This is a genomic window from Mycobacterium sp. G7A2 (genome assembly GCF_041902445.1).
GTDB lineage: Bacteria > Actinomycetota > Actinomycetes > Mycobacteriales > Mycobacteriaceae > Mycobacterium.
In genome coordinates this window covers 3,647,897-3,758,475 of record NZ_CP169251.1, presented here as the reverse complement: position 1 = coordinate 3,758,475, position 110,579 = coordinate 3,647,897, and the positions used below count along the sequence as shown (strand labels likewise).

The window sequence follows — 110,579 nt, the reverse complement described above, 5'->3', positions numbered from 1 at the left end:
GCCCCGGCGGCGAAGTCGCACTCAGGCCCCGGCGGCGAAGCCGCACTCAGGCCCCGGCGGCGAAGTCGCACTCAGGCCCCGGCGGCGAAGCGCCGCAGCCAGGCGAACCAGTCGGCCATGCCCTCCCCGGTGCGGGCGCTGACCGCCAGCACGGTGGCGGTCGGATTCACCTGTCTGATCCGCTCGGTGTAAGTCGCGACGTCGGCGTCCAAGTACGGCGCCAGATCGATCTTGTTGAGCAGCACCACATCGACGGCGCGAAACATCACCGGGTACTTCAGCGGTTTGTCCTCGCCTTCGGTGATCGAGTACACCATTGCCTTGGCGTGTTCGCCGACGTCGAATTCGGCCGGGCACACCAGGTTCCCGACATTCTCGATGATGACGAGGTCCAGTGCATCCAGCTCGAGACCGGCAAGAGCGCGGTTGACCATCGGCGCATCGAGGTGGCATTCACCGCCGAAACCGTTGTCGGTGTTCAGCAGTGAGATCTGCGCGCCGCGTCCGGAGAGTCGCGCGGCGTCCAGGTCGGTGGCGATGTCTCCCTCGATGACCCCGACGGCCAGCTCGCCGGCGAGTTCGTCGAGGGTGGCAGCCAGCACCGTGGTCTTCCCGGAACCAGGCGAGCTCATCAGGTTCAGTGCGCGAATTCCGTACGATTCGAACGCTTCCCGATTGATCGATGCGCGGAGATCGTTCTCGGAGAAGATGGCTTGGAGAACATCCACCCGCTCGGTGGCGGTGGCGTAGCCGCTGTGGTCGCCGTGCTGATCGGTGTCGTCGTGCTTGTGCACGGTGTCGCCGGCGTGGCTGTGCACGAGGTCGCTGCCGTGGCTGTGCACGATGTCGTCATCGTGGGTGTGCACGGTGCCGTCATCGTGGCGATGAAACCTACCCACGACCAGCCCCGTGCTCGAGGACCTCGTCGTGGTTGCGCACATCGATCGACGTCACCAGGAACTCCTCACCACGTATCACCTCGACGGAGCCGCTGCCGCACACTGGGCAACACACCGAGAAGCGCGACGCGATGTCCGATGTCGCACCACAGGCGCCGCACTCCACAGCGGCGGTCACCGACTCGATCTGCAGCTCCGCGACCCCAAGCCCCTCATGGTCACGCACGATGCTCCAGCAGAAGAGCAGTGAGTCCGGGACCACCTGCCGCAGCGCACCCACCCGCACCCGGACGACCTCGACCGGTCGCCCCTCGGCATGCGACGTCACGACTCCGGCGATCGCATGACACAGCGACAACTCGTGCACATCCGCAGGGTAATCCTGCGACCACAGCCTGCGCAGGGTCCACGGCCAACGGAAAAGCGCAGACCTGTCTGCGAGATTGCGATTGTTGGGCCCCCGGGGGAGGGATAGCCTTGATCGGGCCGATCTGTGTCGACAGCCCACTGACGCAGAGCTGAGGAGACCCGCGCCCCATGAGCGCATGTGCGGAAACCGACGGTGTGGCCCGCGTCGCTGACACCGTGCGTCTCCGGCTGCGCATCACCGGCCTGGTCCAGGGCGTGGGGTTCCGCCCCGAGGTTGCCCGCATCGCCGCCGAACACGGGGTCACCGGCTTCGTGCTCAACGCCTCAGGGGCGGTGCACTGTGAATTCGAGGGCCCCGGCGAGCGGGTGGGTGCGGCGCTGTCCCGACTCCGCGACGCACCGCCGCCGCTCGCGCGCATCGACGCGATCGACGTCGAAACCACCGCGCCTCAGGGCGACACGACATTCGCGATCCGACACAGCGACGACGCCACCACCCCGTCGGCGCGCACCCTGGTTGCACCCGACATCGCCATCTGCGCCGACTGCCTGCGGGAACTGTTCGACCCCAGCGATCGCCGGTACCTGCATCCCTTCATCACGTGCACCAACTGCGGTCCGCGCTACACCGTCATCACCGATCTGCCCTACGACCGGCCCGCCACGACGATGGCGGATTTCGCGATGTGTCAGGCGTGTGCCGACGAATACGCCGACCCCACCGACCGCCGCTACCACGCCCAGACCATCGCCTGCCCGCAGTGTGGCCCGACGCTGAGTTGGCAGGGTCCGGGAGGCGGGCCGCCGGTGGCGGCGGCTGCCGAAGCGCTGCGTGGCGGGTCGATCGTCGCGATCAAGGGCATCGGCGGCTACCACCTCGCCTGCCGCGCCGACGACGACGAAGCGGTGGCGACGCTGCGTCAGCGGAAGAACCGGCCCGCCAAACCCTTCGCGGTGATGACCGCCGACATCGAGGGCGCCCGGCGCGTCGCCGAGGTGAACGCTGCCGCGGCCCGCTCGCTGAGCGGACCGGCCGCCCCGATCGTGCTGGTGCCGGTGCGGCCCGGAACGCTCAGCGCACTCGTGGCACCCGGCCTGCGCGACGTCGGGGTCATGGTGGCCTATTCGCCGGTGCACCATCTGCTGTTCGCAGCGCTCGGTGGCGGTGCGCTGGTCATGACGTCGGCCAACCAGGGCGGCTCACCCATCGTGTACCGCGACGGCGACCTCGACTGGATCGAGGGCCTCGCCGACGCGGTGCTGACCCACGACCGGCCGATACACGTGCCCTGTGAGGACTCCGTTGTCGCGATCGACGACGACGGCGCCGAGTTGCCGGTACGCCGATCACGCGGCTACGCGCCGCTGCCGGTCGGGTCGGGAGGCACGGCGGGGAACCGGCCGACCGTCCTGGCCACCGGTGGCGACCTGAAGACCACCTTCGCACTGACGGGCCCCGACGGGCGCGCGCACCTGTCCTCCCATCTGGGTGACATGGCCGATCCCCGGACCCAACAGTGCTTCACCACTGCTGTCGAGCACCTGGCGTTCATGACCGGACGCCACCCCGAGCTCGTCGCCTGCGATCTGCACCCCGGCTACGCGACCAGCCGGTGGGCGCAACGACGGGGCGGGCGCGTGCGCGCCGTTCAGCACCACCACGCCCACGCGGTGGCGCTTCTGGCTGAACACGGCCGCCTCGGCGACCCGGTCATCGCCGTGACCTACGACGGCACCGGATACGGCACAGACGGGACGATCTGGGGTGGCGAGCTGCTCGCCATCAGCGACCCGACCAGGTTCACCCGGGTCGCTCACCTCGTACCGTTCGCACTGCCCGGCGGCGACGGAGCGGTGCGCCAACCCGCCCGGATCGCGGTGGACCTCATGCTCCGTGCCGGGGTGACCGGCATCGACGACCTGCCGCCCGCCGCCGCGATCGGGGCTGACGGCATGAACATCCTGACCCAACAGCTCAGCCGGCAGCTCGGATGCGTTGCGACGACCAGCATGGGCCGGCTGTTCGACGCGGTGGCCAGCCTGCTGGGGGTATGTCAGAACGTCAGCTACGAAGGGCAGGCCGCGGTCGAACTGGAACACCTCGCCCGTACCGCGCGGCGGCGCCCGACATTGGATTTCGCGTGGGACGGCGCGGTCCTCGACCCGGCGCCGGTGATCGCCGCCCTGGCAGCCGGGATGCGCGCCGGCGCCGACCGTGCCGGTCTGGCGGCGGCGTTTCACGACTCAGTCGTACGAGCCACCGTGCGGGCGGCCGCCGACACAGCCGTCGCAGCGGGCATCACCACGGTGGGGCTGACCGGAGGTGTGTTCGTCAACCGTCTGCTGTTGACCGGCATCGCTGCCGGCCTGCGGGCGTGCGGGCTCGAGGTGCTCACCCATCGGGTGGTGCCCTGCAATGACGGAGGTTTGGCACTCGGGCAGGCGGCGGTCGCCGCGGCCTCGTTGTCGGAGTGGGTCGAAAAAGAAAGGAGCGGCCAGTGTGCCTCGGAATCCCCGGCAAGGTGATCGAGATCTGGGAGGAAGCGGGGACGCGGATGTCGACCGTCGAGTTCGGCGGCACGACCAAGACCGTCTGCCTGGCCTACCTTCCCGACATGCAGGTCGGTGAGTACACAATCGTGCACGCGGGTTTCGCGATCACCCGCCTCGACGAGGTGTCGGCCAACGAAACGTTGCAGATGTTCGCCGACCTCGGCGTGCTCGACGAGGAGCTGGCCGGTGAGCAGCCCGACCGTCACGACACCCCGGGGAACATGAAGAGGAATTCGGCATGAAGTATCTCGACGAGTTCCGCGATCCGGAGGCGGCCAAGACCCTCGTCGACGCCATCACGCGCCGAGCCACCCGGACCTGGACGGTCATGGAAGTATGTGGCGGGCAGACCCATTCGATCATCCGCAACGGCATCGACCAGCTGCTGGCCGGAGCCGTCGAGTTCATCCACGGCCCGGGCTGCCCGGTCTGCGTCACTCCGCTGGAGATGATCGACCGCGCCCTCGAGATCGCGGCGCGCGACGACGTCATCTTCTGCTCGTTCGGCGACATGCTGCGGGTTCCCGGCAGCCGTCGCGACCTGTTCGGGGTTCGTGCCCGCGGAGGCGACGTCCGCATCGTGTACTCGCCGCTCGACGCCACCCGGGTGGCCGCCGACAACCCGGACAAGCAGGTGGTGTTCTTCGGGGTCGGGTTCGAGACCACCGCGCCGGCCAATGCGATGGCCGTCGTGCACGCCGAGCGGCTCGGGCTGACGAACTTCTCGATGCTGGTGTCGCACGTCCTCGTGCCCCCGGCGATGAGAGCGATCCTGTCCTCGCCGACGAACCGGGTGCAGGGCTTTCTGGCCGCCGGTCACGTGTGCTCGGTGATGGGCACCGGCGAGTACGGTCCGTTGGTCGACGAGTTCGGCGTGCCCATCGTGGTGACCGGTTTCGAGCCGCTGGATCTGCTCGAAGGGGTCCGACAGGTGGTCGAGCTGTTGGAGTCGGGCACTCCCGAACTCCGTAACGCCTACCCGCGTGCGGTCAGCGCACAGGGCAACACGGTGGCACAGCAGACGCTGGCCGACGTCTTCGCCGTCACCGACCGGCAGTGGCGCGGCATCGGATTGATTCCGGCATCGGGATGGACCCTATCGCCGCGTTACGCCGCCTTCGACGCCGAACGCCGGTTCGGCGTCGGCGACATCCGGGTGGCCGAATCGGACCAGTGCCGTAGCGGAGAGGTGCTGCAGGGTCTGCTCAAACCCCACGAGTGCCCGGCGTTCGGCCGGGCGTGCACACCGCGTACACCGTTGGGCGCCACCATGGTCTCCAGCGAAGGCGCGTGCGCGGCCTACTACCAATTCCGCCGGCTGGCGGCGGCCGAGAGCGCGGCATCGCCGACAGCGAGCGCCGCGCATGCCTGAGCAGCCGGTCACCGTCGACCCCGCCGACTGGGTCTGTCCGCTGCCGCTGCGCGAGACCGGGCGGGTCGTGCTGGGCCACGGCGGCGGGGGAGTGCTGTCCGAGGAGCTCATCGAGAACCTGTTCATGCCGGCGTTCGGATCGGCGGCCGGCCCGGCCCGTGACTCGGCGCTGCTGGACGTCGGTTCCGGCCGCGTCGCGCTGACCACGGACTCGTATGTGGTGCAGCCATTGTTCTTCCCGGGGGGCAACATCGGCCATCTCGCGGTCCACGGCACCATCAACGATCTGGCGTGCAGTGGCGCGCAGCCGGTGGCCCTCACCGCGGGTTTCATCCTCGAGGAAGGACTCGAGCTCGACGTGCTCGGCGCGATCGCCTCCACCATGGGGCGGGCCGCTGAAGAGGCCGGCGTGTCGATCGTCACCGGCGACACCAAAGTCGTCGGAAAGGGCAGCGCCGACCAACTGTTCGTCAACACCGCCGGCGTCGGCGTCGTACCGCCCGGTGTGCACATCGGGCCCGAACGTGCCCGCCCCGGTGACGTGGTGATTCTGTCCGGCCCGGTCGGCGAGCACGGGGTGGCGATCCTCAGCGTGCGTGAGGGCATCGACTTCGGCACCGAGGTGCGCACCGACAGCGCGCCGCTGCACCGGCTGGTCGCGGCGATGCTCTCCGGTGCGACCGAGGCGGGCGACCCGGGGGCGGTACACACGTTGCGTGATCCCACCCGCGGTGGGCTCGTGGCGTCGCTCGTCGAGATCGCGCGTGCCGCTGCGGTCGGCGTCGAGATCGACGAGGCCGCTGTGCCGGTGCCCGATGCCGTTGCGTCGGCCTGCTCGTTTCTCGGGCTGGACCCCCTGCAGGTCGCCAACGAAGGCAAGATCGTGGCCTTCGTCGACCCGGCCCACGCAGACGCGGTGCTCGCCGCGATGCGCGGCCGACCCGAAGGCGCCCAGGCAACCGTCATCGGCCGCGTGGTCGGCGACCATCCGGGCATGGCCGTGGCGCGCACCGCCTTCGGCACCACCCGGGTCGTGGAACGCGAGCTCGGCGAGCAGCTGCCCCGCATCTGCTGAGACAGCGTGTCGTCGGCGACGCTCGTCAGCGCCGCAGTGTCGTCGGCGACGCTCGTCAGCGCCGCAGTGTCTCCGAGGGGGCCTCGCCCCAGCGCTTGCGATACTCCACGGCGAAACTGCCCAGGTGGTGAAAGCCCCAGCGTTCCGCGACCGCCGTCACCGTCACCCCGTCGGAGGGGATGGCATCGGTGAGTTCCTCGTGCACCCGCTCCAGCCGCCGCTCGCGCACGAACGCCATCGGGGACATGCCCAGTTCCGCACGGAACCCCTGCTGGATGGAGCGCACGCTCATGTGCACCTCACGAGCCAGCGATTCCATCGTGATCCGCTCGGCCAGATGACCGTCGATGAAATCCATCGCCTGCTGGATGACGGTGCGCCGGGGGTCCGCCGACACCGGTTGGGTGAGGTCGGCGTGGTAGTTCGATGGCTGGAGATGCAACAGGCTGCTCATCACCAGTTCCTCGACCGAGCTGATACCGCGTCCCTTCTGGATCAGTGAACCCGCGTGGTACACCTCGGTGTGCACCAGCTGCACGGCGGCATGCCAGCGCATCGCGGCCTCGGTGGCCAGGTCGAAGTCGGGATCGAACACCAGCGGCTTGACCAGGTTGCGGCCGATCAGCCGGGTGACGTGGGCGGTCATCGCCTGCTGCTCGATGCGGATCAACAGCTGCGGGGCGTCGAGCCCCAGCTCGATCCGTAACGGTGTGCCCGGGCTGGAGACCAGCGAGCGCATCGTGTTCGCCTGGAAGGTCGCCGCCGGATGGTGAACGGTGGCAACCCCGTTGAGGGGCATGTGCACCGCGAAGTACCGACCGGACTCGGGGATGTCGATGGTGGCCGGCACGTGCAGGTCCAGGTAGAGCATGCTGACATTGCGCAGCCGCACCCCGTGCATGGTGGCCGCGAAGCCGCCGGCGTCGGCGGGGTCGACCGTCAGTGTCAACGGCGTCAACGCCCGCCCGAGCAGCCGGGCGGCTTTGCCCACGTCTTCGGTGTAGAAGATCTCATGGGCGGTGAGCGCCGGCGGCACTCCGCGCGAGCGCACCTTGCGTCGCACCGGATCGCTGGTCCGACGGATGTCGATGTAGCCCAGCCGCGTCAACCGAGACATCAGTGCGACCGCGTTCCCGCCCGAAGGTAGGGAAGGCTAACTTTGGTGGCGGGGAACCGAATTCGAGGCGGCAACACAAGGCTCCTGACGGACGGGCTCGTTTCAGCGTAGCCATCTCTGCGCAATCCTGATAGCTGTTGCGCGAAAGCGATAGGCACGGCGCCGCCCGCGCAGTACGTTGGGCGCAACAGCCACATCCCCCGCGCAGCAGGGGATCCCGCCCCGGGAGGTATCGGATGGGCGCCAGCGGTCAGGCAGCAACACCCGTCCTGGATTCGGTGAACGGCGCCGGTCCCGCCGACTCCGTGCGCGACCGTCTCGATGATCCGCGCGTCGCCGAGGCGCTGACGACGTTGCTCGACCACGCCGACCTGCTGGCGGTGCTGGTCAGCGGTCTGGACGGATTCGTCCGCCGCGGTGACGACATCACCGCCAATCTCACCTCGGCGTGGGGGGAACTCAGCGGCTCCAGCGAGCAGATCCCCGGCCTGGCCGCGCTGCGCGAGGTCGACCTGACCGAATTGTCGGCCAGCCTGGCCGTGCTCACCGGTGGACTGGTGAAAGCGACCCCGGCGATCAACACGCTGCTGAGCTCGTCACTGACCGACCCCAGGGGCGCCGAGGTCGTTGCCGCCCTGGGAGATGCGCTGGTTTCGGCGCGCTCATCGGTACCCGCGCCGCCCCGTGGGCTGCGCGGGCTCTGGTCGACGCTGCGCGGTGCCGCGAAAGACCCGGACGTGACGCGCGGGCTGGCATACCTGATCGAGGTCGCCCGCGCCTTCGGCCGCAGGGTCTGAGCTTTCCGGTCACTGAAGTGACCCCCCGACAACCGAATTGACAGCCCACCGCACCGGAGGCCGACGCCGCCGGTGAGTCGAGAGGAGTCTCCATGGCATCGGTGCTCTGGTTCCAGGGCGGCGCGTGCAGCGGCAACACGATGTCGTTTCTCAACGCCGACGAGCCCAACGTCGTCGACCTGATCGTCGACTTCGGTCTCGACCTGGTGTGGCATCCGTCGCTGGGTCTGGAGTTGGGTAAGAACGCCCAGAAAGTCTTCTGGGACTGCGCCAACGGCGAGCGACCCCTGGACATCTTCGTCTTCGAGGGGTCTGTCATGGAGGCCTACGACGGGCGTACGGACATGTTCGCCGACCGGCCGATGAAGGACTGGGTCACCGATCTGGCCGCCGCCGCGCAGATCGTGGTCGCGATCGGAGACTGCGCATGCTGGGGCGGCATCCCGGCGATGGAACCCAATCCGTCGGGGTCCACCGGTCTGCAGTTCCACAAGCGGGAGAAAGGCGGCTTCCTGGGGCCGGATTTCCGATCCAAGATGGGCTTGCCGGTGATCAACATTCCCGGTTGCCCCGCCCACCCGGACTGGATCACCCAGATTCTCGTCGCGCTCGCCACCGGCCGCGCCGGTGACATCACCCTCGACGACCTGCACCGGCCGGAGACGTTCTTCAAGACGTTCACCCAGACCGGCTGCACCCGGGTGCAGTTCTTCGAATACAAACAGTCCACGATGTCGTTCGGCGAGGGCACCCGAACAGGTTGCCTGTTCTACGAATTCGGCTGCCGGGGACCGATGACGCATTCGCCGTGCAACCGCATCCTGTGGAATAGGCAGAGCAGCAAGACCCGCGCCGGCATGCCGTGCATCGGTTGCACCGAACCCGAGTTCCCGCACTTCGACCTCGCGCCGGGCACCCTGTTCAAGACCCAGAAGGTCAGCGGGATGATCCCCAAGGAAGTGCCGGAGGGGACCGACCATCTCACGTACATGGGCCTGGCGGCGGCGGCCCGGATCGCAGCGCCGCAGTGGTCCAAAGAAGACATGTTCGTCGTTTGAGACCGGATGGGCTCGAACAGAAAGGGACTCCTGGCATGACCGATCAGCTCGACCTCTTCGTCAGCCCACTGGGGCGCGTGGAGGGTGATCTCGACGTCCGCGTCACCATCGAAGACGGCGTGGTCACCTCGGCGTGGACCGAGGCGGCGATGTTCCGCGGCTTCGAGATCATCCTGCGCGGCAAAGACCCTCAGGCCGGGCTGGTGGTGTGCCCGCGCATCTGCGGCATCTGCGGCGGCAGCCACCTGTACAAGTCGGCGTACGCCCTGGACACGGCGTGGCGTACCCACATGCCGCCCAACGCCACGCTGGTCCGCAACATCGGCCAGGCATGCGAGACGCTGCAGTCCATCCCGCGGTACTTCTACGCGCTGTTCGCGATCGACCTGACCAACAAGAACTATGCGAAGTCGTCGCTGTACGACGAAGCAGTGCGCCGGTTCGCTCCCTACGTCGGCACGAGTTATCAACCGGGCGTGGTGTTGTCGGCCAAACCGGTCGAGGTGTATGCGATCTTCGGCGGCCAGTGGCCCCACTCGAGCTTCATGGTGCCCGGTGGAGTGATGTGCGCGCCCACGTTGTCGGACGTGACCCGATCGATCGCGATCCTCGAGCACTGGAACGACGCCTGGCTGGAAGGTCAGTGGCTGGGCTGCTCGGTGGACCGGTGGCTGGAGAACAAGACGTGGAACGACGTGCTGGCGTGGGTGGACGAGAACGAGGCGCAATACAACAGCGACTGCGGTTTCTTCATCCGCTACTGCCTCGACGTCGGGCTGGACAAGTACGGCCAGGGCGTCGGCAACTATCTGGCCACCGGCACCTATTTCGACCCGACGCTGTACGAAAACCCCACCATCGACGGACGTAACGCCGCACTGATCGGGCGTTCCGGGGTGTTCGCTGACGGCCGGTACTACGAGTTCGACCAGGCCAACGTCCGCGAGGACGTGACGCACTCCTTCTACCAGGGGGACCGGCCGCTGCACCCGTTCGACGGTGAGACCATCCCGATCGACCCCGAGCAGGGTCGCAAGCAGGGCAAGTACAGCTGGGCCAAGTCTCCGCGCTACGCCGTCGGCGACCTGGGCAACATCCCGCTGGAGGCCGGTCCGCTGGCCCGGCGGATGGCCGCCGCCGGCCCCAACCCCGCGCCGCACCAGGACAACGACCCACTGTTCGGCGACATCTACAACACGATCGGGCCGTCGGTCATGGTGCGGCAGCTGGCCCGCATGCACGAGGCGCCGAAGTACTACAAGTGGACCCGGCAGTGGCTGGACGCCCTCGAACTCAAGGACAGCTTCTACACCAAGCCCACCGAATACGCCGAGGGCCGCGGGTTCGGCTCCACCGAGGCGGCTCGCGGCTCGCTGTCGGACTGGATCGTCATCGAGGACTCCAAGATCAAGAACTATCAGGTCGTCACCCCGACCGCGTGGAACATCGGGCCGCGCGACGGCTCCGAGACGCTCGGCCCCATCGAACGGGCCCTGGTCGGTTCGCCGATCGTCGACGCCGAGGATCCGGTCGAGCTCGGTCACGTGGCCCGCAGCTTCGATTCGTGCCTGGTGTGCACGGTGCACGCCTACGACGGCAAGACGGGACGCGAGCTGAACAAGTTCGTCATCAACGGGATGGTGTGACCTGCCCTCACCACGGGTGAACCCCACGACCAGCAACCCGGCGGCTACCCTCCAGCCGCCGGGTTGCGACGTCGTGATCATCGGGTGCGGCAACCTGCTGCGCGGCGACGACGGGGTGGGACCGGTGCTGGTCCGTCACCTGTGGGAGCGCGGGGTACCCGATGGCGCGAAGTTGGTCGACGGCGGCACGGCAGGCATGGACGTGGCGTTCCAGATGCGCGGGGCCGGCAGGGTGGTCATCATCGATGCCGCGGCCACCGGATCGGCACCGGGCACGGTCTTTCGCGTACCCGGTGAGGAATTCGCCGAACTTCCGCCGCTGCAGGGTCTGCACACCCACTCGTTTCGCTGGGACCACGCGATCGCATTCGCGCGCTGGGCACTCGCCGACGACTGCCCGAGCGACATCACCGTCTTCCTCGTCGAGGTCGCCGGCGTCGAGATGGGTGCTGAACTCTCCGAACCGGTCGCCGCGGCCATGGAGCAGGTCATCGACATCGTCGAGCGGGATTTCCTGGCGCCGCTGCGTCCGGCCGGGCACGCCGCGGCGACCGTCGAGTTCACCGCGGACGGATATCTGCGTCTCGATGCCGCGCTGGCGGCGGCCCGGTTTCCCTCCGACGCCGTGACGGCCGTGGTGCGCGACGGCACGTTCTGGCTGATTCCGCTGCGCGGGCCCCGCAGCGGGGGATTGCTGCTCAAACAGCGCAATCCCGCCGGGGACCGGTCGGTACTCGTCAGTGAGCTGCTGAGGGAGACCTCACTTCAGGGCGTTTTCCAGGCATTCTGGGACGATGACCACGCCGCGCTGCGCATCCCGGTTTCCGGCGACGAGGAGCGGGAACGGTGATCGCCATGAGTGATCACCGAAACCCGTTTCCGAGCGACAGGCCGCCGACCACGGTCCGCGCCGAAAGTTCCGCCGATGAGGCCCGCGACGTGGACACCGTGGTGGTCCACGAGCGGGGGCACTGGGCCGTCGACATCGTCGTCGTCTTCGACGACGGGGTGGTGCGCAAACGGATCGCCACCCACCGCACCCGGGGGCGGGCCGAGCTGGCCGCAGATCTGATCAAACGCGCCGCCGAGCGCGACTTGAAGGGACCGTTATCGGGATGAATCTCGTGGGAGGGCCGTGACCGACACCGTCGCCGATGTGTCCGAGGACACCGGCACCATGCTTGCCGCGCGTCCGCAGCCGCTGGGCGCGTTCGGCCTTCCCGCCGGATACCTGCTCATCCCGGCGGGCCACGACACCGAAGCCGCCCGAACCGCGCTGGTCGATGGCCGGCTTCCCGAGCAGTGGCCGGACCGGCTCGAGGCGTACCGCCACGCCCTCGCCGGTGACCGGGACAGTGCCCTGCACGCCCTGACCGGCGACGACCCGGTGTCGCGCTACAACAGATTCGTTCTCGATCCCGACCAGGCCGACCCCGCCGCGATCCGCGCCGACCTCGGAGAGTTCGCCGTGCTGGTCGACGTGGTGCTTTTCGCCCTGGGGCGTACCGACTCCGCGCCCGAGCTCGACGGGCACGACGGAGAGATCGCCGCGATCGTGCTGGCCGCGCAGGCCTCGGCGGCGCTGGCTGACGGCAACCCCGCCGCGGCGGTGCCGCTGCTCGACCGCGCCGCCGAACTCGCGGCATCGGTGAGCAGACCCCTGGCCGGCGTGCTGGCCGGTGCCGCGGCCGGGGTGTGCCGCGACGTCGAGGACCCCTCGGCTCTGCAACGTCTCGAGCGGGCTCTGAGTCTGCTCGAGGACGCCGATGCGTTGCGTGTCGCGCGCGCTGAACTGCATCTGAGCGCGGCAGGGATCCTGCACGAGCGCGCCGCGCAGCGCCCCGAGCTGCTGCCCGCCACCGTTCCGCACTACCACTCCGCGCTGCACTTGATCCGGCGTGAGGACGCACCGCTGTTGTGGGCCTCCGCGCACGCCGATCTCGCCACCGCCTACCTGACCATGCCGATGGTGGAAGCGTCGAGCCAATTGAGGTTGGGCATCGCCGCGCAATCCCTGCGGCAGGCGCTGACCGTATTCACCCGCGACGAGCATCCGCAACGCTGGGCCAGCGTGCAGCTGAACCTGGCCAACTCGATGGTCTACACCCCCTCCAAACACCGTCAGGAGAACTTGGTCGAGGCGGTCGAGATCTACGAAGCGGTGCTGCAGTCGCGCGACCGCGACGGCGATCCGCTGGGCCGCGCCCGGGTGCTGGCGAATCAGGGCAACGTTCTCGCGCATCTGGGCCTGTTCGACCAGGCCAAAGCGAAGCTCTACGAGGCCCGGTTCCTGTTCGAGGACGGCGGCGACACCGACTCGGTACGCACGGTTCGCGACATCCTCGACGAGGTGGCCCGCCAGACGGCCCTCGATCGCGGCGAGGAGGCACGATGACCGACCTGCAGGAAGGGGCCGACCTCGAGACGCTGGCGCGCCGCGTCGACGACGCGCTGGCCGCCGTCGCCGGACTGGATCCCGCCGCCCGCACAGCCGCCGAAGAGCTCAAGGCTGCGCTGGAGGAGATCCACCGGGCCGGGCTGGTCACCATCGTGACGCGAATGCGCGCCGACGACGCGGCGCGGCCACTGTTGTTCGACCTCGTCGACGACCCGGTGGTGCGCATGCTGCTCACGCTCCACGGCATCATCCGCCCCGACCCGGTCACCCTGGCTGAACGGGCGCTGGCCGCGGTACGTCCCCAACTGCACAGTCACGGCGGCGACGTCACGCTCGACCGTGTCGCCGACGGCGTCGCGTTCGTTCGTCTGGAAGGCGCGTGCAACGGCTGCTCGATGTCCTCGGTCACGCTCCGCGAACTGGTGGAGAGTGCGCTGCTGCAGGCGGTTCCGGCGATCAGCGCGGTCGAGGTACTCCCCAACGAGCCCACGCCGACGATCATTCCGATCGAGTCGGTGTCGTTCCGCCGCGCCGCCGACCCGGAGGCCGAGGGCTGGGTGCGGGTGGCCCGCGCCGACGCGGTCCCGGTCGGCGAGGTCAGTGTGCACGGCCCCGATGTCCTCGTCGTCAATGTCGATCAGCGGCTGTCGGCCTACCGCAACGAATGTGCTCACGAGGCACTGCCCTTGGACAATGCCGTGTTGGATGTGTCGGCCGGGACACTGACCTGTCCGTGGCACGGGTTCTGCTACGACGCGTCGTCCGGGGAGTGTCTGTCCGCCCCCGGTGTGCAGCTCGAACAACTGCCGCTGCGGGTCGAGGATGGAGATGTCTGGGTGCGGGTCGGCCCATGAGCCGGTACACCGTGCGCCACAGCGTGAATGGCCGTGCAGGCGGACGGACGGGCCCAGCCGGCGCGCTCGCCGTGCTGACCGATGAGCACAGCGGTGGATGGGAGCCTCGTACCTGGCTGGGCGCCCCCGCGCCCGGCGGGTTGGCGCTGCCGCAGGCCTCCCCGAGCATGGCGTGGATGTATTCGCCGCGCGGGGTGTTCCTCGACGACTCTCATGTGGTGGTGGCGGACTCGGGCAACCATCGGGTGCTGATCTGGCACGGTGTTCCCGAGTCCGACGAGCAGCCGGCCGATGTGGTGCTCGGCCAGCCCGACGGGACGTCGGAAGGGCGGGCCGCGGGCGGGCGGGGCCCCGAGCGGGGGATGAACCTCCCCACCGGAGTCGCCGTCATCGGTGGACGTCTGATCGTGGCCGACGCGTGGCATCACCGCATCCTGGTCTGGGACGAGGTGCCGCAGCGCAACGACGTAGCACCCGATGTCGTTCTCGGACAGGCAGATTCGACTGCGGTCGAGCCGAACGCGGGCGAGGAGTGTTCGGCGTCGACGCTGTACTGGCCGTTCGGGTTCGCGCTGCTGGGGCAGCGGTTCTGGGTGGCCGACACCGGTAACCGCCGGCTGCTGGGCTGGTCCGGCGGAATTCCCGAGCCCGGCCAGCCCGCCGACATCGTGTTGGGTCAACCCAGCGAACATGCGCGGGAGGAAAACCGCGGAGAGGCGGTCGGACCGGCGAGTTTCCGGTGGCCGCACGCGGTCACCGGCACCGACGAACTGCTGTTGGTCGCCGACGCCGGTGATCACCGGGTGCTCGGTTGGTCACCGCATCCCGGCGGTGACGCACCGGCTGATTCAGTCCTGGGGCAGCAGGACTTCTCGTCGGCCGACGAGTGGCCGTACGGCCCCCACAGCGGGGACCGGTTCCGGTTTCCCTACGCCGTTGGACTCGACGACGGGCGGCTCGCCGTCGCCGACACCGCCAACAACCGGGTGCTGCTGTGGGATGAGCTGCCCTCGGAGCCACTCGGTGGGCGGCCCGCCGACCATGTGCTGGCGCAGCCGGATTTCAGCTCCAATGGAGAGAACCGCTGGGCGCTGGTCGGCCGTGACACGCTGTGCTGGCCCTACGGATTGAGTCTGCACGGTGACCGCTTGGCGATCGCGGACTCAGGCAACAACCGCGTGATGGTGTGGGAGCGGCGTCGATGAGGCCCCGAATAGTCCAGACCGACGACCAGATCGGGTTCGCTTGGGCGACGGTCGACGGGCGGCCGACGTCGCTGCTGGAGCTTGTCGAGGCCGACGAGGAACCGGACCGTCTGGCCGCCACTCACCTGTCCGCGCTGGACGACGCCCTCATCGATGCGGCGCGCCGGTTCGGCGACGTACTCGGGGGTGGACGGCGGCCGTCACCGGTCGAGCGTGACGTACTCGCCGAGCTGTACTGCAGCCTCGACCGGCTGTGCCTGGACTACGCGCGGGCCGCCGACAGTATGGGGTTGGTTCCGGATGTGCGCGCCGGACAGATCGTCGGCACCGCCGCGCTGATGTCGATCCTGGCCCGTCAACCGCTGGGCCTGCTGGGCCCCGCACCCCTCGACGGTGAGCTCGACGAGCCGACACTCGGGGTGGTGGGCGGCTTCGGAGACATGGTGCAGGTTGATCCCGCCCGCCCGTGGAAGGGCGGACGATGGGTGCTGCGCACCGAGGACGGCGCACGGCTACCGCTGACTCTGGCCATGCTGTTGTTCGACAGTTCGGGCGTGAACCGGGACGCCGCCCGCCGCGAGCACGCTGAAGCGCTGGCGCGGGTCACCGCAGCCGCGGGCGATGCGCAGGCCGACCGGTTCGACATGGCCTGCGCGTTGGACTGGCTGCTCTACGACTGGCTGATGGCGCACCGCGTGGACGCGGACAGCGCCGAGATCGTGGTCCCGAAGGACCGGGAAGACGATGCCGCCGTCGTCGTGGCAGCAGTGGCCGCCTCGGTCGCCGCCCGGGCGACTTTCGACCCCGCGTTGGGCGGTCGATGACGGTTCGCGGGAGATAGCGAACCGAGGGCTGAAAGTTACCGCGGGCGTGACGGACGGCGGCCGATAACGGACCGTTGGCGATAACCGACCGCGGGCGATAATCAGTTCAACTACCGGGGCGCGGTGTGTTGCCATGGCTGTCATGGTGTCGACGATTTGGCCTTTGGCGGGCCTGGAAGTGAGGACGCCCTCGGTGACGCTGCGCTACGTCACCGACGATCTGGGGTTCGCACTGGCGGAACTGGCTGCGCAGGGCGTTCATGACCGTGCGACCATGCCGTTCACCAGGCCCTGGACCGACGTCGCCGCGCCGGAGCTGCAGCGCAACACCCTGCGGTACTACTGGCGCTCGCGCGCTGAAACGACTGTCGATCATTGGGATCTACATTTCGCGGTGCTCGTGAGTGGTGTCGTCGTCGGTATGTGCTCCATCGCGTCTGACCGCTTCCCAGTCCTTCGCAGTGCCGAAACCGGATCGTGGATCGGGCGCGCGTATCAGGGGCGCGGCATCGGTCGCGAGGTGCGTCAGGCAGCGCTGCACATGATCTTCCGCGGGTTGGACGCAGACCACGCGACCACCGGCGCCTGGCACGACAACGTCGCGTCGCTCGCGGTCACCCGGTCGCTGCCCTATCTGCAGACCGGCACGTCAGTTCAGCCCCGGCGGGGGTCGCCGGACCGCATGCTGCATTTCGCGATCAGCCGTGCTGATTGGCAACGCGTCGCTCGGGACGACATCGAACTCGTCGGTATCGATGCCGTCCGCGCGCAACTGGAAACGAGGCGAAACGTCAGGGGAGCGTCGTCAACGTGACGTTGTGCAGCGCGATCGCCACATCGCTGGGCAGGATGTCCACGAAGGTGGGAGCGTCGCGCTGCGCGGCACCGGTACCGATGATGTTGCCCGGAGACGTTCCCGCACAGGGGAAATCACTGCAGCGTAGCCAGAATCCCGGGGGACTCTGGTAGGGCTGCATGCTCGGTGACTGGTCGACCCGGTATCGGCCGGGCGGGATGAAGGACGTCGCCCACCCCTCTCGCGGCTGAGTGGTCACGCCGAACACCCCGTTGCTGCCGTATACCGGTACGGCAGCGGCCGGCGCCGCGGCGAACAGCGCAGTGGTGAGCACGCCGGCTCCCAGCACGGAAAACGACGTCGGCCACCGGTCATCAATACGCATGTTCTCGAGGTTAGCCGCGGCTACGGGTCGTCGTCCGCGTCTTCACCGTTCGTGCTCTCGCTTCCCGCACCTTTGTCGTCGTTTCCCGCGCCTTCGTCGGGGATGAGGTAGCGCTCGGGGTGGTGGTAGTTGTTGATGCGGGTTTGGCCGGTGTCGAGGGCTGGGGGTGGGTGCCATTCGGTGCGGCCGTCGGGGCGTTTGCGGGTGGTCCAGCCGCCGTTGGTGGCGGCGCGGTTATCGGGGCCGCAGGCGAGGGTGAGGTCGTTGATGTTGGTGTGGCCGTTGTCGTTCCAGTCGGCGACGGCGTGGTGGGCTTGGGTGTGGTAGCCGGGGGTGGTGCAGCCGGGGCGGGTGCAGCCGCGGTCGCGGTTGAGCAGCACGATGCGTTGGGCGGGGGTGGCGAGGCGTTTGGTGCGGCCGAGGTAGAGCGCTTCGTTGGTGTGTTGGTCGTAGATGGCCAGGTAGTGGTGGGCGGGGGTGGCCATCCTGATGAGGTCGGCCATGGGTAGCAGGGTGCCGCCGGCGGTGACGGCGTGGGTGGTGCGGCCTCCCAGGCGTGGTCCGGTGCCGGTGATGTCGACGCCGGCGGCGCGGCTGAGTTCCTGCAGGGTGGTGGAGACGATGACGGTGACGGGCAGCCCGTTGTGGGTGCCGAGTTGGTTGGAGGACAACAGCATGCGGGTCATGGCCAGGAAGGCGTCGTGGTTGCGTTGGGCGGTGCTGCGGGTGTCGTTGCGGGTCTGAGGGCCCGTCGGTGTCTCGGCGGCGTGGTCGCTGGCGCCGGCCTGTCCATTTGTCGGTTCCTGCGGGCTGCCGCTGCCGGTGCTGCCGGTCTCGGTGTCGGTGTCGGCGGGGTGGCTGTTGCTGGGGTTGTGGTCGGGGTGGGGGGTGCCGGGGGCGGCGAGTTTGGCGGCGAGGGCGTCCCAGCAGGCGCGGGCTTCGGGGGTGAGGTAGCCCGAGATTCTGCTCATCCCGTCGGGTTGTTGGCGTCCGATGGTCAGGCCGCGTTTGCGGTGTTGTTCTTTCTCGTCGGGCACGGGGCCGTCGGGGTCGAGGGTCAGGGCGAGTCGTTGGGCGGCTTGGCGGAGTTGGTCGGGGTCGAGCCCGCAGGCCGAGCGGGCGAGTTGGGTTTCGGCGTCGGCGCGGGTGCCGACGTCGATCCAGTGGGGCAGGGTGCGGAAGAACTCGGCGATGGTGTCCAGGTGGGCGGGTCCGATGCGGCCCTGGGCTTGGGCGGCGGCGACGTGATTCCAGTGTGGGGGGAGGGGTTGGCCGTCGAGGGAGCGGCGGGGGCCGAGCATGTGGGTGTCGCGGATGGTGCGGGTGGCTTCGGTTTTGGACAGGCGCAGGGCGATGGTGAGGATGTCTTCCCAGGATTTGGCGCCCAGGGTTTGGGGTTCGGTTTCGGTCATCAGCCGGGCCAGGATGGGGTGTTGGACCGCGGGTAGGGACCAGCTCAGGGTTTTGATGTCGTTGAGCAGGGCGATCAGTTCGGGGTGAGTGAGAGTGTCGATGGGTGCGGCGGCCAGCTCGGCGATGCCGTCGCGGATCGCGGCGACTGCGCTGCCTACTTCACTCATGTATCGAACACTAGTTCGATACCCCGACAGGTCCGCCCGCGGATGTGGCCACAGAAACCACAGTGACAAAAGAGGTTTCAGAGGTCACCCCGAGCGGAGCCGACTGCGGACGTTAGGGTTGAACCATGCGAGTCGGAGTGCTGGGCGCCAAGGGCAAGGTCGGCGCCGCCATGGTGGCCGGAGTCGAGAGTGCGGAAGATCTGACGTTCACCACCGGCGTCGACGCCGGCGACCCGCTCGCGGCGCTCACGGAGACGAACACCGAGGTCGTCATCGATTTCACCCATCCCAGTGTGGTGATGGACAATCTGAAGTTCTGCATCGACAACGGCGTTCACGCCGTGGTCGGCACCACCGGGTTCACCGATGAACGGTTGGACCAGGTGCGCCGATGGGTGGCCGACAAGCCCGACGCCTGCGTGCTCATCGCCCCGAACTTCGCTATCGGTGCGGTGCTGTCGATGCACTTCGCCGCCCAGGCCGCGCGGTTCTTCGAGTCGGTCGAGGTCATCGAACTGCACCATCCGTACAAGGCCGATGCTCCGTCCGGGACCGCAGTGCGGACCGCCAAGCTGATCGCCGAAGCGCGAAAAGAGCTGCCGCCCAACCCCGACGCGACGAGTACCGGGCTCGACGGGGCCCGGGGCGCCGACGTCGATGGTGTCCCCGTCCATTCCGTCCGGCTGGCCGGTCTCGTCGCCCACCAAGAGGTGCTGTTCGGTACTCAGGGTGAGACGCTGACGATCCGGCACGACAGCATCGACCGCACCTCGTTCGTTCCCGGCGTCCTACTGGCGGTCCGCCGGATCCAAGAGTTCCCCGGACTCACGGTCGGTATCGAACCGCTGCTCGATCTGTCATGAGCGAGGGCGGACGCGCGGTGCGGATCCAGCTGCTGATCGGCTTCATGTGCGTCGCGCTCATCGCCTATTTCTTCCTGTTGTGGCGCATCGCGTGGGCGTTCATCTCCTCGGGGGAAGCCGCCGCCGTCGGGCTGGGACTGGCCCTGATGATCCTGCCGTTCATCGGCTTGTGGGTCCTGGTTGCGACACTGCGCGCCGGTCTCGCCCACCAGCGTCTGGGCCGGATCATCCGGGACGAAGGGCTCGAACTCGACGTCAGCGCCCTCCCGAGAATGCCGTCGGGCCGCATCCAGCGCGACGCCGCGGACGCACTGTTCGCGACGGTGCGCGCCGAACTCGAGGCCGACCCGGACAACTGGCGCCGCTGGTATCGATTGGCACGTGCGTACGACTATGCCGGCGACCGCCCGCGTGCTCGCGAAACCATGAAGAAGGCCGTGCACATGGAGGAGCGGAGTTCTACCTGATGGCCCGTCTGCTGATCATTCACCACACGCCGTCGCCACACTGTCAGGAGATGCTCGAGGCTGTCGTCGCCGGAGCGACCGATCCCGAGATCGAGGGGGTCGAGGTGCTCCGGCGCCCGGCACTGACGGTCGCGGCGGCCGAGATGCTCGACGCCGACGGCTACGTTCTCGGCACGCCGGCCAACCTCGGCTACATCAGCGGTGCGCTCAAGCACGCATTCGACACGTCGTACTACCAGATCCTCGATGCCACACAGGGGCGCCCGTTCGGGCTCTGGCTGCACGGCAATGAGGGAACCGAGGGTGCGCAACGGGCTGTCGACGGCATCACCGCAGGTCTGGGGTGGGTCAAGGCATCCGACACCGTCGTGGTTGCGGGCAAGCCGAGCAAGGACGACCTCGAAGCGTGCTGGAACCTCGGGGGGACCGTCGCGGCGCATCTGATGGGTTGACAGCGCTCAGTCCGCCGAAGCTGTGCGCAGGGCGATCTGGAAGTCTTCCGCACCTGGCTCGGTACATTGCTCCTTGGCGCGGTCGTGCTCGTCACCATCGCCGGGGTCGTCGGCGCCACGCAGTTTCGCTGACCGCTCGACCAAGGAGTCTCATGCCCGGTCTCGCCGAAATCGCACTCGCCGGAGCGCCTATCGCCGGAGGCGCGCTGCTGGGCGCAGCCGCGGGGAACATCAAGCCGCCCGACATCCGAGCGATCATCACCAAGGATCTCGACCTGCTCGACCGCATCCCCGCAGAGCAAGTCGAGCGGCGTGCCCGGCTGCAGCGCAGCATCGATCAGCGCATCGACAGCCTCATCGATGCGACGGACAAGAGCCGGGAGCTGCGAGAAGCCGCGTCGCGCTACACCGGCTTCGGCGGTTGGAAAGACGTGCTGATCCTCGTCACCACCGTGCTGTTCACCATCATCTGGTGGCACGTGGACCATGCCCGCACCAACTGGTTGCTGATGTTCATCGTGCTCATCGCGGTGAACATTGCGGTGCTCGGTTACATCGTGCGCGATGTACGCAATGCATTCGCGCGGACCGGCAAGACGGGCCGACACGGATAGCCGGTCAGCCCAGATGGGCGGCGAAGAACCTCTGGGTCGCCTCCCAGTGGCGCTGAGCCGCCGCCTCGTCGTACGGCGCGTTGTCGGGGACCGCGAAACCGTGCAATGCCGGGTACCACTCGATCGTGTGCCGCACCCCGGCCGCGGTCAGGGCCTTGTCCAGAGTTTCACCGTCCTCTGTGGTGAACGACCGGTCGTCCTGGGCGGCGCCGACGTAGACGGCGGCCTGGATACGGTCGGCGAGCAGATGGGGGCTGGCGGGATCGTCGGCGACCAGGCCGCCGCCGTGGAAGGACATCGCTGCGGCGTCCCGTTCGGGCAACCGGCCCGCCACCATCAGTGACGTTCGACCGCCCATGCAGTATCCGGTGGTGCCGAAGGCCTGGTCGCGCACCTCGGCGCGCGCGTCGAGGTAGTCGAAGAACGCGTCGGCGTCGGTGGTCATGCGCTCGGGCGTCACCGAAGAGATCATCGCGAACAGCCGCTTGCGTTCGGCGTCGTCGGAGAACACCGTCGCCATCGAGAACGGCGCCCAGTCTCCTTCCCGGTAGTACACGTCAGGGACGAGCACCGCGTAGCCGTACCCGGCGAGGTTGTCGGCCATCGCCCGGAACGTCGGGCGCGCCCCTCCGGCGTCCGGGTACATCACCACTGCGGGCCAGGGGCCCTCTCCGTCCGGGGTGTGCAGTGTGACGGGGCAGGCGCCGTCCGCCGTGGTGACGGTGTCGGAGATGCTCGGCATGGGTTCCGTTCTACTCCCGGGTGGTCCACGTAAGCTAGGGCACGTGCCGATCGCCACCCCCTACGAAGATCTGTTGCGTCTGGTGCTCGAGTCGGGGACGCCGAAGGCCGATCGCACCGGCACAGGTACCCGCAGCGTCTTCGGCCATCAGATGCGCTTCGACCTCACCGCGGGCTTCCCGCTGATCACCACGAAGAAGGTGCACACCAAGTCGATCGTCTACGAGTTGCTGTGGTTCCTGCGCGGCGACTCCAACGTGCGGTGGCTGCAGGAACACGGTGTCACGATTTGGGACGAATGGGCTTCTCCCACCGGTGATCTCGGTCCGATCTATGGTGTCCAGTGGCGGTCGTGGCCCACGCCGTCCGGGGAGCACATCGATCAGATCAGTGCCGCGCTGCAGTTGCTCAGATCCGATCCGGACTCACGGCGCAACATCGTCTCGGCGTGGAATGTCGGCGAGATCGCCCAGATGGCGCTGCCCCCGTGCCACGCCTTCTTCCAGTTCTACGTGGCCGACGGCCGCTTGAGCTGTCAGCTGTACCAGCGCAGCGCCGACCTGTTCCTGGGAGTGCCGTTCAACATTGCCAGCTACGCCCTGCTGACCCACATGATGGCGGCACAGGCCGGCCTCGGCGTCGGCGAGTTCATCTGGACCGGAGGAGACTGCCACATCTACGACAATCACCGCGAGCAGGTCGCCGAGCAGCTGACCCGCGAGCCGCGGCCCTATCCGGAACTCGTTCTCGCACCGCGAGATTCGATCTTCGACTACACCTACGAGGACGTTGACATCATCAACTACGACCCGCACCCGGCGATCAAGGCGCCCGTCGCCGTATGAGTGACGTCACGCTGATCTGGGCGCAGTCGTCATCCGGGGTGATCGGGCGCGGCAACTCCATCCCCTGGCACGTCCCGGAAGACATGGCTCGCTTCAAGGAGCTGACCATGGGCCACACCGTCATCATGGGCAGGACCACCTGGGAGTCGTTGCCTGCGCGCTTCCGGCCGCTGCCGGGGCGCCGGAATGTCGTACTCACCCGGCATGCTGACTACGTGGCAGACGGAGCAGAAGTGGTCAGCAGCCTCGAGGACGCCCCGCTCGACGACGCGTGGGTGATCGGGGGTTCCCAGGTCTACGGATTGGCGTTGCCGCTGGCCGGCCGGTGTGAGATCACCGAGGTCGACATCGACATCCACCGTGAGGACGACGACGTACTCGCCCCACTGCTGGACGAGGCATGGTTCGGTACCGCGGGCGACTGGCAGGACAGTTCGTCGGGTCTGCGGTACCGGTACTACACCTACATCCGCGCGTGACGACGCTGTCCGCCGCGCAGGCGCGGCGGGTGGCGTTGGCGGCGCAGGGCTTTCATGAACCCGCTCCCCGCGGACCGGTGACCCGGGCACACCTCAAGCGCCTGATCGCTCGCCTGCAGGTGCTGCAGCTGGACTCGGTGTCGGTGTCGGTGCGGGCTCACTACGCGCCGGTGTTCAGCCGACTCGGCCCCTACGATCGCGACGTGCTGGACCGGGCCGCCTGGAGTCACTCGGCGCGGTCGCCGCGGTTGCTGATCGAGTACTGGGCGCACGAGGCCGCGCTGATGGCGGTGGAGGACTGGCCCCTGCTGCGATGGCGGATGCGGCAGTACCGCCACGGTCGGTGGGGGACCGACATCGTCAAGAAGAACGCGCGGCTCGCCGAGGAAGTGCTGGCCGCCGTCGCCGAACTGGGTCCGTGTACCGCGGGCCAGATCGAGGCGTATCTGGAGTCCGAACCGCGTGGCCGCAAGGGGCCGTGGTGGGATCGCAGTGAGACGAAGTGGGTGGCCGAGGCGCTGTGGTCGTCGGGGGCGCTGACAACCGCGACGCGGATCGGGTTCGCCCGGCACTACGAACTCACCGAGCGGGTGCTGCCTGCCGCGGTGCTGAACCGGCAGGTGGACGAGGCCGACGCGGTGCGGGAACTGTGCCTGCGGGCGGCCTCGGCTCTGGGGGTGGGCACCGAAGCCGACATCCGCGACTACTTCCGGCTGGCTGCCGCGCAGGTCAAGCCGGCGCTGGCCGATCTGGTCGGCGCCGGGTACCTCGAGCGCGTCGATGTCGAGGGATGGAGCGCGCCTGCCTACCTGCGTGTCGGTCAGGTGATCCCCCGCCAGGACAGAGGCACGGCGCTGCTGTGCCCGTTCGACCCGCTCATCTTCTTCCGGCCCCGCGTCGAGCGCCTCTTCGATGGGTTCCACTACCGCATCGAGATCTACACGCCCGCTCCGAAGAGGCGCTACGGCTACTACGTGTGGCCGTTCCTGCTCGACGGCAAGCTGGTGGGCCGCGTCGACCTCAAGGCCGACAGGGCGGCAGGTGCGCTGATGGTGCTCGGTGCGTTCGTCGAGGACGGATGTGAGGCCGCGCGGGTGGCCGGCCCGATGGCACGCGAGCTGTCCGCGATGGCCGGTTGGCTCGGGCTGGACGCGGTGACCGTCGCAGCGCGCGGTGACCTGGCGCCGGCGCTGTTACGTGCGGTGGGACAGCCCGCTGGAACCTAGTAGCGTATTCGTTGCCTCAGCAAAGGAGCCGAACCGTGGACTTCCTCCGCACGCCCGATGAGCGATTCGCCGACCTGCCGGATTATCCGTTCGCGCCGCACTACGTCGACGTCGACGGGCTGCGGATGCACTACCTGGACGAAGGGCCGCCGGACGGAGAGGTCGTGCTGCTGCTCCACGGCGAGCCGTCGTGGAGCTATCTGTACCGGCGGATGATCCCGGTTCTGACCCGAGCCGGGTTGCGGGCGGTGGCCATCGACCTCGTCGGATTCGGCCGCAGCGACAAGCCGACCCGGCGTGAGGACTACACCTACCAGGCACACGTCGACTGGACCTGGTCAGCCATCGAAGCGATCGGACTGACCGACATCACGCTGGTGTGCCAGGACTGGGGTGGGCTCATCGGCTTGCGGCTGGTCGGCGAACACCCCGAGCGGTTCGCCCGCGTCGTGGCGGCCAACACCGTGCTGCCCACCGGTGACCTCGATCCGGGAGAGGCCTTCCTGGCCTGGCGGCAGTTCAGCCAGGAGTCACCGGACTTCCCGGTCGGCAAGATCATCGGGGGTGCCTGCGTCGGAAAGCTCACACCCGAGGTGGCCGCGGCCTACGACGCGCCGTTTCCCGACGAATCCTTCAAGGCCGGTGCGCGCCAATTCCCGATGCTGGTGCCGACTCGACCTGACGACCCGGCCTCCGCGGCGAACCGCGCCGCGTGGGAGGTCCTGCGAACATTCGACAGGCCGTTCCTGTGCGCGTTCTCCGACTCCGACCCGATCACCCGGGCCGCGGAGCCATTGTTACGCAAGCAGATTCCGGGTGCCGAGGGCCAGACGCACGTGACCATCACCGAGGCCGGGCACTTCCTTCAGGAGGACAAGGGCGTCGAACTCGGGGAGGCCGTCGTCCAGTTCGTCGCCGCGAACCCGCAGTAGCGTCCCCACCGGTCCGGCATGGCGACGCTGTGGCGGGAGGCCGACCAGTTCGACTGGTTCGGTGCATACCTGCTGGACCGCGGACTGCAGACGCAGTGGCGGATCGCAACCTTCGTCTTCACCATCTGCCTGGCGGCGGTGCCGTTGGTCATGCTGGCCAGTCCGGTGGGGCCGGACACCCCGCTGACCAGAGGGATCGCGGTGGCCGCGGCGGCCGGAGCGGGCAGCGCGTCACTGGTGTGGTTGTTCACCTGGCCGAGCCGACGAAGTTCGGTGGCCTACAACATCATCTGCAGCGCGTGTATCGCCGCGACGTGCCTGTCGCTGTCCAACGCCTACGGCGCGTTGATGGGCTGCACTGTGTTCGCGGTGATCGGCGGATTCCTGGCGTATTTCCACGCGGTCGGCCATGTGCTGGCCAATCTCGCCCTGGGCATGGCGTGTGCTGTCGTCGCCGCGGCCCGGTTGGTGGTCGAGACCGGCGATGTGGCGCTGACGGTGGCTGCGGCGCTGATCGTGACGGCGCTGAACGTCGGAATCCCTTTCGGGATCTTCTCGTTGGTGCATTCGCTGCGTATCGATCTGCGCAACTCCGACCGTGACCCGCTCACCGGGCTGCTGAACCGGCGTTCCTTCTCCAATGCCGTCGCAGAGCTCATCGCGGCACAGCCGCCGAGCCTGCGCAGGCGGTTGAACGTGACGATGGTGGACCTCGACAACTTCAAGCGGCTCAACGACTCCCAGGGGCATGCGGTCGGGGATCAGGCGTTGGTCAGTGTCGCGGCCGTGCTGAGGGAGAGCTGCGACGCCGGCGCCGCGATCGCACGTCTGGGCGGCGAAGAATTCGTCATCGCCGACACCCAGTTCGTCGCCCGTCACCGCGCGATCGTCGAACGCATCCGGCAGGGCATCGCCTCGACACCGTTCGGCGTCACCGCCAGTCTGGGCACCTGCTCTGCGGTCATGGACCCGCACGTAGCGGTGGTGGCGTCGGAGTTCGTCGACCGCCTGATCAGGATGGCCGATTCGGCGATGTACACCGCCAAGCGCGCCGGCGGCGATCGCGTCGAGCACTGCCCGCTGGAGGAGTCCGAAGGCGACGGCTAGCTGAGCGGAATCTCGTTGTCGCCCTTGTGCTGCTGATAGCGACGGGACAGTGCGTCATAGCGGCCGCGGATGCGGTCGCGCTGGGAGAGCAACCTCTGTCGCTGCGGCTCGGGTTGCGCGTCGATCAGGTCGCCGATCGCGTAGGCGGTCCAGAACTCGTTGCTGCGGCGGTAACCACCTGGGTCGAGGCCGAACAGCTCCTTGAGGATCTTCAGGTCGTGCGGGATGGCGAAGCTGTCCCGCGAGTCCTCGTGGCTGTAGAAGTAGTGGTAGTTGTCGAACCCGGCCCAGGTGATCGCCGACATGCACAACGTGCACGGTTCATGGGTGCTCAGGAACAGCAGATCTTCGGTGGCCGGGCGCTGCGGCAACTCGTAGAACTGCCTGAGGGTGTTCACCTCGCCATGCCACAGCGGGTTGGCGGTCTCGTCGTTGGTTCCGGCGATGACCACCGACAGGTCGGTCTTGGCGAGCAGAGCCGCGCCGAACACCTTGTTACCCGCGGCCACCCCGCGCTCCGTCAGCGGCAGGATGTCGTCTTCGATCACATCGAGCAGGCGGGCGGCGAGGTGGGGGGCGGCCATGGATCACCCTAACCTTCGTTGGCGCTGCGCTCATGGCGGCGAAGTACGAGTGCACCCCGCCGGTGATGCAGTCTCGACGAAGGCTGGTGGGGTGATGGCGTTAGGCTCACGCCGTGGCCGAGATCGCGCCGCTGCGGGTGCAGCTGATCGCCAGAACGGAATTCTGCCCGCCGCCCGACGTCCCCTGGGAGACCGATGCCGACGGGGGCCCGGCGCTGGTCGAGTTCGCTGGGCGAGCCTGCTATCAGAGCTGGTCGAAGCCCAATCCGCGGACGGCGACCAACGCCTCGTACCTGCGCCACATCATCGATGTCGGTCACTTCGCGGCACTCGAGCACGCCTCGGTGACGTTCTACATCACCGGCATCTCGCGGTCGTGCACCCACGAGCTGGTTCGGCACCGGCACTTCTCGTTCTCGCAGCTGTCCCAGCGTTATGTGCCTGACGACCAGGCCGAGGTGGTGGCGCCGCCCGGTGTCGACGACGACCCCGAACTGGTGGAGATCCTGTCCGCCGCCGCCGATGCCAGCCGAGCGGCCTACACCGAGCTGCTGGCCCGTCTGGAGACCAAGTTCATGGCCGACCAGCCCGGTGAGCGGGCCGCGGTGTTGCGCCGAAAACAGGCCCGCCAGGCCGCCCGGGCCGTGCTGCCGAACGCCACCGAGTCGCGCATCGTGGTCACCGGCAATTACCGGGCATGGCGGCACTTCATCGCGATGCGCGCCAGCGAGCACGCCGACGTGGAGATCCGGCGCTTGGCGATCACCTGTCTGCGTCAGCTCATCGATCTCGCGCCGCAGGTCTTCTCCGACTTCGAGATCGCTGAACTCGCTGATGGCACCGAGGTCGCGACGAGCCCCCTGGCGACGGAGGCGTAGCCGACCCGGCCGGCACCGGGGCGTAGCCGACCCGGCCGGCACCGGGGCGTAGCCGACCCGGCCGGCACCGGGGCGTAGCCGACCCGGCCGGCACCGGGGCGTAGCCGACCCGGCAGACACGGAGGCGCAGCCCGAAAGGCATTCGTGAGCGCGTGGGCTGAGCAGGTAACCTAGTTGCCCGTGAGTACCAGCGGATTCGACGCCCCCGCCCGTTTGGGCACGTTGCTGACCGCCATGGTTACTCCGTTCAAGCCCGACGGCACGCTCGATACCGCTGCGGCCGCCCGGCTGGCCACCCATCTGATCGACCAGGGGTGCGACGGGCTGGTGTTGTCCGGGACCACCGGCGAATCCCCGACGACCACCGATGACGAGAAGATCGCGCTGTTGCGCACGGTGCTGGAGGCCGTCGGTGACCGGGCCCGCATCATCGCCGGAGCCGGCAGCTACGACACCGCGCACAGCATGCACCTGGCCAAGGCGTGCGCCGCTGAGGGTGCCCACGGGCTGCTCGTGGTCACCCCGTACTACTCGCGGCCGCCGCAGTCCGGGCTGCTGGCCCATTTCACCGCTGTCGCCGACAGCACCGATCTGCCGATCGTTCTCTACGACATCCCGCCGCGCTCAGTGGTGCCGATCGCGTGGGACACGCTGCGGGCGCTGGCCCAGCACCCCAACATCGTCGCGGTCAAGGACGCCAAGGCGGACCTGCACGGCGGCGCGCAGATCATCGCCGAGACCGGGCTGGCGTATTACTCCGGCGACGACTCGCTGAATCTGCCGTGGCTGGCAATGGGCGCCGTCGGGTTCGTCAGCGTGTGGGGGCACGTGGCGACCAGTCAGCTGCGGGAGATGATGACGGCGTTCCACTCCGGCGACGTCGCCACCGCGCGCAAGATCAGCGTCACACTGGGTCCGCTGTGCGGGGCGCAGATGCGCCTCGGCGGTGTCACGCTCGCCAAGGAGGGTCTGCGACTACAGGGCTTCGAGGCCGGTGATCCGCGCCTGCCCCAGATGCCCGCCAACGCCGAACAGATCGAGGCGCTGGCCGCCGACATGCGCGCCGCCGCGGTGCTGAGGTAGTGGGCCGCTAGTGGATTCAGCGCTCACCCCACCGGAGCCCCTGGCCCCAGGCGGCCTGCGCGTCACCGCGTTGGGCGGCATCAACGAGATCGGTCGCAACATGACCGTTTTCGAGCATCTGGGACGACTGTTGATCGTCGACTGCGGCGTGTTGTTCCCGACGCACGACGAGCCGGGCGTCGACCTGATCCTGCCCGACCTGCGGCACATCGAGCGCCGGCTCGACGAGATCGAGGCGGTCGTCGTCACCCACGCGCACGAAGACCACATCGGTGCGATCCCGTTTCTGCTCAAGTTGCGCGCCGACATTCCGATCGTCGGATCGAAGTTCACGCTCGCACTGGTGTCGGCCAAGTGTCGCGAGCACCGGATCAAGCCCGTCCTGGTCGAAGTCTCCGAAGGGCAGCGCTCCGAGCACGGCGTGTTCGAATGCCAGTACTTCGCCGTCAACCACTCCATCCCCGGCTGCCTCGCCATCGCGATCCACACCGGTGCCGGAACGGTGCTGCACACCGGGGACATCAAGCTCGACCAGATGCCACTGGACGGCAGACCCACCGACCTGCCCGGGATGTCGCGGCTGGGTGACGCCGGCGTGGACCTGTTCCTGTGTGACTCCACGAACGCCGACATCCCCGGTGTCGGACCGTCGGAAAGTGAGATCGGCCCGGCGCTGCACCGGTTGATCCGCGGCGCCGAGGGCCGCGTCATCGTCGCGTGCTTCGCTTCCAACGTCTACCGGGTGCAGCAGATCATCGATGCTGCCGTGGCACTGGGACGGCGCGTGTCGTTCGTCGGGCGTTCGATGGTGCGCAACATGGGCATCGCCCGGGAGCTGGGTTATCTCGACGTCGCCGACGAGGATGTGCTCGACATCGCCGCCGCTGAGATGATGCCGGCCGACCGTGTCGTGCTGATCACCACCGGCACCCAGGGCGAGCCGATGGCCGCCCTGTCACGAATGTCGCGCGGTGAGCACCGCAGCATCACGCTGACGGACGGTGACCTGATCATCCTGTCCTCGTCGCTGATCCCGGGCAACGAGGAAGCCGTGTACGGCGTGATCGATTCACTGGCCAAGATCGGCGCCCGCGTAGTCACCAACCAGCAGGCGCGCGTCCACGTCTCCGGGCACGCCTACGCCGGCGAGTTGGCGTTCCTCTACAACGGCGTGCGGCCGCGCAACGTCATGCCCGTGCACGGGACCTGGCGGATGCTGCGGGCCAACGCCGCGCTGGCCGCGCGCACCGGCGTGCCGCACGACAACATCGTCGTCGCCGAGAACGGTGTCAGCGTGGACCTGGTGGCCGGACGCGCGACCATCGCCGGCGCGGTGTCGGTGGGCAAGATGTTCGTCGACGGCTTGATCACCGGCGATGTCGGGGACGCCACACTGGGGGAGCGGCTCATCCTGTCCTCGGGTTTCGTCGCGGTCACCGTGGTCGTCCGGCGCGGCACGGGGAAGGCCGCGGCGCCCGCGCACCTGCATTCTCGCGGCTTCTCGGAGGACCCCAAGGCACTCGAGGCGGTAGCTCGCAAGGTCGAGGCCGAGCTGGAGAACCTTGCCTCGCAGAACATCACCGACCCGACCAGGATCGCTCAGGCGGTTCGCCGGACGGTCGGCAAGTGGGTGGGGGAGACCTACCGCAGACAGCCGATGATCGTGCCGACCGTGATCGAGATCGGCTGACCGAGCTGGTTCAGCGGGCGGGTTGGTCGAGCCGGTAGCCCAGACCGCGCACCGAGACGAACCGGCGGGCACCTAGTTTGCTGCGCAGATATCGGACGTACACGTCGACGACGTTGGAACTCGCGGCATGCTCGTGTCCCCACACCGTGCTCAGCAGGTGTTGGCGGGACAGCACCTCGCCGGGGTGGCGGAGGAACTTCGCGGCCAGCGCGCATTCACGGGCCGACAGGTCGACGAAGTAGTCACCGACATGGGCGCGACGTGCGGTCAGATCGAGCCGCAGATCGCCGTGGGTCAGCTGGGTCGGCTCGGGGGTCCGTCCGGCCGGCGACAGCCACCTTCGCACTTTGGCGAGCAGTTCTTCGAAGCGGAACGGGGTGCACAGGTAGTCGTCGGCCTGTCCCTCCATTCCGACGACGGCCCCGGTGGCGCTGCCGCGCGGTCGCAGCATCAGGGCGGGCAATTCGACGCCCTGGGCGCGCAGACGCCGCACCACCTCGATGCCGTCGAGACGGGGCAGGTCGATGTCGATGACCAGTAGATCGGCCTGGCCGCTTCGCGCCGCAGACAGTGCCGCGGCGCCGTCGGCGACCACCCGCACCGCGAAGCCATGGGCAGTGAGTCCGCGCGCCACCAGCGAGGCGATACGCGGCTCGTCGTCGGCGACGAGCACGGTCGCGGTCTGCGCGACGCGGCGACGGATCTGACCGTCGGACCGCCGGTCGGCGACTCCGTGAATCGCCGCGGGTTGTCGCTTTCGCGCGATCAACACCGACGCGTTCTCTGCCCTCGTCGTGGTCATCGTCATGGCAAGCTGCCTTCTGCGGGTGGTCGTCTGCCACCGTTGCCGGTGGGGTACCCACTCGTCGCCGAAAGTGTGCACGCCCCTGATCGGCGCGCCACCTCATCGGCGCGCCACCTCATCGGCGCACCACCTCGTCAGCGCTCCGCCAGCGCCGTCCACTCGAGCTGTGACGCGGACAGCGTGCGGCCGGTGGGACGGATGTAGGTGTCGCGGAAGTAGCTCGGACCAGCCTGCTCGACGAGACGCCAGCCGTACTCGTCGAGCAGTTCTCCGACGGCTTCGCGGACCAGGCCCGACTGCCACACCTGCCGTCGTTGCCGGAATCGGCGATAGAGCGCCTCGGCTCCATGCAGGTCGGTGCCGTCGACGAAGTCTTGTCGGATGTAGGTGAAGACGAGCCGGCTTCCCGGTGCGGCGTCTCTGAGCTGGTCGAGAGTGCTGCGCACGGCCTCAGGGCGCAGGTACTGGGTGACGCCCTCCCAGATGAAGAACGTGCGATCGCCGTGCCGGAAGCCCGCTGCCTGCAGCGCCGGCATCAACGGTTCCTTCTCGAAATCCAGCGGGACGAGCCGCACCGATGGGGGTGTGGCGCCGAGCACTCGCTGTAATACCGCTGCTTTGCGCTCGGTGTTGACGTGCTGGTCGACCTCGAACACCGGCATGTCGCTGTGGCGGGCGATCCGGCAGGCCCGGGTGTCCAGTCCGGCGCCCAGCACGACGACGGTGTCGACGTCGTTGAGCGGATCTGACAACCGTTCGTCGATGTAGCGCTTGCGGCAGGCGATGCTGGCCCACAGTCCGGGACCCGATCGCTCCGACGCCGCGGCGAGAGATCGGCGCACCGCGCCTGTCCGTGCCGACCGGACCAGCCAACGCCACCGCGCGGGCAGGAACGACTCGGCCAGATCGTCGTCGACGAGGCGTCTGCCCGGTGACTCGTTGTGCTCGATCGCCGCCAGCACCATGGGGCCGAGTGCGGTCTGGGCCGCGGGGTTGCCGGACACTGTGGCAATCAGCGCTTGTTGACGTAGCCGGCGTCGACCGGCAGCGTCACGCCGGTGACGTAGCGGGCCGCGTCGGACACCAGCCAGAACGCCGCGTTGGCGATGTCTTCGGGTTCGAGCGCCTGCACCGGAAGTGCGTTGCCCATGTCCGGCCCGCCCTGGCTCTCCTGAGCGATGCCGTCCAGCCAGGACCGGGTGAACTCGTTGTCGATCATCGGCGTGTTCACGCCGGCCGGGTGTACCGAGTTGACCCGGATGCTGTACTGCGCAAGGAAGTTCGCATACACCCGCATGATGCCCACGATGCCGTGCTTGGCCGCGGCGTAGCCCACCGAGCCGCCGACCGGCGACCCCAGGCCGACGAGTCCTGCGACCGAACTGGTGAGCACGATGGATCCGCCGTTGCCGAACTTGATCATCGGCTTCATCGCCACGTCGATGGTGTGATAGACGCCGGTCAGATTGACGTCGATGACGTCCTGCCAGGCCTCCGCGGCCGCCATGGGTGCGATGCCGGCGTTGGCGATCACGATGTCGAGCCGATCGCCCAGGGCTTCGGTCCCGGAGCGAACCGCGGCCTTGACGGCGTCGCGGTCGCGCACGTCGGCCTGACAAGCCACGATCCGCGCACCCGTCTCCTCGACGAGCTTGACGGTGGCATCCATGTCCTCGGGCGTGGCCAGCGGGTAGGGCACGGACGCGATCTGCTCGCACAGGTCCAGGGCGATGATGTCGGCGCCTGCGGCCGCGAGCTTGACCGCGTGGGCCCGGCCCTGACCGCGAGCGGCGCCGGTGATGAATGCGACCTTGCCGGTGAGCTCACCCATGCTGGGAAAGACTACGGGCGCAGTTGGCCCTTGGCGGGATCACCCGCGACGACCGGCTGCAGCATCTTGATGTCGGGCGCGCCGTCGAGCAGTTCGCCGATGGTCCCGAACAGCGTGGCGACGGCCGGCGCCTTGCTGTGCTCGCCGAGAGCGTCGGCGTCCGCCCACTGTTCGACGAAGACGAAGGTTCCGTCGGCTTCATGGAGCGAATACAGCTGGCACCCGGGCTCGTCGTGCACCGCTTCGACCGCCTGCTGACATGCCTGCCGGACCTTGTCCACGGAATCGGACTTGGCGGTCATGGTGGCGACGACAACGACAGGCATGGGGACTCCTCGCTGAGCATGTGCTGGACAGTTGTCCACTTTATTACGCGATCGACGGACCGCGGCGAGGGATCGAAACCAATCTGTTACCAGTGTGGCAGATGGTGCATGTGAGGTCCTTGCGACTAGGCTTGCACCCATGGCTAGTAAGACCGCGGCTCGCTCTTCTGCCCGTCCGAGCAGGTCAAAGGCCGGTTCGCGGGGCGGGTCGCGGCCCGCGCGTCCGGCCGCGCAGCGCCGCAAGCCGGCGCCGCGCAACCCGTCGATCGTCTCGTCAGCGGGCACCGCGGTGGGCCGCGGCGTCCGCGCCGGCTGGCTCATGCTCGCCAAGGGCGCCGGCAGCACCGCCCGCTCGGTCGGCCGTGCCCGCGAACTCGAACCCGGCCACCGGCGCGACGGCATCGCGCTGGCGCTGCTCGGCCTGGCAGTGGTCGTGGCGGCCGGATCGTGGTTCGACGCCGCGCGCCCGGTCGGTGCGTGGCTCGACACTGTCGTGCGCGTGCTGGTCGGCGACGCGGTCGTCCTGGTCCCGATCGCGCTGGCCGTCCTCGGAGTCACGCTGATGCGCTCCGAACCCGATCCAGAAGCCCGCCCCCGGCTGATCCTGGGTACCGCGATGATCATCGTGCCCGCTCTGGGCCTGTGGCACCTGTGGTCGGGTTCGCCGTCGGATCCCGCGGCACGGCAACACGCCGGCGGATTCGTCGGATTCGCGATCGGCGGGCCGCTCGCCGACGGGCTCACGGCGTGGATCGCCGCCCCGCTGCTGTTCATCGGCGTGTTGTTCGGGGTGCTGCTGGTGACCGGTACGACCATCCGGGAGGTCCCGGCCACCGTGCGGGCGATGTTCTCCACCCGGCTCGGCGACGACTACGACTACGACGTCGATGACGACGAGTACGACGACCAGGATGCCGCCGACGGCAGCGCACCCCAGGATTTCTCCGACGGTTACTACGGCGACCCGGCCGCATACGGCATCGACGAAGACCAGGCCTGGCCTTCGCCCACCCAGACCACCGAGGTGCTGCCGAAGCCGGGTGGCTCGCCGTTGGACAACTACCCGGTCGACCCCGACATCGCGGATGCGCCGACCACTCCTGAGCCGGCCGCCCGTGCGCGCAAGAAGCCGCGCAAGGAGGCGAAGCTGTCCCTGGACCGTGTCGTCGAGGGTCCCTACACGCTGCCGTCGCTCGACCTGCTCGTGGCCGGAGACCCGCCCAAGCGGCGCAGCGCCGCCAACGAGCAGATGGAGAACTCGATCACCTCGGTGCTGCAGCAGTTCAAGGTCGACGCCGCGGTGACCGGCTGCACGCGCGGCCCCACGGTCACGCGCTACGAGGTGGAGTTGGGCCCGGGCGTCAAGGTCGAGAAGATCACCGCGCTGCACCGCAACATCGCCTATGCGGTGGCCACCGAGAGTGTCCGCATGCTGGCGCCGATCCCGGGCAAGTCGGCGGTCGGCATCGAGGTCCCCAACACCGACCGCGAAATGGTGCGGCTGGCCGATGTGCTGACCGATCCGGCCACCCGCTCCGATCACCATCCGCTCGTCATCGGGCTGGGCAAAGACATTGAGGGCGAGATGATCTCGGCCAACCTGGCCAAGATGCCGCACCTGCTGGTAGCCGGCTCCACCGGCTCGGGCAAGTCCAGCTTCGTCAACTCGATGCTGGTCTCGCTGCTCGCCCGCGCCACTCCGGAGGAGGTCAGGATGATCCTGATCGACCCGAAGATGGTGGAACTCACGCCCTACGAAGGCATTCCGCATCTGATCACGCCCATCATCACCGAACCGAAGAAGGCCGCCGCCGCGTTGGCATGGCTGGTCGAGGAGATGGAGCAGCGCTACCAGGACATGCAGGCCTCCCGGGTGCGCCACATCGACGTCTTCAACGACAAGGTGCGCTCCGGTGAGATCACCGCACCACTGGGGTCACAGCGCGAGTACAAGCCCTACCCGTACATCGTCGCCATCGTCGACGAGCTCGCCGACCTGATGATGACCGCGCCGCGCGACGTGGAGGACGCCATCGTGCGCATCACCCAGAAGGCGCGCGCCGCGGGGATTCACCTCGTATTGGCCACTCAGCGACCGTCCGTCGACGTGGTCACCGGCCTGATCAAGACCAACGTGCCGTCAAGGCTGGCGTTCGCCACCTCGTCGCTGACCGACAGCCGGGTCATCTTGGATCAGCAAGGCGCCGAGAAGTTGATCGGCATGGGCGACGGCCTGTTCCTGCCGATGGGCGCCAACAAGCCGATCCGCCTGCAGGGCGCGTTCATCACCGACGAGGAGATCCACGCGGTCGTCTCGGCGACCAAAGAGCAGGCCGAACCCGAGTACACCGAAGGTGTCACCGCGGTGAAGGCCGGCGAGCGCAAGGACGTCGATCCCGACATCGGCGACGACATGGATGTCTTCCTGCAGGCGGTCGAGCTGGTGGTGTCGTCGCAGTTCGGTTCGACCTCGATGCTGCAGCGCAAGCTGCGGGTGGGCTTCGCCAAGGCGGGCCGGTTGATGGACCTGATGGAGACCCGCGGCATCGTGGGTCCCTCGGAGGGGTCGAAGGCGCGCGAGGTACTCGTCAAACCCGACGAACTCGCCGGCACGCTCGCCCTGATCCGCGGCGGCAGCGATGCTTCCGGCGCGGACACCGCGGACGAGGCGGACGACTTCTAGGCGCCGGCCCGATACGACCTCATCGGGCCCGTCGTCATCGCAGGCGTCGACGCCGGCGGCGAAAAGGGACTTTATTCCCTTGTCGCTCAGATACTTCGCCGACGACGCTGGGTGAGGCAGGACTTCTGCCGAGACGGAACGCCGATCGGCGGACGGGGCATCCCCGTCGCTGACGGCGCCCGCGTCCCCGCGTCGCCCGAGAGGCGGAACAATGTCCGACACCGACCTCACCACACCTGCTGCCAGACCGGCGGGCTCCGCCAAGGCGGGACTCGGCCTGGCCGCGCTGACCGCGATCGTCGTGGGATCGATGATCGGCAGCGGCATCTTCGCGCTGCCCTCCCAGATGGCGGGCAGCGCAGCGCCCGGACCATTGCTGATCGGGTGGGTTGTGACCGGCCTCGGAATGCTGATGCTGGCGTTTGTCTTCCAGACCCTGGCCGAGCGCAAGCCCGACGTCGACGGCGGCGTCTACGGCTATGCCCGCGCCGGCTTCGGTGACTACATCGGCTTCACATCGGCATTCGGCTACTGGATGTCCGCGTGGATCGGCAACGTCGCCTATCTGGTCCTGCTGTTCTCGACGCTGGGCTACTTCTTTCCCCAATTCGAAGGCGGTGCGACACTTTCGGCGATCGTCGGTGCATCGATACTGCTGTGGGTCGTGCACGCGATGACGTTGCGCGGAATTCAGACCGCCGCCTTCGTCAACGTCATCGTGACCGTCGCCAAAATCGTGCCCATCCTGACGTTCATCGGCATCGCAGCCGTCGGATTCAAGGCCGGGCTGTTCACCGCGGATTTCTGGGGGAGCCGCACCGAGGTCGACGGTCAGCCGTTGGGCGACACGCTGACCCAGGTCAAGAACATGATGCTGGTGACCGTGTGGGTTTTCATCGGCATCGAGGGCGCTGCCGTGTACTCCAAGCGAGCTGCCCGGCGCCGTGACGTGGGACGCGCGACCGTACTGGGGTTCCTCGCCGTGCTCGCGCTGCTGCTCCTGGTCAATTTCCTGTCCTACGGGTTGATGGAACAGGCCCGGCTGGCCGGGCTGCCCGATCCGTCGATGGCGGGGTTGATGGAGGAGCAGGTAGGAACGTGGGGAGCCGGCTTCATCTCGATCGGGCTGGTGGTGTCGCTGCTCGGAGCTCTGATCGCGTGGGTGATGCTGTGCGCAGAGATTCTGCAGCTCCCGGCCACCGACGCGGTGATGCCCGCCTTCCTCGGCCGGGAGAACGCCCACCATGCGCCCGCCGGCGCGCTGTGGCTCACCAACGGGTGCGTCCAGGTCATGTTGCTGTGGACTCTGGCCAACGAGAGCACCTACCTGAACCTGATCCTGTTGGCCACGTCGCTGATCCTGTTGCCCTACCTCTGGTCGGCCGCTTACCAGGTACTTCTCGCGGTCCGCGGCGAGACCTACCAGGCAGGCGGCGCGCGGGGCCGCGACCTGGCCATCGGGGCGATCGCGCTGATCTATGCGGTGTGGCTGGTGTTCGCCGGAGGGTGGGAGTACCTGCTGGTCGCCGCGCTGTTCTATCTCATCGGTACGGCTTTGTTCGTCTGGGCTCGCAAAGAACGTCGGCTGCCGGTGTTCACCAAGCCCGAATGGTTGATCTTTGTCGGCATCGCGGCGATCTCGGCGCTGGCCGTCGTGCTGCTCGCCACCGGCGAACTCAGCGTCATCTGATACCACCCCGCAGAGATCCGCACGAAAAGCAAAGGTGAATCAGACTATGGCCGAACAACATCCACGGGTCGGAGTGTGGTCGGAAATCGGGAAACTGCACCGCGTGATGGTGTGTGCACCGGGACTCGCCCACCAGCGTCTGACCCCCGAAACCTGCGAGGAGCTTCTTTTCGACGACGTCATCTGGGTGCAGCAGGCCCGTCGAGATCATTTCGACTTCGTCGCCAAGATGCACGACCGTGGCGTCGAGGTCCTGGAACTGCAGGACCTGCTCGCCGATGTCGTGGCCGATGCCGCCGCAAGAGCCTGGCTGCTGGACCGTGAGATCACCGATGACCTGGTGGGCGCTGGTGTGGCGGCAGAGATACGGTCGTGGCTCGACGAAATGAAAGCCGAGGACCTGGCTGAACATCTCATCGGTGGAATCGCTCACTTCGAAGTCCCCGACGAGTTCCACGGCCCGTTCATGACAGCGTTCGGTGCGGCCGATCCGGCCGGTTTCATCATCAAGCCGCTGCCCAACACCCAGTTCATGCGCGACAATTCGTCGTGGATATTCGACGGCGTCACGCTCAACCCGATGTATTGGCCGGCGCGACGGCAGGAGACGCTGCTGACCACGGCGGTGTACCGGTTTCATCCTGCCTTCGCTGATTCGGATTACCAGGTCTGGCTGGGTGACCTGGACGGCCGGCCACACGACTACGGCGCGGTGACCCTCGAGGGCGGTGACGTCATGGCCCTGGGGAAGGGGATCGTGCTCATCGGAATGGGGGAGAGGACGTCGCGACAGGCAATCGGCCGGGTGGCGCGGCGCCTGTTCGAATCGCACGCCGCCGAGCAGGTGATCATCGCCGGTCTGCCCAGGGCGCGGTCGGCGATGCACCTCGACACCGTCTTCACGTTCTGCGACCACGACGTCGTGACGGCCTACGCACCTGTCGTCGACAACATCGTGCCGCTGACCCTTCGCCCGGACGAGCATTCACCCTCCGGGTTGGATGTCCGTCGAGAACCCCGAGGGTTGGTGGAAACCGTCGGTCAGGCTCTCGGGGTGGACTTCCGCGTCGTCCAGACCGCCGGGGACGCCTACGGAATTCAACGCGAACAGTGGGACGACGCGAACAACGTCATCGCACTGGAGCCCGGAGTGGTGATCGGCTACGACCGGAACACGTTGACCAACACAGCGTTACGCAAAGCCGGAATCGAAGTGGTCACCATCGATGCCAGTGAACTCGGCCGGGGTCGCGGTGGCGGCCGGTGCATGACCTGCCCGATCCTGCGCGATCCGGCCTACCAGTAACCCACCACCGGAGAAAAGAGAGAAGCCGCCGTGGCGTTCAATCTGCGCAACCGTGATCTGCTCAGCCTGGTGCACCACAGCGAGCGGGATCTGCTCCACCTGATCGAACTCGCCCGAGACCTGAAGCGGGCCAAGTATTCCGGAACCATGCGGCGGACCCTGGAAGGCAAGAACATCGCGCTGATCTTCGAGAAGACCTCGACGCGCACCCGGTGTGCATTCGAAGTCGCCGCGTACGACGAAGGGGCGCACGTCACCTACATCGATCCGACCTCGTCCCAGATCGGTCACAAGGAGTCGATGAAGGACACCGCGCGCGTCCTCGGCAGGATGTACGACGCGATCGAATACCGCGGGGCGGGTCAGGAGATCGTGGAGGAACTTGCGCGCTACGCCGGGGTCCCGGTGTTCAACGGACTCACCGACGAATACCACCCCACCCAGATGCTGGCTGACGTGCTCACCATGACCGAACACTGCTTCAAGCCCTTGCACGACATCGCCTACGCCTACGTCGGCGACGGTCGCAACAACATGGCCAATTCACTGCTGCTGGTGGGGGCGAAGCTCGGGATGGACGTGAGGATCGGCGCCCCTGAGGGCCTGTGGCCCGCCGAGGACCACGTCAAGATGTGCCGTGCGTTCGCCGAGCAGTCCGGGGCCAGGATCACCGTCACCGCCGATCCACGCGAAGCGGTCGACGGCGTGGATTTCATCCACACCGACGTGTGGGTGTCGATGGGTGAGCCGATCGAAAGCTGGGGTGAGCGGATCGATGAGCTGATGCCCTACCAGGTCAACACCGAACTCATGGCTGCCGCCGGGAACCCGCGCGTCCGATTCATGCACTGCCTGCCGGCGTTCCACAACTCCGAGACCAAGGTCGGCGCTCAGATCGCCGCGCAGTACCCGGCGCTCGAGAATGGCATCGAAGTCACCGAGGAGGTGTTCGAGAGCCCGGCCAACATCGCGTTCGAACAAGCCGAGAACCGCATGCACACGATCAAGGCGGTTCTCGTGGCCGCACTCGGTTGAGCGGTGGACGTCCGATGAGAATCGTCATCGCGCTCGGGGGTAACGCGCTGCTCCAGCGCGGTCAGCCGATGACGGCCGACAATCAGCGCGCCAACATCCGGTTGGCCGCCCAGCGGATCGCCGCCGTCGCCGACGGCAACCAACTCGTGATCGCGCACGGCAACGGCCCCCAGGTCGGACTGCTGGCCCTGCAGGGCGCCGCCTACGAGGCTGTCCAGCCGTACCCGCTCGACGTGCTCGGCGCGGAGACGGAGGCGATGATCGGCTACGTCATCGAACAGGAGCTCGGCAACCTGCTTCCGTTCGAGCAGCCGTTCGCCACGCTGTTGACGATGGTCGAGGTCGACCCCGACGATCCGGCGTTCCAGAACCCCACCAAGCCGATCGGTCCCGTCTACGACGAGCAGACCGCGAGACTGCTCAGCACCCAGAACGGGTGGACGGTGGCACCCGACGGAGACCGGTTCCGCCGGGTGGTGCCCAGCCCCGCACCCCAGCGCATCTTCGAGATCCGGCCCATCCGCATGCTGGTCGAGGCGGGGGTGATCGTCATCTGCGCCGGCGGCGGCGGAATCCCGACCATTTACGGGGCGGACGGCACGCTGCAGGGTGTCGAGGCCGTCATCGACAAGGACCTGGCCGCGTCGCTACTGGCGCGGCAGCTGGAGGCCGACCTGCTCGTCATCGCCACCGACGTCGACGGCGTCTACACCGGCTGGGGTACCCCGGACCAGGTCAGGCTTGGCACGGTCACGGTCGACGCCATCGCCGGGTTGAGCCTGCCCGCCGGCTCTATGGGGCCGAAAGTCGCCGCAGCGTGCGCGTTCGCGACACAAACCGGCAACGAGGCGGTCATCGGTTCCCTGGCCGACATCGACAAGATCGTCTGCGGGATGGCAGGAACCCGGGTGCGCAGCGTCTGACGATCAGAGGGTCAGCAGCATCCGCGTGTTGCCCAGGATGTTGGGCTTGACGAACGACAGATCCAGGAATTCGGCCACGCCGGTGTCATAGGACCGGCACATCTCCTCGTACACCTCGGCGGTGACCGGCGTGCCGTCGATCTCGGCGAACCCGTGACGGCTGAAGAACTCGGTCTCGAAGGTGAGCACGAAGATCCGCTGCAGGTGCAACTCCTTGGCGACCGCGAGCAGTTGCGCTACCAGCGCGTGCCCGACTCCCTGGCCCCGCACCTTGGGATGCACGGCCACGGTGCGTACCTCGCCCAGATCCGACCACAGCACGTGCAGCGCGCCGCAGCCGATCAGTTCGCCGTGCAGCTCGGCGACCCAGAACTCCTGGACCGACTCGTACAGCGTCACCAGGTTCTTCTCCAGCAGGATCTTCCCGGCGTAGATGTCGACGAGTGCCTTGATGGCGGGGACGTCGGTCGTGCGTGCCCGCCGCACGACGAGCTGACCGTCGGACTCGGCGGGTGCTGCGCTCACACACCGAAGAGTATCGGTTGGGGCAACCAGTATTCTGTGGCAGTGCCGGGCCAACCACACACCGATCCGGTGGTTCCACGTGTGCGCGTGGCCAATCTGGCCAACGTGCTCACCGGCATCAGGATGGTGCTGGTTCCGGTTTTCCTGGTGGCGTTGTTCGTCGCGGACGGTCATGAAACGTTCTGGCGGATAGTGGCATTCGTCGTTTTCGCGGTGGCGGTCATCACCGACCGGTTCGACGGCGCGCTGGCCCGCAGCTACGGCATGGTGACGGAATTCGGCACCTTGGCCGATCCGATCGCCGACAAGGCGCTGATCGGTGCGGCGCTGATCGGACTCTCGGTGCTCGGCGACCTGCCGTGGTGGGTGACCGCAGTGATCCTGGCCAGGGAGCTGGCGGTGACGGTGCTGCGGTTCGTGGTGCTGCGCCGGGGCGTCATCCCCGCGAGTCGGGGAGGCAAGTTGAAGACGCTGGTCCAGGCCGTGGCGATCGGCCTGTTCGTGCTGCCGCTGTCCGGGGGGTGGCTGGTGGTGGGATGGGTGGTCATGTCCGCGGCGGTGGTGCTGACGGTGCTCACCGGCCTGGACTATTTCGTGTCGGCGGTCAGGGACTGGCGTGGACGACCCGCTGGTCACTGACGACGCCCGGGCGCTCGTCGCCGACCTGACTGTCCGCCGGCAGAGCGTGGCGACCGCCGAGTCACTGACCGCGGGGTTGGTGGCCGCGACCCTGGCAGGGGTGCCCGGAGCCAGCGTTGTGCTGCGCGGGGGACTGATCACCTACACCGTCGAATCGAAGATCGACCTGGCCGGGGTGGCCCCCGAACTGCTGGCCGATGTCGGTCCGGTCGCCGAGCCCACCGCGCGGGCGTTGGCCGTCGGCGCGCAACAACGCTGTGGCGCGACGTGGGGAGTGGGCGTGACCGGCGTGGCCGGTCCCGAGCCGCACGGTGGCCACCCGGTGGGCACCGTGTTCGTCGGCATCGCCGGCCCGGTGGACACCGAGGTGGAGGCGCTGATGCTCCACGGCACCCGCTGGGACATCCGGTTCGCGGCGGTGCGCGCCACACTGAGCCGCCTACGTGAGCTGGTGGAGGGCCAGGATCGGGGCTAGCGCGCCTGTCATTGCACATCGAGTGTTCAGGTCGGGAACCATCCGGGCGATACCGAGCGTTGGGCTAGGTAGGCAAGGAGGCAACCGAGCCCACCCCCCAAGGCGAGGAGACCGCGATGACGACATTGCTGCGCGAGGTGATCGGCGACGTGCTGCGCCGCGCCCGAGTCGAGCAGGGCCGCACGCTGCGTGAGGTCTCCGACTCTGCTCGGGTCAGCCTGGGCTACCTGTCCGAGGTGGAGCGGGGTCGCAAGGAGCCGTCGAGCGAGTTGCTCGGCTCCATCTGCGGAGCCCTGGACGTGCCGCTGTCGAAGGTGCTCACCGAGGCCGCCGACGAGATGGCCCACGAAGAGTCGATCGCCGCTGCCGTCGAGAAGGCCAGCACCGCAGGCATCGATGTCAGCACCAAGGTCGTCATTCCCCATGTGTCGTCGATGGCGCTGGCCTGACCCCTCCGGCGTGCAGGGGTGTGGTGATCTGGGCCGAACCGATAAGTTGGGTCCCAGCACGTCAGCAAGTTCGACACACACGAAGGCGGAATGAACCCATGGCCAATCCGTTCGTCAAGGCGTGGCGCTATCTCATGGCGCTGTTCAGCTCGAAGGTCGACGAGTATGCCGATCCGAAGGTGCAGATCCAGCAGGCCATCGAGGAAGCCCAGCGTCAGCATCAGGCGCTGACCCAGCAGGCCGCCCAGGTGATCGGTAATCAGCGCCAGCTGGAGATGCGACTGAACCGGCAGCTGGCCGACATCGAGAAACTGCAGGTCAACGTCCGCCAAGCGCTGACGTTGGCGGACCAGGCCGTCGCTGCCGGAGACTCGGCCAAGGCCACTGAGTACAACAACGCCGCGGAGGCGTTCGCCGCTCAGCTGGTCACCGCCGAGCAGAGCGTCGAGGACCTCAAGGGTCTGCATGATCAGGCCCTCCAGGCCGCCGGGCAGGCCAAGAAGGCGGTCGAGCAGAACGCGATGATGCTCCAGCAGAAGATCGCCGAGCGCACCAAGCTGCTCAGCCAGCTCGAGCAGGCGAAGATGCAGGAGCAGGTGTCTGCGTCGCTGCGGGGGATGAGCGAGCTGTCGGCGCCCGGTGCCACGCCGAGCCTGGACGAGGTTCGCGACAAGATCGAGCGCCGATACGCCGACGCGATGGGCTCCGCTGAGCTCGCCCAGAACTCGGTGCAGGGCCGCATGATGGAGGTCCAGCAGGCCAGCGTGCAGATGGCGGGACACTCGCGGCTCGAACAGATCCGCGCGTCGATGCGGGGCGAGCAGCTGCCCGCGGGCAGCCAGAGCGCTACCCCCGCCACGCCCGGCCAGACCCCGGCCACGCCGTCAGCCACCCCCAACCCCACTCCGGAAAACCCACTGTCGCAGTAACTTCGAGGACGTCGTTGTCATGAGCACCCGGACCAGCAGACCAGACACCTGGCGGTCGCTGACACAGCGCGGCGTGGACACCGCTGCCGAGTGGTCGGAACTGCTGGCCGACAAGTTGCACGCCGCGGCCGACCCCCGCGCCAAGATGCTGCGCAAGCGGCGGTGGGCCCTGCGCCTGGGTGTGTTCTTCTCGGTGTGCACGGTGTTCTGGATCGGGGTGACTGCGCTGCTGGCGTCCTGGAGCACCCCGGTGTGGGCGCTGTTCATTCCGTCGCCGATCGCGGTGGGCGCCGCGTTCCTGGCGACGCTGGCGTTCCTGCGCTACCGCTGGCTGCGTGGAGAGCCTCTCCCTCCCGCGCGAAGCCGCACGGGGCGACGGTTGCCCCCGTGGGGCTCGTCAGCCCGTCAGTCGATGGCGTCGCTGGCCGCCTCCGAGCGCGGGTTGTTCTCTCTGCTCGGGATCATGGAACGCGGTCAGCTGTTGCCCGCCGGTGATCTGCTCGAACTGCGGGTCGCCGCCGAGCAGACCGCCGCGACGATGGCCGCGACGGCCGCCGAGGTGGTGTCGATGGAGAAGACGGTCAAGGCCGCGCCGCAGTCGCGGGCGCATCTGGCGCCGACGATCGCCGCGTTCGCCACCCAGCTCGACCGGGGTGCCCGCCAGTACACCGAGATGGTCTCGGCGGCTGCGCAATTGGTGTCGGCGGCGAACTCGGGTTCGTTGTCGAGTTCGCCGATGTCGCAGCGCCGCTACCGTGAGCAGCTCAACGCGGCGACAGACAGGTTGACCGGCTGGGCGCAGGCGTTCGACGAACTGGGCCGCCTGCGCGGCGCCTGAACACTTCTATCGGGCGCCCTCGACGTACCGGATGGCACGCTTGGGGGCTCGACGATCACGTGAGCGGCGAACGCCCTCAGAACGACACCCGCTTCGACGGGATGAGCGCAGCCAGCGCCGCCCGCAGCGGGGCCTTGACCATGATGTCGAAGAAGTCGAAGTAGTCCCGCCACAACTCGATCTGTCCGTTGTGGACCTCGAAGGTTCCGCACACCCAGAACTGCAGGCGCACCGGACCGAAGATCAGTGCGTCGGTGCGCTCGGTCAGCACGGTGCTGCCCTCCTGGGCGATCCGGTGGAACTTGACGGCGAAACCCATCCGGCCCTGGCCTCGGCGCAGCAGATTCATGATCCGGGCCCGGCCACGCAGGGAAGGCAGGCCGACGTTCTGCCAGAGCAGGTCGGGAGCGGCCAACGATTCGACGGTGTCGAAGTCCTCCTGGGCCATGGCGAACAGGAACTTCTGCACGATCTCGGCGTTGTCGGCCGCCGCGGTGACGGTGGTGGTCGTCGGTTCCGGGACGTTGTCAGTCATATCGCCCGAGCCTAATGCCGGACGGTGTGGCAGGGTAGCCGCATGCGCGTCGCCGTGGTCGCCGGACCGGACCCCGGACACGCCTTCCCGGCCCTCGCACTGTGTCTGAAGTTCCGGGCGGCCGGCGACGAACCCACTCTGCTCACCGGCACCCGGTGGCTCGACGTGGCCCGCGCCGAGGGTATCGAGGCCGTCGAATTGGACGGGCTGGACCCGACCGCTGCCGACGACGACCGCGATGCCGGGGCGAAGATCCACCAACGAGCCGCTCGCATGGCCGTGCTCAACCGGCAGCGCATTGCGGACCTTTCACCTGCTGTGGTGGTGTCGGATTCGATCACCACATGCGGCGGCCTGGCCGCGGATCTGCTAGGTCTGCCGTGGATCGAGCTGAACACCCATCCGCTGTACCGCCCGTCGAAGGGGTTGCCCCCGGTGGGTAGCGGCCTGGCGCCGGGGGTGGGGCTGCGGGGCAGGCTCCGGGACTCGCTCCTGCGCGCGCTCAGCGCCCGGTCCTGGCGCGCCGGACAACGCCAGCGGGCGGCGGCGCGGGTTGGTATCGGTTTGCCGGAGGCCGAGCGCGGGCCGGTGCGCCGACTCATCGCCACGCTGCCGGCGCTGGAGGTGCCCCGACCGGATTGGCCGGCGGAGGCTGTCGTCGTGGGGCCACTGCATTACGAACCGACGAATGCGGTCCTGCGGGTGCCCGCCGGAGAAGGCCCGGTCGTGGTGGTCGCCCCGTCGACGGCCACCACCGGGGCACGCGGTCTGGCCGAACTGGCGTTGGAGGTGCTGGTGCCCGGCGAGGTTCTGCCGCCCGGTTCGCGTGTCGCCGTGTCCCAGCTCGACGATCCCGTGGGACCGGTGCCGCCGTGGGCCGTGGTCGGCCTGGGGCGCCAGGACGAACTCCTGGCCGGGGCGGATCTGCTGATCTGCGGCGGTGGCCACGGCACCGTGGCCAAGTCACTGCTGGCCGGGGTGCCCATGGTGGTGGTGCCCGGCGGCGGGGATCAATGGGAGATCGCCAATCGTGTTGTCCGCCAGGGCAGCGCGCAGCTCGTCCGGCCGTTGACGGTGGACGCGTTGACGGCGGCGGTCCGCGAGGTGCTGGCTGCGCCGAGCTACCGCGAGGCGGCCCGTCGGGCGGGCGCGACCGTCGCGCACGTCGCCGACCCGGTTCGGGTGTGCCACGACGCGTTGGGTGCTGCAGCGTAGATTGGCCCCGTGCGGTTGACGGAGTTCCACGAGCTGGTGACAGACCAGTTCGGTGCGATGCGGGCATCGTCGATGCTGGTGGACCACGTGCTGACCAGCATGGGCGGTCGCACCGCCGCCGAGGCGATCGAAGACGGTAGCGACCCGCGCGACGTGTGGCGGGCGCTGTGCGCGGACTTCGATGTCCCGCGGGATCAGTGGTGAAGTTCTGACAGCAACCTCGTGACTCGGCCTAGGCGGTCACATCGCTGAACACGCGGTGTAGAAAGGCGAGCTGATCGGCTTTGGCCTGAGGGTCGAGGTAGATGTCGAAATGGCCGTAGGGATAGTGCCGCAGTTCGCCGAACGGAGCGCGGTGGGCCGCCTTGATCGTCGATGCGGGTGGGGTCACGGCGTCCCGGTCGCACACACAGATCAGCACCGGCATGCGCAGCCCCGCGGTCTTGGTGCCCGGCCGGTAGAAGGGGAAGCGCAGCATGAGCCGCGCGGCGAACTCGTTACGCCACAACGAGTTCGGCCCGACGATCGCTTCGAACCCCGCCTTGGCGTCGGGTGAGGTCATCGCGGCCACGGCGCCGGGATCGCCGACGGCGGGCCGCAGCACGGCCGGGCGGCGGCGCCATGCGTGGATCTGATCGCGGATTCCCGCCACAGTCAGCGCCGCCGCGGTCCGCGGCGGCACCTCCCGGAGGGTGGGCAGCGCGTCGGTGAACGGTGCTTGGGAGATCACCGCCGCGATCCGGGGGTCGCCGGCAGCGACGGCGAGCACGTGACCACCGGAGAACGAGGACCCCCACACGACGATCCGGTCGGGGTCGACCCCCTCGAGGCGGCGGGCCCAGTCGACGACGGTGTGGTAGTCGGCGTGCTGCCGCCCGATGTCGAGCAGCTGGCGCGGTTGGCCGGTAGAGGCGCCGAAGTGGCGATAGTCGAACAACACGACGAAGTAACCCGCGGCCTGGAACGCCTCGGCGTAGGCGGGCAGCCCGTCGTCGCGGGTCGCGCTGAAGCCGTGTGCCATCACCACGCACGGACGGCCCGAACCGGGCGTGGCACCGGTCTCCGGCCGATAGAGATAGGCGGCGATCTGTTCACCTTCGGCCCAAATGCGGACATCTTCGCGGGTCGGCATGTTCTGACCGTAGTCCGTCGGCGTGTCCACTTGAATCGAACACCTGTTCGTCTACTCTGGGGGAACGTTCGACTCAGGAGGGTCGAGGACTTACCAGCAGGACTTGTCGGTGCCCTGATCTACCGTCGCGGCTAACCGACCGAGAACCGGTCACACAACGACTACCGGAGAGGTACCCACCATGGCGCAGCAGGCCCCCGATCGCGAGAAAGCCCTGGAACTGGCGCTCGCGCAGATCGACAAGAACTTCGGCAAGGGCTCGGTGATGCGGCTCGGCGAGGAGGTGCGACAGCCGATCTCGGTCATCCCCACCGGTTCGATCGCACTCGATGTCGCGCTCGGCATCGGCGGGCTGCCCCGTGGTCGCGTCATCGAGATCTACGGTCCCGAGTCCTCGGGTAAGACCACCGTTGCGCTGCATGCGGTGGCCAACGCCCAGGCTGCCGGCGGAATCGCCGCGTTCATCGACGCCGAGCACGCCCTGGACCCCGAATATGCCAAGAAGCTCGGGGTGGACACCGATGCGCTGCTGGTCTCCCAGCCCGACACCGGTGAACAGGCGCTGGAGATCGCCGACATGCTGATCCGTTCCGGTGCGCTGGACATCCTGGTCATCGACTCGGTGGCCGCGCTGGTGCCCCGTGCCGAGATCGAAGGCGAGATGGGGGACAGCCACGTCGGTCTGCAGGCTCGCCTGATGAGCCAGGCGCTGCGGAAGATGACCGGCGCGCTGAACAACTCCGGCACCACGGCCATCTTCATCAACCAGCTTCGCGAGAAGATCGGAGTGATGTTCGGGTGCTTTTCCTACGGCACCCGGGTGCAATTGGCCGACGGCAGCACCGAGAAGATCGGCAAGATCGTCACCAACAAGATGGACGTCGAGGTCATGTCCTATGACCCCGTCAGTGACGAGATCGTGCCGCGCAAGGTGGTGAACTGGTTCAACAACGGACCAGCTGAACAGTTCCTGCAGTTCACCGTCGCCAAGTCGGGCGGTAACGGTAAGTCCCAGTTCGCGGCCACCCCGAACCACCTGATCCGGACTCCGGCCGGGTGGACGGAGGCGGGAGACATCATCGCCGGGGACAGGGTCATGGTCTCCGAACCTCATCTGCTCAGCGATCAGCAGTTCCAGGTGATCCTGGGCTCGCTGATGGGTGATGGAAACCTGTCACCCAATCTGCGTGATCGCAACGGGGTGCGCTTCCGGATGGGCCACGGCGGCAAGCAGGTCGACTACCTGCAGTGGAAGGTGGATCTGCTGGGCAACATCAAGCACTCGATCCGCGAGAACGACAAGGGGTCGCGCTTCGCCGACTTCACCCCGCTGGCCGAGCTGGGCGAATTGCGTCGCGCCGTCTATCTCGGGGACGGCAAGAAATTCCTGTCCGAGGACTATCTCAAGGCGTTGACGCCGCTGGCGCTGGCTGTCTGGTACATGGATGACGGCGGATTCACAGTGCGGTCCAAGGGGCTTCAGCAGCGCACCGAGGGCGGCAGCGGCCGGATCGAGATCTGTGTGGAAGCAATGAGCGAAGGCTCCCGCGAGCGCCTGTGTGACTATCTGCGAGATGTCCACGGTCTGGACGTCCGACTGCGTTACGCGGGAACACGGGGCAAGGCCGTTCTGGTGTTCTCCACGGCAGCCACGGCGAAGTTCCAGGAGATCGTCGCCCCGTACATGGCTCCGTCGATGGAACACAAGCTTCTTCCGCGGTTCCGTGGACTCGGCACTGTGGCACCGCAATTCGTGGAGCCGGGCCAGCGGCTGGTGCCTGCTCGAGTCCTCGATGTCCACGTCAAGCCGCACACCCGGTCGATGAATCGCTTCGACATCGAAGTCGAAGGTAATCACAACTACTTCGTCGATGGCGTCATGGTGCACAATTCCCCCGAAACCACCACGGGCGGTAAGGCTTTGAAGTTCTACGCGTCCGTTCGCATCGATGTGCGCCGGATCGAGACCCTCAAGGACGGCACCGATGCGGTCGGCAACCGAACCAGGGCGAAGATCGTCAAGAACAAGGTGTCCCCGCCGTTCAAGCAGGCGGAATTCGACATCCTCTACGGGCGGGGGATCAGCAAGGAGGGTTCGCTGATCGACATGGGCGTCGAGCACGGCTTCATCCGCAAGTCCGGATCCTGGTTCACCTACGAGGGTGAGCAACTGGGGCAGGGCAAGGAAAACGCTCGCAACTTCCTGCTGGAGAACGTCGACGTCGCCAACGAGATCGAGAAGAAGATCAAAGAGAAGCTCGGTATCGGTGCGGTGATGACCGATGAGACAGGCGATGACGTCCTTCCCGCCCCGGTCGACTTCTAGCCGGCTGCCCGCGGAACCCGCGGAACCCGCGGGACCCGCGAACCCAGCCAAGCGCGCCGAGCAGGCGCGGGCCGTGTGCCTGCGCCTGCTCACCGCCCGCGCTCGAACGCGTGCGGAATTGGCCGGTCAGCTCGCCAAACGCGGTTATCCCGACGATGTCAGCACCGAGGTCATCGAGCGACTGTCCGAGGTGGGGCTCGTTGACGACGAGGACTTCGCTGAACAGTGGGTCCGGTCACGGCGGGCGAATTCGGGCAAGAGTAAACGGGCGCTGGCAGCTGAGCTCCGCGACAAGGGCGTGGACAACGACGTGATCACCACCGCGTTGGCCGACATCGACGCCGGCGCCGAGCGGAATCGCGCTGAGAAGTTGGTTCGTGACCGACTGCGTCGTGAGCGGCTGGGAGAGCCCGGGGACCGCGACGCGCAGAACAAGGCCACCCGCCGGCTCGTGGGCATGCTCGCCCGACGCGGTTACAGCCAGGGTCTCGCGCTCGATGTCGTCACCACCGAGTTGGCCAACGAATACGAACGGCGCCGCGTCTGACCTCTCGCGGATCCGACGTTCGCGGCGCGGGCATCACCGCGACGTCGGTGCGGACCGCCGAGTGAAGTCCGCGGTCAGGCTTCGGGTGAGCACGCGGCGGATCGCGATCACGACAGCGGCCCCGGCGATCGCCGACCACGAGTTGTCGACACTCAGCCGCAGGAGGCCGGCGGCGATGAACAGCTCGAGGGTCACCCGAAGTGCCGGCAACGGCTGCCGGAACACCGCGAGCGCGGCAGCACCCACCACGATGCCGGCGATGCCGAAGCACCAGGATGCGCCGACCAGGACATTCATCAGCCCGCGGATCCCGGCGGCGGCCGCGACTTGGCCAACTCGATCTCGTGTTGCTCCTGGGCGATCTCCCGGTTGAGGAAATAGTTCAGAATCGTCCTGATCGCGGCGATGGCCGCCAGCTTTCCGATCTCCTCGAACGACGGCGAGATCGCGGTACGCAACACGTCGGCGGCCAACTGGAACTCCAGACCGAGCACCAGGAACCGGGCCAGCGTGAGCCGAACCGCCGAGAACTGGTTGATGTCGCGCCGGGCCAGCGCCACCACGAATTTCACCGTCGCCACCACGGCGCCGATCATGATGACGACGGCGCCGCCGGCCTCGATGAGCCGCACCATCGCATCGACCATGCCGCGCAACGCCGATTCGGGCAGAACCTCGAGGGCCAGCATGTGATGCATCTGCGTCGTCGCCGAGGAGCCGATCACGTGCCGCGGCTCTGGTCTCCGGCCGCTTCCATCGCCTCTTCGGCCTTCGGGTCCTCACGACCTCTGCGCGACTGCCGCAACCGGCGTTCCAGCCACGTCGCGAACCAGGACAGCGTGAAATTCAACGAGATCATCAGCAACGCGATGACGATGAGGGCGGGGATGTAGTTGCCGTAGGCCGAACCCACCGCGGTGCCCTGGCGCACCATTTCCACGAACGTGATCTGGTAACCGATCGCGGTGTCCTTCAACACCACCACCAGCTGCGAGATCAACACCGGCAGCATCGATGTGACGGCCTGTGGCAGCAGAATCGCCCGCATGGTCTGGCCCCAGGTCAGCCCCAGCGCTGAGGCCGCCTCGGTCTGCCCCCGGGCAAGGGACTTGACCCCGGCGCGCACGATCTCCGCGATGACCGCGCCGTTGTACAACGTCAGACCGGTGATGACGCCCGCGAGCGCCAACTGACCGGAGGGGAACACCGCGTACACCGCGTAGAGGAAATACGCGAAGATCATCATGATCAGCACCGGGACGGCCCGGAAGAACTCGACGATCACCCCGCACACCCCGCGGATGCCCGCGTGCGCGGACAGCCGGCCCACGCCGAGGACGAACCCCAGCACCAACGCCAGAACGATCGACACCGCTGCCGCGGTGAGCGTGCCCTTCACACCGGGAAGCACGTAGGTGGTCCACAGATTCGAGGTCAGGAACGGTTCCCACTTGGCCGCGGTGAGCTGCCCACGTTCCTGCAACTTGCCGAACACCAGCCAGGCGATCAGCAGCACGACCACCACTGTCACCGCGGAGATCAACCGGTTGCGTACCCGCGCGCGAGGGCCGGGTGCGTCGAAGAGAACCGAGGAGCCTGCGCTCACTACCTGATCACCGCCAATCGTTTGCCCAGCCAGCCGAAGAACAGGCCGGTGGGCAGCGTGAGGATCACGAACCCGAGCGCGAAGATCCCGCCGACCACCATGACCGCTGCGGTGTCCTCGATCATCTCCTTCATCAGCAACGCTGCCTCGAACACCCCGATGGCCGAGGCGATCGTGGTGTTCTTGGTCAGCGCGATCAGCACGGAGCCCAGCGGGATGATCACGGCGCGAAATGCCTGCGGCAGCAGCACGATGGACAGGTTCTGCGAGAACGTCAGGCCCAGCGACCTGGCGGCCTCGGCCTGACCGAGCGGCACCGTGTTGACCCCGGAACGCACGGTTTCACACACGAACGCCGCGGTGTAGACCGTCAACCCGAGCGCCGCCAGCCGGAAGTTGCTGTCTTCGATGAACGTCGGCGAATCCCGCCCGGCCAGGGTGATGCCCAGCGTCTGCGACAGACCCAGTGAGCAGAAGATGATGATCAGCGTCAACGGAGTGTTGCGCACGACGTTGACGTAGCTGGTGCCCAGCCAGTTCATCATCGGCACGGGTGAGAGCCGCATCGCGGCCAACAGCGTGCCGAGAATCAGCGCGCCGATGCCCGCGAACACCGTCAGCTGAATCGTCGTCCAGAACGCCTCGAAGATCTGGTCCCGATACTCGCTGAAAATCTCCACGGGCGGCCCTGTCTACCGTCGGCTATCGGGCTCAGTTGTCCAGCGGCGGCGGGTTCGGCGCGGAGATGCCGGCCGGGCCCAGGTTCTTGTCGAAGGCCTCTTTCCAGGCGCCGCTCTCCTCCATCTTGAGCAACGCGTCATTGATCTGCGTGCGCAGCTCGGTGTCGCCCTTCTTCAGGCCGATGCCGTAACGCTCCTCGGAGAACTGCTCACCGACGATCTTGAAGGCGCCCGGATCCTGCGCGGCGTAGCCGGCCAGGATGACCTCGTCGGTGGTCACCGCGTCGACGGCGCCGTTCTTCAGCGCCTCGATGCATGCCGAGTAGGTGTCGTACTGCTGCAGCTGGACGCGGGGGAACTCGTCCTTGATCTTCTGCGCCGGGGTGGAGCCGGATACCGAGCACAGGATCTTGTTGTTCTCCAGATCGGCCGGGCCGTTGATGTCGTTGCTGTCCGAGCGCACGAGCAGGCTCTGGCCGGTGATCAGGTACGGTCCGGCGAAATCCACCTTCTCCTTGCGGGAGTCGGTGATCGAGTAGGTTGCCGCGATGAAGTCGACCTGCCCGTTCTGGATCAGCGTTTCGCGCTGTGCCGACGGGGCCTCCTTCCACTGGATCTGCTCCGGGGTGTAGCCCAGCTCGCCGGCCACGTAGGTGGCCACGTCGACGTCGAACCCGCTCATCGTGCCGTCGGGATTGCGCATCCCGAGGCCGGGCTGGTCGAACTTGGTGCCGATGACGATCGAGTCGCTGTCACCGCCGCTGTCACCGCCGCACGCCACGGCGGCGAACGGAAGTGCGGCGGCCAGGGCGACAGCACCGATGACGCGCTTGGACAGCGATGTCGGGAACATGAGGATGTTTTCCTTTCGCGAGGCTGGTGGTCGGGTCAGTGATGCAGGATCTTGCCCAGGAAGTCCTTGGCTCGATCGGATTGCGGGTTTTCGAAGAATTGCACAGGCTCGGCGTCCTCGACGATGGCGCCGTCGGACATGAACACCACGCGATTGGCGGCCCGGCGGGCGAACCCCATCTCGTGGGTGACCACGACCATCGTCATGCCCTCGGTGGCCAGCGACGCCATGACCGCGAGCACCTCGTTGATCATCTCCGGATCCAGGGCGCTGGTCGGTTCGTCGAACAGCATCACCTTCGGGTTCATCGCCAGTGAGCGGGCGATCGCGACCCGCTGCTGCTGTCCGCCGGACAATTGCGCCGGGTACTTGTTGGCCTGGTTGGCCACGCCCACCCGTTCGAGCAGGCTCATCGCCTTCTCGCGCGCCGCCGCCTTGGACATCTTGCGCACCTTCATCGGCGCCAGGGTGACGTTGTCCAGGATGGTCTTGTGAGCGAAGAGGTTGAAGGACTGGAACACCATTCCGACGTCGGAGCGGAGCTGAGCCAGCCGGCGCCCTTCCTCGGGCAGCACCTCGCCGTCGATTTCGATGGTGCCCGAATCGATGGTCTCCAGCCGGTTGATGGTGCGGCACAGTGTCGACTTGCCCGACCCTGACGGGCCCAGCACGACGACCACCTGTCCCTTGCCGACCTCGAGGTTGATGTTCTGGAGAACATGAAGGTCACCGAAGTGCTTGTTGACCTCTTTCATCGAGATCATCGGCACGTCAGGGGACTCCCTGGGGCTCTCCATGCGCAGAGACCTTACCCAGGTGACGCTCACCGTGCCGGGAACTCGCCGATCCATGCCCATCTACTGTCCGTCAACGCGGTCAAACCGCGCGGCGGGCGGGGCCGGTGGCCTCCGTAGGATGGGTCCGTGACTTCCATGGTGACGCAGCAGGCGTTCGGGGTGGACCCGGCGCAGGACACGCGCACCTTCCAGGTCAGAACCTACGGGTGTCAGATGAACGTGCACGACTCCGAACGGCTCGCGGGGCTGCTCGAAGCGGCGGGTTACCGTCGCGCCGAGGACGGCACGGACGCCGACGTCGTGGTGTTCAACACCTGTGCGGTGCGGGAGAACGCCGACAACAAGCTGTACGGAAACCTCAGCCACCTGGCCCCGCGCAAACAATCCGATCCGCGCATGCAGATCGCGGTCGGGGGCTGTCTTGCCCAGAAGGACCGGGAGACGGTGCTGCGCAAAGCGCCGTGGGTCGACGTGGTGTTCGGCACCCACAACATCGGTTCGCTGCCGGCTCTGCTCGAACGCGCGCGCCACAACCGCGTCGCCCAGGTCGAAATCGCCGAAGCCTTGCAGGAATTCCCGTCTGCGCTTCCGGCCAGTCGCGAATCCGCTTATGCAGCTTGGGTTTCCATCTCGGTAGGGTGCAACAACACGTGCACGTTCTGCATCGTTCCGGCGCTGCGCGGCAAAGAGGTGGACCGCCGTCCCGGCGACGTGCTCGCCGAGGTCGAGACCCTGGTAGAGCAGGGCGTGGTGGAGATCACCCTGCTGGGCCAGAACGTCAATGCCTACGGTGTCTCGTTCGCCGACCCCGACACCGACCGGGACCGCGGGGCGTTCGCCAAGCTGCTGCGAGCCTGTGGGCGCATCGACGGGCTCGAGCGGGTGCGTTTCACCTCACCGCACCCGGCAGAGTTCACCGACGACGTCATCGACGCGATGGCCGAAACACCCAACGTGTGCCCGACCCTGCACATGCCGCTGCAGTCCGGCTCCGACCGTGTTCTGCGGGCGATGCGACGGTCCTACCGGGCCGAGCGCTACCTGGGCATCATCGAGCGGGTACGTGCCGCCATCCCGCACGCCGCGATCACCACCGACCTCATCGTCGGCTTCCCGGGGGAGACCGAGGAGGATTTCCAGGCCACCCTCGACGTGGTCGCCGCGTCCCGGTTCGCCAGTGCGTTCACCTTCCAATACTCCAAGCGTCCCGGCACCCCCGCCGCGGACCTGCCCGGCCAGGTACCCAAAGCTGTTGTCTCCGAGCGTTACCAGCGACTGATCGAGCTGCAGGAGCGGATCTCGCTGGAGGAGAACACCGCAGTGATCGGGCGGTCGGTGGAACTGCTCGTCGCGACCGGCGAGGGACGCAAGGACGCCGCCACCGCTCGGATGTCGGGGCGCGCCCGCGACGGGCGATTGGTCCACTTCCACCCCGGCGAGTTCGGCGAGCAGATCCGGCCCGGGGACATCGTCGTGACCACCGTCACCGGTGCGGCCCCGCACCATCTGATCGCCGACGCTGCGCTGCTCGAGCACCGGCGCACCCGGGCGGGGGATGCGCACGCCGCCGGCCGCAAGCCGCGCACCGGTGTCGGCCTGGGCATGCCCGCGGTGGGTGCGCCGCCCGCGCCGCCCACCTCGGTGGGGTGCCAGCGATGAACGACAAGTCGCCCGACGATCACCCCCGCGAGCTCGACGCCCTCGACGGCGAGTTCGACGACGTGGAACGGCGCATCGCCCGCGAAATCGACCCCGGGGCCCGCGCCATGGTCGTCGCGATCCTGGTGTTCGCCCTGCTGGCGAGCTTCGTGCTGCCGCACACCGGATCGACTCGGGGATTCGATGTGCTGGTCGGTACCGACGCCGCGGCAGACAGCGCCATCGCGCTGCCCTCGCGCGTCTTCACCTGGATCGTGCTCGTCTTCAGCGTCGGCTTCTCGATCCTGGCGCTGGTGACCCGCAGGTGGGCGCTGGCCTGGATCGCACTCGCCGGTTCCACGGTGGCCTCGTTCCTGGGCCTGCTCGCGGTGTGGTCGCGCCAGACCGCGGCCGAGGGCTACCCGGGGCCGGGAATCGGGCTGATCGTGGCGTGGGTTGCGGTCATCCTGCTGACCTACCACTGGGCCCGGGTCGTCGCGACCCGATCAGCGCTGCTGCTGGCCAGCGAGGAGCACCGCCGCCGGCTTGCCGCCGAACGCCAGAAAGAGGGCCTGCTCGACCGGTTCGGCGACGCCGACGACGACAATCCCGAGCGCGGCTGACGCTCCGCCGTCCGGGCCCGCACGGGCCGTGTTTTCTGGGCCCGCACGGGCCGTGCCCGGCTAGCTCTTCTTCCTGCCCAGCGCCTCAGCGGCCGCATCGGCCCACTGCCGCCACTGCTCGGCGCTCGCGCGGGCCTGCTCGGCGTCCTTGGTTCTTCCAGCGGCCGCCGCCTTCTCGGCCTGACGTTCGAACTGCTCCGCGCGCTCGCGGAACTGGTCTGCCCGCGCCTGGGCCTCGGGATCGACGCCGCCGGTGGGGGCGTCCCGAACCTTCTTCTCCACCGCGCGCAGCCGCCGTTCGAGGTCGGCGCCGCGCTCGCGGGGAACCTTGCCGATGGCCTCCCACTTGTCGGCGATCGCGCGCAGCGCGGCACGGGCTGCGTCGACATCCGAGGTGTCCAGACGTTCGGCCTCCGCCAGCAGCGCCTCTTTGGCCTGGGCGTTGGCGCGGAACTCGGCGTCCCGCTCGGCGGTCGCCGCATTGCGCGCCGAGAAGAACTTGTCCTGGGCGCCCTTGAAGCGCCGCCAGAGGGCGTCGTCGACGTCCTTGGCGGCGCGGCCGGCGGCCTTCCACTCGGTGAGCAGGTCGCGGAACGTCGCCGCAGTCGGACCCCAATCGGTGGAGTCGCACAACTCCTCGGCCCGCACGCACAATGCCTCCTTGGCCTTCCTGGCCCCCGCGCGTTCCCGGTCCAACTCGGCGAAGTGCGAACCGCGACGCCGGTTGAACATCTCGCGCGCGGCCGAATAGCGCTTCCACAGCGCGTCATCGGTCTTGCGGTCCAACCCCGTGACCGTCTTCCACTCCTCGAGGATCGCGCGCATCCGATCCCCGGCGGCTTTCCACTGCTCGGAGTGTGCGGCCAACTCCTCGGCCTCGGCGGCCAGCGCCTCTTTGCGGGCGGTCAGTTCGGCGCGCAACTCCTCGCGCCGGGCTTTCTCCTGCTGGCTGGCGAGGTCGGCCTGCTCGATCACGGCCGCCAACCGCGCCGCCAGCGAGTCGACGTCACCGAGCACATGAGCGGTCGGCAGGGTTTCGGCCAGTGCCGACGCCGCCGAGCGCACCTTGCGGGCATCCCCGGTGCCGGCGACCAGACGCTGCTCGAGCAGGACGACCTCGGTGTGCAGGTCATCGAAGCGACGGCCGAAGTGGGTGAAGGCGGCTTCGGCGTCGCCGGCCTGCCAGGAGCCGATGTTGCGTTCACCGGAAGACGTGATCAGCCAGACCGTGCCGTCGGCGTCCACCCGTCCGAATCGGTGCGGGTCGCTCGTGGGAACCACGGTGACCGGGACCGGTGCGGCCGGCGCGGCGGGCTGGGGACCCGGACGCGCCGCCCCGGGCTTGGGTTTGGCCAGGGCTGCCGGCGACGGTCGGCGGCCCGGCGTCGCCGAGGGGATCGGCGGGGCGTCCGTGTCGGGTGCCTCGGTGTCCTTTGCCGAGCCCGGTTCGGTGATCGTCATGGTCGGTTACCTCGTGCCCTCCGCGCGTCATCCGCGCACCTGCCGCGCAGCGCGGCGCCCGTCAGCTGGTCGGGAACACCTCACCACGAGTCGCCGTGGCGAGAACGCTCCTGGTAGCTATTGAAACAGGTCGCGCCGCTCTGCGCCCATGCCTTGGCGATGGCGCCTGGCAGGGTCCGGTGCACAACGGGGGGAGGTCGTCGGTGGCGAAAGCGGATATCGCCGTCCTGCTCGCCCTCGGCGCCGCCTTCTTCATCGCGATCGGCGACGTCCTCCACCAGCGTTCGGCCCTCGACGTGACCGACGAGCCGGTCGGGCACCTGCAGCTGTTCACCCGGCTGCTGCGCGACGGCCGCTGGTGGCTGGGCACCGCGGTGGCTGCGGCCGGCTTCGGGCTCCAGGCTGCCGCGCTCGCTTTGGGGTCGGTGCTGCTGGTGCAAGCGCTGCTAGTCACGTCGCTGCTGTTCGCGCTGCCGATCAGCGCCCGGCTCGCACACCGCCGGGTGACACGCTGGCAAGGCCTGTGGGCCGTCCTGCTCGCCGGATCGGTCGTCGTCATCGTCACCGTCGGCAACCCCACGGCGGGGCAGACGCGGGCCTCGGTCGAGACCTGGCTGGGCGTGCTCGCCGTGCTGGGCCCGGTGCTGGCGCTGTTCCTCGTCGGTGCGCGCATGTGGTCCGGGCCCACCAGCGCGGTGCTGCTGGGTGCGGTCTCGGGCACCTTGTGGGGCGTTTTCGCGGTGCTCACCAAGTCCGTGGTGCATCGGCTCGACGTCACCAGCTGGGCCGGTGCGCTGGAGCTGATGCGCACTCCCGAGCTCTATGCGTGGGCCGCCGTCGCGGTGGCGGGCACCGCGTTCCAACAGGCCTCGTTCCGCGCCGGGCCGATGACGGCGTCCCTGCCCACCATGACGGTCGCTGAACCGATGGTCGCCGCCGTGCTGGGTGTCGTGGTCCTCGGCGAGTCGTTGCGTCCCGACGAATCCGGTTGGTTCGTGCTGATCACAGCGGTGGCCGTGATGGTGGTTTCCACGGCGGCGCTGGCACGCGGCGAAGCGGCTATCCGACCACCGCCGTGACATGGGCGGCTAGGTTGGTGCGCGTGCTCAGCGCCGTCGTCCTCGTCCCGTCGGCACCCGTGATGATCGCTGAACTGGCCGGTGCCGCCGCCACCGAGACCGCCGATCTGCGTGCCGCGGCGGTGTCCGCGGCGCGGGGTCTGCCGCCGCGCTGGGTCGGTGTCGGGGTCGCGTCCGAGGACGCCGTGATAGCTCCCGACGCAGTCGGTACCTTCGCCGGATACGGCGTGGATCTGCCGGTTGCGCTGTCCGCCGCAGCCCTCGGCGGTCAACCCGCGAGGCTGCCGCTGTGCGTGCTGGTCACGGCCTGGCTTCGCGGCACGGCCAACCCGGCGGCCCGCGCCGAGGTGCACACCTACCGCGGGGACCACCCGGCGGAGGCGGCCGTGGCGCTGGGACGGCGGCTGCGCGCCGCCCTCGACGCGTTCGACGAACCCACCGGCGTGCTGGTGGTCGCCGACGGTGCGAACACGCTGACCCCCGCCGCGCCGGGGGGATACGACCCCGACGCGCTCGCCGGCCAGCACGCCCTCGACGATGCGTTGGCCGGCGGCGCCGCGTCCGCGTTGGTCGGGCTCAGCGAGAACGCTGTGGGCCGGGTGGCCTATCAGGTGCTCGCCGGTCTCGTCGCCCCGGCGCCGCGATCGGCCGACGAGCTCTACCGCGGCGCTCCGTACGGCGTCGGCTACTTCGTCGGCCGCTGGACGCCGTGACCGCCGTGCGGCCGCTGGCACTGGTGGGCCCCACCGGTACCGGCAAATCGGAGCTCGCGTTGGCGGTGGCCGATCGACTGGCCGGGGAACTGCCGGTGGAGGTGGTCAATGCCGACGCGATGCAGCTCTACCGCGGCATGGACATCGGCACCGCCAAACTGCCTGTCAGCGAACGGCACGGCGTGCCCCACCACCAGCTTGATGTCCTCGACGTGACCGAGACGGCGACCGTCGCGCGCTATCAGCAGGCCGCGGCCGCCGATGTCGATGCGATCGCCGCCCGGGGGGCGCTGCCGGTGATCGTCGGCGGGTCGATGCTCTACATCCAGTCGCTGCTCGATCAGTGGTCGTTCCCTGCCACGGATCCCGTCGTGCGGTCCCGCTGGGAACAGCGGCTCGCCGAGATCGGGGTCGCCGCCCTGCACGCCGAACTGGGTCGCGTGGACCCCGCCGCGGCAGCGTCGATCCTGCCCACGGACGGCCGGCGGATCGTGCGGGCGCTGGAAGTGGTGGAGCTGACCGGCCGGCCGTTCGCCGCGTCCGCGCCGCGCATCGGCATCCCACGCTGGAACACCGCCATTATCGGGCTGGACTGGGACACCGCCGCGCTCGACGATCGGCTGGCCCGGCGCACCGAGCGGATGTTCGAGGCCGGTCTGGTCGACGAGGTGCATGTGTTGCTCGACCGCGGGCTGCGCGAGGGGGTCACCGCGGCTCGGGCGTTGGGTTACGCGCAGGTCCTCGCCGACCTCGACACCGGGGGAGACGGGTCCGGTGCTCGTGAGCCGACGTTCGTCGGCACCCGCCGTTACGTCCGCCGCCAACGCTCCTGGTTCCGTCGCGACCACCGCATCACCTGGCTCGACGGCGCTTCGGCCGACAACGTCGAGGTGACGCTGCGGGTGTGGCGGGACGTATCCTGAACAGGTGAAGTTCGCCAAAGGGCACGGCACGGAGAACGACTTCGTCATCCTGCTCGATGAGCCCGCCGCCGTCGCGCTGGCGCCGTCCGCGGTGGCCGCGCTGTGCGATCGCCGACGGGGGCTGGGCGCCGACGGAGTGCTTCGCGTCACCACGGCCGGTGCCTTGCTGTCGGCCGGTGTGCTCGATCGCCTGCCGGACGGCGTCTCCGCCGGGGACTGGTTCATGGACTACCGCAACGCCGACGGGTCGTCGGCGCAGATGTGCGGCAACGGGGTGCGGGTCTTCGCCCACTACCTGTGGGTGGCCGGGCTGGAGCGCCGGCGCGAGTTCGTGGTCGGCTCGCTGGCCGGGCCCCGGCCGGTCGAAATCCGTGCCGTCGACGCCACGTTCGCCGACATCAGCGTCGAGATGGGCAAGGCCAACCAGTTCGGCACCGGTACCGCCGTGGTGGGCGGCCGGACGTTCACCGGATTGGCGGTCGATGTCGGCAACCCGCACCTGGCCTGCGTGGACGCCGCCCTGACCGCTGACGAGCTGGCCTCACTCGACGTCGCGGCACCCGTGCGCTTCGACGCCGGGCAGTTTCCCGACGGGGTCAACATCGAAGTCCTCACCGCCGCCGTGGACGGCGTGGCCACCATGCGGGTGCACGAGCGGGGCGTCGGCGAGACCCGGTCCTGCGGAACCGGAACGGTCGCGGCGGCCGTCGCGGCGCTGGCTCATCGCGGGGATGCCACCGGGGCGCTGCAGGTGCGCATTCCCGGTGGACAGGTCACCGTGACCGTCACCGACGCCAGCAGTTTTCTGCGGGGTCCGTCAGTGCTGGTCGCGCAGGGCGAACTCGCCCAGGAATGGTGGCAGGCCCAGCAGACGTTAAACGAGGTGCATGAACAGTGATCTCCGTGCGAACCTTGATTCGCCTATGACCCACCCCGACTTCGTCCACCACACCCCCAGCGCCGGTGAGCTGGCGCTCGACGACCGCACCGCACTGCGCCGGGTGGCCGGCCTGTCCACCGAACTGGCCGACATCTCCGAGGTCGAGTACCGCCAGCTACGTCTGGAACGCGTCGTGCTCGTCGGCGTGTGGACCGAGGGCAGCGCAGCCGACGCCGACGCCAGCCTCGCCGAATTGGCGGCGTTGGCCGAGACTGCAGGCTCCGAGGTCCTCGAAGGCGTGATCCAGCGTCGCGACCGGCCCGACCCCGCCACCTATATCGGCTCGGGCAAAGCCGCCGAATTGCGCGACATCGTCGCCGCCACGGGCGCCGACACCATCATCTGCGACGGTGAACTCAGCCCGGCCCAGCTCACCGCGCTGGAGAAGATCGTCAAGGTCAAGGTCATCGACCGGACCGCGCTGATCCTCGACATCTTCGCCCAGCACGCGACCAGCCGCGAAGGCAAGGCGCAGGTGGCGCTGGCCCAGATGGAGTACATGCTGCCCAGGCTGCGCGGCTGGGGCGAGTCGATGTCGCGGCAGGCCGGCGGCCGTGCAGGCGGTGCCGGCGGTGGGGTGGGCACCCGCGGCCCGGGTGAGACCAAGATCGAGACCGACCGCCGCCGCATCCGCGAACGAATGGCCAAGCTGCGCCGCGACATTCGTGCGATGAAGCAGGTCCGCGACACCCAGCGCAGTCGTCGCGTCGCGAGCGACGTCCCGGCGGTGGCGATCGTCGGTTACACCAACGCCGGCAAATCCAGCCTGCTCAACGCTCTGACCGGTGCGGGTGTACTGGTCGAGAACGCGTTGTTCGCCACGCTCGAACCGACCACGCGCCGTGGGCAATTCGCCGACGGCAGGCCGTTCGTGCTGACCGACACGGTCGGCTTCGTGCGCCACCTGCCCACCCAGCTGGTCGAGGCGTTCCGCTCGACGCTCGAAGAGGTCGTCGGCGCCGAATTGCTCGTGCACGTGGTGGATGGCTCGGATGTGAACCCGTTGGCCCAGATCAATGCGGTACGCCAGGTGGTCAACGAGGTGGTGGCCGAATACGGCATCGCACCACCGCCAGAATTGTTGGTGGTCAACAAGATCGACGCAGCCGACGGTCTCACGCTGGCGCATCTGCGGCGTGCGCTGCCTGACGCGGTGTTCGTGTCGGCACACACCGGCGACGGACTGGGGCGGTTGCAGTCCCGGATGGCGGAGTTGGTCGAGCCGCGCGACACAGTGGTGGATGTCACCATCCCGTACAGCCGCGGGGAACTCGTCAACCGGATCCACGCCGAAGGACGCGTCGACGCCGTCGAACACACTGAGGCCGGCACCCGGATCAAAGGACGGGTGCCGATGTCGCTGGCGGCGGGCCTGGCGGCCTTCGCGACATTCTGACCAGTGCGAATAGGGTGCCGGCCCGGCTGTGCGGTAGGGTTGTCGACGTCGGCTGCGGCAGAACAGTGTTGACACCACCGCAGGTAGGCACCCGCCTCTGAACGCCGACATCAGATCATTTCCCACATCACGTGGCGTGGCGACATTCGCCACCGTGTGCGCACTACCGCTGGACGAACTTCGTCGCGGTCAGCCGGGCACACACCGCCCGAACGCCGGAAAGGCACACATGACCACCCACACCTTCGCAGATCTCGGCGTGCCCGCACCTCTGGTGCGCGCGCTGGCCGCCAACGACATCACCACACCGTTTCCCATCCAGGCCGCAACGCTGCCCGATTCACTGTCGGGCCGTGACGTCCTCGGCCGCGGTAAGACCGGCAGCGGCAAAACGCTGGCGTTCTCGATACCGCTGGTGGCCGCGCTGAGCGAACACCGCAGCCGGCCGAACCGGCCCACCGGCCTGGTGCTGGCCCCCACCCGGGAACTGGCCACCCAGATCACCGCTGTGCTGCAGCCCTTGGCTTCGGCCAACGGATTGAGCGTCACCACCATCTTCGGCGGGGTGTCCCAGAACAAGCAGGTCGCTGCGTTGCGCGCGGGCGCCGACATCGTCGTGGCATGCCCGGGGCGCCTCGAGGACCTGATGCGGCAGAAGCTGATCAGCCTCGACGACGTCGTGACGACCGTGCTCGACGAGGCCGACCACATGGCCGATCTCGGCTTCCTGCCCGGCGTCACCCGCATCCTGGCGGCCACCCCGGCCGGCGGACAGCGGCTGCTGTTCTCGGCCACGCTGGACAACGGCGTCGACAAGCTGGTGCGACGCTTCCTCTCCGACCCCGTGGTGCACTCGGTCGACGAGGTCAGCGCTCCGCCGGCGGCCATGACCCACCACGTCTTCCACGTCGGGGGAGTCCAGGCCAAGAAGGAGCTGGTGCACCTGCTGGCCTCGGGGACCGGGCGCCGAATTCTGTTCATGCGCACCAAACATCAGGCGCGCAAGCTCGCCAAGCAGCTCACCGAATCGGGAGTGCCGTCGGTGGATCTGCACGGCAACCTCTCCCAGCCCGCCCGCGACCGCAACCTGGCAGCGTTCAGCAGCGGGTCGGCACGGGTTCTGGTGGCCACCGACATCGCGGCCCGCGGCGTGCACGTCGACGGCGTGGAATTGGTCGTACATGTCGACCCTCCGATGGAGCACAAGGCCTATCTGCACCGGTCGGGGCGCACCGCGCGTGCCGGCAGCGACGGTGACGTCGTCACCGTGGTGCTGCCCGAGCAGCGCAGAGACACTCAGCACCTACTGCGCAAGGCCGGGATCTCGGTGCGTCCACAGGAGGTCACGGCCGAGTCCGCACAGGTGCAGGCGCTCGTCGGCGACATCGCGCCGCTACGCGCCCCGGCGCCGAATCCCGCTCCTGCGGCGAAGAACTCCGGCGGTGCGCCGCGCACGTCCGGTCCGCGCCGAAACGGAGGTGGCCGTCGGCGTCGGCCGCGTAACACCGGGGCGCGGGCGGCGACCGCCACCTCGTAGACGTCCTGGCTCGACGCATCACACCGCGGGTCGGCGCTTCTGCGCCGGCCCGCGGTGGCGTCGCCTCAGCGAAATTCGATCGTCGGACCGAACTTACGGTCCTGTGAACGCACGCCGGGGCTCGACCAACCATCCGGTTGGATGGGGTACGTTGACAGACACGTCTGTCAAACGTCCGTACCGACGATGGAGGACATCACCATGGGCCTGGGAACCGACAAGGCGGCCCCCGTCATCGCTTATCAGCGCACCCTGTTCGAACCCGAGCACGATTTGTTCCGAGAATCGTTCCGCGCGTTCCTCGAGCGGCATGTCGCCCCGTACCACGAGCAGTGGGAGGCCGAAAAGCTCGTCGACCGGGGGGTGTGGTTGGAAGCCGGCAAACAAGGTTTCCTCGGTATGGCCGTTCCCGAGGAGTACGGCGGCGGCGGCAACCCCGACTTCCGCTACAACACCATCATCACCGAAGAGGTCACGGCCGGCCGCTACAGCGGCCTGGGCTTCAGCCTGCACAACGACGTCACCGCGCCCTACCTGATCCGTCTGGCCAACGAGGAGCAGAAACAGCGCTGGCTGCCGAAGTTCTGCACCGGCGAACTCATCAGCGCCATCGCGATGACCGAGCCGGGCACCGGTAGCGATCTGCAGGGCATCAAGACCCGCGCCGTCAAGGACGGCGATCACTACATCCTCAACGGTTCGAAAACGTTCATCACGAACGGGATTCACTCCGACCTCGTCATCGTCGTCGCCCAGACCGACCCGGAGAAGGGCGCGCTGGGCTTCTCCCTGTTGGTTGTGGAGCGCGGCATGGAGGGGTTCGAGCGAGGCCGAAAACTCGACAAGATCGGTCTGGACGCCCAGGACACCGCGGAACTGTCCTTCACCGATGTGCGGGTCCCCGCGGCGAACCTCCTCGGCGAAGAAGGGCAGGGGTTCATCTACCTGATGCAGAACCTGCCCCAGGAACGCATCAGCATCGCGATCATGGCGGCGGCGGCAATGGAGGCCGTGCTGGACCAGACGCTCCAGTACACCAAGGAGCGCAAGGCCTTCGGCAAACCCATCGGCAGCCAGCAGAACAGCCGCTTCCTGCTGGCCGAACTGTCCACCGAGGCCACGCTCGTGCGCATCATGGTCGACGAATTCATCCGGCTCCACCTCGATGAGAAGCTCACCGTCGAGCAAGCCGCGATGGCCAAGTGGTACTCCACCGAAAAGCAGGTTCACCTGATCGACCGGTGTCTGCAACTGCACGGTGGATACGGGTACATGCGCGAGTACGACGTCGCCCGCGCGTTCCTGGACGCGCGGGTGCAGACGATCTACGGCGGCACCACCGAGATCATGAAGGAGATCATCGGCCGCAGTCTCGGCGTCTGAGCAGGTCGGAAACACGGCAGATTCTTGTGCTGGACCGGCGAGGTGGCTTGGTTATCGGGGTCTGCTGACGCACAGTGAACGGACGCGGTAACTTTCTCAGAATTTCTCGAGGGACGCACCGAGGACTTCGAGACACCGTCGCCGACCGCGGGGAGGATCAATGAGCCGGCAGCCGCTGGTGCGCCTACGAATGCTCGGTCGTGCGACGATCGCGGTGGTGGGGGTCGCTACGGCCTTCCTGCTGGCACCCGTCGCCGCCGCCCAGCCCGAAGCCGAGGCCGATGGCGCCATCACTGCGGCGTGGCAGGCCAGCGGTGGTGATACCGGTCCGCTGGGAGCGAGAACCGGCGGCGTCTACCCGGCCGGCGACGGGTTCGCGCAGAACTTCGTCTCCGGTGTCATGTTCTTCACCCCCCAGACGGGGGCGCACTACATGCAGGGCGCCATTCTGGAGAAGTACGAGTCGCTGGGCGGCGCCGCCGACAGCGACCTTGGCTTCCCCACGATCGACGAGGGGCCCGGGCTGGCTCCGGGCAGCCGTAACAGCACGTTCAGCGCGCCGGACAACCCGGTGATCTTCTGGACCCCCGAGCACGGAGCCCGCGTGGTGCGGGGGCCCATCAACGCCGCATGGGACCAACTGGGTGGATCGACCGGTGCGCTGGGCGTGCCCGTCGACGATGCCACCTACGACGGATCAGTGGTCAGTCAGGATTTCGCCAGCGGAGCGCTGTCGTACGACTCCAGCACCAAGACCTTCACCACCGAGCCGCCGGAGCTGGCCGACCAACTGACCGATGTGGCCGTCCCCGACGACCCGGTTTCGGCGATCAACGCAGCGCGCCGCGCCGCCGGCGGTCCGCTGGGCCCGCTGGGAGAGGCCCAGGGCGAGCCCTACGAGATCGGCGACGACGGCTGGGGCCAGGACTTCGTCAACGGCAAGATCTTCTACACCCCGGAGACCGGTGCGAACGTGGTGACCGGACAGGTCCTGGCGAAATACGAGAGTGTGGGCGGTCCGCAGGGTGATCTCGGGTTCCCGGTGACCAGCGAGAGGGACGGTGGGCTGGAGCCGGCAAGCCGGATGAGCCAATTCGCCGCCGACGACGACCCGGTCATCTTCTGGACTCCCGACTACGGCGCTGTGATCGTGCGCGGCCCGTTGAACGCGGCGTGGCAGGAACTCGGCGGAGCGACCGGGGAGCTGGGCGCCCCGGTGGCCGATCAGACCCAGGACGGCGACGTCATCACCCAGCGGTTCGCCAACGGATCCATCTCGTGGAACACCGCCTCAGGTCAGTTCAGCACCGACCCGGCGAGCTTGGCCTCGCAGTTGGCCGGCTTGGAGGTGCCGGGCCAGGAAGCCCCCGCTGCCACTGCGACACCGCAGGCCTCCGACGCCGACGAGGGCACCGGATTCCGGTGGAGCTGGTGGTGGTTGCTGGCCATCGTCCCGATCCTGCTACTGGTCGCGGTGGTGGCCTTCGCGGTGATGCGGAACCGCCGCCGTGACGACTCGCCCGGATTCGCCGACGAAGAGGACGACGACGCCAGGTATGTGGCCGCGCCCGCCGGTGAGCGGCGAGACGACGGGTACGGCGGCGAGGACGAGTTGTTCGGCGACCTGTACGCCCGCGAAGGGTTGGGATCGCTGACCGCGGCACCCGTGTCGTCGGAGAGCGCCCACGATGTCTCGACCCCGCTGAGCTTCTGGAGTACCGCCGGGGCGGCGCGCCCCGACGATGCCGAGCAGGAGGATCCCGACGCCGTCGACACTGCGCCGACGATGATCCACACCCCCGACGAGATTGCACCGCCTGGCGAGGTGGCGACCCCTGACGAGCCGGACGCGTACGAACACGTTCCCGCACCTGCCGTCGCGGCGGAGTCCGATTTCGATGACGAGTACGACGAGGACTTCGATGACGAGTACGACGACTTCGCCGGGGGGGACGCGATCGGCGAGCCCGAGGCGAGCGACGAAGCAGACGCGGTCAACCACGCCGACGCGGTCAACCACGCCGACGCGCGCTACGAGGCGGACGCCGTGGGCGGCCCCGAACCGGCGGCGGATCGCGAGTTCTACGCCGACGAGGTGCCCCCGCCGGGGCCCGTCTTCGAGCGTGATCCGTTGACCGATACCGGTCGGCACGCGCGGATCGACATCGACGAGCCGTCTCCCCTGGGAACAGCGCTGCACATGGGGCTCGATGATCCACGCGAAGTGCCGGGCGGCTACCCGGTGAAGGCAGACACCCGATCGGGTCTGTACTGGGTGCCTGACAGCCCCGAGTACGGCGACGTGGTCGCCGAAATCTATTTCGCCAGTGAGGAGATGGCGCGCACGATGGGTTTCGTGCGCGCCGGATAGGTCCGCCTCGTCACACCTTGCGGATGACGGTCACGACTTTGCCGAGGACCGCGGCGTCATTGCCCGGGATGGGCTCGAACGCCGGGTTGTGCGGAAGCAGCCACACCTGGCCGCGGGTTCGTTTGAAGGTCTTCACCGTGGCCTCACCGTCGATCATCGCCGCGACGATGTCGCCGTTGTCGGCGACGTTCTGCTGACGGACGACCACCCAGTCGCCGTCGCAGATGGCCGCGTCGATCATCGACTCGCCGACCACCTTGAGCAGGAACAGCGAACCTTCCCCGACCAGTTCCCGGGGCAGGGGGAACACGTCCTCGACGGCTTCCTCGGCCAGGATCGGGCCACCGGCAGCGATGCGACCCAGCACCGGGACGAACGTCGGTTCCGGGAGCGAATCGGAACCGGCCACGTCGGTGGTGACGACCGGTGTCGCCGCGTCGTCGGCACCCCGTACGTCCACTGCGCGGGGGCGATTGGGATCGCGGCGCAGATACCCCTTGCGCTCCAGGGTGCGCAGCTGGTGGGCCACCGATGAGGTGGAGGTCAACCCGACCGCGTCGCCGATCTCTCGGATGCTGGGTGGATAGCCGCGGGTGGTCACCGATGTCCGGATCACGTCCAGGATGGTGCGCTGACGGTCGGTCAGGCTGGTGTCGCGGTCACGGGGTGCCTCGGTGCCGGCCGTGCTGTCGCTGTCGTCGCTCATGTGCCCGAATCTAGACCGTCACGGCGACAGAATCAAACATGTGTTCGACGCGTGTCGGGCCCGCGGAACTTGTCGGTGGGGTGGCCTAGCGTTCGCAACGGTTCGATCACATGTTCTATCCATCGAACACATGATCGACTATCGTTCGAACACAAGAGCGAATCCGAACCGCGAGGGAAGGGCAGTGAAGATGACGATCACCCCGGAGTACGACACCTGGAGCCGTCTGGAGGCCGGGCCCGCGTACGAGGCGACGTGGCGACCGGCCGGCCATGCCACGCCCCGTGAAGTGCCGGGTGCGTTCCGTCCGCGCCGACGCGCGGTCTCCGCGCACCGTACGCGCCGCCCCGCCGGGTCGGCGATGCGGTACCGGGGCACCGGAGTGCTGCTGTCGCGGGCCTCGCATCGGCCGCGGCCCATCACGCCCTTCACCACGGTGCTGTTGGCGGTCGTCGCCGGCGCGATCACACTGTGGCTCGGCCTGGTCGCCCAGGCCGGGGGCGTCGTGGGCGAGACCGCCGAGGCTCCGCCGAGCCGGCTGGCAGTGGTGCAGGTGCAGGCGGGGGAGTCGTTGCAGCAGATCGCCCAGCGAGTGTCGCCGGACGCCCCGGTGTCGGAGGTCGTCGACCGTATCCGGCAATTGAACGAGCTGGAGTCGGTTGCCGTCGACGCCGGTCAGACCCTCATCGCCCCGGTCGGTTGAGGGGGAACTCGCCATGACTGGCACCTGGCGCCGCCGTGACGCGCCGCTGCCGGCTCGTACTCGCTGCATGACCGCCGGTCCGGTGGCGGGCCGACCAACTCGGGCGCAGGTAGTCTCGATGGGGTCCGAAGTGGTTGTCCGTCGGTGTGGCGAAGGAGCGGTGATGCACTGTCCGTTCTGTCGTCATCCTGATTCGCGGGTGGTCGACTCGCGTGAGGCTGACGAGGGCCAGGCGATCCGGCGACGCCGTGCGTGCCCGGAGTGCGGGCGGCGATTCACGACGGTCGAAACAGCGGTTCTCGCCGTCGTCAAGCGCAGTGGTGTCACCGAGCCGTTCAGCCGCGAGAAGGTCATCAGAGGTGTGCGGCGCGCCTGTCAGGGCCGCCAGGTCGACGACGACGCCCTGAACCTGTTGGCCCAGCAGGTCGAGGACGCGGTGCGCGCGACGGGTTCGCCGGAGGTCCCCAGCAACGAGGTCGGCCTGGCGATCCTCGGCCCGCTGCGCGATCTGGACGAAGTGGCCTACCTGAGGTTCGCATCGGTGTATCGCTCGTTCTCCTCGGCTGAGGACTTCGAGCGGGAGATCCAGGCGCTGCGGGCGCATCGGAAGGTCCCGGCGCCGGGCTGACCCAACTGTGGTGGGCCCGTCAGTCGATCTGACGGACGTGGTCCTCGACGACGCGGCCGGCCACCTTGACCCACCCCTCTGGGGTCCATGTGGTTTTGATGACCGATCCTCGACCCTGGACGATGGTGAGATCTCGGCTCAGATATTCAGTCATGCGGACTGCGGCAGCGCCGGTGGCCTCGTCCTCGGTGATGCCGAGGCGGGGCGCGAACATCCTCGATCTGATCGACCCGGCTTCCCGGTCGATCCAGGTCCACAGATAATGCTCGGCGTCGTCGCTGTAGTCCTCGGGATCGGCGGCCGACAGTTCGTCGGCGGTGGCGAAGTCGTAGATGGAGAACGCGGGAGCCCACTCCGCGCGGGCGCTGACCGACGCGAGTTCGCCTTCGTAACCGATCTGCACGATCCCGGCGGGCACCTGCAATGTCTTGACCGGCGTACCGCGTTGGTGCAGCCACCACGCCGCGCCGACGGTCGGGTGTCCGGCGAACGGCAGCTCGGTCGTCGGAGTGTGGATGTGCGCCTGGGTGGTGTGCGTTCCTGCCGCCGGCATGGTCACGAAAATGGTTTCGCTGTAACCCAACTCGGTGGCCAGCCGCTGCCGGTCGGCGGGCTCGACGCTGGCGGCGTCGATCACGCCGAGGAGATTCCCGTATCTGCCGTCTTCGTCGGTGAACACGCGCAGCACTGTCACGTCGATCGCCATGGTGCCGACTCTACGTGGCCGCACCACGGCGTAACGTCAGGTTGCGCTGCGTTCGTCGGCACCCATGGCGTCGAGCACGGCGACACGGGTTCCCACCGAACCCGAGATCGATGTCTCGCTGATGCCGGCGCGCAACAACTCGCGCAGGTAGTCCTGGTCGTAGACGGCGGGATCGGTGCTGTCGATGAACTGTTCGACCACCTCGACGAATCGGTCTGGATCATCGTGGAACGGGAAATGGCCGGAGCCCTGGAAGATCTCCAGCTGCGACCCCGGCATCGCCGCGTGCGCCATCTCGGCGTGACTGACCGGGATCACCGAGTCGTGACTACCCCAGATCAGTTGCACGGGAACCGATTGCGTCAGATAGCAGCGGTCGAGCATGGTGACGACCTGACCGCGCCAGTCGACCACGGCGCGCAGGGTGCGCGCGAACGCCGACGAGGCGGTGGGCTCGGGCAGATCGGAGAGAATGCGCAGGGCCTCGTGGATGTCCCTGCCCGCGCGGGTGGAGCCCAACAGAGCGCCACTGCAGCGTCCGACGGCCTGCAGCGCGGGAAGCACCAGCGGCAACCGCAGCAGCGCCAGGGCCTCGCTACCCATCGGCATCGCTGCGACGCGCAGCGCGAGGTTGACATCTTTGGTGACTCCGCCGGCACCCACCAGGATCAGCCGGTTCACCAGCTGCGGAAACTGGTAAGCGAACTGCATGGCGACGCCGCCACCGAGCGAGTGCCCCACCACGGTCACGCTGTCGACGTCCAGCACACTGAGCAGATCGCGCATGCCGTTGGCGTAGGCAGCCACGGAGTAGTCGGCGCGTGGTTTGTCGGACCTGCCGTGGCCGAGGAGGTCGGGGGCGATCACGGTGAACCGTTGAGCAAGCTTGGTCTGCACCGTGCTCCACGTCGTCGAGTTGTCGCCGATGCCGTGGATGAGCAGGATCGCCGGACCCGAGCCGGCCACCCGAAAAGCCCGGCGATAACCGTGAATGGTGCGGAACTGCAGCGTCGGCGTGAGCTCGCGCACCGAGCGCAGGTTCGGCTTGCGCTCGGTCATCGGTGGCACCCGATCGTCACGGTCATGTCGCCCACTTCATCGTCGGGACCGGCGTGCGGCACGAAGTCCGAGGAGTGATCCGCTAACTGTTGTCGCGGGGGTCGTCCTTGTCCTTCCGGTACCTCTCGTCGGCCTGCTGGGCGAGGAAACGCTCGAACTCGGCGCCGATCTCCTCACCGCTTGGCAATTCCTCGTCGCGCGCCAGCAGAGACCGGTTCTCCTGAGCGGCAACGAACGCATCGTACTGGCGCTCCAGGGCCTCCACCACTTGGGCGACCTCGGAACTGGCTGCCACCTGCTCGTTGATCTTGTCGAACACCTCGGCGGCGGCACGGGTGAGCGCATCGGTCGGGATCTGCAGAGAGGCACTTCGAGCAACCTCTGACAGCAACGTCTCGGCGGCGGCAGGAAAATCGGTCTGGGCCAGATAGTGCGGAACGTGGACGGTGAATCCCACCACTTCGTGGCCGTGCTGGGCCATCCGGAACTCGAGCAGGTTCGACGCGCTGCCGGGCACCTGCACCTCGCCCACCCACGGCTGATGGTCGGCGATGAGTTCTTTGTCGTTGGAGTGTGCGGTCAAGGTCATCGGACGCGTGTGCGGCACCGCCATGGGGATCGAACCCAGCCCGATCACCCGGCGCACCCCGAGCCGCTCCGACAGCAGCCGCACGGCGGTGATGAAGCGCTCCCACTTCAGGTCGGGCTCCATGCCGGTCAGCAGCAGAAACGGTGTACCGACCCGGTCGTGCAACGCATACAGGTTGAGCTCGGGCTCTTCGTAGGCGGTGAAGTGGTCGGTCTTGAACGTCATCAGCGGGCGCCGGGACCGGTAGTCGAGCAACTCGTCGATCGCGAACGAGGCCACCAGCTCGGTGTCCAGGGTGTCCTTGAGGTGCTGTGCGGACAACCGGATCGCATGGCCGGCGTCGGAGAACCCCTCGAGCGCATGGATCAGCACCGGTCCGCGACCGTCCGGTGAGGACAGCTGCGGGGCCGGGAACTCGAGCTCGTACATGCCGGTCTGCTCGGGTTGATACTGCTGACCCGGTTCCTGGCCATGGTCTTGTGCGTTGTCAGCCATCTTTCTCGCCTCCTCGTCGCGACGTCATCGCGACAGTGGTCTGTCGTGGTCGACCGTGCCCCTCCAGTGTCTCGCACGTCGTGGGTCACGCCACGGGGGTACCCGCCATGTCACCTGTTTGTTCGAACGTGCACACGCCGATGTGACATTCCTGCCGCAGGCGCTACCTAGGTGCGAGGGTTCGGGTCAGCTGCGGAATTGGTGCAGCGCGCGCAGCTTGTTCATCACGTCCAGCGCGGCGACCTTGTAGGCCTCGGAGAACGTCGGATAGTTGAACACCGCGTCGACGAGATACTCGACGGTTCCGCCGCAGCCCATGACCGCCTGGCCGATGTGCACCATCTCGGTGGCGCTGGTACCGAAGATGTGGACACCGAGCAGGCGGAGGTCTTCGGTCGAGACCAGCAGCTTGAGCATCCCGTAGGAGTCTCCGGCGATCTGGCCGCGAGCCAGCTCACGGTATCGCGACACCCCGACCTCGTAGGGGATGGCGCTGTTGGTCAATTCGACCTCGGTGGCGCCGACGTAGGAGACTTCGGGGATCGAGTAGATGCCGATGGGCTGTAGCTCGGTCATGCCTTTGCAGGGTTCGCCGAATGCGTGGTAGGCCGCGAGCCTGCCCTGGTCCATCGACGTGGCAGCCAGGGCTGGGAACCCGATGACGTCGCCGACGGCATAGATGTGGTCGACCTTGGTCTGGAAGTTGTCGTCGACGAACACCCGGCCCCGGTTGTCGGCCTCGAGGCCCGCGTTGGGCAGATCGAGGTGGTCGGTCTGGCCCTGGCGCCCCGCGGAGTACATCACGGTCTCGGCGGGGATCTGCTTGCCGCTGGCCAGCGTCGTGACGGTGCCCGCGGCCCCGACGTCGACCGCGGTGACCTCTTCGCCGAACCGGAACGTGACCGCGAGGTCGCGCAGGTGGAATTTCAGCGACTCGATGATCTCGGGATCGCAGAACTCGAGCATGTTGGTGCGTTTCTCGACCACCGTGACCTTGGTGCCCAGGGCCGCGAACATCGAGGCGTACTCGATACCGATCACTCCGGCCCCGACCACCACCATCGAGGTCGGCAGGATCTTCAGATCGAGGATTCCGTCGGAGTCCAGGACTCGTTCCTCGTCGAACTCGACCCCGGCCGGGCGGGCGGGTTTGGTGCCGGTGGCGATGACGACGTACTGCGCTGTGACGGTCGTGCGTTCCCCGCGGTGAGGTTCTTCGACCAGCACCGTGTGCGGGTCGAGAAACCGGCCGTGCCCCTCGATCAGGTCGATGCGGTTGCGGATGAGCTGGGAGCGCACGACGTCGACTTCCTTGCCGATGACGTGCGTGGTGCGGGCCAGCAGGTCCGCCGGGGTGATCTTGTCCTTGACGCGGTAGCTCGCCCCGTACAGTTCACGCTGGTTCATCCCGGTCAGGTAGACGACGGCCTCGCGCAGAGTCTTCGACGGGATGGTGCCGGTGTTGACGCAGACGCCGCCCAGCATCCGCCCGCGTTCGACCACGGCCACCGACTTGCCGAGCTTGGCCGCGGCGATGGCGGCCTTCTGTCCGCCCGGTCCCGAACCGATCACGACGAGGTCGTACTCCAGCATCGAAGCCATGGGTAAGGTCTACGCCGGTTACTGACACCTCGCATGTCGGCGCACGTCAACAACTGGTGAACACCCGCAGGCAGCGCCGGCGGTTCATCCCCAATCGCGTGTTCATCCCCAGTTCGGCCGCGGCAAGTCGCTGTCGCGGCCGGTTCGTCGGAAGCAGTTGCCAGGTTGGCCATATGGCCACCACATCACGCTTCGGATGCCCCCTCGACAATCCCGATCTCATGATCGCGTCGCTGCCCGCGGTGTTGGGCTTCGTGCCCGAGAAGTCACTGGTACTCGTCACCGCCGCCGACGGCGAAATGGGCGCGGTGCTACGCATCGACCTACCCGACGGTGACACCGGACCACTGTTCGAGCTCGCCGAGGTGGCAGCTGTTGCCGAGCCCGACGTTGCGGTCGCGATCATCGTCGACGGCGAGGGTGCCGGCTGCCGGATGTGCGCCGAGGACTATCGGGAGTGGACCCAACTGCTCACCGAGGAACTCGCCGAAAGGCACGTCGAACTGATCGCCGCGCACGTCGTGGACGTGGTCGATGCCGGCGGCCGGTGGTACTGCGCAGACGGCTGCGGCCGTTCCGGGCGGGTGGCGGATCCGACCGCATCGCCGCTGGCGCTGGCCGCAGTGCTGGACGGGCGACGGCTCTACGCACGGCGCGCCGACCTGGTGGCTGTCGTCGCGCCCACCGAGCCCGACCGCGCAGCCGGACTGGCGCGACTGCTCGACAAGGCTGACGGCGTCGAGCGTTGCGACATCGGAAGCCGCATCGAGTTCGCCTTGGCGAGCGCGGCGCAGGTCGCCGCCGGGTCGGCGTTGAGTGACGAGGACCTGGTCCGGTTGGGGACGTCGCTGACTCATCCGCAGGTCCGTGACACGCTCTACGCCCTGGCGGTGGGCGACGGTGCCGGACCGGCTGAATCCCTGTGGGCGGAACTCGCGCGACGGCTACCCGGCCCGTGGCGGGCCGAAGCGCTTGTGCTGCTGGCTTTCTCCGCCTATGCGCGCGGCGACGGTCCCCTGGCGGGCATCGCCCTGGACGCCGCATTGAGCTGCGAGCCGGGGCACAACATGGCAGGCATGCTCGACCAGGCGCTGCGGTCGGGGATGCGGCCGGAAGAGATTCGCGATCTCGCGCGCACCGGTTACCGCATTGCCGCCGAACTCGGTATCCCGCTTCCGCCGCGCCGGCTGTTCGGCCGCCGCGCGGGGTAGACCCGGGACGGTGTCAGACCTTCTCGACCTTGACCGCGTGGGCCATCTCGTGGGGGAGTTCGACCTGCTCGTGGCCCGGGATGACGATCATGACGCCGCCGTGGTCGTTCAGCTCGACCGTGACGCGGGCGTTGGGCACCACGCCGGCGTCCTTGAGCCGGGCGATGAGATCGGTGTCGCCCTGCACGTGCTCGGTCAGCTGGCGCACGACGACGGCCACCGGCATGCCGGCGGGCAGTTCGGTCAAACGCACCAGCGTCGAGGTCTCGTTGAGCAGATCGCCACCGAAGCCGAGCTCGGACAGGCCCGGGATGGGATTGCCGAACGGTGAGGTGGTCGGGTTGTTGAGCACCTGGACGAGGCGCCGTTCGACGTCCTCGCTCATCACGTGTTCCCACCGGCATGCCTCGGCGTGCACTTCCTCCCACGGCAGACCGATGACGTCGACGAGGAGACGTTCGGCAAGGCGGTGTTTGCGCATCACCGCGATGGCCAGCGACCGGCCTTTCTCGGTGAGCTCGAGGTGACGGTCACCGGCTACGTGGAGCAAGCCGTCCCGCTCCATCCGTGACACTGTCTGGCTCACGGTGGGGCCGCTCTGTTCCAGACGCTCGGCGATACGCGCCCGCAGTGGGATGACGCCCTCTTCTTCGAGGTCGTAAATGGTCCGAAGGTACATCTCGGTGGTATCGATCAGGTCGTTCATGCGCACACCCTCCGTCTGTGCGTGAGTCTACCGGTCTGCCGCCCCGACAAACGCTGCTCCCTGCGGCGACACCGCCCTGCGTCGTCGACGCGCAGAAGGCCCGCCGCGGTGCGGCGGGCCTTCTGTCGGTTCCGGCCTGGCCGGCCCATCGGCGCAGCCCGATCAACTCGCCCGAGGGCTGAGTCGATCAGCTCGCGTAGGAACGCAGCCGGTCGGCACGGTCGCCGTGCCGCAGCTTGGCCATCACCTCGCGCTCGATCTGACGGACCCGTTCCCGAGACAGGCCGAACAGCTTGCCGATTTGATCCAGGGTGCGGGGCTGGCCGTCGTCGAGGCCGAAGCGCAGCCGGATCACCTGCTGCTCGCGTTCGTCGAGTGTGGCCAGCACGTAGCGGATATCGGTGTGCAGGAGCTCGGAGATCACCGCGTTCTCGGCCGACATCGCCTCGGAGTCTTCGATGAAGTCGCCCAGCGGCGCTTCCTCGTCGCTGCCGACAGGCATGTCCAGGCTGACCGGGTCACGGCTGTGCTCGAGCAGGTCGGTGATCTTCTCCACCGGGATGCCGGACTCGGCCGCGAGCTCCTCGTCGCTGGCTTCGCGACCAAGCTGCTGATGCATCTCGCGCTTGATCCGGGCCAGCTTGTTCACCTGCTCGACGAGATGAACCGGTAGCCGGATGGTGCGGCTCTGATCGGCCATTCCGCGGGTGATCGCCTGGCGGATCCACCACGTGGCATAGGTCGAGAACTTGAATCCCTTGGTGTAGTCGAACTTCTCCATGGCGCGGATCAGTCCGAGATTGCCCTCCTGGATCAGGTCGAGCAGCGGCATCCCGCGACCCGTGTAGCGCTTGGCCAGCGACACCACCAGACGCAGGTTGGCCTCGAGCAGGTGACGCCGGGCCGCCTGACCGTCACGCACCACTGCAGCGAGATCGCGTTTGCGGTTCTCACCCAACCGTTTCCGGGTGTCGAGCAGATGCTGTGCGTAGAGACCGGCTTCGATGCGCTTGGCCAGTTCGACCTCATCGGCCGCATTGAGCAGTGCCGTCTTGCCGATGCCGTTCAAGTACACCCGAACGAGGTCGGCGGCAGGGCTCTGGGCGTCGAGATCCTGGTCAACGCGGCTGGTGGTGGCATTTGCCATAACGGCCTCCTGATCGGGTGGAACTTTCATGAGCTACAACGCCCTATGCCGGCAAAGAGTTCCCGCCCCTCGCCCGGTTCACACCTTCTGATCTGCGGTTATTGGAGGCCGACCTGAAAATTCGCTGAGAAACGCGCCAGAACCGACTCAGCGGGGAACGTCGCCGTCGGACCCGTCGGAGCCATGTTGCGGCGCCACCGGGGTCACACCGCCGATCGCCGGGCGCTCCGCAGTGGGAAACAGCGGGATGCGCCGGCGCGAGTCGTAGCGGCGCGGCTCCTCGGCGCGGCGGGGCGGCCGGTCGTTGGCGATCAACACTGCCATCCACGGCAGGGGAATCGAGGCGACGATGATGGCCAGCGAGATGAGCCCGTTGTGCCAGACGCTGTAGGCCACAGCGGCAAGGATGAGCGCAGGAATTCGGAAGGACATCAGCGTGAGGTACTTGCGTACCCGCTGGCGGTGCTGGTCCTCGTAGGCGGGGGCGGCCTGAGTGATCAGAACAGGACGACCATCGTCATCGAAACCCAGCTCTTGGCCGTGTTTCATGCCTCCACTGTTCCACATATCGGTCCCGGTGTGCCGGTCGCATTTCTTACCGTTCCATGGCCAGGCAGAATGGGCGCATGCAGACCCAGACGATCGAGCGCACCGACACCGACGAACGCGTCGACGACGGGACAGACGACGACGCTCCGAAGTTCTTCCACTACGTCAAGAAGGACAAGATCGCCGAAAGTGCCGTCATGGGCACACATGTCGTCGCCCTGTGCGGCGAGGTGTTCCCGGTGACCAAGTCGGCCAAGCCGGGCTCGCCGGTATGTCCTGACTGCAAGAAGATCTACGAGCAGCTCAAGAAGTAGCGTCCCGCTTGGTGACGGCGCCGGATCCCTGACCGAGTTCGTCGGTGAGCGCGCCGGCGGTGTCGTCGGGCAGGAACGCGTCCGCGGGCACCGGCGCGGGGCGCCGCGCCGCGGTCAGGGTGTCGGCCTTGGTGGCCATCCAGCGGCGCACACGTTTGGCGTGCGTGTGCGGAGCGGGGAATTCCTCCTCGATGGCCGCGTTCAGTTCGGCGCCGATCATGATCGCGAAGCCGAGGAAGAACGCGAACAACAGGAACGCGATGGGGGTGGCCAGCGCTCCGTACGTGTAACCGGTGCTGGTGATCCAGGTCAGGTAGATGCGCAGACCCACCGTGGCCAGCAGGAACACCACGGTGGCCAGGACCGATCCGTACAGCAGGCGGTGCGAGGGCAGCGGTCGCGGCAGCGACACGCGGTAGAGCACGTTCACCGCCACGATGAACGTCAGGATCAGCACCGGGTAGTAGCCGAACCGCAGGAAGTGGTCCCAGCTGTCGGGGATGTACTCGGCGATCTTGCGGGGGCCCAGCGCAATGAACGGCGCTGTGACGATCACCCCGACCAGCATGATCACGTACAGGCCGAGGGCGTAGAAGCGCTGCCGGACAGGGTGGCGCAGCGGCGTCTGGTCATGGGCCTCGGTGATCGAGTCGACGAAGGCCGAGATCGCGGACGAGCCGGCCCACAGCGAGATGACGAACCCCAACGAGACCACCTCACCACGGGCCCCGGCGACGATGTCTCGCACCGTCGGCTCGATGATCTCGCTGGTGACGTTGGGAGAGAAGAACCGGCTGGCCGTGTTGATCAGCTGATCCTGGATCACCGGCAAGGTGTCGGGTCCGAACAGCGGGGCGATGTAGGCGAGGCTGCCCAGCATGCCCAACAGCAGCGGCGGCAGCGACAACGCGCACCAGAACGCTGCCTGAGCCGACTCCGAGAAGATCGAGTCATCCCAGCTTTTGACGAGCGTTCGGCGGGTGATGTGCCGGATGTGGTGGCGCGAAGGTCGCTGCCGCGTCGACTGGTCACTCATGACCAGTCCAGCATTACTGATGGGCCCGTTAGGGCTCCAGCGGGCTCACCTCGAGCACGGCTGCCAGTTCGACCAGCTTCGCCTCGTGTTCGTTGGCGTGGTGCTGGCAGAACAGCAGTTCGGCCCCCGAAGGGAGCTTCGCCCGCACTCGGGCTGCGGCGCCACACCGATCGCAGCGGTCAGCCTTGGTGAGTTCGGGACTGGTGATCGTTGCGGTCATGGCACCTCCATTGGGGGTAGCTACGTGCTTCCACTCTGTCAGACGCTTGCGGTTCCGGCCTTGTTCCCCGGGGGTTTACGGGTGTGTCGTGTCTCACCGGTCTCTGTGTTGCGACAGTGTGTCGCGGGCGGTATTGCCTTGGATGTGGTTCCTGACGTCGGCGTCCTCGTCCATTTGTGCACCCGTGACGACTGGCGGAGTGCCGAGCACTCGGGAGAACTCCGGCCCGACTCGCTGGACGCCGTCGGGTTTGTTCATCTGTCCACGCCCGAGCAGGTTCACCTTCCGGCCAACCGGCTGTACTCCGGTCGCACGGATCTGATGCTGCTTCGCATCGATGCCGCACGCCTCTCCTCTCCGGTCCGGTGGGAACCCGGTGTGCCGGGCGACCCTGGAAAGATGGTGTTCCCGCATTTGTACGGCGCACTGCCCGTCGCGGCTGTGATAAGCGTCACTCCTTACCTGCCGGACGCCGACGGGAGCTTCCCCGCGACGCGCGCGACCCACGGCTAGCTGTACTGACCACGGACGTTGGTGACGGCGTGGTGAGGTGACAAGACGAAGACCTCCGAGTGAAGTGCGAACTGCCTAGGAACGCACCAACTCACTTCGGAGGTCTTCGTGTCTCACCGTAATGCCCCTTTGTCCGAAACCGGTCGCCTGCGGCTGGCTCGTTGCGTCGTCGATGATGGCTGGTCTTTGCGTCGGGCTGCCGAACGTTTCCAGGTGTCGGTGTCCACGGCCTCGCGGTGGGCGGGCCGCTATCGCGAGCAGGGTGAGTCGGGGATGGCCGACCGCAGCTCACGCCCACACCACAGCCCCAATCGCACACCTACACGCACTGAGCGGCGCATCATTGGCGTGCGCGTCACCCGGCGGTGGGGGCCAGCCCGTATCGGCTATCTGCTCGGGATTCATCCCTCAACGGTGCATCGGGTGCTGAGCCGCTACCGGATCGCCAAGCTGCGCTGGCTCGACCGCGCGACCGGACGCGTCGTTCGCCGAATGGAGTCCGCAGGCTGCGGCGACCTGGTGCACGTCGATGTCAAGAAACTCGGCAAGATCCCCGCCGGCGGCGGCTGGCGCATGGTGGGCCGTACGAAGGGCAACCGCAACGCCAGGGCCGACAAGAGCAGCGGGGTGACCAACAAGTACGGCAACCCGGTCCGCGGTTACCACTTCATCCACACCGCCATCGACGCGCATTCGCGGCTGGCCTACTCCGAATTACTCGCCGACGAGGGCAAGGACACCGCCGCCGGCTTCTGGCGGCGTGCCAACGCGTGGTTCACCGATTGCGGCATCACCGTTCGAAAGGTGTTGACCGACAACGGGAACTGTTATCGATCGCACGTCTTCCGCGATGCCCTCGGCGATATCGAGCATCGTCGCACTCGGCCCTACCGGCCGCAGACCAACGGCAAGGTGGAGCGCTTCCATCGCACTCTGGCCGACGAGTGGGCCTATGCGCGGCTCTACACCAGCGACGCGCAACGCTGCGACGAATACCCGCGCTGGTTGCACACCTATAATCACCACCGCGGCCACACAGCACTCGGCGGTCAAGCACCAGCCAGCCGCGTACCTAACCTCTCAGGTCAGTACAGCTAGCTCGCCGTCGGGAACCGCGCGAGGCATCGACGATCGTGTCCTCGGCGGCACTGCGCGAGTGCCGAGGGGATCGCCGCGTGCGCCGACGACTCAATACACTGACCGCCCGTGGGGATCTTGTTCGGATTTGCGCCGTGGATCGTGTACTGGGTGCTCGTCGGCAACGTGCCGTTCGCCACGGCCGTGCTCGTGGCGCTCGGGGTGGCGATCGCGGCGTTCGTCGTGGCCCGCGTCAGCAATTCCCCGGGGCGCACGCTCGAGGTCGGCGCCGTGGTGACGTTCGTGATCTTGGCGGGGCTGACGTTCACGCTCGACCAGGCGTTCCTGGAGCGCTGGATGCAACCCCTGAGCAACGCCGGAATCTTCCTGGTCGCGTTGGTCAGCGCACTCATCGGTCGTCCGTTCGTGCGGGAATTCGCCGAAGTGGGACAGCCGAAGGAGGTCATCGAGAGCGAGCCCTTCGAACGGATCACTGCGGTGCTGACCTGGATCTGGATCGCCGCTTTCGGTGGCATGACGGCCTCCTCGGCGGTTCCGCCGCTGATCCAGGGCGACGCCACCATCCTCGATACCCGCACTCCTCTGTCGTTCGTCTGCTACTGGGTGGTGCCGTTCACCCTGCTGGGGCTCGCAGCACTGCTGACCCGGCTACTGCCGGACCGGATGGTGCCGCCGGACGAGGAGATCGTCCGCAAGACCACCTTCGTGGCCTTCGCCGAAGCCGAGATCGACCAGTTGATGTATCTGGCGACCGAACACGCCAACCGCGAGGTGGGCGCCGGTAAGGAGGCCTACGACATCCGGATCGGCGGCAAGGGCGTTCCGCTGGTCGGTGACGAGACCCGCGAATCCTGGCCGTCGACGTACAAGGTGCGCGAGCGCAAACGCTGACGGCGCCGGCCCAGGCCGCCCGCCACCACAACTCACCGTCTACCTATTGACTGTTGTGCTGATTTGCCATGTTAGATTCCAGCTAATTCATGTACCCAAGCAGACGGGGGCCTGCGCATGGTTCATCGACAGGGCAACATCGGTCAGGCGGGCGGTAACGGCCGTCCGGGACGCCGCCGGGCAACGCCGGCCGCCGTCGGTGGCGGGGGTGCGACGATGCTCGCTTTCGGTTTGCTGTTCGGCGTGCACACCAATGCGGCGACCCCGGTGGAACGGGCGGTCGCGCTCGCCTCCTTCGATTCCGTGGTGATCCCGAATTCTCCTGTCGATGAAGAACTTTGGTGGTTCGGCCGCGCAGGTTCGCACCGCTCGGAGCGTCTCGAGGCCCCTCGCCTCACCCCCGCCGACTCGGCGGCCGCCCGGCCCATGATCGGTCCGGGCGGTTGGCTGATCGGCAACGGCGAAGACGCCGCTGAGGACTGCGCGGGGGTGGCGTGCAACGGCCGAGCGGGCGGTCTGCTGTGGGGCGACGGCGGAAATGGCGCACGCGGTGGCAAAGGTGGCAACGGCGGACTCTTTGGCGGTAATGGCGGGCGCGGGGGAGACGGCGTGTTTCCCGGCCAGAACGGCGGAGACGGCGGAAGCGCCGGACTCCTGGCTCTGGTCGGCGACGGTGGTGACGGCGGCCACGGCGCCGACGGCGCGCTGGGAATCCGGGGCGGCGACGGTGGAGCCGGTGGCGCGGCCGGCCTGCTGTACGGCGACGGCGGTGACGGAGGCAATGGAGGCGCGGGTGGTTCCGGGCTCGACGGGATGAATCCGGCAGCCGCCGGACAGGCCCGCAGCGGCAATCCGAACTACCTTGGCTCCACTGGCCTGCCGTATTCGAACACCGTGCAGGACGGCACCTTGCTCGGCCGTGACGGCGGACAGGGCGCCGACGGCGCCGTCGGCTCGAACCAGTCCGGTGGCGCCGGCGGCCAGGGCCAGGGCACCACGCCATGGTTCAGCGCACCCCACACGTTCAACCTGAGCGGATCCGGCGGCGCGGGTGGAACCGGCGCCGGCGGAGGAGTCGGCGGCGATGGCGGCAATGCCGGCCTTGCGCAAGGTGTTTCGCCGGCGACCGCGGTGTTCGGAGGGGCCGGCGGTGATGGCGGCGACGGTGGCACCGGGGCTCGCGGCGGAGACGGCGGGGCCGGCGGCGCGGTGAACGTCGGGTCCAGCACGGTGGCATTCGGTGGACCGGGTGGTACCGGTGGGTCCGGTGGCACCGGAGCGGCCGGTGCGATCGGTATGGGCGGCGGCAACGGCGGTGACGGCGGTCGAGGTGGCGCGCGCAGCGGTGATGGCGGCTCGGGTGGAGTCGGTGGCGCAGGCGGTACCGGCGGTGCGGGCGCCGTGGGCGGTGACGGTGGCTCCGGTGGATCCGGTGGTGCTGACGTCTCGGATGCCGGCACCCGTTCGGTCACCGGCGGCGACGGTGGTGACGGCGGATCGGGCGGCGCGGGTGGCGTCGGCGGGGACGGTGGCCCCGGCGGTGTCGGCGGAAAAGGCGGCCTCGGTGGTTCGGAGACCGGAGCGGCAGGCCGCGACGGTGCCTCCGGTGAGACCGGACGCGGTGGGGCCGGCGGCGCAGGCGGCCACGGCGGGGTCGGCGGGGCGTCGGGCGACGGCGTGACCGGCTCGGCCGGGTCCGCAGGATCGTCGGGCAGCGCCGGCGCGGGCAGCAAGGGCGGCTCCGGTGGTGTGGGTGGCGCCGGCGGAGCGGGCGCGCCCGGCGGTGACTCCCAGGACTGAGCGGATCGGCGCGGCAAGCGCACCCGGCACTGAGCGGATCGGCGCGGCAAGCGCACCCGGCACTGAGCGGATCGCCGCGGCAAGCGACCCGACCGATCGGCGTGCGAGCCGGCAGGCAGCACCGACATGCCGCGGCGCGTAGGGAGGTGCCTGTCGGCCCAGCGGTCGGCGCACTTCGAGCCCGAAGGGCGCCGACCTTCCAGCTCCGCTGGCGCGCCCTTCTAGTCCAGGTAGTCGCGCAGGACCTGGGAACGGCTCGGGTGCCGCAACTTCGACATGGTCTTCGATTCGATCTGGCGGATCCGTTCCCGCGTCACGCCGTAGACCTGACCGATCTCGTCGAGGGTGCGGGGCTGGCCGTCGGTCAGGCCGAACCGCAGGCGCACCACGCCGGCTTCGCGCTCCGACAGCGTCTCCAGCACTGACTGCAGCTGATCCTGCAGCAGCGTGAAGGACACCGCGTCGACGGCCACGACGGCTTCGCTGTCCTCGATGAAGTCACCGAGTTGCGAATCGCCTTCGTCGCCGATGGTCTGGTCCAGCGAGATCGGCTCACGCGCGTACTGCTGGATCTCCAGCACCTTCTCCGGCGTGATGTCCATCTCCTTGGCCAGTTCCTCCGGAGTGGGCTCGCGGCCCAGGTCCTGGAGCAACTCGCGCTGGATTCGGCCCAGCTTGTTGATGACCTCCACCATGTGCACGGGGATGCGGATGGTGCGGGCCTGGTCGGCCATCGCGCGGGTGATCGCCTGACGGATCCACCAGGTCGCATACGTCGAGAACTTGTAGCCCTTGGTGTAGTCGAACTTCTCGACAGCGCGGATCAGACCCAGGTTGCCCTCCTGGATCAGATCCAGGAACGCCATGCCGCGACCGGTGTAGCGCTTGGCCAGCGACACCACGAGCCGCAGGTTGGCCTCGAGCAGGTGGTTCTTCGCCCGGTCGCCGTCACGGCAGATCCACATCATGTCGCGGCGCTGGGCAGCCGGCAGCTTCTCACCCTTGTCGGTGAGCTCGGCCATCAACTGGGTGGCGTACAGGCCGGCCTCGATGCGCTTGGCGAGCTCCACCTCTTCCTCGGCGTTGAGCAGCGCCACCTTGCCGATCTGCTTGAGGTAGGCACGCACGGAATCTGCCGAGGCAGTCAGCTCGGCGTCCTTGCGCGCCTGGCGCAGCGCCTCGGATTCCTCTTCGTCCCAGACGAAGTCACCGGAAGCCTTGTCCTTCTCGGAGGGCTCGGCGATCTCGTCGTCCTCGGCGGCTTCATCGGGCTTCGCTACCTTGGCCGCGGCTTTCTTCGCGGGCTCGGTGACACCCTCGGCGGTGTCGTCGTCGCCGTCGTCGGAGTCCTCACCGTCGTCGGAGTCGTCCGAATCGTCGGAGTCCTCGTCGACCTCGATGTCGTCGAGGTCGAGGTCCTCGTCGACTTCCAGTTCCTCGCCGGGCTCAGCGTCGAGATCGTCGTCGCTGTCGACCTCCGAGCCGGTCAGCTCGTCGTCGACGACACCGCCCTCGGCGGCCGTGGCCTTCTTGCCCCGGCCTGCCGGGGTGTCACCCTTCGCTGCGGCTTTCTTTGCGGGGGCGCGCTTGGCCGCCTTCTTCGCCGGTGCCGACCCGTTCGCCGACTTGGTGGGGGATGCCTTCTTGGCGGTGGTCTTGGTGGCGGTGCGCTTCACCGGCTCGTCGGTGGCCGTGCTCGCCTTTGTCGCTGCCACGTACAGCCTTTCGGTCGTGAGGTTCTCGGCGCACGCAGGGGCGCGACCGAAGAGTGTCGGCTATGTCGATGTCGGCGTCGATCTCAACTCGGGATGCTTTGCCGCTCTCGGGGTGGGCGGCCGCCGACGACCATTGTAACGACTGTGTGTGCCCTCGCCGCGCCCAGCGGCAAATTTGACGCGTCTGCTTGCCCGGAAACCAGGGGTTACCGTCCGGTAGCGGTGACGTCGACGTCGGCGGCCATCGCAGCTCCGACGATGCCGGCGGTGTTCTGCAGCGCCGCGGCCACCACGGGGGTGCGGTTCTTCAGCAACGGCACCCATTTGTCGGCCTTGCGGCTGATGCCGCCGCCGGCGATGAACAGATCCGGCCAGATCGCATTCTCGATGGCCACCAGCACTTTCGTGACCTCCTCGGTCCAGCGCTCGTAGCTCCAGTCCTTGCGTTCCTTGACCGAGCTGGCGGCGCGGTGCTCGGCTTCCTTGCCGCCGACCTCGAGGTGGCCGAACTCGGTGTTCGGCAGCAGCACACCGTTGTGGATCACCGCCGATCCGATTCCCGTGCCGAACGTCAGCAACACGATCACGCCGGTGTTGTCGCGGCCGGCACCGAACTTCTCCTCGGCGAGTCCCGCGGCGTCAGCGTCGTTGAGAACGGTGACCTGCTGCCCGTCCAACGCGGCGCCGATGACCTCTTTGGCGTTGAGGCCGATCCAGCCCTTGTCGACGTTGGCGGCCGTCCACACGATGCCGTCGGCGACGACGCCGGGATACGTCACCCCGAGCGGTCCGTCCCAGCCGAAGTGGGCGACCACCTCGGCGATCGTTTTCGCGACGGCGTCGGGCGTGGCGGGCTGGGGTGTCGCCAGCTTGAACCGGTCGCCGATCAACTGTCCGGAGTCCAGGTCGACGATGCCGCCCTTGACGCCGCTGCCGCCGACGTCGATCCCGAATCCGCGGCGGGGGGATCCGGTGGCCGGGGACTCGGTGCCGGTCATGCGAGCTCCTCTGCGCAGATGGGCTGCTGGGCAGCCGGGGCGCTTGACACATTAACGGCTCGCACGTGGCCATGTGGCGCGGTGGTGCCTGTCTCCCGTCCTGTCGGCCGATGTGTTGCGATGGCTTCGTGACGACGCACCTCGGGCCCGACGATCCCGCCACGCTGAGATCAGTGGCCGAGCAGCTCGCCGGCGAGGCGGCGGCCTACGTCCGCCGGCGCCGCAGCGAGGTCTTCGGGTCCGGGGCTTCCTCGGCCCGGCAGCAGGATGCGGTGCGCGCCAAGAGCACCCCCACCGACCCCGTCACCGTCGTCGACACCGAAACCGAGCGATTGCTGCGGGACCGGCTCGCCGAGCTGCGTCCGGGAGAGGCGATCCTGGGTGAGGAAGAAGGCGGGCCCGGCCCCGGGAGCGACCCGGCAGGCGCTGGTCGGCTCACCTGGGTGCTGGACCCCATCGACGGCACCGTGAACTTCATGTACGGCATCGAGGCCTACGCGGTGTCGGTCGGGGTGCAGCGCGACGGAGTCTCGGTGGCCGGTGCGGTGGCCGACGTGGCCGCCGGGGCGGTCTACTCCGCGGCCACGGGCGGCGGCGCGCGGGTGGTGCGCGACGGTGCCGTGACGGCGCTGCAGTGCAGCGCGGCCGCCGAGCTGTCGATGGCGCTGGTGGGTACCGGCTTCGCCTACGACCGTGACCGCAGGATGCGGCAGGGCCGGGTCGTGGCCGAGCTTCTTCCCGACGTCCGGGACCTTCGGCGCATCGGGTCCTGCGCGCTGGACCTGTGCATGGTGGCCGCGGGACGCCTCGATGCCTACTTCGAGGAGGGGGTGCACGTGTGGGACTGGGCGGCCGCGGCGCTGATCGCTGCGGAGGCCGGCGCACACGTGCGGACGGCCACCACGCCGGACGGTGCCGGTTTCGTCGTCGCCGCCGCCCCGGGACTCGGTGCGGCGTTCGAGGGCGCGCTGGAACGCTGCGGAGTAGTCGCCGGCTGAGCTCAGCAGGTGCCGGTGTGGGCCTGGCGCAGCAGCGAGGGGTCGGTGGGCTGGGTGGCTTCGGGCATGAGGCTGGCCAGCACCGCGTCGATGTCGTCGCTGCGTGTGAGCTCTGTGAACTCGGTACCCAGCGCCAGATCGACGGTGTCGTCGGTGCGCTGGTCCTGATACAGCTCGGTGCACGGCGCCACCAGCCATACCGCGGCCGCCGCGGCCCGGCCGGACGGGCCGAATCGGATCTGGCCCTGGCACTGCAGCCGGGCGGTGGCGTAGATCGTGTCGTTGGCGGCTTCAGGCTCGGTGAAACCCAGGTCGCGCAGCGCGCCGGCGACCTCGGCGGCCTGCCCGCCCTGACCGCTCGCGTTGAGCACGCGGATCGTGGTGTCGGCGAGCTTGGCCGGCATGACGTCGACCATCGTGTCGCGGGACACCTGCTCGCCGAGGTCAGGCGCCGGCGCCCCGGGCTCGGCCGGCGGGGGCGGATTGCAGACGGCGGCCTCGCGGACGTCGGGTGGCCGGGACAGGGCGATGACCCACACGAGGAGGGCCGCTACCGCCATGGCGGCGAACATCACCAGTCCGGGCAGGAGACGGCGGCGGCGGAAGGGGCGTCCATGCTTGTCGAACGCGGTGCCGTCGGTGATTTGCGCGACCACGGTGAGCACTCTAAGGCCACGGGGTCCTGCTCACTATCGGCGCGGTCTGCAGTGCCTGGACCGGCGGGAACAACCCCTGCCGCAGAAATGTGAGGTAAATCACACCACTACCACCGTCAAACTGGGCACGAATCATTTGGTGCAGGCGTTCGACGCTGGTACAAAGCACTGCTGCAACGAGCTTCACGGAGGGGACAGATGGCCACCGACTACGACGCCCCACGGCGCACCGAAACCGACGACGTTTCCGAGGACTCCCTGGAGGAGTTGAAGGCACGGCGCAACGAAGCTCAATCCGCTGTCGTTGATGTCGACGAATCCGAGACCGCCGAGTCATTCGAACTCCCGGGGGCCGACCTCTCGGGCGAAGAGCTGTCCGTGCGGGTCATCCCCAAACAGGCCGACGAGTTCACCTGCTCGAGCTGCTTCCTGGTTCATCACCGCAGCCGGCTGGCCACTGAGAAGAACGGCCTGATGATCTGCTCCGACTGCGCCGCCTGAATTCAGGCGCGCAGCGCGGCCAGCACCTTCTCCGGTCGGCGCGAGCTGACCAGCCAGTACGGCGTGGGGTCCTCCGGATCGTCGAGCACCACCAGGACCATCGGTCCCACCCACGCCTTGTGCACGACATAGGCGGCCGGGTCGAGCTGGCGGCCCAGCGCCGCCGATTTCGCTGTGCGTGGCACCTCCGCCGAGCGCGCGATGACGCTGACGGGCAGGTGCGCATCGCCGACCCACAGTTCGGTGTCGCCGCCGCCGGAGACCACCCGCAGCTCGGTCCGTCCGAGCGCCATCAGGGCGACGGCGGCCACCGGGAGCAGCACCGCGTAAGCCACCCAGTCGGGCAGCACCCGCACCCCCTGGTTGACCTCCAGGGCGATCAGCGCGGCCAGTCCCAGGCCGGGCAACCACCACCACAGCGGCACGGACAACCGCTCGCGGTAGCGCACGGTTTGCGAGGCGGCACGCGTGTCGGACACGTGCCCAAGAGTAATCTGTGACGCCGTGTCCCCCTCTCTGGCGGTAGTACGACTGGACCGCGACCTACCGCTGCCCAGCCGGGCCCACGACGGCGACGCGGGTGTGGATCTGTACAGCGCCCACGACGTCGAACTGGCGCCGGGGGAGCGGGCGCTGGTGGGCACCGGGGTGGCGGTTGCCATCCCGCACGGCATGGTCGGGCTCGTGCACCCGCGCTCGGGTCTTGCTGCTCGCGTGGGGCTTTCGATCGTCAACAGCCCCGGCACGATCGATGCCGGCTATCGCGGCGAGATCAAGGTGGCGCTGATCAACCTCGACCCGCAGACCCCCATCATCGTGCGCCGCGGCGACCGGATCGCTCAATTGCTGGTGCAGCGGGTGGAGTTGCCCGAGCTGGTCGAGGTGGGGTCGTTCGACGAAGCCGGACTGGCCGACACGACGCGCGGCGACGGTGGGCATGGTTCCTCCGGTGGACATGCGAGTCTGTGAGACTGGGAACGCGCGCGAAGACCGGGCAGAACTGCACACATCTACGAGCATGGTGACGAGGAAATGGCACTGAGACGGCATCGCAAAGACGAGAGCACCGACGCAACCGAGGGGCGCGGCCCGGCCTCCGCTGAGGCCGACGAGGAACTCGACGGCCCCTTCGACATCGACGACTTCGACGACCCGTCGGTGGCCGCCCTGGCCCGGCTGGACCTGGGCTCGGTGCTGATCCCCATGCCCGAGGCGGGGCAGGTGCAGGTGGAGGTCGGCGAGAACGGCGTCCCTACCGCGGTGTGGGTGGTGACACCGAATGGCCGTTTCACCATTGCGGCATACGCCGCGCCCAAATCGGCGGGGTTGTGGCGTGAGGTGGCCTCGGAGTTGGCCGACTCGCTGCGCAAGGATGTGCCCACGGTCAGCATCGTGGACGGCCCGTGGGGGCGAGAGGTCATCGGGGCCGGCGGCCAGGGAAACGTCGTGGTGCGTTTCATCGGCGTAGACGGGTACCGGTGGATGATCCGGTGCGTGGTCAACGGTCCGCAGGACCGCATCGACGCGCTGGTGGATCAGGCGCGAAATGCACTGGCCGACACGGTGGTTCGGCGAGGGGACACTCCGATGCCGGTCCGCACACCGCTGCAGGTGCAGCTGCCCGAGCCGATGGCGGCCCAGCTGCGCGCAGCTGCCGAGCAGGCCGCCGCGCAGCAGGCCGCGGCCCGGCAGCAGTCGGGGCAACAGCAACCGAGCCCCCAGCAGCCCAATGCTGAGCAACCGAATCCGCAGCAACCGAATCCGCAGCAGCCCGGTGCGGACCCCCAACAGCCACAGGCCCAGCCCGCCGCCCGGCGGAGTACTCCGGGCTCGGCGATGCAACAGCTGCGCACCATCACCGGAGGGTGACGGCCCAACCGGGTGGCGTGTCAGCCAAGCGACGGTGACGGGTTGTCCGGGTGACGGGGCCGTTGCCTGACGGGTCGATCGCCTGACGTGGTCTCGCCACGTGAGCTGTTGACGTCACGTGAGCTCCCGACCGAGTGGTGGATCAACCGCGGAAGTGTCGCCCGGCGGGTTCCTCGGCCTCGTGCAGCGCCGCGAGACACTGCCTGCCCAGCACTGACGGGTCGGCGCCGATCTCGTCGAGTGTGACCGTTCGCAGCGACGACCGCGGCGCGGCCGACACCCACTCGACGCCCACCTCCACCGGATGCACCGAATCGTCGGTGGCCGAGACCACACCGAGGGGAACGGCCAACCCCTCGAGCTGGCCGGTGGTCGGCGCCACGTAGTGCGCAGCCTCGTCCATGGCGTCGGGCAGGGCGGGCCACTGCGGCAGCCACGACCGCGCGAGCTCATCAGCCAGCCACCGAGGACTGGTGGCCTGCATCTGGGCGGTGGCCGACACCAGCCCGTCGCGCCGCAACAGCTGTGCAGAGTATCGGGCGGCCAGCGCGGCCGGCGCGGCATCCGGTTCGCCGGTCCATGCGGGCAGCGCCGCCAATACCGCGATCACGCCGCCGGGATGCGCCAGCGCCCACTCCGTCGCCACCGCGGCGCCGATGGACACCCCGCCCACCGCGATCGGCTCGGGCCGCACCGCCCGCGCGATGTTGTCGAGCTCGTCGAGGTAACCGGCGATGAGCCGGTGCGGTTGCGGGGACGGTGTGACCACCACGGCGCCCACCTCGTGCAGCGCGGGCGCGAACGCGCGGTAGACGAAGTCGTCATCCGACCCCGTCCCGGGAAGCAGAACGGTGGTGACGCCGCGCAAGTTGACCGCCATGGACTCGATCGTGCCTGGTCGCGGAAAGCTCGGCGCGCCGACCCGCCCTGACGTGGCATCCGGGAAGTAAGAGGTCTACCGTGGCGTTGGTTGGGGCAAATCCACAGTGGATTGACAGAAGGTGAAGCCATGGCCACGGCCGAGGGGTATCTACGGCGGCTGACTCGTCGGTTGACCGAAGACCCAGAGCAACTCGACGTCGAGGAACTCAGCGAAGATCCGGCCAACACCGGCGCGCAGAAGGCGATCAACTGCCAGCGCGGCCAGGAGGTCACGATGGTGGGCACGTTGCGCAGCGTCGAATGCAACGGCAAAGGATGCGCAGGCGGTGTGAAAGCCGAACTGTTCGACGGCACCGATTCGGTGATGCTGGTCTGGCTCGGTCAGCGCCGCATCCCCGGTATCGAATCGGGTCGCACCCTGAAGGTGCACGGCCGGGTGGGCAAGCTCGACAGCGGCGCCAAAGCGATCTACAACCCCCATTACGAGATCCAGAAGTGAGTGACCCGGGCAGCGAACCGGGCACGCAGACTTCCTCGCCGCGGGGCGCCACCGTCCTGCAACAGATGGGCGGCGTCAGCGGCCTGATCTACTCGTCGCTGCCCGTGCTGGTGTTCGTGCCGGTGTCGTCGGCGTTCGGGTTGGTGCCCGCGATCGCCGCGGCGCTCGGCGTCGCGACGGCGATCCTGGTGTGGCGGCTCTTCCGCCGGGAATCGACCCAGCCGGCGATCTCCGGGTTCTTCGCCGTTGCGATCAGCGCGCTGATCGCCTACCTGGTGGGGGCCTCGAAGGGGTATTTCCTGCTCGGCATCTGGATGTCGCTGTTCTGGGCGATCGTCTTCGCGGCGTCGGTGGTCATCCGCAGGCCGGTGGTGGGCTACATCTGGGGCTGGGTGCACACCCAGGACCGCGGCGCCTGGCGCGACGTGCGCCGCGCGGTCCGCGCCTTCGACATCGCCACGCTGGTGTGGGTGCTGGTGTTCACCTCACGGTTCGTCGTGCAGCACCACCTGTACGACGCCGACCAGACCGGGTGGCTCGGTGTTGCCCGGATCGCGATGGGCTGGCCGTTGACGGCGGTGGCCGCGCTGGTGACGTATCTGGCGATCAAGGCCGCGCAGCGCGCGGTGCGGGACCACGCCGGCGACGCCGAGACGACGACCGGCGACACCGCAACACCCGACGGCGCGACAACGGGCACCGGGACGCCCGACAGCGTGACGACGGGCAGCGAGACGCCCGACACCGTGACCACCGACAGTGCCGACGACGCGACCGCGCGGGGCGACGCTCAGCGCTGACGCGGGTGCAGCACCTGCGCGCGCAGCTCGTCCTCGACCTCGGTCACCGCGACGAACAGCAGCTCGTCGCCGCCCTCGAGCGGCTCATCGCCCTCCGGAACGATCACCCGCGGGCCGCGCAGGATGGTGACCAGTGACGCGTCCCGGGGCAAGTCCAGGCGTTTGACCGGCTTGCCGCCCCACGGCGTGTCGTCGGGCAGCGTGATCTCGACGAGGTTCGCCTGACCCTTGCGGAACTCCATCAGCCGCACCAGGTCGCCGACCGACACAGCTTCCTCCACCAGCGACGCGAGCATGCGCGGGGTGGACACCGCCACGTCGACACCCCACGCTTCGTCGAAGAGCCATTCGTTGCGAGGGTCGTTGACACGTGCCACCACCCGCGGCACCGCGAACTCGGTCTTGGACAACAGGCTGACCACCACGTTGGCCTTGTCGTCGCCGGTCGCCGCGATCACCACGTCGAACTCCTCGAGCTTGACCGACTCGAGAAGGCTCAGCTCGCAGGCGTCCCCGAGCCGCCAGTGCGCGGCGGGAATGGCGTCGACGTCGATGTGGTCGGGGTTACGTTCGAGCAGCGTGACCTCGTGAGCATCGACGAGCTCACGGGCGATGGATCGCCCGACGGCACCGGCCCCGGCGATGGCGACTTTCATCTGCGCCGCTCCTCATGATCGTCGTCGGCGGTCTTCATCCGCGCCGCTCCTCGTGATCGTCGTCGGCGGTGTTCATGCCTCTGCTTCCTCACCGGGCGGCAACGCCGCGATCGCCAGCGCTTCGGCGATGTGCCCGGCGATCGCCGCCAGATAGACCTGGTCGCCGGACTGGACGACGGTCTTGGCGTCGGGCAGCAGACCCGCGCCGAAGCGGATCACGAACGACACCCGCCCGGCGGTGGCGGTCTCGAGCTCACTGATCCGCCGACCCACCCAGCCCTCGTGCAGCGTGAGTTCGGTCACGCCGACGTTGCCGCTGGGGTCGCGCCATTTGGTCGTCTCGGTCTCGCGGGTCAACACATGCAGCAGACGGTCGGTCGTCCACGGCACCGTGGCCACCGTGGGGATGCCCAGCCGCTCGTAGACCGCCGCGCGTTTGGCGTCGTAGATCCGGGCCACCACGCGCTGCACGCCGAAGGTCTCACGCGCCACGCGCGCGGAGATGATGTTGGAGTTGTCCCCCGAGGACACCGCGGCGAAGGCCGACGCGTCCTCGATACCGGCGCGCACCAGCACGTCCCGGTCGAATCCCATGCCCAGCACCCGCTCCCCGGAGAAGTCCGGGGACAGCCGGTGAAAGGCCGTACCGTCCCGGTCGATCACGGCGACGTCATGGCCGATCCGGGCCAGACTGTCCGCCAACGATGCGCCCACCCGGCCGCATCCCATCACCACTACCCGCACCGACGGTCCTTTCCGGCCTGAGCCGACGTGGCATACCGATACCTGCGGTTGTGTAACCCGCGCACCCGGAACGCTACCGCTTTCCTACGGTCGGGTGGCTGCGGGCTTACTCTTGGCAGTCGTGTCCAAGCTTTCGACGGTCGCCCGCCGTCTCGTGCTGGGTCGGCCGTTCCGCAGCGACAAGCTCGCCCACACGCTGCTGCCCAAACGGATCGCGCTGCCCGTCTTCGCCTCTGACGCGTTGTCCTCCGTGGCGTACGCACCCGAGGAGATCTTCCTGGTGCTCTCGGTCGCCGGACTCGCGGCCTACTCGATGGCGCCGTGGATCGGTCTGGCCGTGGCCGTGGTCATGCTCGTCGTCATCGCCAGCTACCGGCAGAACGTGCACGCCTATCCGTCCGGCGGTGGTGACTACGAGGTGGTCACCACCAACCTGGGCCCGACCGCGGGGCTGACGGTGGCCAGTGCGCTGCTGGTGGACTACGTGCTGACGGTCGCGGTGTCGATGTCGTCGGCGGCGTCGAACATCGGCTCGGCGATCCCGTTCGTCGACGACCACAAGGTGTGGTTCGCGGTGACGGCGATCCTGGTGCTGGCCTCGCTGAACCTGCGCGGCATCCGGGAGTCGGGCACCGCCTTCGCCATCCCCACCTATGCGTTCATGATCGGCATGTTCGCGATGCTGTTCTGGGGCTTCTTCCAGATCCACGTGCTCGGCGAGCCGCTGCGCGCCGAATCCGCCGATTTCGAGATGCACTCCGAGCACGGCGACATCCTCGGCTTCGCGTTGGTCTTCCTCGTCGCCCGGGCGTTCTCGTCCGGCAGCGCCGCGCTGACCGGTGTGGAAGCGATCAGCAACGGGGTGCCCGCGTTTCGTAAACCGAAGTCCCGCAACGCCGCGACGACGCTGGCGCTGCTGGGGGCCATCGCGATCACGCTGTTCATGGGCATGATCCTGCTGGCCCAGGACACCGGCGTGCAGATCGCCGAGCGGCCGCTGGAACAGCTCGAAGGCGCCCCCGACGACTACCAGCAGAAAACGCTCATCGCCCAATTGGCGGAAACGGTGTTCCACGGATTCGCGCCCGGGCTGTACCTGATCGCCGGTGTGACCGCGCTGATCCTGGTGCTGGCGGCCAACACCGCGTTCAACGGTTTCCCGGTCCTGGGGTCGATCCTCGCGCAGGACCGTTTCCTGCCGCGGCAGCTGCACACCCGCGGTGACCGCCTGGCGTTCTCCAACGGCATCCTGTTCCTGGCGTTCGGCGCCATCGCGTTCGTCGTCGCATTCCAGGCTCAGGTCACCGCGCTGATCCACCTCTACATCGTGGGGGTGTTCGTGTCCTTCACGCTGAGCCAGATCGGCATGGTCAAACACTGGACACGGCTGTTGCGGACCGAGACCGATGCTGTGGTGCGCAGCCGGATGAAGCGCTCACGGGTGATCAACACGATCGGCTTCCTGTGCACCGGCACGGTGCTGATCATCGTGGTCGTCACCAAGTTCATGGTGGGCGCGTGGATCGCCATCCTGGCGATGACGGCGATGTTCGTGATCATGAAGATGATCCACAGCCATTACGCGGCGGTCAGCCGTGAGCTGGAGAAGCGCGCCGCCGAGACCGAGGACATCGTGCTGCCCAGTCGCAACCACGCGATCGTGCTGGTCTCCAACGTCCACATGCCGACGCTGCGGGCGCTGGCCTACGCGCGCGCCACCCGCCCCGACGTGCTCGAGGCCGTCACCGTCAGCGTCGACGACGCCGAGACGCGCGAGCTGGTGCACAAGTGGGAGAACAGCGACATCAGCGTGCCGTTGAAGGTCATTGCCTCGCCCTACCGCGAGATCACCCGTCCGGTGCTCGACTACGTCAAGCGGGTGTCCAAGGACTCGCCCCGCACCGTGGTCACCGTGTTCATCCCCGAGTACGTGGTGGGGCACTGGTGGGAGCAGGTGTTGCACAACCAGAGCGCGCTGCGGTTGAAAGGCAGGCTGTTGTTCGAGCCCAATGTGATGGTCACCTCGGTGCCCTGGCAGCTGTCGTCGTCGGAACGGTTGAAGAACCTGCAGCCGCAGTCGGCTCCCGGCGACGCGCGCAAGGGATTCCTCGATTGAGTGCCGCCGACCGGCCGGCCGAACTCACGCTGACCACGGGCCCGCCGGCCAACGGAGGCAGCTGCGTCGCCCGCCACGACGGACGGGTGGTGTTCGTGCGGCACGCCCTGCCCGGGGAGACGGTGCGGGTGCGGTTGACCGGGGGAGCGGCGCCGACCACGTCGTACTGGACCGGCGACGCCGTCGAGATCCTCGAGCCGTCCCCCGGCCGTGTCGAATCGCTGTGCCCCATCGCCGGTGTGGACGGCGCGGGGTGCTGCGATCTGGCCTTCGCCGAACCGGTGACGGCGCGGCGCCTCAAGGGCGCCGTGGTGGCCAATCAGCTCGAGCGTCTCGGCGGATACCGGTGGCGCGACGAGTCCGAGGCGATCGCCGAACCGGTCGGTGACGCCGGACCCACCGGGTGGCGCACCCGGGTGCGACTGGCCACGTCGGAGGACGGACAGGCGGGATTTCACCGCTACCACAGCGACGAACTGGTCCACCGGCTCGACTGCGCGCAGTTGCCCGACGGCCTGCTCGCCGACCTGGCGCACGAGCGCTGGCCGGGAGGTGCCCAGATCCACGTCGCCGTCGACAGCGACGGCGCGCGCCACGTGGCGGTGTCGCAGCGGCGCGAGGGCGGACGACGGGGATCCGACCGTGGCCGCACCGCCACCCGCGTCGTCGACGGGGCCTACGAGGCGGTGCAGAGGGTCGCGGGCCGGACCTGGCAGATCCCGGTGACCGCGTTCTGGCAGGCCCACCGGGATGCGCCGGACTGCTACAGCACTGTGGTCGGCCGATGGGCTCAGCTCAGCGCCGGAATGACCGCATGGGATCTGTACGGAGGCGCCGGCATCTTCGCCGCGACGATGGCCGCGGCGGTGGGCGACACGGGACGGGTGCTCACCGTCGACACCTCCCGCGCCTCCGCCCGCGCGGCGCGCGAGGCGCTGGCGGATCTGGGGGCGGTGACGGTGCTCACCGATTCGGTCCGGCGGGCGTTGACCGCACAGCGCCAGCGCGCCGACGTGGCCGTGCTCGACCCTCCCCGCACCGGGGCCGGCCGTGAGGTGATCGACCTGCTCGCCGCTGCCGGAGTGCCCCGGATCATCCATATCGGTTGCGAGGCAGCCTCTTTCGCGCGTGATATCGGCCTGTACCTGGCCCGCGGTTACCGCGTCGAGGATCTGCGCGTCTTCGATTCCTTCCCGCTGACCCACCATGTTGAGTGCATCGCGGTGCTGCAGAGATAATGAGCGGGATGCCGGTCAGGTGGAATAAGGTGGCTCAACGGCGTGCCGGCAAGCCTGGTCGGCGATGGCAAATGTCGGCTCCAACCGAAAGCAGGCTGTGACTTCGAAATCCCGCGGACGACAGGTCGGGCGCGCGCTGTTCTCGCGGGGGTCCTGGGCGGAAACCAGCCGGATCTCCGAGATCCTGCGCAAGGAGACCGTGGGCGGTGTCATCCTGCTCGTCGCGGCCGGGACCGCGCTGGTGTGGGCGAACTCCCCGTGGAAGGGCAGTTACTTCGGCGTCCGCGACTTCGTCCTCGGGGGGCAGTGGCTGGGCCTGCACCTCGATCTGTCGATCGGTGAATGGGCCGCCGACGGGTTGCTGGCCATCTTCTTCTTCGTCGTCGGTCTGGAGCTCAAACGCGAGTTCGTCGCCGGTGACCTGCGCGACCCGGGCCGGGCGGCCCTGCCGATCGCGGCGGCCGTGGGCGGAATGGTGGTGCCGGCACTGATCTTCGTGGCGTTCACCGCCCATGTCGGCGACGGTGCGCTGCAGGGCTGGGCGATACCGACCGCGACCGACATCGCCTTCGCGGTGGCGGTGCTGGCGGTCATCTCCACCCACCTGCCCGCAGCGCTGCGCACGTTCCTGCTGACGCTGGCTGTGGTCGACGACCTGCTGGCGGTCACGGTCATCGCGGTGTTCTACACCGACGAGATCAAGATCTGGGCGTTGCTGGGAGCACTGATCCCGCTGGCGTTGTTCACGCTGTTGGTGCAGCGCGGTGTGCAGGCCTGGTGGCTGCTGGTTCCGCTCGGGGTCGTGACCTGGGTGCTGGTGCACGAGTCGGGGGTGCATGCCACCGTCGCCGGCGTGCTGCTCGGCTTCGCCGTCCCCGTGCTCCGCTCGGCGAAGAAGAAGGGTAAAACCACCGAGATCAGCATGGCCGAGCATTTCGAACACCTGCTGCGGCCCATCTCGGCCGGCTTCGCGATCCCGGTGTTCGCCTTCTTCGCCGCGGGGGTGAACTTCGGCGGGCTCAGCGGCCTGGGCCGGGCGTTGGCCGACCCGATCACGATGGGCATCATCGGCGGACTGGTACTGGGCAAACCGATCGGGATCTTCTTCACCACCCGGCTGTTGGCCGCGGTGACGCGCGCGAACCTGGACTCGGCGTTGCGGTGGGTGGACGTCCTCGGCGTGTCGATGCTGGCCGGCATCGGGTTCACGGTGTCGCTGCTGATCGGCGATCTGGCCTACGGCCTGGGCTCAGAACGTGACGAATTCGTGAAGATCGGCGTGTTGACGGGTTCCCTGGTCGCGGCCGCCTTGGCCTCATTGTTGCTGTTGAGCAGGAACGCCACCTACCGGCGGATATGCAACGAGGAGACCGTCGACGAGGACCAGGACGGCGTGCCCGATGTGTACGAGTCTCGACAGGACTGACCCCGACACCGTGCGTAGACTGGCGGAATGCTTGAACAGATCCGCGGTCCCGCAGATCTGCAGCACCTGACACAGGCGCAGCTGGAAGAGCTGGCTCGAGAAATCCGCGACTTCCTGATCCACAAGGTCGCGGCGACGGGCGGGCACCTGGGACCGAACTTGGGCGTCGTGGAACTGACGCTGGCACTGCACCGTGTCTTCGACTCGCCGCACGACCCGATCCTGTTCGACACCGGACATCAGGCCTACGTGCACAAGATGCTGACCGGTCGCTGCCGCGATTTCGAGACGCTGCGCAAGAAGGACGGCCTGTCGGGATATCCGTCGCGGACCGAGAGCGAGCACGACTGGGTGGAGTCCAGTCATGCCAGTTCGGCGCTGTCCTACGCCGACGGGCTGGCCAAGGCGTTCGAGCTCAACGGTCACCGCAACCGGCACGTGGTCGCCGTGGTCGGCGACGGCGCGCTCACCGGGGGGATGTGCTGGGAGGCGATGAACAACATCGCCGCCTCCCGCCGGCCGGTGGTGATCATCGTCAACGACAACGGCCGCAGCTACGCGCCCACCATCGGTGGGTTCGCCGAACACCTGGCGGCTCTGCGTCTGCAGCCCGGCTACGAGCGGGTGCTCGAGGAGGGGCGCAAGGCGGTCCGGGGCGTCCCCATGATCGGCGAATTCTGCTATCAGTGCATGCACAGCATCAAGGCGGGCATCAAGGACGCGCTGAGTCCACAGGTGATGTTCACCGACCTCGGCCTCAAGTACGTCGGGCCGATCGACGGTCATGACGAACACGCGGTGGAGAACGCCCTGCGCCACGCGCGGGCCTTCAACGCCCCGGTGGTCGTGCACGTCGTGACCCGCAAGGGCATGGGTTACGCCCCGGCCGAGAACGACGAGGACGACCAGATGCACGCCTGCGGCGTCATCGATCCCGAGACCGGCCTGGCGCGATCGGTGCCGGGCCCGGGCTGGACGGCGACGTTCTCCGACACGCTCATCCAGATCGCGGCCGAACGGCGCGACGTCGTGGCGATCACGGCGGCGATGCCAGGGCCCACCGGCCTGAACGCGTTCCGGGCGAAGTACCCCGATCGGTTCTTCGACGTGGGGATCGCCGAGCAGCACGCGATGACCTCCGCGGCCGGCCTGGCGATGGGCGGCATGCACCCGGTCGTCGCCATCTACTCGACGTTCCTCAACCGCGCCTTCGACCAGATCATGATGGACGTTGCGCTGCACAAGCTGCCGGTCACGATGGTGTTGGACCGCTCGGGCGTCACCGGCCCCGACGGTGCCAGCCACAACGGCATGTGGGATCTGTCGATCCTGGGCGTGGTGCCAGGGATGCGGGTCGCCGCCCCCCGGGACGGCGCCCGTCTCGCCGAGGAACTCACCGAGGCGATCGACATCGACGACGGTCCCACCGCTGTTCGCTTCCCGAAAGGCGATGTGGGACAAGAGGTTCCAGCTCTGGAGCGGCGCGGTGTCGTCGACGTGCTGGCCGCTCCGGTATCGGGACTGTCCGATGATGTCCTGCTCGTCGCGGTCGGACCGTTCGCCACGATGGCGCTGGCTGTGGCCGAGCGGCTGCGCAACCAGGGAATCGGCGTCACCGTCGTCGATCCGCGCTGGGTGTTGCCGGTGCCGGAGGAGATCGTGACGATGGCGGCCGGGCACAAGCTCGTGGTGACCCTCGAGGACAACGGGGTTCACGGCGGCGTCGGTTCTGCGGTCTCGGGCGCCCTGCGCCGCGCCGAGGTGGACGTGCCGTGCCGCGATGTGGCCCTTCCGCAGCAGTTCTTCGACCACGCGTCCCGGGGCGAAGTGCTCGATTCGGTCGGGTTGACCGAGCGCAACGTCGCCCGCCAGGTCACCGGGTGGGTGGCCGCACTCGGCGCCGCCACCGCTGCGCAGGAAGTCAGCGAACACCTGGAGTGACGGCGTGGCCGCCGCTGGGCCGCGCGTGACATCCGTGCTGCGACACGGATGCGCAGTGCCGCATGGAGTTGACTCGCAGGCAGGATGGTCGCATAGAGTATCCAATATCAGCCGAAAGCGAGAGCCGATGCCACCGCGCACCGCCGCCAAGCGTGCACAACCCGAGGGCGCAGATCGTGCCACTCCCGCGGGGTACTCCGGAGACGCCGTGCGGGGACGCCGGGCCGATTTCGTGCGGCCGAAGACCGCCCAGCAGGCCGTGGCCGAAGCGCTTCGCCACGACATCACCACCGGCAAGTTGGCGCCCGGCAGTTGGATCGTGCAGGAGGCCGTCGCCGAGCAGTTCGGCATGTCGCGGATCCCGATCCGGGAAGCGTTGAAGACGCTCGAGGCCGAGGAGTACATCACCTACGTTCCGCACAGCGGGTACCGCGTCACCAAACTCAGCCTCGACGATCTGCTGGAGGTCTTCAAACTTCGGGCGATCCTGGAGGAGGCGTTGATCCGGGACGCCATGCCCGGGGTCACCGACGACATCGTCGACGAGATGCGCAGCTGCAACGCACAAATGGATGCTGCACTGGCCGACGGCGATCCCATCACCGTCGGAGTACTCAACCGTCAGTTCCATTTCCTGACCTTTCACGCCAGCGGCATGGCGCGCACCAAGCGCATCGTCACGCAGCTGTGGAACACCGCCGACGCGTACCGGCCGCTGTATTCACCGCTGTTGGACATGCCGAAGGTGTGCAAAGAACACGAGGCGATGATCGACGCCGTGGCCGACCGCGACGTGGAGCGGCTGGTACGGCTCAACCACGAACACCGCGCCCACGCCCTCGGGCCGATCCATCAGATCTTCGACGCGGAATCCGACGCCTCGGCATGACGGTCGCCGACCGGTTGCGGGAGGCGGGCGTGATTCTTCCCCCTGCGCCGCCGCCCAAGGGTGCGTATTTTCCGAGCCGCCGCTGCGGTGATCAGCTGTGGGTCTCGGGTGCCACCGCCCGTCGGGACGGCGAGCCGGCGCTGCGCGGAGTCGTCGGCGTCGACGTGACCGTCGACGAGGCGCGAGAACAGGCGGGGCTGGCCGCATTGAACCTGCTGGCTGCGATCGAGGCGGAGGCGGGCCTCGACACCGTGGACGCGGTGGTCGCGTTGCGCGGCTATGTCCGTGCCGCACCGGAGTTCGACACGCACCCGGCCGTCGTCGACGGCGCGTCCCAGGTGTTGCTCACCGCATTCGGTGCGCACACCGGCGCACATGCCCGGACCGCGATCGGGGTGGCGTCCCTGCCCGGTGGGGCGTGCGTCGAACTCGACCTCGTCGTCAGCGTCGCGACGGCCGCGCGCTGAGCAGGTCCAGCCACCGCCCGACCGCCAAGCCCAGGGCCAGGCCGGCGAAACCGTTGGCCAGCACCGTGATCCACGCGTCTGGTGGATCGATCGGGGACACGGGCAGCCGCCTTTTCACCTCGGCGGTCGCGGTGTCCTCCTCGCCGGCGAGGACATGGTCGAGACGGGCGACGAACTGGCCGATGATGCGGTTGCTGACCTGGACGATGACCGTGCGGCCGAATTGCGCGATACGGCCACTGAGTTCGACGTCGGTGGTCACTGTGACCACCGATTTGTCTCCGTCTTCGCGGGCCACCAGACGAACGGTCGCTTCGGTCGAGCCGTTGCCCTTGCGGTCACGTGCGTTGCCGCGCACAACCATTTCCCTGGCCTCGTCGTCCTGGTGCGCCAGGGTCGCGGTTCCCACGAGGGTCACTGCGACGGGACCGACCTTGACGGCCACCCGGGCGTGGTAGTCGTCGCCGTCGCGACGCTCGAGTTCGGCGCCCGGGATGCATCCGATCACCGTCGGGATGTCCGTCAGCACGGCCCAGGTGGCGTGCAGCGGCGCCTCGACGGCGAACTCGTTGACGAGCTGCATTCGGCCTCCCCAGGCGATCAGCGGTTGTGGATCGAATGGCACCACCTTACGATTGGATACGATATACAGCAATCAAAGCAGGGCCCGAGGAGGCTTCCCGGATGTTGAGCATGGGCGTAGGACTTTTTCCCACCGAACCGACGGCAGCAATGTGTTCCTACGTCCGGCTCTGCGAAGACCTCGGCTACGACAACGTCTGGTTCGGTGACTCGCAGAACATCTGGCGGGAGTCTTCGACGGTCATGGGCGCAGCAGCCGTCGGCACCGAGCGGATCATCTTCGGTACCGGGGTGACCAATGCCGTCACCCGGCACCCGTCGCTGCTGGCCTCCACATGGGCCACCCTGGGGGAGTTCACCGGCGGACGGGTGGCGCTCGGAATCGGGACCGGCGACTCGTCCTTGCGGACAATGGGACTCAAGCCCCTCAAACTCGCCGAACTCGAACGTGCCATCGCCGACCTGCGTGCCCTGTTCCGGGGCGAGAAGGTCGCCGAGCCCACCAGCGGAGCCGAGTACCACCTGAACTACCTCAGCGCTGCGATGGACATCCCGATCTACATCGCCGCGTCGGCGCCGAAGATCCTGCAGATGTCCGGCCGTATCGCCGACGGTGTGATCGTGCTGGTGGGAACCGCTCCCCATTTCATCGAAGCCGCTCTGCAGACCATCGAACGGGGTGCGGCGGAGAGCAACCGCTCGCTCGACGACCTCCATATCGTGCTCTGGACGCCCACGGCGATCGCTGAGGACAGCACCGAAGCGCGCGACCTGGTGCGCGCGCACGTCTCGCGCGTCGCGATCCGCCCGCTGCCTGCCAAGGTCGATCCCGCCCTGGAGCGCGCCATCGACCGAATCCGCGACCAGTACAACTATTACGAGCACATGAATCCCGAAGCCGCACACGCAGACCTCGTTCCCGACGAGCTCGTCGACCTGTTCGCGCTCGCCGGCACCAGGGACGAGTGCGCGCAACGGATCAAGGAGATCGAGTCGCTGGGAGTGGACCAGGTATCCATCGTGCCGTTCGTGCGGCCCGGGCAGAGCCGCGAAGGCACCATTCGGGCGTTCGCCGAGATCGTCGGTGGACCTGCGCAATGACGTCGAGCGGAACCGCGGACCCGAGCAGCTTTCCGGCACCCGGTAGTCCGGTGCCGGGCGCGCCCCCGCCGCTGAAGCGGGCGCTCACACCGGCCGACGGCCGCACCGGCCACGAAGCAGTCGTGGCTGTTGCGCCTGGAAGCTCTGAAAGCACTGTTTCCCAGAACAATTCGCAACTCGTCCGCGGCAGTGGCGAGCGCGGATGGCATCTCGCGGCCGCGATGACGGGCCTGGCTGTGGGCCTGGAAGCGGCCCGGATTATTTCACGTCGACGTAACAGTTAGTGGTTGACGTGCATCACACTCGCTTCGTATAGTGTATCCAATATTCATCGAACCCCGGAGGCTTCTCTGATGTCAAGGTTCCCCAAGGTCATCGGCGCCATGGTCGCCGCGTCCGCCCTCCTGATCGGCACCGCCGCGTGTGCCGACGAGTCGGCGGGCCCGTCCGACGGGAGCTCCGCTGCCACCACCGACACGCTGAGCATCTCGGCCACCGGAGTGGACAGCCTGCCGTTCATGGCGATCCTGCAGGCGGGTATCGACAAGGGATGGTTCGACGAAGAGGGCCTGACAGTGGATCTGTACTCCGGGGGCGGAGGCGGTAACACGTTGCGCGTCGTCACCAGCGGGGACGCGGACATGGCGATCGCCGGCAACACCTCGGTGATTCTCGCTGCGCAGCAACCTGATTCGAACCTCACGGTCATCGCGCCCTGGTTCCAGGTCAACGACTTCTCGTGGATCAGCCCGCCCGGCCGCACCATCGACGGTGCGACGTTGGGCTTCAGCTCCGCGGGCTCCTCGACCGAACTGCTCGTCAAGGGCCTCGAACGCGAACTCGGACAGGGTGTTCGGGCGCAGGCAGTGGGCGGTATGGGGGACAACTGGACCGCAGCGAAGGCCGATCAGATCACCGCCGGCTGGGCGATGCAGCCGTTCATCGCGGAGAAGCAGGCCACCGAGAACGCCGAGATCCTGGTGAACTCCCGTGACGTGCTGGGCGATCTGCCCGCCGACCTGGTCGCGGTGAACACCGAATATGCCGAGGCCAACCCGGACAACGTCAAGGCGTTCTTCCGCGTCGCCGACCGCCTCAACGAATGGGTGGTGGCCAACCCCGACGAAGCCGCGGCGGAGATCGGACCGCTGGTGGGTGTCTCGCCCGAGGTCATGCGGTCCGCTCTGAACGACAGCCCGGACCTGGCCAAGGGATACTCGCTCACCGTCGATCCCGAGGGTTTGAACAACCTCTCGGAGCTGATGGTCGCCGCGGGGCAGATCGACGAGCCGGTCGACTGGGCGGCGGTGCTCGACCAGCAGTACCTGCCCGAGGACGCCCGGGCCACATTCTGACCGGCTCCCCCTGCGCACAACCCGCCGACGAGAGGTAGCGTCTTGGACCCGCAAGGCATCGAGATGACCGGGCTGTCAGTGGTATTCGACACCGCCGCGCGACGGGTCACTGCGGTCACCGACATCGACCAGACTGTGCCGCACTCGAGCTTCGTCTCGATCGTCGGACCGAGCGGCTGCGGCAAGTCGACGTTGCTGGCGGTGGTCGCCGGGCTGCAGAAGGCCACCACCGGAACGGTCAGCGTGGCAGGCCGGCCGGTCACCGGCCCCGACCCCAAGATCGGGGTGGTGTTCCAGGAGGATTCGACGCTGCCCTGGCGCACCGTCGAGGAGAACGTCGCGTTCGCGATGGAGATGATCGGCACGCCCAAGCCGGACCGGCGCAAGCGGACCAAGGACGCCATCGAGCTCGTCGGACTGGCCGGTTTCGAGAAGTCCTACCCGTCCCAGCTCTCCGGCGGCATGCGTCAGCGGGTGGCATTGGCGCGCACACTGGCGGTGCAGCCGGAGGTGGTGCTGATGGACGAGCCGTTCGCGGCACTGGACCAGCAGACCCGGCTTTTCCTGGGCGCTGAGGTGCGGCAGATCTGGGCCAGGACCAAGCAGACCATCATGTTCGTCACGCACGACATCTCCGAGGCGATCCTGCTGTCACAACAGGTGTGGGTGATGTCCTACCGGCCCGGCACCATCATCGACGTCGTCGACATCGACCTGCCCGGCGAGCGCGATGCCGGCGTGGTGTCCACACCGCGCTTCAACGAACTGCACAACAGGATCTGGGGTTCGCTGCAGGCCGAGTCGATGCGGGGCTTCCAGCAGCAGGAGGCGTCCTCGACGTGACCCGCTCGTCCACACCCTCCACCGCATCTCGCGCCTCGTCGGCACCCCACCCTTCGTCATCGCACCCACCCTTCACGGCGGAAGACGATCTGCCCGGGGAGTCCGCGTCCGCGCACCAGGCGCCACCCGAGCCGCCCCGCCGCCGCCGAGGATGGGGGACGGCGGGTTTCAGCGTGGGTGCCACTCTGGCCCTGATCGTCGCGCTGACGGCGTTCGCCGAGATCGGTTCGCGGGCGGGGTGGTGGAACGATCACGTGCTGCCCGCGCCGTCGGTGATCTTCACCGAGCTCGGGGTGTTGATGACCGAACGACAGTTCTGGATCGACGCACAGCGCACCGGGATCGAGGTGGCCGCCTCGATCGTGTTCGGATGCCTGCTCGGATTCGCTGCCGGACTGTTGTTCTGGAAGGTGCCGTTGCTGGGCCGGGTGTTCGAGCCCTACCTGGTGTCGTTCTACGCCGTGCCGCTGGTGTTGTTCTATCCGGTGATGATCGTGCTGGTCGGCATCAACGCCATGTCGGTGATCATCCTGGCCACGATCATGGCGGCGATCCCGATGGCCCTGAACACGGCCGTGGGTTTGAACCAGATGCCGCCGGTCTACCTCAAGCTGGCCCGCTCGTTGCGCACCTCGCCCCGACAGACGTTGTTCGCGATCGCGATCCCGGCTGCCGGCCCGTTCATCGTCGCGGGTCTTCGGCTCGCCGTCGTCTACGCCCTGATCGGGACCATCGCGATGGAATTCACCACCGCGCAGGCGGGCCTGGGCTACCGCATCCGCTACCTCTACGAAATCTTCGACAACATCGGGATGTTCGCCTACATCGTCGTGGTCCTGGTGCTGTCGTGTCTGCTGACCGTCGCGTTGGCCGCCGTCGAGCGCGTGCTGCTGCGGGGAAGGAACTCGTGACCGCCACCGCACCGGCCCCTGCACCCGTCGAGGCCGACCGACCCGTCACACGGCGCTTCTCCTGGCGTGCGGTCATCGGCAGCCAGTTCGTCGGTGCGAGCCTGCTCGCCGTCGTCGTCCTGGTCGTCTGGGAGGTCGTGTCGGGGTTGACCTTCGTCATCCCGTCGCCGGTCCGCACGCTCGGCGTGCTTGTCGAGAACCTCTCCGACCCCGCCTATCTGTTCGACCTCCGGGTCACCGCGCAGGCGGTGGCTCTGGCATTCGTGGTCGGCACCGCCGTCGGCGGGGGCATCGGGCTTCTTCTCGGCCTGTCGGGCCGACTGCGTCTGATCTTCGAGCCGATGATCATCATGCTCAACGGGATCCCCAAGATCGTGCTGTATCCGGTGTTGCTGCCGATCTTCAGCCTGTCGGGCTCCAAGGTCGTCATGGGGGTGCTGTTCGCGCTGTTCCCGGTGCTGATCAATGTCTCGACCGGTGTGCAGGAGATCCCCAAGGTGTATTGGAAACTCGCGCGCTCGGTGCGCGCCAATCCCTGGCAGATGCTGGTGCACATCATCTTCCCCGCGATTCGCCGTCCGCTGCTCACCGGTATCCGGCTGGCCGTGAGTCTCGCCGTCGTCGGCGTCGTCCTCTCGGAGTTCTTCGCCACCAGGCGGGGCCTGGGACGCGTCGTGCTCCAGGCCTACAGTCACGGTGACTACCCGTCGATGGTTGCCACGATCATGCTGCTGATCACCATCTCGTTCGGCATCTCGATCGCTCTGTGGCAGTGGGAGAAAAGGATCCATTGACCCCCGTCGCATCGGAGTCGGGCGCAGATCGCCCATGGGTCGGCAGCTCGGTGCGGCGCCGGGAGGACGACCGCATGCTCGGCGGGCGCGGACGCTTCCTGGCCGACCTCGCCGCCGGCGCCGCGCACGTGGTGTTCGTCCGATCGAGCCAAGCGCACGCGAAGATCACCGGAATCGACACCACGGTGGCCGAGCGGATGCCGGGCGTGCACGGAGTGTTCGGAGCCGCCGATCTCGGCCTCGACGGAGCGTGGATCCCCGCGCTGACCACGCCCGACCCCGATTTCAGTGCCGCCACGTCTCTGGAGTTGGCTGAGCAGCGCCTTCCCATCCTCGCCGCCGACCGTGTGCACTACGTCGGCCAGCCGATCGCCGTGGTCGTCGCCGCCGACCGCTACGTCGCCGAGGACGCAGCCGAAAGCGTCGTCGTGTCCTATCAGGCGCTGCCGGTGCTGACCGACGCCGTCACCGCGCTCGATCCGGACAGCCCCGCACTGTTCGGCCATCTGCCGACCAACCAGGCCGCTCGTCTGGAGTACGAGTTCGGCGCTCCCGATGAGGCTTTCGACACAGCCGCCCATGTCGTGGAGGGCACCTACCGCATGGAGCGCCACGGTGCCGTCCCTCTCGAATGTCGCGGCGTGCTCGCCGATTACGACGCCGGACGCGGACGGGTGGAGGTACACACCTCGACCCAGGTGCCGCACATGGTGCGCAACGCGATCTGCGCGGTGACAGGCTGGGACCGTCAGGACATCGTGGTCAGTGTGCCGGATGTGGGTGGTGGTTTCGGCACCAAGGCCAATGTGTACGGCGAGGAGATCGTGCTCGCCGTGCTGGCCAGACACACCGGGCAGCGCGTGGTCTGGGTCGAGGACCGCCAGGAACACCTGCTCGCCAGCGCCCAGGCCAGGGACCAGCTGCACCGGGCGCGGCTGGCCGTCGACGCCGAGGGCGCGATCCTCGCGTGGGACGTCGATTTCGTCGTCGACATCGGTGCCGGAAGTCTCTGGGTGGCAGGCATCGTCGCCAACACCGCCGTGCACCTGATGGGGCCCTATCGGATACCGGCCATGCACGTCCGCGGATATGCCGCGCTGACCAACAAGACACTCGTCGCGCAGTACCGCGGCGCGGGCCGGCCGGAAGCGACGTTCGCTCTGGAGCGGAGCCTGGATGCGGCGGCGGCGGTCGTGGGCATCTCCGGTGAGGAGATCCGCAGAAGAAACCTGCTGGGCGCGGCTGATCTGCCGTACGCCCGGCCCCTCCCGTACCGCGACGGGGTGCCGATCTGCTTCGACGGTGGTGACTACCTGGCCTGTCTGGATTCGGCGGTGCGCGCGCTGCCGCGCTCGGAGGTGGACGTCTGCGCGATCGAGAACCCCGATCACCATGTCGGGTACGGGTTGTCGTGCTATCTGGAGGCGACGGGTCGGGGCCCGCACGAAACAGCGCGCGTGCGGGTGCTGCCCAGCGGGCAGTTCGAGGTGACGGCGGGCGCCGCATCGGCGGGTCAGGGGCACGAGA

At 68.1% G+C, this 110,579-nt stretch carries 116 protein-coding genes (1 of these 116 cut by a window edge); 77 read left to right on the top strand and 39 right to left on the bottom strand.

Annotation, left to right across the window (positions count from 1 at the left end; translation table 11 throughout):
- Positions 1-71 precede the first annotated feature (71 nt).
- Complete coding sequence (gene hypB, locus ACEWX3_RS17885) at positions 72-899, bottom strand: hydrogenase nickel incorporation protein HypB (protein ID WP_374157220.1); 828 nt, start codon at positions 897-899, stop codon at positions 72-74.
- On the bottom strand, positions 892-1,266 hold the full coding sequence (locus ACEWX3_RS17880; RefSeq protein WP_207068009.1) for a hydrogenase maturation nickel metallochaperone HypA: 375 nt from the start codon (positions 1,264-1,266) through the stop codon (positions 892-894). Before ACEWX3_RS17880 ends, hypB begins: the two co-directional genes overlap by 8 nt.
- A 170-nt stretch (positions 1,267-1,436) precedes the next feature.
- Between ACEWX3_RS17880 and hypF the strand changes: the two genes are divergently transcribed.
- From hypF to hypE, 4 genes are read left to right on the top strand one after another with little or no spacing between them, the layout of a single operon-like run.
- Complete coding sequence (gene hypF / locus ACEWX3_RS17875; RefSeq protein ID WP_374157219.1) at positions 1,437-3,794, top strand: carbamoyltransferase HypF; 2,358 nt, start codon at positions 1,437-1,439, stop codon at positions 3,792-3,794.
- Positions 3,767-4,063 (top strand): HypC/HybG/HupF family hydrogenase formation chaperone, encoded by a 297-nt coding sequence (locus ACEWX3_RS17870; RefSeq protein ID WP_207068007.1) that lies wholly within the window; start codon positions 3,767-3,769, stop codon positions 4,061-4,063. Before hypF ends, ACEWX3_RS17870 begins: the two co-directional genes overlap by 28 nt.
- On the top strand, positions 4,060-5,193 hold the full coding sequence (gene hypD / locus ACEWX3_RS17865) for a hydrogenase formation protein HypD (RefSeq protein WP_221363364.1): 1,134 nt from the start codon (positions 4,060-4,062) through the stop codon (positions 5,191-5,193). Before ACEWX3_RS17870 ends, hypD begins: the two co-directional genes overlap by 4 nt.
- On the top strand, positions 5,186-6,268 hold the full coding sequence (gene hypE, locus ACEWX3_RS17860) for a hydrogenase expression/formation protein HypE (protein ID WP_207068005.1): 1,083 nt from the start codon (positions 5,186-5,188) through the stop codon (positions 6,266-6,268). The genes hypD and hypE overlap by 8 nt, the downstream gene beginning before the upstream one ends.
- Positions 6,269-6,323: 55 nt before the next feature.
- Here the strand turns inward: hypE and ACEWX3_RS17855 are convergent, their stop codons facing one another.
- Positions 6,324-7,385, bottom strand: coding sequence for an AraC family transcriptional regulator (locus ACEWX3_RS17855; protein ID WP_374157218.1), 1,062 nt, complete (start codon positions 7,383-7,385; stop codon positions 6,324-6,326).
- A gap of 236 nt (positions 7,386-7,621) precedes the next feature.
- Between ACEWX3_RS17855 and ACEWX3_RS17850 the strand changes: the two genes are divergently transcribed.
- The 10 genes from ACEWX3_RS17850 to ACEWX3_RS17805 all read left to right on the top strand — a co-directional run bounded on the left by ACEWX3_RS17850 (position 7,622) and on the right by ACEWX3_RS17805 (position 16,981).
- Positions 7,622-8,182, top strand: a complete 561-nt coding sequence (locus ACEWX3_RS17850) for a DUF1641 domain-containing protein (RefSeq protein WP_221363361.1) — start codon at positions 7,622-7,624, stop codon at positions 8,180-8,182.
- 92 nt (positions 8,183-8,274) lie between these two features.
- Positions 8,275-9,240 (top strand): hydrogenase, encoded by a 966-nt coding sequence (locus ACEWX3_RS17845; protein WP_163674343.1) that lies wholly within the window; start codon positions 8,275-8,277, stop codon positions 9,238-9,240.
- A 35-nt stretch (positions 9,241-9,275) separates the two neighbouring features.
- Positions 9,276-10,886, top strand: coding sequence for a nickel-dependent hydrogenase large subunit (locus ACEWX3_RS17840; protein WP_207068002.1), 1,611 nt, complete (start codon positions 9,276-9,278; stop codon positions 10,884-10,886).
- 76 nt (positions 10,887-10,962) lie between these two features.
- Positions 10,963-11,736 carry a hydrogenase maturation protease gene (locus ACEWX3_RS17835; protein WP_374159884.1) on the top strand — a complete coding sequence of 258 codons (774 nt, stop codon included), beginning with the start codon at positions 10,963-10,965 and terminating at the stop codon, positions 11,734-11,736.
- Between the two features lie 5 nt (positions 11,737-11,741).
- A complete protein-coding gene (locus ACEWX3_RS17830; protein WP_374157217.1) occupies positions 11,742-12,005 on the top strand; it encodes a hypothetical protein in 264 nt (87 codons plus the stop codon).
- A 58-nt stretch (positions 12,006-12,063) separates the two neighbouring features.
- Positions 12,064-13,281, top strand: coding sequence for a hypothetical protein (locus tag ACEWX3_RS17825; protein ID WP_374159883.1), 1,218 nt, complete (start codon positions 12,064-12,066; stop codon positions 13,279-13,281).
- Positions 13,278-14,138 carry a NifU family protein gene (locus ACEWX3_RS17820; RefSeq protein ID WP_374157216.1) on the top strand — a complete coding sequence of 287 codons (861 nt, stop codon included), beginning with the start codon at positions 13,278-13,280 and terminating at the stop codon, positions 14,136-14,138. Before ACEWX3_RS17825 ends, ACEWX3_RS17820 begins: the two co-directional genes overlap by 4 nt.
- The gene (locus tag ACEWX3_RS17815) at positions 14,135-15,343 is read left to right on the top strand and encodes an NHL repeat-containing protein (RefSeq protein ID WP_374157215.1); all 1,209 of its coding nucleotides are present in this window, start codon (positions 14,135-14,137) and stop codon (positions 15,341-15,343) included. Before ACEWX3_RS17820 ends, ACEWX3_RS17815 begins: the two co-directional genes overlap by 4 nt.
- Positions 15,340-16,167 carry a hypothetical protein gene (locus ACEWX3_RS17810; protein WP_221363358.1) on the top strand — a complete coding sequence of 276 codons (828 nt, stop codon included), beginning with the start codon at positions 15,340-15,342 and terminating at the stop codon, positions 16,165-16,167. The genes ACEWX3_RS17815 and ACEWX3_RS17810 overlap by 4 nt, the downstream gene beginning before the upstream one ends.
- 133 nt (positions 16,168-16,300) lie before the next feature.
- Positions 16,301-16,981: a GNAT family N-acetyltransferase gene (locus ACEWX3_RS17805; RefSeq protein WP_374157214.1), complete on the top strand. Its 681-nt coding sequence runs from the start codon at positions 16,301-16,303 to the stop codon at positions 16,979-16,981.
- Here ACEWX3_RS17805 and ACEWX3_RS17800 read toward each other — a convergent pair.
- Complete coding sequence (locus ACEWX3_RS17800; protein ID WP_286183360.1) at positions 16,959-17,348, bottom strand: hypothetical protein; 390 nt, start codon at positions 17,346-17,348, stop codon at positions 16,959-16,961. The genes ACEWX3_RS17805 and ACEWX3_RS17800 overlap by 23 nt on opposite strands.
- Positions 17,349-17,368: 20 nt before the next feature.
- Entirely contained in the window at positions 17,369-18,928 is a 1,560-nt protein-coding gene (locus ACEWX3_RS17795; protein WP_374157213.1) for an HNH endonuclease signature motif containing protein, read from the bottom strand.
- Between the two features lie 125 nt (positions 18,929-19,053).
- Between ACEWX3_RS17795 and dapB the strand changes: the two genes are divergently transcribed.
- The 4 genes from dapB to ACEWX3_RS17775 all read left to right on the top strand — a co-directional run bounded on the left by dapB (position 19,054) and on the right by ACEWX3_RS17775 (position 21,324).
- Positions 19,054-19,791 (top strand): 4-hydroxy-tetrahydrodipicolinate reductase, encoded by a 738-nt coding sequence (gene dapB / locus ACEWX3_RS17790; RefSeq protein WP_221357271.1) that lies wholly within the window; start codon positions 19,054-19,056, stop codon positions 19,789-19,791.
- Positions 19,788-20,258: a hypothetical protein gene (locus ACEWX3_RS17785; protein WP_207067254.1), complete on the top strand. Its 471-nt coding sequence runs from the start codon at positions 19,788-19,790 to the stop codon at positions 20,256-20,258. Before dapB ends, ACEWX3_RS17785 begins: the two co-directional genes overlap by 4 nt.
- Positions 20,258-20,710 (top strand): flavodoxin family protein, encoded by a 453-nt coding sequence (locus ACEWX3_RS17780; RefSeq protein WP_207067255.1) that lies wholly within the window; start codon positions 20,258-20,260, stop codon positions 20,708-20,710. Before ACEWX3_RS17785 ends, ACEWX3_RS17780 begins: the two co-directional genes overlap by 1 nt.
- 152 nt (positions 20,711-20,862) lie before the next feature.
- On the top strand, positions 20,863-21,324 hold the full coding sequence (locus tag ACEWX3_RS17775; RefSeq protein ID WP_207067256.1) for a hypothetical protein: 462 nt from the start codon (positions 20,863-20,865) through the stop codon (positions 21,322-21,324).
- Between the two features lie 4 nt (positions 21,325-21,328).
- Here ACEWX3_RS17775 and ACEWX3_RS17770 read toward each other — a convergent pair whose 3' ends face one another.
- Entirely contained in the window at positions 21,329-22,066 is a 738-nt protein-coding gene (locus ACEWX3_RS17770) for a dienelactone hydrolase family protein (RefSeq protein ID WP_221357270.1), read from the bottom strand.
- Between the two features lie 43 nt (positions 22,067-22,109).
- Here ACEWX3_RS17770 and ACEWX3_RS17765 point away from each other — a divergent pair, with 43 nt between their 5' ends.
- The 5 genes from ACEWX3_RS17765 to ACEWX3_RS17745 are packed head-to-tail and all read left to right on the top strand — an operon-like array spanning position 22,110 to position 26,654.
- Positions 22,110-22,910, top strand: coding sequence for a thymidylate synthase (locus ACEWX3_RS17765; RefSeq protein WP_221357269.1), 801 nt, complete (start codon positions 22,110-22,112; stop codon positions 22,908-22,910).
- Positions 22,907-23,389, top strand: a complete 483-nt coding sequence (locus ACEWX3_RS17760; protein WP_221357268.1) for a dihydrofolate reductase — start codon at positions 22,907-22,909, stop codon at positions 23,387-23,389. The genes ACEWX3_RS17765 and ACEWX3_RS17760 overlap by 4 nt, the downstream gene beginning before the upstream one ends.
- Positions 23,386-24,615 carry a winged helix-turn-helix domain-containing protein gene (locus ACEWX3_RS17755; RefSeq protein WP_374157212.1) on the top strand — a complete coding sequence of 410 codons (1,230 nt, stop codon included), beginning with the start codon at positions 23,386-23,388 and terminating at the stop codon, positions 24,613-24,615. Before ACEWX3_RS17760 ends, ACEWX3_RS17755 begins: the two co-directional genes overlap by 4 nt.
- 35 nt (positions 24,616-24,650) lie before the next feature.
- Positions 24,651-25,547 (top strand): haloalkane dehalogenase, encoded by an 897-nt coding sequence (locus ACEWX3_RS17750; RefSeq protein ID WP_221357266.1) that lies wholly within the window; start codon positions 24,651-24,653, stop codon positions 25,545-25,547.
- Between the two features lie 18 nt (positions 25,548-25,565).
- Positions 25,566-26,654, top strand: a complete 1,089-nt coding sequence (locus ACEWX3_RS17745; protein WP_221357265.1) for a GGDEF domain-containing protein — start codon at positions 25,566-25,568, stop codon at positions 26,652-26,654.
- Here ACEWX3_RS17745 and ACEWX3_RS17740 read toward each other — a convergent pair.
- Positions 26,651-27,238 carry a nucleoside deaminase gene (locus ACEWX3_RS17740; protein ID WP_207067263.1) on the bottom strand — a complete coding sequence of 196 codons (588 nt, stop codon included), beginning with the start codon at positions 27,236-27,238 and terminating at the stop codon, positions 26,651-26,653. The genes ACEWX3_RS17745 and ACEWX3_RS17740 overlap by 4 nt on opposite strands.
- Positions 27,239-27,351: 113 nt before the next feature.
- Here ACEWX3_RS17740 and thyX point away from each other — a divergent pair, with 113 nt between their 5' ends.
- The 3 genes from thyX to ACEWX3_RS17725 all read left to right on the top strand — a co-directional run bounded on the left by thyX (position 27,352) and on the right by ACEWX3_RS17725 (position 30,889).
- Complete coding sequence (gene thyX, locus ACEWX3_RS17735; RefSeq protein WP_374157211.1) at positions 27,352-28,116, top strand: FAD-dependent thymidylate synthase; 765 nt, start codon at positions 27,352-27,354, stop codon at positions 28,114-28,116.
- A gap of 180 nt (positions 28,117-28,296) precedes the next feature.
- Positions 28,297-29,199: a 4-hydroxy-tetrahydrodipicolinate synthase gene (gene dapA / locus ACEWX3_RS17730; protein ID WP_207067265.1), complete on the top strand. Its 903-nt coding sequence runs from the start codon at positions 28,297-28,299 to the stop codon at positions 29,197-29,199.
- Positions 29,200-29,209: 10 nt separating this feature from the next.
- Positions 29,210-30,889 carry a ribonuclease J gene (locus tag ACEWX3_RS17725; protein ID WP_374157210.1) on the top strand — a complete coding sequence of 560 codons (1,680 nt, stop codon included), beginning with the start codon at positions 29,210-29,212 and terminating at the stop codon, positions 30,887-30,889.
- A 10-nt stretch (positions 30,890-30,899) separates the two neighbouring features.
- Here ACEWX3_RS17725 and ACEWX3_RS17720 read toward each other — a convergent pair whose 3' ends face one another.
- The 4 genes from ACEWX3_RS17720 to ACEWX3_RS17705 form a co-directional block, all read right to left on the bottom strand.
- Positions 30,900-31,697, bottom strand: a complete 798-nt coding sequence (locus ACEWX3_RS17720; protein ID WP_286183139.1) for a response regulator transcription factor — start codon at positions 31,695-31,697, stop codon at positions 30,900-30,902.
- Between the two features lie 131 nt (positions 31,698-31,828).
- The gene (locus ACEWX3_RS17715) at positions 31,829-32,698 is read right to left on the bottom strand and encodes an SAM-dependent methyltransferase (RefSeq protein ID WP_374157209.1); all 870 of its coding nucleotides are present in this window, start codon (positions 32,696-32,698) and stop codon (positions 31,829-31,831) included.
- Between the two features lie 8 nt (positions 32,699-32,706).
- Positions 32,707-33,525, bottom strand: a complete 819-nt coding sequence (locus tag ACEWX3_RS17710; RefSeq protein ID WP_207067268.1) for a mycofactocin-coupled SDR family oxidoreductase — start codon at positions 33,523-33,525, stop codon at positions 32,707-32,709.
- A gap of 11 nt (positions 33,526-33,536) precedes the next feature.
- Complete coding sequence (locus ACEWX3_RS17705; protein WP_207067269.1) at positions 33,537-33,851, bottom strand: putative quinol monooxygenase; 315 nt, start codon at positions 33,849-33,851, stop codon at positions 33,537-33,539.
- Positions 33,852-33,990: 139 nt separating this feature from the next.
- Between ACEWX3_RS17705 and ACEWX3_RS17700 the strand changes: the two genes are divergently transcribed.
- From ACEWX3_RS17700 to arcC, 5 genes are all read left to right on the top strand, one after another.
- Positions 33,991-36,534: a DNA translocase FtsK 4TM domain-containing protein gene (locus ACEWX3_RS17700; protein ID WP_374157208.1), complete on the top strand. Its 2,544-nt coding sequence runs from the start codon at positions 33,991-33,993 to the stop codon at positions 36,532-36,534.
- 211 nt (positions 36,535-36,745) lie between these two features.
- Positions 36,746-38,224, top strand: a complete 1,479-nt coding sequence (gene arcD / locus ACEWX3_RS17695; protein ID WP_374157207.1) for an arginine-ornithine antiporter — start codon at positions 36,746-36,748, stop codon at positions 38,222-38,224.
- Between the two features lie 46 nt (positions 38,225-38,270).
- Positions 38,271-39,530 (top strand): arginine deiminase, encoded by a 1,260-nt coding sequence (locus ACEWX3_RS17690; protein ID WP_221357250.1) that lies wholly within the window; start codon positions 38,271-38,273, stop codon positions 39,528-39,530.
- 30 nt (positions 39,531-39,560) lie between these two features.
- Complete coding sequence (locus tag ACEWX3_RS17685) at positions 39,561-40,565, top strand: ornithine carbamoyltransferase (protein WP_374157206.1); 1,005 nt, start codon at positions 39,561-39,563, stop codon at positions 40,563-40,565.
- 14 nt (positions 40,566-40,579) lie between these two features.
- The gene (gene arcC, locus ACEWX3_RS17680; RefSeq protein ID WP_221357247.1) at positions 40,580-41,488 is read left to right on the top strand and encodes a carbamate kinase; all 909 of its coding nucleotides are present in this window, start codon (positions 40,580-40,582) and stop codon (positions 41,486-41,488) included.
- Between the two features lie 3 nt (positions 41,489-41,491).
- On the opposite strand, the gene ACEWX3_RS17675 is transcribed toward arcC, so the two are convergent.
- Complete coding sequence (locus tag ACEWX3_RS17675) at positions 41,492-42,013, bottom strand: amino-acid N-acetyltransferase (protein WP_207067271.1); 522 nt, start codon at positions 42,011-42,013, stop codon at positions 41,492-41,494.
- Positions 42,014-42,055: 42 nt separating this feature from the next.
- Between ACEWX3_RS17675 and pgsA the strand changes: the two genes are divergently transcribed.
- From pgsA to ACEWX3_RS17650, 5 genes are all read left to right on the top strand, one after another.
- Positions 42,056-42,652 carry a CDP-diacylglycerol--glycerol-3-phosphate 3-phosphatidyltransferase gene (gene pgsA / locus ACEWX3_RS17670; protein ID WP_207067272.1) on the top strand — a complete coding sequence of 199 codons (597 nt, stop codon included), beginning with the start codon at positions 42,056-42,058 and terminating at the stop codon, positions 42,650-42,652.
- Positions 42,630-43,127, top strand: a complete 498-nt coding sequence (locus ACEWX3_RS17665; protein ID WP_221357245.1) for a CinA family protein — start codon at positions 42,630-42,632, stop codon at positions 43,125-43,127. Before pgsA ends, ACEWX3_RS17665 begins: the two co-directional genes overlap by 23 nt.
- 116 nt (positions 43,128-43,243) lie before the next feature.
- Positions 43,244-43,576, top strand: a complete 333-nt coding sequence (clgR, locus tag ACEWX3_RS17660) for a transcriptional regulator ClgR (RefSeq protein ID WP_374157205.1) — start codon at positions 43,244-43,246, stop codon at positions 43,574-43,576.
- A 98-nt stretch (positions 43,577-43,674) separates the two neighbouring features.
- Positions 43,675-44,505, top strand: a complete 831-nt coding sequence (gene pspA, locus ACEWX3_RS17655) for a phage shock protein PspA (protein WP_207067274.1) — start codon at positions 43,675-43,677, stop codon at positions 44,503-44,505.
- A 19-nt stretch (positions 44,506-44,524) separates the two neighbouring features.
- Positions 44,525-45,343 (top strand): hypothetical protein, encoded by an 819-nt coding sequence (locus tag ACEWX3_RS17650; protein ID WP_374157204.1) that lies wholly within the window; start codon positions 44,525-44,527, stop codon positions 45,341-45,343.
- 76 nt (positions 45,344-45,419) lie between these two features.
- Here the strand turns inward: ACEWX3_RS17650 and ACEWX3_RS17645 are convergent, their stop codons facing one another.
- Positions 45,420-45,878, bottom strand: coding sequence for a limonene-1,2-epoxide hydrolase family protein (locus ACEWX3_RS17645; RefSeq protein WP_221357240.1), 459 nt, complete (start codon positions 45,876-45,878; stop codon positions 45,420-45,422).
- A gap of 42 nt (positions 45,879-45,920) precedes the next feature.
- Here ACEWX3_RS17645 and ACEWX3_RS17640 point away from each other — a divergent pair, with 42 nt between their 5' ends.
- A complete protein-coding gene (locus ACEWX3_RS17640) occupies positions 45,921-47,093 on the top strand; it encodes a nucleotide disphospho-sugar-binding domain-containing protein (RefSeq protein WP_207067277.1) in 1,173 nt (390 codons plus the stop codon).
- A 9-nt stretch (positions 47,094-47,102) separates the two neighbouring features.
- A complete protein-coding gene (locus ACEWX3_RS17635) occupies positions 47,103-47,297 on the top strand; it encodes a DUF3046 domain-containing protein (RefSeq protein WP_207067278.1) in 195 nt (64 codons plus the stop codon).
- A gap of 28 nt (positions 47,298-47,325) precedes the next feature.
- Here the strand turns inward: ACEWX3_RS17635 and ACEWX3_RS17630 are convergent, their stop codons facing one another.
- Positions 47,326-48,225, bottom strand: a complete 900-nt coding sequence (locus ACEWX3_RS17630) for an alpha/beta hydrolase (RefSeq protein ID WP_374157203.1) — start codon at positions 48,223-48,225, stop codon at positions 47,326-47,328.
- A gap of 181 nt (positions 48,226-48,406) precedes the next feature.
- On the opposite strand from ACEWX3_RS17630, the gene recA reads away from it, so the two are divergent.
- Together recA and recX are read left to right on the top strand one after the other, a co-directional pair.
- Entirely contained in the window at positions 48,407-50,551 is a 2,145-nt protein-coding gene (gene recA, locus ACEWX3_RS17625) for an intein-containing recombinase RecA (protein WP_374157202.1), read from the top strand.
- Positions 50,520-51,098: a recombination regulator RecX gene (gene recX, locus ACEWX3_RS17620; RefSeq protein ID WP_374159882.1), complete on the top strand. Its 579-nt coding sequence runs from the start codon at positions 50,520-50,522 to the stop codon at positions 51,096-51,098. Before recA ends, recX begins: the two co-directional genes overlap by 32 nt.
- 33 nt (positions 51,099-51,131) lie before the next feature.
- On the opposite strand, the gene ACEWX3_RS17615 is transcribed toward recX, so the two are convergent.
- Genes ACEWX3_RS17615 through ACEWX3_RS17590 form a run of 6 tightly spaced genes read right to left on the bottom strand, consistent with a single transcriptional unit; the run spans position 51,132 to position 55,001 of the window.
- Complete coding sequence (locus ACEWX3_RS17615) at positions 51,132-51,395, bottom strand: DUF1622 domain-containing protein (RefSeq protein ID WP_207067282.1); 264 nt, start codon at positions 51,393-51,395, stop codon at positions 51,132-51,134.
- Positions 51,395-51,787 carry a DUF1622 domain-containing protein gene (locus tag ACEWX3_RS17610; protein WP_374157201.1) on the bottom strand — a complete coding sequence of 131 codons (393 nt, stop codon included), beginning with the start codon at positions 51,785-51,787 and terminating at the stop codon, positions 51,395-51,397. Before ACEWX3_RS17610 ends, ACEWX3_RS17615 begins: the two co-directional genes overlap by 1 nt.
- A 32-nt stretch (positions 51,788-51,819) precedes the next feature.
- Positions 51,820-52,704, bottom strand: coding sequence for an amino acid ABC transporter permease (locus tag ACEWX3_RS17605; protein WP_207067283.1), 885 nt, complete (start codon positions 52,702-52,704; stop codon positions 51,820-51,822).
- The gene (locus ACEWX3_RS17600; protein ID WP_374157200.1) at positions 52,704-53,384 is read right to left on the bottom strand and encodes an amino acid ABC transporter permease; all 681 of its coding nucleotides are present in this window, start codon (positions 53,382-53,384) and stop codon (positions 52,704-52,706) included. Before ACEWX3_RS17600 ends, ACEWX3_RS17605 begins: the two co-directional genes overlap by 1 nt.
- 31 nt (positions 53,385-53,415) lie before the next feature.
- Positions 53,416-54,237, bottom strand: a complete 822-nt coding sequence (locus ACEWX3_RS17595; RefSeq protein ID WP_207067284.1) for a glutamate ABC transporter substrate-binding protein — start codon at positions 54,235-54,237, stop codon at positions 53,416-53,418.
- Positions 54,238-54,272: 35 nt separating this feature from the next.
- Complete coding sequence (locus ACEWX3_RS17590) at positions 54,273-55,001, bottom strand: amino acid ABC transporter ATP-binding protein (RefSeq protein ID WP_163680188.1); 729 nt, start codon at positions 54,999-55,001, stop codon at positions 54,273-54,275.
- 168 nt (positions 55,002-55,169) lie between these two features.
- On the opposite strand from ACEWX3_RS17590, the gene miaB reads away from it, so the two are divergent.
- Complete coding sequence (gene miaB / locus ACEWX3_RS17585; protein WP_374159881.1) at positions 55,170-56,693, top strand: tRNA (N6-isopentenyl adenosine(37)-C2)-methylthiotransferase MiaB; 1,524 nt, start codon at positions 55,170-55,172, stop codon at positions 56,691-56,693.
- Positions 56,690-57,295 (top strand): hypothetical protein, encoded by a 606-nt coding sequence (locus ACEWX3_RS17580; RefSeq protein ID WP_374157199.1) that lies wholly within the window; start codon positions 56,690-56,692, stop codon positions 57,293-57,295. Before miaB ends, ACEWX3_RS17580 begins: the two co-directional genes overlap by 4 nt.
- A 60-nt stretch (positions 57,296-57,355) precedes the next feature.
- On the opposite strand, the gene ACEWX3_RS17575 is transcribed toward ACEWX3_RS17580, so the two are convergent.
- Positions 57,356-58,756: a DUF349 domain-containing protein gene (locus tag ACEWX3_RS17575; RefSeq protein ID WP_207069441.1), complete on the bottom strand. Its 1,401-nt coding sequence runs from the start codon at positions 58,754-58,756 to the stop codon at positions 57,356-57,358.
- Positions 58,757-58,959: 203 nt separating this feature from the next.
- Here ACEWX3_RS17575 and ACEWX3_RS17570 point away from each other — a divergent pair, with 203 nt between their 5' ends.
- From ACEWX3_RS17570 to ACEWX3_RS17535, 8 genes are all read left to right on the top strand, one after another.
- Positions 58,960-59,835: a DMT family transporter gene (locus ACEWX3_RS17570; protein ID WP_207069442.1), complete on the top strand. Its 876-nt coding sequence runs from the start codon at positions 58,960-58,962 to the stop codon at positions 59,833-59,835.
- Positions 59,836-59,858: 23 nt separating this feature from the next.
- On the top strand, positions 59,859-60,548 hold the full coding sequence (locus tag ACEWX3_RS17565) for a hypothetical protein (RefSeq protein ID WP_221357234.1): 690 nt from the start codon (positions 59,859-59,861) through the stop codon (positions 60,546-60,548).
- Positions 60,549-60,553: 5 nt separating this feature from the next.
- The gene (miaA, locus tag ACEWX3_RS17560; RefSeq protein WP_207069449.1) at positions 60,554-61,471 is read left to right on the top strand and encodes a tRNA (adenosine(37)-N6)-dimethylallyltransferase MiaA; all 918 of its coding nucleotides are present in this window, start codon (positions 60,554-60,556) and stop codon (positions 61,469-61,471) included.
- A 4-nt stretch (positions 61,472-61,475) separates the two neighbouring features.
- Complete coding sequence (gene dapF / locus ACEWX3_RS17555; RefSeq protein WP_374157198.1) at positions 61,476-62,369, top strand: diaminopimelate epimerase; 894 nt, start codon at positions 61,476-61,478, stop codon at positions 62,367-62,369.
- A gap of 25 nt (positions 62,370-62,394) precedes the next feature.
- Positions 62,395-63,807, top strand: coding sequence for a GTPase HflX (gene hflX, locus ACEWX3_RS17550; protein WP_207069445.1), 1,413 nt, complete (start codon positions 62,395-62,397; stop codon positions 63,805-63,807).
- A 229-nt stretch (positions 63,808-64,036) separates the two neighbouring features.
- On the top strand, positions 64,037-65,344 hold the full coding sequence (locus ACEWX3_RS17545; RefSeq protein ID WP_207069446.1) for a DEAD/DEAH box helicase: 1,308 nt from the start codon (positions 64,037-64,039) through the stop codon (positions 65,342-65,344).
- 201 nt (positions 65,345-65,545) lie between these two features.
- Positions 65,546-66,727: an acyl-CoA dehydrogenase family protein gene (locus ACEWX3_RS17540; protein WP_207069450.1), complete on the top strand. Its 1,182-nt coding sequence runs from the start codon at positions 65,546-65,548 to the stop codon at positions 66,725-66,727.
- A 160-nt stretch (positions 66,728-66,887) separates the two neighbouring features.
- Positions 66,888-69,098: a hypothetical protein gene (locus ACEWX3_RS17535; RefSeq protein ID WP_374157197.1), complete on the top strand. Its 2,211-nt coding sequence runs from the start codon at positions 66,888-66,890 to the stop codon at positions 69,096-69,098.
- Positions 69,099-69,108: 10 nt separating this feature from the next.
- Here the strand turns inward: ACEWX3_RS17535 and lexA are convergent, their stop codons facing one another.
- Positions 69,109-69,804 carry a transcriptional repressor LexA gene (lexA, locus tag ACEWX3_RS17530; RefSeq protein WP_207069448.1) on the bottom strand — a complete coding sequence of 232 codons (696 nt, stop codon included), beginning with the start codon at positions 69,802-69,804 and terminating at the stop codon, positions 69,109-69,111.
- 190 nt (positions 69,805-69,994) lie between these two features.
- Between lexA and ACEWX3_RS17525 the strand changes: the two genes are divergently transcribed.
- Entirely contained in the window at positions 69,995-70,507 is a 513-nt protein-coding gene (locus tag ACEWX3_RS17525; RefSeq protein ID WP_207067185.1) for a LysM peptidoglycan-binding domain-containing protein, read from the top strand.
- Between the two features lie 163 nt (positions 70,508-70,670).
- Complete coding sequence (gene nrdR / locus ACEWX3_RS17520) at positions 70,671-71,135, top strand: transcriptional regulator NrdR (RefSeq protein ID WP_152516815.1); 465 nt, start codon at positions 70,671-70,673, stop codon at positions 71,133-71,135.
- 19 nt (positions 71,136-71,154) lie between these two features.
- On the opposite strand, the gene ACEWX3_RS17515 is transcribed toward nrdR, so the two are convergent.
- The 4 genes from ACEWX3_RS17515 to sthA form a co-directional block, all read right to left on the bottom strand.
- A complete protein-coding gene (locus ACEWX3_RS17515) occupies positions 71,155-71,841 on the bottom strand; it encodes a PhzF family phenazine biosynthesis protein (protein ID WP_221357228.1) in 687 nt (228 codons plus the stop codon).
- Positions 71,842-71,877: 36 nt separating this feature from the next.
- On the bottom strand, positions 71,878-72,900 hold the full coding sequence (locus ACEWX3_RS17510; protein WP_207067187.1) for an alpha/beta fold hydrolase: 1,023 nt from the start codon (positions 72,898-72,900) through the stop codon (positions 71,878-71,880).
- Between the two features lie 82 nt (positions 72,901-72,982).
- Positions 72,983-73,984 (bottom strand): proteasome assembly chaperone family protein, encoded by a 1,002-nt coding sequence (locus tag ACEWX3_RS17505; protein WP_163674462.1) that lies wholly within the window; start codon positions 73,982-73,984, stop codon positions 72,983-72,985.
- 186 nt (positions 73,985-74,170) lie between these two features.
- The gene (gene sthA, locus ACEWX3_RS17500) at positions 74,171-75,577 is read right to left on the bottom strand and encodes a Si-specific NAD(P)(+) transhydrogenase (protein WP_207067229.1); all 1,407 of its coding nucleotides are present in this window, start codon (positions 75,575-75,577) and stop codon (positions 74,171-74,173) included.
- Between the two features lie 182 nt (positions 75,578-75,759).
- Here sthA and ACEWX3_RS17495 point away from each other — a divergent pair, with 182 nt between their 5' ends.
- On the top strand, positions 75,760-76,797 hold the full coding sequence (locus tag ACEWX3_RS17495; protein ID WP_221357226.1) for a DUF4192 domain-containing protein: 1,038 nt from the start codon (positions 75,760-75,762) through the stop codon (positions 76,795-76,797).
- A 13-nt stretch (positions 76,798-76,810) separates the two neighbouring features.
- On the opposite strand, the gene ACEWX3_RS17490 is transcribed toward ACEWX3_RS17495, so the two are convergent.
- Positions 76,811-77,503, bottom strand: a complete 693-nt coding sequence (locus ACEWX3_RS17490) for a metal-dependent transcriptional regulator (RefSeq protein WP_152516821.1) — start codon at positions 77,501-77,503, stop codon at positions 76,811-76,813.
- 17 nt (positions 77,504-77,520) lie between these two features.
- On the opposite strand from ACEWX3_RS17490, the gene ACEWX3_RS17485 reads away from it, so the two are divergent.
- Positions 77,521-77,685, top strand: coding sequence for a hypothetical protein (locus tag ACEWX3_RS17485; RefSeq protein ID WP_207067189.1), 165 nt, complete (start codon positions 77,521-77,523; stop codon positions 77,683-77,685).
- 5 nt (positions 77,686-77,690) lie between these two features.
- Here ACEWX3_RS17485 and sigB read toward each other — a convergent pair whose 3' ends face one another.
- Both sigB and ACEWX3_RS17475 read right to left on the bottom strand, forming a co-directional pair.
- Positions 77,691-78,650 carry a sigma-70 family RNA polymerase sigma factor SigB gene (gene sigB, locus ACEWX3_RS17480; protein WP_152516822.1) on the bottom strand — a complete coding sequence of 320 codons (960 nt, stop codon included), beginning with the start codon at positions 78,648-78,650 and terminating at the stop codon, positions 77,691-77,693.
- A 147-nt stretch (positions 78,651-78,797) separates the two neighbouring features.
- The gene (locus ACEWX3_RS17475; protein WP_207067190.1) at positions 78,798-79,217 is read right to left on the bottom strand and encodes a DUF3099 domain-containing protein; all 420 of its coding nucleotides are present in this window, start codon (positions 79,215-79,217) and stop codon (positions 78,798-78,800) included.
- 59 nt (positions 79,218-79,276) lie between these two features.
- On the opposite strand from ACEWX3_RS17475, the gene ACEWX3_RS17470 reads away from it, so the two are divergent.
- Positions 79,277-79,513: a DUF3039 domain-containing protein gene (locus ACEWX3_RS17470; protein ID WP_152516824.1), complete on the top strand. Its 237-nt coding sequence runs from the start codon at positions 79,277-79,279 to the stop codon at positions 79,511-79,513.
- On the opposite strand, the gene ACEWX3_RS17465 is transcribed toward ACEWX3_RS17470, so the two are convergent.
- On the bottom strand, positions 79,503-80,549 hold the full coding sequence (locus ACEWX3_RS17465; RefSeq protein ID WP_207067191.1) for a YihY/virulence factor BrkB family protein: 1,047 nt from the start codon (positions 80,547-80,549) through the stop codon (positions 79,503-79,505). The two genes, ACEWX3_RS17470 and ACEWX3_RS17465, sit on opposite strands and share 11 nt — an antisense overlap.
- A 28-nt stretch (positions 80,550-80,577) precedes the next feature.
- On the bottom strand, positions 80,578-80,769 hold the full coding sequence (locus ACEWX3_RS17460) for a hypothetical protein (RefSeq protein ID WP_152516826.1): 192 nt from the start codon (positions 80,767-80,769) through the stop codon (positions 80,578-80,580).
- A 138-nt stretch (positions 80,770-80,907) separates the two neighbouring features.
- Here ACEWX3_RS17460 and ACEWX3_RS17455 point away from each other — a divergent pair, with 138 nt between their 5' ends.
- The 4 genes from ACEWX3_RS17455 (at position 80,908) to ACEWX3_RS17440 (ending at position 85,071) form a co-directional block, all read left to right on the top strand.
- Positions 80,908-81,282 (top strand): DUF952 domain-containing protein, encoded by a 375-nt coding sequence (locus tag ACEWX3_RS17455; protein ID WP_374157196.1) that lies wholly within the window; start codon positions 80,908-80,910, stop codon positions 81,280-81,282.
- Between the two features lie 108 nt (positions 81,283-81,390).
- Positions 81,391-82,380, top strand: coding sequence for an IS481 family transposase (locus ACEWX3_RS17450; protein ID WP_099961896.1), 990 nt, complete (start codon positions 81,391-81,393; stop codon positions 82,378-82,380).
- A 108-nt stretch (positions 82,381-82,488) separates the two neighbouring features.
- Positions 82,489-83,271 (top strand): hypothetical protein, encoded by a 783-nt coding sequence (locus tag ACEWX3_RS17445; protein ID WP_207067192.1) that lies wholly within the window; start codon positions 82,489-82,491, stop codon positions 83,269-83,271.
- 216 nt (positions 83,272-83,487) lie between these two features.
- Positions 83,488-85,071 carry a hypothetical protein gene (locus ACEWX3_RS17440; RefSeq protein ID WP_374157195.1) on the top strand — a complete coding sequence of 528 codons (1,584 nt, stop codon included), beginning with the start codon at positions 83,488-83,490 and terminating at the stop codon, positions 85,069-85,071.
- A 221-nt stretch (positions 85,072-85,292) separates the two neighbouring features.
- Here the strand turns inward: ACEWX3_RS17440 and ACEWX3_RS17435 are convergent, their stop codons facing one another.
- Together ACEWX3_RS17435 and ppgK are read right to left on the bottom strand one after the other, a co-directional pair.
- Positions 85,293-86,786, bottom strand: a complete 1,494-nt coding sequence (locus ACEWX3_RS17435; protein WP_207067194.1) for an RNA polymerase sigma factor — start codon at positions 86,784-86,786, stop codon at positions 85,293-85,295.
- A 206-nt stretch (positions 86,787-86,992) separates the two neighbouring features.
- Positions 86,993-87,784, bottom strand: coding sequence for a polyphosphate--glucose phosphotransferase (gene ppgK / locus ACEWX3_RS17430; protein WP_207067195.1), 792 nt, complete (start codon positions 87,782-87,784; stop codon positions 86,993-86,995).
- A 110-nt stretch (positions 87,785-87,894) separates the two neighbouring features.
- Here ppgK and ACEWX3_RS17425 point away from each other — a divergent pair, with 110 nt between their 5' ends.
- A complete protein-coding gene (locus ACEWX3_RS17425; protein ID WP_207067196.1) occupies positions 87,895-88,782 on the top strand; it encodes an inositol monophosphatase family protein in 888 nt (295 codons plus the stop codon).
- A gap of 2 nt (positions 88,783-88,784) precedes the next feature.
- Here the strand turns inward: ACEWX3_RS17425 and cei are convergent, their stop codons facing one another.
- Positions 88,785-89,438, bottom strand: coding sequence for an envelope integrity protein Cei (gene cei / locus ACEWX3_RS17420; protein WP_207067197.1), 654 nt, complete (start codon positions 89,436-89,438; stop codon positions 88,785-88,787).
- Positions 89,439-89,636: 198 nt separating this feature from the next.
- Between cei and ACEWX3_RS17415 the strand changes: the two genes are divergently transcribed.
- Complete coding sequence (locus tag ACEWX3_RS17415; protein WP_152516833.1) at positions 89,637-89,939, top strand: DUF4193 domain-containing protein; 303 nt, start codon at positions 89,637-89,639, stop codon at positions 89,937-89,939.
- A 2-nt stretch (positions 89,940-89,941) separates the two neighbouring features.
- On the opposite strand, the gene ACEWX3_RS17410 is transcribed toward ACEWX3_RS17415, so the two are convergent.
- A complete protein-coding gene (locus ACEWX3_RS17410; RefSeq protein WP_374157194.1) occupies positions 89,942-90,418 on the bottom strand; it encodes a DUF3093 domain-containing protein in 477 nt (158 codons plus the stop codon).
- Between the two features lie 25 nt (positions 90,419-90,443).
- Between ACEWX3_RS17410 and dut the strand changes: the two genes are divergently transcribed.
- Both dut and ACEWX3_RS17400 read left to right on the top strand, forming a co-directional pair.
- Positions 90,444-90,908 (top strand): dUTP diphosphatase, encoded by a 465-nt coding sequence (gene dut, locus ACEWX3_RS17405; RefSeq protein ID WP_152516835.1) that lies wholly within the window; start codon positions 90,444-90,446, stop codon positions 90,906-90,908.
- Between the two features lie 63 nt (positions 90,909-90,971).
- On the top strand, positions 90,972-91,808 hold the full coding sequence (locus ACEWX3_RS17400) for a DUF3710 domain-containing protein (RefSeq protein ID WP_207067199.1): 837 nt from the start codon (positions 90,972-90,974) through the stop codon (positions 91,806-91,808).
- Positions 91,809-91,950: 142 nt separating this feature from the next.
- Here the strand turns inward: ACEWX3_RS17400 and ACEWX3_RS17395 are convergent, their stop codons facing one another.
- Positions 91,951-92,688: an alpha/beta fold hydrolase gene (locus ACEWX3_RS17395; RefSeq protein ID WP_374157193.1), complete on the bottom strand. Its 738-nt coding sequence runs from the start codon at positions 92,686-92,688 to the stop codon at positions 91,951-91,953.
- A 129-nt stretch (positions 92,689-92,817) separates the two neighbouring features.
- On the opposite strand from ACEWX3_RS17395, the gene ACEWX3_RS17390 reads away from it, so the two are divergent.
- Both ACEWX3_RS17390 and ACEWX3_RS17385 read left to right on the top strand, forming a co-directional pair.
- A complete protein-coding gene (locus ACEWX3_RS17390) occupies positions 92,818-93,189 on the top strand; it encodes an OB-fold nucleic acid binding domain-containing protein (protein ID WP_152516837.1) in 372 nt (123 codons plus the stop codon).
- Complete coding sequence (locus ACEWX3_RS17385) at positions 93,186-93,989, top strand: DUF3159 domain-containing protein (RefSeq protein ID WP_221357219.1); 804 nt, start codon at positions 93,186-93,188, stop codon at positions 93,987-93,989. Before ACEWX3_RS17390 ends, ACEWX3_RS17385 begins: the two co-directional genes overlap by 4 nt.
- Here the strand turns inward: ACEWX3_RS17385 and ACEWX3_RS17380 are convergent.
- A complete protein-coding gene (locus tag ACEWX3_RS17380; protein ID WP_207067202.1) occupies positions 93,980-94,645 on the bottom strand; it encodes a TrkA family potassium uptake protein in 666 nt (221 codons plus the stop codon). The genes ACEWX3_RS17385 and ACEWX3_RS17380 overlap by 10 nt on opposite strands.
- A gap of 72 nt (positions 94,646-94,717) precedes the next feature.
- Entirely contained in the window at positions 94,718-95,389 is a 672-nt protein-coding gene (locus tag ACEWX3_RS17375; RefSeq protein WP_207067203.1) for a TrkA family potassium uptake protein, read from the bottom strand.
- Positions 95,390-95,510: 121 nt separating this feature from the next.
- Between ACEWX3_RS17375 and ACEWX3_RS17370 the strand changes: the two genes are divergently transcribed.
- From ACEWX3_RS17370 to ACEWX3_RS17345, 6 genes are all read left to right on the top strand, one after another.
- Positions 95,511-97,505 (top strand): APC family permease, encoded by a 1,995-nt coding sequence (locus ACEWX3_RS17370; RefSeq protein ID WP_207067204.1) that lies wholly within the window; start codon positions 95,511-95,513, stop codon positions 97,503-97,505.
- The gene (locus tag ACEWX3_RS17365) at positions 97,502-98,743 is read left to right on the top strand and encodes a class I SAM-dependent RNA methyltransferase (RefSeq protein WP_374157192.1); all 1,242 of its coding nucleotides are present in this window, start codon (positions 97,502-97,504) and stop codon (positions 98,741-98,743) included. The genes ACEWX3_RS17370 and ACEWX3_RS17365 overlap by 4 nt, the downstream gene beginning before the upstream one ends.
- A 97-nt stretch (positions 98,744-98,840) precedes the next feature.
- Positions 98,841-100,169, top strand: coding sequence for a Na+/H+ antiporter NhaA (gene nhaA, locus ACEWX3_RS17360; RefSeq protein ID WP_373889067.1), 1,329 nt, complete (start codon positions 98,841-98,843; stop codon positions 100,167-100,169).
- Positions 100,170-100,196: 27 nt separating this feature from the next.
- Entirely contained in the window at positions 100,197-102,110 is a 1,914-nt protein-coding gene (gene dxs / locus ACEWX3_RS17355) for a 1-deoxy-D-xylulose-5-phosphate synthase (RefSeq protein WP_221357200.1), read from the top strand.
- 127 nt (positions 102,111-102,237) lie between these two features.
- Positions 102,238-102,999, top strand: a complete 762-nt coding sequence (locus ACEWX3_RS17350; protein ID WP_152516844.1) for a GntR family transcriptional regulator — start codon at positions 102,238-102,240, stop codon at positions 102,997-102,999.
- On the top strand, positions 102,996-103,466 hold the full coding sequence (locus ACEWX3_RS17345) for a RidA family protein (RefSeq protein ID WP_374157191.1): 471 nt from the start codon (positions 102,996-102,998) through the stop codon (positions 103,464-103,466). Before ACEWX3_RS17350 ends, ACEWX3_RS17345 begins: the two co-directional genes overlap by 4 nt.
- Here ACEWX3_RS17345 and ACEWX3_RS17340 read toward each other — a convergent pair.
- Positions 103,441-104,049 (bottom strand): SRPBCC family protein, encoded by a 609-nt coding sequence (locus ACEWX3_RS17340; RefSeq protein WP_374157190.1) that lies wholly within the window; start codon positions 104,047-104,049, stop codon positions 103,441-103,443. The two genes, ACEWX3_RS17345 and ACEWX3_RS17340, sit on opposite strands and share 26 nt — an antisense overlap.
- A 110-nt stretch (positions 104,050-104,159) precedes the next feature.
- Between ACEWX3_RS17340 and ACEWX3_RS17335 the strand changes: the two genes are divergently transcribed.
- From ACEWX3_RS17335 to ACEWX3_RS17310, 6 genes are all read left to right on the top strand, one after another.
- The gene (locus ACEWX3_RS17335; protein ID WP_374157189.1) at positions 104,160-105,149 is read left to right on the top strand and encodes an LLM class flavin-dependent oxidoreductase; all 990 of its coding nucleotides are present in this window, start codon (positions 104,160-104,162) and stop codon (positions 105,147-105,149) included.
- 353 nt (positions 105,150-105,502) lie between these two features.
- Entirely contained in the window at positions 105,503-106,504 is a 1,002-nt protein-coding gene (locus ACEWX3_RS17330; protein WP_221357190.1) for an ABC transporter substrate-binding protein, read from the top strand.
- A gap of 42 nt (positions 106,505-106,546) precedes the next feature.
- Positions 106,547-107,347, top strand: a complete 801-nt coding sequence (locus ACEWX3_RS17325) for an ABC transporter ATP-binding protein (protein ID WP_374157188.1) — start codon at positions 106,547-106,549, stop codon at positions 107,345-107,347.
- 173 nt (positions 107,348-107,520) lie between these two features.
- On the top strand, positions 107,521-108,258 hold the full coding sequence (locus ACEWX3_RS17320; protein ID WP_374157187.1) for an ABC transporter permease: 738 nt from the start codon (positions 107,521-107,523) through the stop codon (positions 108,256-108,258).
- Entirely contained in the window at positions 108,255-109,052 is a 798-nt protein-coding gene (locus ACEWX3_RS17315) for an ABC transporter permease subunit (RefSeq protein WP_221357188.1), read from the top strand. The genes ACEWX3_RS17320 and ACEWX3_RS17315 overlap by 4 nt, the downstream gene beginning before the upstream one ends.
- Positions 109,049-110,579: the 5' portion of a xanthine dehydrogenase family protein molybdopterin-binding subunit gene (locus tag ACEWX3_RS17310; protein ID WP_374157186.1), read on the top strand. The gene runs 806 nt beyond the window's last position; only the first 1,531 of its 2,337 coding nucleotides appear in the window; the start codon lies at positions 109,049-109,051; its stop codon lies beyond the right edge, outside the window. Before ACEWX3_RS17315 ends, ACEWX3_RS17310 begins: the two co-directional genes overlap by 4 nt.

What these genes read in the sequence shown, in the direction of transcription:
- hypF (WP_374157219.1), top strand. Translation starts at nt 1,437, where the DNA reads ATGAGCGCATGTGCGGAAACCGACGGTGTGGCCCGCGTCGCTGACACC.
- hypD (WP_221363364.1), top strand. Translation starts at nt 4,060, where the DNA reads ATGAAGTATCTCGACGAGTTCCGCGATCCGGAGGCGGCCAAGACCCTC.
- hypE (WP_207068005.1), top strand. Translation starts at nt 5,186, where the DNA reads ATGCCTGAGCAGCCGGTCACCGTCGACCCCGCCGACTGGGTCTGTCCG.
- ACEWX3_RS17855 (WP_374157218.1), bottom strand. Translation starts at nt 7,385, where the DNA reads ATGTCTCGGTTGACGCGGCTGGGCTACATCGACATCCGTCGGACCAGC.
- ACEWX3_RS17850 (WP_221363361.1), top strand. Translation starts at nt 7,622, where the DNA reads ATGGGCGCCAGCGGTCAGGCAGCAACACCCGTCCTGGATTCGGTGAAC.
- ACEWX3_RS17845 (WP_163674343.1), top strand. Translation starts at nt 8,275, where the DNA reads ATGGCATCGGTGCTCTGGTTCCAGGGCGGCGCGTGCAGCGGCAACACG.
- ACEWX3_RS17840 (WP_207068002.1), top strand. Translation starts at nt 9,276, where the DNA reads ATGACCGATCAGCTCGACCTCTTCGTCAGCCCACTGGGGCGCGTGGAG.
- ACEWX3_RS17830 (WP_374157217.1), top strand. Translation starts at nt 11,742, where the DNA reads ATGAGTGATCACCGAAACCCGTTTCCGAGCGACAGGCCGCCGACCACG.
- ACEWX3_RS17825 (WP_374159883.1), top strand. Translation starts at nt 12,064, where the DNA reads ATGCTTGCCGCGCGTCCGCAGCCGCTGGGCGCGTTCGGCCTTCCCGCC.
- ACEWX3_RS17820 (WP_374157216.1), top strand. Translation starts at nt 13,278, where the DNA reads ATGACCGACCTGCAGGAAGGGGCCGACCTCGAGACGCTGGCGCGCCGC.
- ACEWX3_RS17815 (WP_374157215.1), top strand. Translation starts at nt 14,135, where the DNA reads ATGAGCCGGTACACCGTGCGCCACAGCGTGAATGGCCGTGCAGGCGGA.
- ACEWX3_RS17810 (WP_221363358.1), top strand. Translation starts at nt 15,340, where the DNA reads ATGAGGCCCCGAATAGTCCAGACCGACGACCAGATCGGGTTCGCTTGG.
- ACEWX3_RS17805 (WP_374157214.1), top strand. Translation starts at nt 16,301, where the DNA reads ATGGCTGTCATGGTGTCGACGATTTGGCCTTTGGCGGGCCTGGAAGTG.
- ACEWX3_RS17800 (WP_286183360.1), bottom strand. Translation starts at nt 17,348, where the DNA reads ATGCGTATTGATGACCGGTGGCCGACGTCGTTTTCCGTGCTGGGAGCC.
- ACEWX3_RS17795 (WP_374157213.1), bottom strand. Translation starts at nt 18,928, where the DNA reads ATGAGTGAAGTAGGCAGCGCAGTCGCCGCGATCCGCGACGGCATCGCC.
- dapB (WP_221357271.1), top strand. Translation starts at nt 19,054, where the DNA reads ATGCGAGTCGGAGTGCTGGGCGCCAAGGGCAAGGTCGGCGCCGCCATG.
- ACEWX3_RS17785 (WP_207067254.1), top strand. Translation starts at nt 19,788, where the DNA reads ATGAGCGAGGGCGGACGCGCGGTGCGGATCCAGCTGCTGATCGGCTTC.
- ACEWX3_RS17780 (WP_207067255.1), top strand. Translation starts at nt 20,258, where the DNA reads ATGGCCCGTCTGCTGATCATTCACCACACGCCGTCGCCACACTGTCAG.
- ACEWX3_RS17775 (WP_207067256.1), top strand. Translation starts at nt 20,863, where the DNA reads ATGCCCGGTCTCGCCGAAATCGCACTCGCCGGAGCGCCTATCGCCGGA.
- ACEWX3_RS17770 (WP_221357270.1), bottom strand. Translation starts at nt 22,066, where the DNA reads ATGCCGAGCATCTCCGACACCGTCACCACGGCGGACGGCGCCTGCCCC.
- ACEWX3_RS17760 (WP_221357268.1), top strand. Translation starts at nt 22,907, where the DNA reads ATGAGTGACGTCACGCTGATCTGGGCGCAGTCGTCATCCGGGGTGATC.
- ACEWX3_RS17745 (WP_221357265.1), top strand. Translation starts at nt 25,566, where the DNA reads ATGGCGACGCTGTGGCGGGAGGCCGACCAGTTCGACTGGTTCGGTGCA.
- ACEWX3_RS17740 (WP_207067263.1), bottom strand. Translation starts at nt 27,238, where the DNA reads ATGGCCGCCCCCCACCTCGCCGCCCGCCTGCTCGATGTGATCGAAGAC.
- ACEWX3_RS17720 (WP_286183139.1), bottom strand. Translation starts at nt 31,697, where the DNA reads ATGACGATGACCACGACGAGGGCAGAGAACGCGTCGGTGTTGATCGCG.
- ACEWX3_RS17710 (WP_207067268.1), bottom strand. Translation starts at nt 33,525, where the DNA reads ATGGGTGAGCTCACCGGCAAGGTCGCATTCATCACCGGCGCCGCTCGC.
- ACEWX3_RS17705 (WP_207067269.1), bottom strand. Translation starts at nt 33,851, where the DNA reads ATGCCTGTCGTTGTCGTCGCCACCATGACCGCCAAGTCCGATTCCGTG.
- ACEWX3_RS17700 (WP_374157208.1), top strand. Translation starts at nt 33,991, where the DNA reads ATGGCTAGTAAGACCGCGGCTCGCTCTTCTGCCCGTCCGAGCAGGTCA.
- arcD (WP_374157207.1), top strand. Translation starts at nt 36,746, where the DNA reads ATGTCCGACACCGACCTCACCACACCTGCTGCCAGACCGGCGGGCTCC.
- ACEWX3_RS17690 (WP_221357250.1), top strand. Translation starts at nt 38,271, where the DNA reads ATGGCCGAACAACATCCACGGGTCGGAGTGTGGTCGGAAATCGGGAAA.
- arcC (WP_221357247.1), top strand. Translation starts at nt 40,580, where the DNA reads ATGAGAATCGTCATCGCGCTCGGGGGTAACGCGCTGCTCCAGCGCGGT.
- clgR (WP_374157205.1), top strand. Translation starts at nt 43,244, where the DNA reads ATGACGACATTGCTGCGCGAGGTGATCGGCGACGTGCTGCGCCGCGCC.
- pspA (WP_207067274.1), top strand. Translation starts at nt 43,675, where the DNA reads ATGGCCAATCCGTTCGTCAAGGCGTGGCGCTATCTCATGGCGCTGTTC.
- ACEWX3_RS17650 (WP_374157204.1), top strand. Translation starts at nt 44,525, where the DNA reads ATGAGCACCCGGACCAGCAGACCAGACACCTGGCGGTCGCTGACACAG.
- ACEWX3_RS17645 (WP_221357240.1), bottom strand. Translation starts at nt 45,878, where the DNA reads ATGACTGACAACGTCCCGGAACCGACGACCACCACCGTCACCGCGGCG.
- ACEWX3_RS17640 (WP_207067277.1), top strand. Translation starts at nt 45,921, where the DNA reads ATGCGCGTCGCCGTGGTCGCCGGACCGGACCCCGGACACGCCTTCCCG.
- ACEWX3_RS17630 (WP_374157203.1), bottom strand. Translation starts at nt 48,225, where the DNA reads ATGCCGACCCGCGAAGATGTCCGCATTTGGGCCGAAGGTGAACAGATC.
- recA (WP_374157202.1), top strand. Translation starts at nt 48,407, where the DNA reads ATGGCGCAGCAGGCCCCCGATCGCGAGAAAGCCCTGGAACTGGCGCTC.
- recX (WP_374159882.1), top strand. Translation starts at nt 50,520, where the DNA reads ATGACGTCCTTCCCGCCCCGGTCGACTTCTAGCCGGCTGCCCGCGGAA.
- ACEWX3_RS17615 (WP_207067282.1), bottom strand. Translation starts at nt 51,395, where the DNA reads ATGAATGTCCTGGTCGGCGCATCCTGGTGCTTCGGCATCGCCGGCATC.
- ACEWX3_RS17610 (WP_374157201.1), bottom strand. Translation starts at nt 51,787, where the DNA reads ATGCTGGCCCTCGAGGTTCTGCCCGAATCGGCGTTGCGCGGCATGGTC.
- ACEWX3_RS17595 (WP_207067284.1), bottom strand. Translation starts at nt 54,237, where the DNA reads ATGTTCCCGACATCGCTGTCCAAGCGCGTCATCGGTGCTGTCGCCCTG.
- ACEWX3_RS17590 (WP_163680188.1), bottom strand. Translation starts at nt 55,001, where the DNA reads ATGATCTCGATGAAAGAGGTCAACAAGCACTTCGGTGACCTTCATGTT.
- miaB (WP_374159881.1), top strand. Translation starts at nt 55,170, where the DNA reads ATGGTGACGCAGCAGGCGTTCGGGGTGGACCCGGCGCAGGACACGCGC.
- ACEWX3_RS17580 (WP_374157199.1), top strand. Translation starts at nt 56,690, where the DNA reads ATGAACGACAAGTCGCCCGACGATCACCCCCGCGAGCTCGACGCCCTC.
- ACEWX3_RS17575 (WP_207069441.1), bottom strand. Translation starts at nt 58,756, where the DNA reads ATGACGATCACCGAACCGGGCTCGGCAAAGGACACCGAGGCACCCGAC.
- hflX (WP_207069445.1), top strand. Translation starts at nt 62,395, where the DNA reads ATGACCCACCCCGACTTCGTCCACCACACCCCCAGCGCCGGTGAGCTG.
- ACEWX3_RS17545 (WP_207069446.1), top strand. Translation starts at nt 64,037, where the DNA reads ATGACCACCCACACCTTCGCAGATCTCGGCGTGCCCGCACCTCTGGTG.
- ACEWX3_RS17540 (WP_207069450.1), top strand. Translation starts at nt 65,546, where the DNA reads ATGGGCCTGGGAACCGACAAGGCGGCCCCCGTCATCGCTTATCAGCGC.
- ACEWX3_RS17535 (WP_374157197.1), top strand. Translation starts at nt 66,888, where the DNA reads ATGAGCCGGCAGCCGCTGGTGCGCCTACGAATGCTCGGTCGTGCGACG.
- lexA (WP_207069448.1), bottom strand. Translation starts at nt 69,804, where the DNA reads ATGAGCGACGACAGCGACAGCACGGCCGGCACCGAGGCACCCCGTGAC.
- ACEWX3_RS17525 (WP_207067185.1), top strand. Translation starts at nt 69,995, where the DNA reads ATGACGATCACCCCGGAGTACGACACCTGGAGCCGTCTGGAGGCCGGG.
- nrdR (WP_152516815.1), top strand. Translation starts at nt 70,671, where the DNA reads ATGCACTGTCCGTTCTGTCGTCATCCTGATTCGCGGGTGGTCGACTCG.
- ACEWX3_RS17515 (WP_221357228.1), bottom strand. Translation starts at nt 71,841, where the DNA reads ATGGCGATCGACGTGACAGTGCTGCGCGTGTTCACCGACGAAGACGGC.
- ACEWX3_RS17510 (WP_207067187.1), bottom strand. Translation starts at nt 72,900, where the DNA reads ATGACCGAGCGCAAGCCGAACCTGCGCTCGGTGCGCGAGCTCACGCCG.
- ACEWX3_RS17505 (WP_163674462.1), bottom strand. Translation starts at nt 73,984, where the DNA reads ATGGCTGACAACGCACAAGACCATGGCCAGGAACCGGGTCAGCAGTAT.
- sthA (WP_207067229.1), bottom strand. Translation starts at nt 75,577, where the DNA reads ATGCTGGAGTACGACCTCGTCGTGATCGGTTCGGGACCGGGCGGACAG.
- ACEWX3_RS17495 (WP_221357226.1), top strand. Translation starts at nt 75,760, where the DNA reads ATGGCCACCACATCACGCTTCGGATGCCCCCTCGACAATCCCGATCTC.
- ACEWX3_RS17490 (WP_152516821.1), bottom strand. Translation starts at nt 77,503, where the DNA reads ATGAACGACCTGATCGATACCACCGAGATGTACCTTCGGACCATTTAC.
- sigB (WP_152516822.1), bottom strand. Translation starts at nt 78,650, where the DNA reads ATGGCAAATGCCACCACCAGCCGCGTTGACCAGGATCTCGACGCCCAG.
- ACEWX3_RS17475 (WP_207067190.1), bottom strand. Translation starts at nt 79,217, where the DNA reads ATGTGGAACAGTGGAGGCATGAAACACGGCCAAGAGCTGGGTTTCGAT.
- ACEWX3_RS17470 (WP_152516824.1), top strand. Translation starts at nt 79,277, where the DNA reads ATGCAGACCCAGACGATCGAGCGCACCGACACCGACGAACGCGTCGAC.
- ACEWX3_RS17465 (WP_207067191.1), bottom strand. Translation starts at nt 80,549, where the DNA reads ATGAGTGACCAGTCGACGCGGCAGCGACCTTCGCGCCACCACATCCGG.
- ACEWX3_RS17460 (WP_152516826.1), bottom strand. Translation starts at nt 80,769, where the DNA reads ATGACCGCAACGATCACCAGTCCCGAACTCACCAAGGCTGACCGCTGC.
- ACEWX3_RS17440 (WP_374157195.1), top strand. Translation starts at nt 83,488, where the DNA reads ATGCTCGCTTTCGGTTTGCTGTTCGGCGTGCACACCAATGCGGCGACC.
- ppgK (WP_207067195.1), bottom strand. Translation starts at nt 87,784, where the DNA reads ATGACCGGCACCGAGTCCCCGGCCACCGGATCCCCCCGCCGCGGATTC.
- ACEWX3_RS17425 (WP_207067196.1), top strand. Translation starts at nt 87,895, where the DNA reads ATGTGTTGCGATGGCTTCGTGACGACGCACCTCGGGCCCGACGATCCC.
- ACEWX3_RS17415 (WP_152516833.1), top strand. Translation starts at nt 89,637, where the DNA reads ATGGCCACCGACTACGACGCCCCACGGCGCACCGAAACCGACGACGTT.
- ACEWX3_RS17400 (WP_207067199.1), top strand. Translation starts at nt 90,972, where the DNA reads ATGGCACTGAGACGGCATCGCAAAGACGAGAGCACCGACGCAACCGAG.
- ACEWX3_RS17395 (WP_374157193.1), bottom strand. Translation starts at nt 92,688, where the DNA reads ATGGCGGTCAACTTGCGCGGCGTCACCACCGTTCTGCTTCCCGGGACG.
- ACEWX3_RS17390 (WP_152516837.1), top strand. Translation starts at nt 92,818, where the DNA reads ATGGCCACGGCCGAGGGGTATCTACGGCGGCTGACTCGTCGGTTGACC.
- ACEWX3_RS17380 (WP_207067202.1), bottom strand. Translation starts at nt 94,645, where the DNA reads ATGAAAGTCGCCATCGCCGGGGCCGGTGCCGTCGGGCGATCCATCGCC.
- dxs (WP_221357200.1), top strand. Translation starts at nt 100,197, where the DNA reads ATGCTTGAACAGATCCGCGGTCCCGCAGATCTGCAGCACCTGACACAG.
- ACEWX3_RS17350 (WP_152516844.1), top strand. Translation starts at nt 102,238, where the DNA reads ATGCCACCGCGCACCGCCGCCAAGCGTGCACAACCCGAGGGCGCAGAT.
- ACEWX3_RS17345 (WP_374157191.1), top strand. Translation starts at nt 102,996, where the DNA reads ATGACGGTCGCCGACCGGTTGCGGGAGGCGGGCGTGATTCTTCCCCCT.
- ACEWX3_RS17340 (WP_374157190.1), bottom strand. Translation starts at nt 104,049, where the DNA reads ATGCAGCTCGTCAACGAGTTCGCCGTCGAGGCGCCGCTGCACGCCACC.
- ACEWX3_RS17335 (WP_374157189.1), top strand. Translation starts at nt 104,160, where the DNA reads ATGGGCGTAGGACTTTTTCCCACCGAACCGACGGCAGCAATGTGTTCC.
- ACEWX3_RS17330 (WP_221357190.1), top strand. Translation starts at nt 105,503, where the DNA reads ATGTCAAGGTTCCCCAAGGTCATCGGCGCCATGGTCGCCGCGTCCGCC.